At 32.6% G+C, this 115,343-nt stretch carries 104 protein-coding genes, 2 tRNA genes and 1 pseudogene (1 of these 107 running past the window's edge); 68 read left to right on the top strand and 39 right to left on the bottom strand.

The genetic code is table 11. The annotated features are described in order from the left end of the window. From AAC024_RS01445 to AAC024_RS01430, 4 genes are all read right to left on the bottom strand, one after another. On the bottom strand, positions 1–222 hold the 5' end (the start) of the coding sequence (locus AAC024_RS01445) for a heparan-alpha-glucosaminide N-acetyltransferase domain-containing protein (protein ID WP_339893392.1). The gene continues 876 nt to the left of window position 1, outside the view; the window shows 222 of its 1,098 coding nt (coding positions 1–222); it begins with the start codon at positions 220–222; the stop codon falls past the left edge of the window. A 12-nt stretch (positions 223–234) separates the two neighbouring features. Further along, positions 235–1,560: a sugar MFS transporter gene (locus AAC024_RS01440; protein ID WP_339893391.1), complete on the bottom strand. Its 1,326-nt coding sequence runs from the start codon at positions 1,558–1,560 to the stop codon at positions 235–237. Between the two features lie 22 nt (positions 1,561–1,582). Further along, the gene (locus AAC024_RS01435; protein WP_339893390.1) at positions 1,583–2,311 is read right to left on the bottom strand and encodes a LytTR family DNA-binding domain-containing protein; all 729 of its coding nucleotides are present in this window, start codon (positions 2,309–2,311) and stop codon (positions 1,583–1,585) included. An 87-nt stretch (positions 2,312–2,398) separates the two neighbouring features. Further along, positions 2,399–3,292, bottom strand: coding sequence for a histidine kinase (locus AAC024_RS01430; RefSeq protein WP_339893389.1), 894 nt, complete (start codon positions 3,290–3,292; stop codon positions 2,399–2,401). A 383-nt stretch (positions 3,293–3,675) separates the two neighbouring features. Between AAC024_RS01430 and AAC024_RS01425 the strand changes: the two genes are divergently transcribed. From AAC024_RS01425 to AAC024_RS01405, 5 genes are all read left to right on the top strand, one after another. Then, positions 3,676–6,690 carry a TonB-dependent receptor gene (locus tag AAC024_RS01425; protein ID WP_339893388.1) on the top strand — a complete coding sequence of 1,005 codons (3,015 nt, stop codon included), beginning with the start codon at positions 3,676–3,678 and terminating at the stop codon, positions 6,688–6,690. Positions 6,691–6,701: 11 nt separating this feature from the next. Further along, positions 6,702–8,291, top strand: coding sequence for a RagB/SusD family nutrient uptake outer membrane protein (locus AAC024_RS01420; RefSeq protein WP_339893387.1), 1,590 nt, complete (start codon positions 6,702–6,704; stop codon positions 8,289–8,291). Between the two features lie 108 nt (positions 8,292–8,399). Further along, positions 8,400–10,322 (top strand): glucosamine-6-phosphate deaminase, encoded by a 1,923-nt coding sequence (gene nagB / locus AAC024_RS01415; RefSeq protein ID WP_339893386.1) that lies wholly within the window; start codon positions 8,400–8,402, stop codon positions 10,320–10,322. A gap of 9 nt (positions 10,323–10,331) precedes the next feature. Then, entirely contained in the window at positions 10,332–12,383 is a 2,052-nt protein-coding gene (locus AAC024_RS01410; RefSeq protein ID WP_339893385.1) for a family 20 glycosylhydrolase, read from the top strand. 16 nt (positions 12,384–12,399) lie between these two features. After that, a complete protein-coding gene (locus AAC024_RS01405; protein WP_339893384.1) occupies positions 12,400–13,248 on the top strand; it encodes an N-acetylglucosamine kinase in 849 nt (282 codons plus the stop codon). A 360-nt stretch (positions 13,249–13,608) separates the two neighbouring features. On the opposite strand, the gene AAC024_RS01400 is transcribed toward AAC024_RS01405, so the two are convergent. After that, positions 13,609–13,682 (bottom strand) — tRNA-Ala (locus AAC024_RS01400). A gap of 6 nt (positions 13,683–13,688) precedes the next feature. Next, entirely contained in the window at positions 13,689–14,483 is a 795-nt protein-coding gene (locus tag AAC024_RS01395) for a universal stress protein (protein ID WP_339893383.1), read from the bottom strand. 59 nt (positions 14,484–14,542) lie between these two features. Between AAC024_RS01395 and AAC024_RS01390 the strand changes: the two genes are divergently transcribed. The 4 genes from AAC024_RS01390 (at position 14,543) to AAC024_RS01375 (ending at position 17,136) form a co-directional block, all read left to right on the top strand. Further along, the gene (locus AAC024_RS01390) at positions 14,543–15,043 is read left to right on the top strand and encodes a GNAT family N-acetyltransferase (RefSeq protein WP_339893382.1); all 501 of its coding nucleotides are present in this window, start codon (positions 14,543–14,545) and stop codon (positions 15,041–15,043) included. After that, positions 15,040–16,374, top strand: a complete 1,335-nt coding sequence (locus AAC024_RS01385; protein ID WP_339893381.1) for an MATE family efflux transporter — start codon at positions 15,040–15,042, stop codon at positions 16,372–16,374. Before AAC024_RS01390 ends, AAC024_RS01385 begins: the two co-directional genes overlap by 4 nt. A gap of 28 nt (positions 16,375–16,402) precedes the next feature. Then, on the top strand, positions 16,403–16,573 hold the full coding sequence (locus AAC024_RS01380; RefSeq protein WP_339893380.1) for a hypothetical protein: 171 nt from the start codon (positions 16,403–16,405) through the stop codon (positions 16,571–16,573). A gap of 107 nt (positions 16,574–16,680) precedes the next feature. After that, the gene (locus tag AAC024_RS01375; RefSeq protein WP_339893379.1) at positions 16,681–17,136 is read left to right on the top strand and encodes a 6-carboxytetrahydropterin synthase; all 456 of its coding nucleotides are present in this window, start codon (positions 16,681–16,683) and stop codon (positions 17,134–17,136) included. Between the two features lie 347 nt (positions 17,137–17,483). Here AAC024_RS01375 and AAC024_RS01370 read toward each other — a convergent pair whose 3' ends face one another. Beyond that, on the bottom strand, positions 17,484–18,524 hold the full coding sequence (locus AAC024_RS01370; RefSeq protein WP_339893378.1) for an isoaspartyl peptidase/L-asparaginase: 1,041 nt from the start codon (positions 18,522–18,524) through the stop codon (positions 17,484–17,486). Between the two features lie 121 nt (positions 18,525–18,645). On the opposite strand from AAC024_RS01370, the gene AAC024_RS01365 reads away from it, so the two are divergent. The 3 genes from AAC024_RS01365 (at position 18,646) to AAC024_RS01355 (ending at position 22,949) form a co-directional block, all read left to right on the top strand. Beyond that, positions 18,646–20,199, top strand: coding sequence for an aldehyde dehydrogenase family protein (locus tag AAC024_RS01365; RefSeq protein WP_339893377.1), 1,554 nt, complete (start codon positions 18,646–18,648; stop codon positions 20,197–20,199). A 168-nt stretch (positions 20,200–20,367) separates the two neighbouring features. Further along, positions 20,368–21,756, top strand: coding sequence for a DUF1800 domain-containing protein (locus AAC024_RS01360; RefSeq protein WP_339893376.1), 1,389 nt, complete (start codon positions 20,368–20,370; stop codon positions 21,754–21,756). Between the two features lie 2 nt (positions 21,757–21,758). After that, positions 21,759–22,949: a DUF1501 domain-containing protein gene (locus tag AAC024_RS01355; protein ID WP_339893375.1), complete on the top strand. Its 1,191-nt coding sequence runs from the start codon at positions 21,759–21,761 to the stop codon at positions 22,947–22,949. A gap of 433 nt (positions 22,950–23,382) precedes the next feature. On the opposite strand, the pseudogene AAC024_RS01350 reads toward AAC024_RS01355, so the two are convergent. The 7 genes and pseudogenes from AAC024_RS01350 to AAC024_RS01320 all read right to left on the bottom strand — a co-directional run. Further along, positions 23,383–23,559: pseudogene (locus tag AAC024_RS01350) on the bottom strand (DUF5929 domain-containing protein); the annotation flags it as partial. Between the two features lie 132 nt (positions 23,560–23,691). Continuing rightward, positions 23,692–24,861 (bottom strand): hypothetical protein, encoded by a 1,170-nt coding sequence (locus tag AAC024_RS01345; protein WP_339893374.1) that lies wholly within the window; start codon positions 24,859–24,861, stop codon positions 23,692–23,694. Next, positions 24,842–25,360, bottom strand: a complete 519-nt coding sequence (locus AAC024_RS01340) for a hypothetical protein (protein WP_339893373.1) — start codon at positions 25,358–25,360, stop codon at positions 24,842–24,844. The genes AAC024_RS01345 and AAC024_RS01340 overlap by 20 nt, the downstream gene beginning before the upstream one ends. Then, entirely contained in the window at positions 25,344–25,895 is a 552-nt protein-coding gene (locus tag AAC024_RS01335; RefSeq protein WP_339893372.1) for an RNA polymerase sigma factor, read from the bottom strand. Before AAC024_RS01335 ends, AAC024_RS01340 begins: the two co-directional genes overlap by 17 nt. Before the next feature lie 255 nt (positions 25,896–26,150). Next, positions 26,151–27,284, bottom strand: coding sequence for an ATP-binding protein (locus AAC024_RS01330; protein ID WP_339893371.1), 1,134 nt, complete (start codon positions 27,282–27,284; stop codon positions 26,151–26,153). A gap of 184 nt (positions 27,285–27,468) precedes the next feature. Further along, complete coding sequence (locus AAC024_RS01325; RefSeq protein ID WP_339893370.1) at positions 27,469–27,714, bottom strand: four helix bundle protein; 246 nt, start codon at positions 27,712–27,714, stop codon at positions 27,469–27,471. A gap of 52 nt (positions 27,715–27,766) precedes the next feature. Further along, entirely contained in the window at positions 27,767–28,519 is a 753-nt protein-coding gene (locus tag AAC024_RS01320) for an SDR family NAD(P)-dependent oxidoreductase (RefSeq protein ID WP_339893369.1), read from the bottom strand. 250 nt (positions 28,520–28,769) lie between these two features. On the opposite strand from AAC024_RS01320, the gene AAC024_RS01315 reads away from it, so the two are divergent. From AAC024_RS01315 to AAC024_RS01245, 15 genes are all read left to right on the top strand, one after another. Next, positions 28,770–29,771, top strand: coding sequence for a MoxR family ATPase (locus AAC024_RS01315; RefSeq protein ID WP_339893447.1), 1,002 nt, complete (start codon positions 28,770–28,772; stop codon positions 29,769–29,771). A gap of 90 nt (positions 29,772–29,861) precedes the next feature. Continuing rightward, positions 29,862–30,728 carry a DUF58 domain-containing protein gene (locus AAC024_RS01310; RefSeq protein ID WP_339893368.1) on the top strand — a complete coding sequence of 289 codons (867 nt, stop codon included), beginning with the start codon at positions 29,862–29,864 and terminating at the stop codon, positions 30,726–30,728. A 15-nt stretch (positions 30,729–30,743) separates the two neighbouring features. Next, complete coding sequence (locus AAC024_RS01305) at positions 30,744–32,414, top strand: hypothetical protein (RefSeq protein WP_339893367.1); 1,671 nt, start codon at positions 30,744–30,746, stop codon at positions 32,412–32,414. Next, complete coding sequence (locus AAC024_RS01300) at positions 32,414–33,418, top strand: VWA domain-containing protein (protein ID WP_339893366.1); 1,005 nt, start codon at positions 32,414–32,416, stop codon at positions 33,416–33,418. Before AAC024_RS01305 ends, AAC024_RS01300 begins: the two co-directional genes overlap by 1 nt. A 102-nt stretch (positions 33,419–33,520) precedes the next feature. Continuing rightward, on the top strand, positions 33,521–34,558 hold the full coding sequence (locus tag AAC024_RS01295) for a VWA domain-containing protein (RefSeq protein WP_339893365.1): 1,038 nt from the start codon (positions 33,521–33,523) through the stop codon (positions 34,556–34,558). Between the two features lie 96 nt (positions 34,559–34,654). Next, positions 34,655–35,500: a tetratricopeptide repeat protein gene (locus tag AAC024_RS01290; protein ID WP_339893364.1), complete on the top strand. Its 846-nt coding sequence runs from the start codon at positions 34,655–34,657 to the stop codon at positions 35,498–35,500. Between the two features lie 362 nt (positions 35,501–35,862). After that, the gene (locus AAC024_RS01285) at positions 35,863–37,635 is read left to right on the top strand and encodes a BatD family protein (RefSeq protein ID WP_339893363.1); all 1,773 of its coding nucleotides are present in this window, start codon (positions 35,863–35,865) and stop codon (positions 37,633–37,635) included. 51 nt (positions 37,636–37,686) lie between these two features. Beyond that, the gene (locus tag AAC024_RS01280) at positions 37,687–38,445 is read left to right on the top strand and encodes a tetratricopeptide repeat protein (RefSeq protein WP_339893362.1); all 759 of its coding nucleotides are present in this window, start codon (positions 37,687–37,689) and stop codon (positions 38,443–38,445) included. A 46-nt stretch (positions 38,446–38,491) separates the two neighbouring features. After that, on the top strand, positions 38,492–38,794 hold the full coding sequence (locus AAC024_RS01275; protein ID WP_339893361.1) for a hypothetical protein: 303 nt from the start codon (positions 38,492–38,494) through the stop codon (positions 38,792–38,794). A 246-nt stretch (positions 38,795–39,040) separates the two neighbouring features. Then, positions 39,041–40,621: a SulP family inorganic anion transporter gene (locus tag AAC024_RS01270; protein WP_339893360.1), complete on the top strand. Its 1,581-nt coding sequence runs from the start codon at positions 39,041–39,043 to the stop codon at positions 40,619–40,621. Positions 40,622–40,633: 12 nt separating this feature from the next. Further along, the gene (locus tag AAC024_RS01265; protein ID WP_339893359.1) at positions 40,634–41,446 is read left to right on the top strand and encodes a universal stress protein; all 813 of its coding nucleotides are present in this window, start codon (positions 40,634–40,636) and stop codon (positions 41,444–41,446) included. Between the two features lie 30 nt (positions 41,447–41,476). Further along, complete coding sequence (locus tag AAC024_RS01260) at positions 41,477–42,106, top strand: carbonic anhydrase family protein (RefSeq protein WP_339893357.1); 630 nt, start codon at positions 41,477–41,479, stop codon at positions 42,104–42,106. A gap of 25 nt (positions 42,107–42,131) precedes the next feature. Next, positions 42,132–42,800, top strand: coding sequence for a DUF2490 domain-containing protein (locus tag AAC024_RS01255; RefSeq protein ID WP_339893355.1), 669 nt, complete (start codon positions 42,132–42,134; stop codon positions 42,798–42,800). A gap of 103 nt (positions 42,801–42,903) precedes the next feature. Next, positions 42,904–44,766 (top strand): SulP family inorganic anion transporter, encoded by a 1,863-nt coding sequence (locus AAC024_RS01250; RefSeq protein ID WP_339893354.1) that lies wholly within the window; start codon positions 42,904–42,906, stop codon positions 44,764–44,766. 11 nt (positions 44,767–44,777) lie between these two features. Continuing rightward, entirely contained in the window at positions 44,778–45,404 is a 627-nt protein-coding gene (locus AAC024_RS01245) for a carbonic anhydrase (RefSeq protein ID WP_339893352.1), read from the top strand. A gap of 33 nt (positions 45,405–45,437) precedes the next feature. Here the strand turns inward: AAC024_RS01245 and AAC024_RS01240 are convergent, their stop codons facing one another. After that, the gene (locus tag AAC024_RS01240; RefSeq protein ID WP_339893350.1) at positions 45,438–45,950 is read right to left on the bottom strand and encodes a CvpA family protein; all 513 of its coding nucleotides are present in this window, start codon (positions 45,948–45,950) and stop codon (positions 45,438–45,440) included. A 104-nt stretch (positions 45,951–46,054) separates the two neighbouring features. On the opposite strand from AAC024_RS01240, the gene AAC024_RS01235 reads away from it, so the two are divergent. The 3 genes from AAC024_RS01235 to AAC024_RS01225 all read left to right on the top strand — a co-directional run bounded on the left by AAC024_RS01235 (position 46,055) and on the right by AAC024_RS01225 (position 48,161). After that, positions 46,055–46,411 (top strand): hypothetical protein, encoded by a 357-nt coding sequence (locus tag AAC024_RS01235; protein ID WP_339893349.1) that lies wholly within the window; start codon positions 46,055–46,057, stop codon positions 46,409–46,411. 268 nt (positions 46,412–46,679) lie between these two features. Further along, positions 46,680–47,699, top strand: coding sequence for a phenylalanine--tRNA ligase subunit alpha (gene pheS, locus AAC024_RS01230; RefSeq protein WP_339893347.1), 1,020 nt, complete (start codon positions 46,680–46,682; stop codon positions 47,697–47,699). A 66-nt stretch (positions 47,700–47,765) separates the two neighbouring features. After that, on the top strand, positions 47,766–48,161 hold the full coding sequence (locus tag AAC024_RS01225; RefSeq protein ID WP_339893346.1) for a hypothetical protein: 396 nt from the start codon (positions 47,766–47,768) through the stop codon (positions 48,159–48,161). 229 nt (positions 48,162–48,390) lie between these two features. Here the strand turns inward: AAC024_RS01225 and AAC024_RS01220 are convergent, their stop codons facing one another. Continuing rightward, positions 48,391–48,753, bottom strand: coding sequence for a DUF559 domain-containing protein (locus AAC024_RS01220; RefSeq protein WP_339893344.1), 363 nt, complete (start codon positions 48,751–48,753; stop codon positions 48,391–48,393). A 272-nt stretch (positions 48,754–49,025) separates the two neighbouring features. Beyond that, the gene (locus AAC024_RS01215) at positions 49,026–50,027 is read right to left on the bottom strand and encodes an NAD(P)H-dependent glycerol-3-phosphate dehydrogenase (protein ID WP_339893342.1); all 1,002 of its coding nucleotides are present in this window, start codon (positions 50,025–50,027) and stop codon (positions 49,026–49,028) included. A gap of 210 nt (positions 50,028–50,237) precedes the next feature. On the opposite strand from AAC024_RS01215, the gene AAC024_RS01210 reads away from it, so the two are divergent. Together AAC024_RS01210 and lysM are read left to right on the top strand one after the other, a co-directional pair. Then, positions 50,238–51,185: a nicotinic acid mononucleotide adenyltransferase gene (locus AAC024_RS01210; protein ID WP_339893340.1), complete on the top strand. Its 948-nt coding sequence runs from the start codon at positions 50,238–50,240 to the stop codon at positions 51,183–51,185. A gap of 162 nt (positions 51,186–51,347) precedes the next feature. Continuing rightward, entirely contained in the window at positions 51,348–51,845 is a 498-nt protein-coding gene (lysM, locus tag AAC024_RS01205; protein WP_339893338.1) for a peptidoglycan-binding protein LysM, read from the top strand. 105 nt (positions 51,846–51,950) lie between these two features. On the opposite strand, the gene AAC024_RS01200 is transcribed toward lysM, so the two are convergent. The 4 genes from AAC024_RS01200 to AAC024_RS01185 form a co-directional block, all read right to left on the bottom strand. Next, entirely contained in the window at positions 51,951–52,454 is a 504-nt protein-coding gene (locus tag AAC024_RS01200) for a nuclear transport factor 2 family protein (protein WP_339893336.1), read from the bottom strand. A gap of 165 nt (positions 52,455–52,619) precedes the next feature. Further along, the gene (gene nadD / locus AAC024_RS01195) at positions 52,620–53,213 is read right to left on the bottom strand and encodes a nicotinate (nicotinamide) nucleotide adenylyltransferase (protein ID WP_339893335.1); all 594 of its coding nucleotides are present in this window, start codon (positions 53,211–53,213) and stop codon (positions 52,620–52,622) included. Between the two features lie 89 nt (positions 53,214–53,302). Continuing rightward, complete coding sequence (gene gmk / locus AAC024_RS01190) at positions 53,303–53,896, bottom strand: guanylate kinase (RefSeq protein ID WP_339893334.1); 594 nt, start codon at positions 53,894–53,896, stop codon at positions 53,303–53,305. 50 nt (positions 53,897–53,946) lie between these two features. Further along, on the bottom strand, positions 53,947–54,804 hold the full coding sequence (locus tag AAC024_RS01185) for a YicC/YloC family endoribonuclease (protein WP_339893333.1): 858 nt from the start codon (positions 54,802–54,804) through the stop codon (positions 53,947–53,949). A gap of 157 nt (positions 54,805–54,961) precedes the next feature. Here AAC024_RS01185 and AAC024_RS01180 point away from each other — a divergent pair, with 157 nt between their 5' ends. Further along, entirely contained in the window at positions 54,962–56,062 is a 1,101-nt protein-coding gene (locus AAC024_RS01180; RefSeq protein ID WP_339893331.1) for a formylglycine-generating enzyme family protein, read from the top strand. Positions 56,063–56,114: 52 nt separating this feature from the next. Here AAC024_RS01180 and AAC024_RS01175 read toward each other — a convergent pair. Beyond that, positions 56,115–56,196: transfer RNA gene (locus AAC024_RS01175), tRNA-Leu, on the bottom strand. A 205-nt stretch (positions 56,197–56,401) separates the two neighbouring features. Between AAC024_RS01175 and AAC024_RS01170 the strand changes: the two genes are divergently transcribed. The 3 genes from AAC024_RS01170 (at position 56,402) to pth (ending at position 59,223) form a co-directional block, all read left to right on the top strand. Continuing rightward, complete coding sequence (locus AAC024_RS01170; protein ID WP_339893330.1) at positions 56,402–57,343, top strand: ribose-phosphate pyrophosphokinase; 942 nt, start codon at positions 56,402–56,404, stop codon at positions 57,341–57,343. Positions 57,344–57,517: 174 nt separating this feature from the next. Beyond that, entirely contained in the window at positions 57,518–58,171 is a 654-nt protein-coding gene (locus tag AAC024_RS01165; protein WP_339893329.1) for a 50S ribosomal protein L25/general stress protein Ctc, read from the top strand. A 425-nt stretch (positions 58,172–58,596) separates the two neighbouring features. Beyond that, complete coding sequence (gene pth, locus AAC024_RS01160; RefSeq protein WP_339893327.1) at positions 58,597–59,223, top strand: aminoacyl-tRNA hydrolase; 627 nt, start codon at positions 58,597–58,599, stop codon at positions 59,221–59,223. Between the two features lie 289 nt (positions 59,224–59,512). Here pth and AAC024_RS01155 read toward each other — a convergent pair whose 3' ends face one another. After that, entirely contained in the window at positions 59,513–62,560 is a 3,048-nt protein-coding gene (locus AAC024_RS01155; RefSeq protein ID WP_339893325.1) for a reprolysin-like metallopeptidase, read from the bottom strand. Positions 62,561–62,660: 100 nt separating this feature from the next. On the opposite strand from AAC024_RS01155, the gene AAC024_RS01150 reads away from it, so the two are divergent. The 18 genes from AAC024_RS01150 to AAC024_RS01065 all read left to right on the top strand — a co-directional run bounded on the left by AAC024_RS01150 (position 62,661) and on the right by AAC024_RS01065 (position 77,405). After that, entirely contained in the window at positions 62,661–63,176 is a 516-nt protein-coding gene (locus tag AAC024_RS01150) for a hypothetical protein (RefSeq protein ID WP_339893323.1), read from the top strand. A gap of 56 nt (positions 63,177–63,232) precedes the next feature. After that, the gene (locus AAC024_RS01145; RefSeq protein WP_339893322.1) at positions 63,233–64,168 is read left to right on the top strand and encodes a bifunctional riboflavin kinase/FAD synthetase; all 936 of its coding nucleotides are present in this window, start codon (positions 63,233–63,235) and stop codon (positions 64,166–64,168) included. Then, on the top strand, positions 64,158–65,474 hold the full coding sequence (locus AAC024_RS01140) for an HTTM domain-containing protein (protein ID WP_339893446.1): 1,317 nt from the start codon (positions 64,158–64,160) through the stop codon (positions 65,472–65,474). Before AAC024_RS01145 ends, AAC024_RS01140 begins: the two co-directional genes overlap by 11 nt. A 162-nt stretch (positions 65,475–65,636) precedes the next feature. After that, positions 65,637–66,908 carry a serine--tRNA ligase gene (gene serS / locus AAC024_RS01135; RefSeq protein WP_339893320.1) on the top strand — a complete coding sequence of 424 codons (1,272 nt, stop codon included), beginning with the start codon at positions 65,637–65,639 and terminating at the stop codon, positions 66,906–66,908. A 194-nt stretch (positions 66,909–67,102) separates the two neighbouring features. Further along, the gene (locus AAC024_RS01130; protein WP_339893319.1) at positions 67,103–67,225 is read left to right on the top strand and encodes a hypothetical protein; all 123 of its coding nucleotides are present in this window, start codon (positions 67,103–67,105) and stop codon (positions 67,223–67,225) included. Between the two features lie 381 nt (positions 67,226–67,606). Beyond that, a complete protein-coding gene (locus AAC024_RS01125) occupies positions 67,607–69,322 on the top strand; it encodes a tetratricopeptide repeat protein (RefSeq protein ID WP_339893317.1) in 1,716 nt (571 codons plus the stop codon). A 1-nt stretch (position 69,323) separates the two neighbouring features. Next, positions 69,324–69,836 (top strand): GNAT family N-acetyltransferase, encoded by a 513-nt coding sequence (locus AAC024_RS01120; protein WP_339893315.1) that lies wholly within the window; start codon positions 69,324–69,326, stop codon positions 69,834–69,836. 6 nt (positions 69,837–69,842) lie between these two features. Further along, positions 69,843–70,166, top strand: coding sequence for a DUF4286 family protein (locus AAC024_RS01115; protein ID WP_339893313.1), 324 nt, complete (start codon positions 69,843–69,845; stop codon positions 70,164–70,166). 270 nt (positions 70,167–70,436) lie between these two features. Further along, positions 70,437–70,736 carry a hypothetical protein gene (locus tag AAC024_RS01110; protein WP_339893312.1) on the top strand — a complete coding sequence of 100 codons (300 nt, stop codon included), beginning with the start codon at positions 70,437–70,439 and terminating at the stop codon, positions 70,734–70,736. A 49-nt stretch (positions 70,737–70,785) separates the two neighbouring features. Continuing rightward, positions 70,786–71,241, top strand: a complete 456-nt coding sequence (locus AAC024_RS01105; RefSeq protein WP_339893310.1) for a GNAT family N-acetyltransferase — start codon at positions 70,786–70,788, stop codon at positions 71,239–71,241. A 71-nt stretch (positions 71,242–71,312) separates the two neighbouring features. Beyond that, positions 71,313–72,110, top strand: a complete 798-nt coding sequence (rsmA, locus tag AAC024_RS01100) for a 16S rRNA (adenine(1518)-N(6)/adenine(1519)-N(6))-dimethyltransferase RsmA (protein ID WP_339893309.1) — start codon at positions 71,313–71,315, stop codon at positions 72,108–72,110. 57 nt (positions 72,111–72,167) lie between these two features. Further along, positions 72,168–73,538 carry a magnesium transporter gene (gene mgtE, locus AAC024_RS01095; protein WP_339893307.1) on the top strand — a complete coding sequence of 457 codons (1,371 nt, stop codon included), beginning with the start codon at positions 72,168–72,170 and terminating at the stop codon, positions 73,536–73,538. Between the two features lie 118 nt (positions 73,539–73,656). Next, complete coding sequence (locus tag AAC024_RS01090; protein WP_339893306.1) at positions 73,657–74,022, top strand: cupin domain-containing protein; 366 nt, start codon at positions 73,657–73,659, stop codon at positions 74,020–74,022. A 71-nt stretch (positions 74,023–74,093) separates the two neighbouring features. Beyond that, the gene (locus tag AAC024_RS01085; RefSeq protein ID WP_339893304.1) at positions 74,094–75,077 is read left to right on the top strand and encodes a 2-hydroxyacid dehydrogenase; all 984 of its coding nucleotides are present in this window, start codon (positions 74,094–74,096) and stop codon (positions 75,075–75,077) included. A 28-nt stretch (positions 75,078–75,105) separates the two neighbouring features. Continuing rightward, the gene (locus AAC024_RS01080) at positions 75,106–75,561 is read left to right on the top strand and encodes a DUF1801 domain-containing protein (protein WP_339893302.1); all 456 of its coding nucleotides are present in this window, start codon (positions 75,106–75,108) and stop codon (positions 75,559–75,561) included. A gap of 51 nt (positions 75,562–75,612) precedes the next feature. Further along, entirely contained in the window at positions 75,613–75,999 is a 387-nt protein-coding gene (locus AAC024_RS01075; protein ID WP_339893300.1) for a VOC family protein, read from the top strand. Positions 76,000–76,049: 50 nt separating this feature from the next. Then, complete coding sequence (locus AAC024_RS01070) at positions 76,050–76,814, top strand: sulfite exporter TauE/SafE family protein (RefSeq protein WP_339893299.1); 765 nt, start codon at positions 76,050–76,052, stop codon at positions 76,812–76,814. Positions 76,815–76,919: 105 nt separating this feature from the next. Beyond that, on the top strand, positions 76,920–77,405 hold the full coding sequence (locus AAC024_RS01065) for an NINE protein (protein WP_339893297.1): 486 nt from the start codon (positions 76,920–76,922) through the stop codon (positions 77,403–77,405). Between the two features lie 326 nt (positions 77,406–77,731). On the opposite strand, the gene AAC024_RS01060 is transcribed toward AAC024_RS01065, so the two are convergent. The 5 genes from AAC024_RS01060 to AAC024_RS01040 all read right to left on the bottom strand — a co-directional run bounded on the left by AAC024_RS01060 (position 77,732) and on the right by AAC024_RS01040 (position 82,154). Then, entirely contained in the window at positions 77,732–77,947 is a 216-nt protein-coding gene (locus AAC024_RS01060) for a hypothetical protein (protein ID WP_339893295.1), read from the bottom strand. After that, positions 77,932–78,120: a hypothetical protein gene (locus AAC024_RS01055; protein WP_339893294.1), complete on the bottom strand. Its 189-nt coding sequence runs from the start codon at positions 78,118–78,120 to the stop codon at positions 77,932–77,934. The genes AAC024_RS01060 and AAC024_RS01055 overlap by 16 nt, the downstream gene beginning before the upstream one ends. Positions 78,121–78,518: 398 nt before the next feature. Further along, on the bottom strand, positions 78,519–80,348 hold the full coding sequence (locus AAC024_RS01050; protein WP_339893293.1) for a lysophospholipid acyltransferase family protein: 1,830 nt from the start codon (positions 80,346–80,348) through the stop codon (positions 78,519–78,521). 42 nt (positions 80,349–80,390) lie between these two features. Beyond that, on the bottom strand, positions 80,391–81,662 hold the full coding sequence (locus AAC024_RS01045; protein ID WP_339893291.1) for an aspartate kinase: 1,272 nt from the start codon (positions 81,660–81,662) through the stop codon (positions 80,391–80,393). Positions 81,663–81,674: 12 nt separating this feature from the next. Beyond that, positions 81,675–82,154, bottom strand: coding sequence for a GNAT family N-acetyltransferase (locus AAC024_RS01040; protein WP_339893290.1), 480 nt, complete (start codon positions 82,152–82,154; stop codon positions 81,675–81,677). A 121-nt stretch (positions 82,155–82,275) separates the two neighbouring features. Between AAC024_RS01040 and fbp the strand changes: the two genes are divergently transcribed. Further along, positions 82,276–83,283: a class 1 fructose-bisphosphatase gene (gene fbp, locus AAC024_RS01035; protein WP_339893288.1), complete on the top strand. Its 1,008-nt coding sequence runs from the start codon at positions 82,276–82,278 to the stop codon at positions 83,281–83,283. Between the two features lie 67 nt (positions 83,284–83,350). Here fbp and AAC024_RS01030 read toward each other — a convergent pair whose 3' ends face one another. Beyond that, positions 83,351–84,814: a glutamate synthase subunit beta gene (locus AAC024_RS01030; protein WP_339893287.1), complete on the bottom strand. Its 1,464-nt coding sequence runs from the start codon at positions 84,812–84,814 to the stop codon at positions 83,351–83,353. 4 nt (positions 84,815–84,818) lie between these two features. Continuing rightward, on the bottom strand, positions 84,819–89,333 hold the full coding sequence (gene gltB, locus AAC024_RS01025; RefSeq protein WP_339893285.1) for a glutamate synthase large subunit: 4,515 nt from the start codon (positions 89,331–89,333) through the stop codon (positions 84,819–84,821). A gap of 515 nt (positions 89,334–89,848) precedes the next feature. Between gltB and AAC024_RS01020 the strand changes: the two genes are divergently transcribed. The 3 genes from AAC024_RS01020 to amt all read left to right on the top strand — a co-directional run bounded on the left by AAC024_RS01020 (position 89,849) and on the right by amt (position 92,579). Then, the gene (locus AAC024_RS01020; protein WP_339893284.1) at positions 89,849–90,889 is read left to right on the top strand and encodes an outer membrane beta-barrel protein; all 1,041 of its coding nucleotides are present in this window, start codon (positions 89,849–89,851) and stop codon (positions 90,887–90,889) included. Between the two features lie 78 nt (positions 90,890–90,967). Next, positions 90,968–91,318 carry a P-II family nitrogen regulator gene (locus AAC024_RS01015; protein WP_339893283.1) on the top strand — a complete coding sequence of 117 codons (351 nt, stop codon included), beginning with the start codon at positions 90,968–90,970 and terminating at the stop codon, positions 91,316–91,318. A 22-nt stretch (positions 91,319–91,340) separates the two neighbouring features. Beyond that, positions 91,341–92,579 (top strand): ammonium transporter, encoded by a 1,239-nt coding sequence (gene amt, locus AAC024_RS01010; protein WP_339893281.1) that lies wholly within the window; start codon positions 91,341–91,343, stop codon positions 92,577–92,579. 410 nt (positions 92,580–92,989) lie between these two features. On the opposite strand, the gene AAC024_RS01005 is transcribed toward amt, so the two are convergent. The 4 genes from AAC024_RS01005 to AAC024_RS00990 form a co-directional block, all read right to left on the bottom strand. After that, positions 92,990–93,496 (bottom strand): DUF4440 domain-containing protein, encoded by a 507-nt coding sequence (locus AAC024_RS01005; protein ID WP_339893280.1) that lies wholly within the window; start codon positions 93,494–93,496, stop codon positions 92,990–92,992. A 234-nt stretch (positions 93,497–93,730) separates the two neighbouring features. Then, the gene (locus tag AAC024_RS01000) at positions 93,731–95,926 is read right to left on the bottom strand and encodes an ATP-binding protein (RefSeq protein WP_339893279.1); all 2,196 of its coding nucleotides are present in this window, start codon (positions 95,924–95,926) and stop codon (positions 93,731–93,733) included. Between the two features lie 77 nt (positions 95,927–96,003). Next, the gene (locus AAC024_RS00995; protein ID WP_339893278.1) at positions 96,004–96,936 is read right to left on the bottom strand and encodes an ester cyclase; all 933 of its coding nucleotides are present in this window, start codon (positions 96,934–96,936) and stop codon (positions 96,004–96,006) included. A gap of 307 nt (positions 96,937–97,243) precedes the next feature. Next, positions 97,244–99,835, bottom strand: coding sequence for a phosphoenolpyruvate carboxylase (locus AAC024_RS00990; RefSeq protein WP_339893276.1), 2,592 nt, complete (start codon positions 99,833–99,835; stop codon positions 97,244–97,246). 299 nt (positions 99,836–100,134) lie between these two features. Here AAC024_RS00990 and AAC024_RS00985 point away from each other — a divergent pair, with 299 nt between their 5' ends. The 3 genes from AAC024_RS00985 to nadB all read left to right on the top strand — a co-directional run bounded on the left by AAC024_RS00985 (position 100,135) and on the right by nadB (position 104,789). Further along, positions 100,135–101,943, top strand: coding sequence for a hypothetical protein (locus AAC024_RS00985; protein WP_339893275.1), 1,809 nt, complete (start codon positions 100,135–100,137; stop codon positions 101,941–101,943). Between the two features lie 361 nt (positions 101,944–102,304). After that, the gene (gene nadA, locus AAC024_RS00980; RefSeq protein ID WP_339893273.1) at positions 102,305–103,231 is read left to right on the top strand and encodes a quinolinate synthase NadA; all 927 of its coding nucleotides are present in this window, start codon (positions 102,305–102,307) and stop codon (positions 103,229–103,231) included. A 1-nt stretch (position 103,232) separates the two neighbouring features. Beyond that, complete coding sequence (nadB, locus tag AAC024_RS00975) at positions 103,233–104,789, top strand: L-aspartate oxidase (RefSeq protein ID WP_339893272.1); 1,557 nt, start codon at positions 103,233–103,235, stop codon at positions 104,787–104,789. A 53-nt stretch (positions 104,790–104,842) separates the two neighbouring features. Here nadB and ssb read toward each other — a convergent pair whose 3' ends face one another. The 3 genes from ssb to AAC024_RS00960 form a co-directional block, all read right to left on the bottom strand. Continuing rightward, positions 104,843–105,175, bottom strand: a complete 333-nt coding sequence (ssb, locus tag AAC024_RS00970) for a single-stranded DNA-binding protein (RefSeq protein ID WP_339893270.1) — start codon at positions 105,173–105,175, stop codon at positions 104,843–104,845. A 378-nt stretch (positions 105,176–105,553) separates the two neighbouring features. Further along, on the bottom strand, positions 105,554–106,714 hold the full coding sequence (locus AAC024_RS00965) for a virulence RhuM family protein (protein ID WP_339893268.1): 1,161 nt from the start codon (positions 106,712–106,714) through the stop codon (positions 105,554–105,556). Positions 106,715–106,719: 5 nt separating this feature from the next. Beyond that, positions 106,720–107,637 (bottom strand): IS1595 family transposase, encoded by a 918-nt coding sequence (locus AAC024_RS00960; RefSeq protein WP_339893267.1) that lies wholly within the window; start codon positions 107,635–107,637, stop codon positions 106,720–106,722. Between the two features lie 98 nt (positions 107,638–107,735). Here AAC024_RS00960 and AAC024_RS00955 point away from each other — a divergent pair, with 98 nt between their 5' ends. The 5 genes from AAC024_RS00955 (at position 107,736) to AAC024_RS00935 (ending at position 111,637) form a co-directional block, all read left to right on the top strand. Continuing rightward, the gene (locus AAC024_RS00955; protein ID WP_339893266.1) at positions 107,736–108,602 is read left to right on the top strand and encodes a serine protease; all 867 of its coding nucleotides are present in this window, start codon (positions 107,736–107,738) and stop codon (positions 108,600–108,602) included. An 810-nt stretch (positions 108,603–109,412) separates the two neighbouring features. Continuing rightward, positions 109,413–109,979 (top strand): hypothetical protein, encoded by a 567-nt coding sequence (locus AAC024_RS00950; protein WP_339893264.1) that lies wholly within the window; start codon positions 109,413–109,415, stop codon positions 109,977–109,979. 6 nt (positions 109,980–109,985) lie between these two features. Further along, positions 109,986–110,516: a GNAT family N-acetyltransferase gene (locus AAC024_RS00945; protein WP_339893263.1), complete on the top strand. Its 531-nt coding sequence runs from the start codon at positions 109,986–109,988 to the stop codon at positions 110,514–110,516. A 50-nt stretch (positions 110,517–110,566) separates the two neighbouring features. Beyond that, positions 110,567–110,917 carry a hypothetical protein gene (locus AAC024_RS00940; RefSeq protein WP_339893261.1) on the top strand — a complete coding sequence of 117 codons (351 nt, stop codon included), beginning with the start codon at positions 110,567–110,569 and terminating at the stop codon, positions 110,915–110,917. 6 nt (positions 110,918–110,923) lie between these two features. Continuing rightward, complete coding sequence (locus AAC024_RS00935) at positions 110,924–111,637, top strand: hypothetical protein (protein WP_339893260.1); 714 nt, start codon at positions 110,924–110,926, stop codon at positions 111,635–111,637. 203 nt (positions 111,638–111,840) lie between these two features. Here the strand turns inward: AAC024_RS00935 and AAC024_RS00930 are convergent, their stop codons facing one another. Further along, positions 111,841–112,308 (bottom strand): CBS domain-containing protein, encoded by a 468-nt coding sequence (locus tag AAC024_RS00930; protein WP_339893445.1) that lies wholly within the window; start codon positions 112,306–112,308, stop codon positions 111,841–111,843. 217 nt (positions 112,309–112,525) lie between these two features. Between AAC024_RS00930 and AAC024_RS00925 the strand changes: the two genes are divergently transcribed. Beyond that, on the top strand, positions 112,526–113,236 hold the full coding sequence (locus tag AAC024_RS00925) for a hypothetical protein (RefSeq protein ID WP_339893259.1): 711 nt from the start codon (positions 112,526–112,528) through the stop codon (positions 113,234–113,236). Positions 113,237–113,465: 229 nt separating this feature from the next. Here AAC024_RS00925 and AAC024_RS00920 read toward each other — a convergent pair whose 3' ends face one another. Further along, entirely contained in the window at positions 113,466–113,984 is a 519-nt protein-coding gene (locus AAC024_RS00920) for a hypothetical protein (protein ID WP_339893257.1), read from the bottom strand. Positions 113,985–114,301: 317 nt separating this feature from the next. Between AAC024_RS00920 and AAC024_RS00915 the strand changes: the two genes are divergently transcribed. After that, the gene (locus tag AAC024_RS00915) at positions 114,302–115,273 is read left to right on the top strand and encodes an NAD-dependent epimerase/dehydratase family protein (protein ID WP_339893256.1); all 972 of its coding nucleotides are present in this window, start codon (positions 114,302–114,304) and stop codon (positions 115,271–115,273) included. The last annotated feature ends 70 nt before the right edge of the window (positions 115,274–115,343 follow it).

Raw genomic sequence — 115,343 nt, 5'->3', positions numbered from 1 at the left:
ATTGTTATTCGGTTTATTCTTATATGCGAAATAAATTGAAATCCCAACAATGAATAGAAAAAAAGGAAATATTAAATCGGTTGGTGTTAGCCCATGCCATTCGGTATGCAATAAAGGCCCATATACATAACTCCAATCTCCTGGTGTATTTACCAAAATCATAGCCATAATTGTAAACCCCCTTAAAATATCAACAGATTCTATTCTTTTTTTGTAAGACATAAATTTTAAAGTCTATGCTTTTTTAAGCCCTACTTTATGCCCCCAAAAGGCATAGTAAAGAATAATGATATAACATGGCAATAAAACCCAATATCCAAAAGAAGCAGCCTCTGCCATAGCACTCACTTCATCAATGCCACTAGTCAATAAACTTTCTTTTTTATTATCTACTAAAACACCATATAAAGGCGGAAGAATGGCACCTCCAGAAATAGCCATAATCAATAAAGCCGAAGCCGTTTTAGTAAATTTACCTAAGCCTGTTAATGCTAATGGCCAAATAGCTGGCCAAACTAAAGCATTAGCAATACCTAATGCTGCCACAAAAAGTACCGATGTAAAACCGCTAGTAAAAACAATACAGAATGACAGCATAATACCTAAAACAGCACTTACTTTTAAAGCTAAGGCTTGACTTATATATTTAGGGATTAAGAACACACCTAAAGCATAGGTAGCTACCATGGCCATTAATGTAAATAATGTAAAAAACTTAGCTTGTTCGACAGGAATATCAAGTGAAATACCATATGAAATAATAGTATCTCCAGCAATAACCTCAACACCTACATAAACAAACAAGGCTAAAACGCCCAGCCATAAATGTGGAAATTGAAATATACTTGATTTTGATTTTTCTCCTGTTTCAGAGGCCTCTATCGGTTGTGCCTCAACATGTGGCAGAGGTGCTTTTCTGATTAAAATACCTAATAAAAATAACACAATTGCCATAACTATATATGGGGTTACAACACTATCTGCCATGGTATTTAACAAACTGGCTTTTTCAGCAGCATCTACAAGGTTTAGTTTTTCTTTAATCCCGTCTATTCCTGATAATAAAATGGCACCAAATATTACAGAACCCAATCCTCCGGCTACTTTATTAGCAATACCCATAATAGCAATTCGCTTTGCGGCACTTTCAATAGGCCCTAAAATAGTTATGTAAGGGTTTGAAGCAGTTTGTAACAAAGTCATACCAGTACCTTGGATAAAAATAGCAGTTAAAAACATCCAATAGGTTCTAGCTTCGGCAGCTGGGATAAAAACCAATGCTCCTATTGCCATTATTATTAATCCTAACGACATGCCTTTTCTATAACCAATTTTGTTTATAATATAAGAAGCTGGTAAAGCCATAACTACAAACGAAATATAAGAGGCTGATGCTACTAAATAGGATTGTGCATCGGTAAGTTCATTTATAGTTTTCATAAATGGAATTAAGGCGCCGTTTATCCATGTAACAAATCCGAAAACAAAAAATAATCCAGCTATAATAAGAATAGGAATAAATGTTTTGTTTTTTGATGATATTTCTTGAGTATTAGACATGATTATTTATGTGATTTTATGGTTAGTTGTTATTTTCATTATTGTTGTTAATATTAAATATGCGTTCTTTTGTTTGTTTCACATAGTTTCGCCCTATTGGGATTTTTCTATTTGAAATTTCAACAGTATTACCTTCTAAAGCAATGACTTTATTAATTGAAATGGTATAAGACCGATGAATTCGTATAAAATTTGACTGTGGTAATTCTTCGGTTATAGCAGTTAGCGATTTGTGTACCACATAATCTCCTAAAGTAGTAATGACTTTAATATAGTCTTTAAGACTTTCTATATAAAGGATATCATTTAGGTTTATTTTGATTAGCTTTTTATTAACTTTTAGAAAGATATGTGGTTCTTGTTGTAAACTAACATCCGCAGATTTATTGCTAACATAAACTTGTTGATATACCTTATTAATAGTTTTTAAAAACCGATTGAAAGGAATTGGTTTCACCAAATAATCTAAAATATTTAGTTCGAAACTTTTAACCGCATATTCACGATAGGCCGTTGTAATAACAATTAAAGGCTTGTAACTCAGGTTTTCAATAAATGCAAAACCCGTCATTTGGGGCATATTAATATCCAGAAAAATAAGGTCTATTTTTTCTTGCTCTAAAACACGATATGCTTTTAACGGATTATTAAATGTTTCAACAATTTCAACATGATCAAAATTCTTTAAATGATTTTCAATAACAGAAATCGCTAAAGCTTCGTCGTCGATAATAATACACTTAATTTTCATCTGTTTTTATTCATTTATTTTTAATGGTCAGATGTAACATCTATATAACCTTTACTCTACATGATGGTATTCTTAGAAATGAATGTTTCATTGCACAGGAATTTTTAAGAACAGTTTATAATTATCGCCTTCTATTTTAGAGTCTAAAATAAAATTATTCGAGAATAGTAATGTCAATCTTCGCTTTGCATTTTCATTCCCTATCCCCGCACTCTTATCTAAATACGCTTTTGGATTATGATTATTTGTTATTGTAAATTCTAAATACTCAGAATTCAAGACTTCAAAACTCATATTTATTTTCAACTTATCATTTTCCCTCATCCCGTGTTTAAACGCATTTTCAACAAAAGAAAGAAGCAGCAAAGGCGGTACATGAACATCTTCAATATTTCCAGTAATATCCATTTCTACATCTATATTGTCCTCAAATCTAAGTTGTTCAATATCTATAAAGTTATTTATATGATTAATTTCTTTAAGTAAACTTGCTTTAGATCCTTTAACATCATATAAAATGTACTGCATCATTTCAGATAATTTAAGAACCATACGCGGTGCATTATCCGATTTTTTTAATGTTAAAGCATATAGGTTATTTAAGGTATTAAAAAAGAAATGTGGTTGTATTTGAGTTCGTAAATATTTAAGTTCGGAGCTTAATTGCAATTTTTCAAGTTTCTCTACGCGCGTTCGTTCATAAATCCAATCGGCTGTTAGTTTTATTGTTGTTGCTAATCCAACTTCATAAATCCCACTTAAAACCACAACAATAATATGATTAAAAGAGTATGCTTTTTGTGGAGATTCTGATTCTGGCCAAACATTTTCATTTATAAATAAATAAATAAGTTCTGTTCTAATAACATAAAAAAGACCGAGCGATACAATAAAATACAAAGCATATCTTTTAAACTTCTTTTTTAAAATATACTTAGGAATAAGAAAATAAATATTCACATAAACTAAAATAACAGCCATTGTAAATGTGACTAAGTTTGATTTAAAAGAATACCAATAATCTTCATAATAACTTCCCCACCTAACAACATTAAAAACAAAGTAGACTAACCAAAATATCAGATGATATTTGATGGGAATGGTTTCGCCTATTTTCTTATTAAATAATGAAATGATTCCTAAATTTAAATGGTTTTCATTATCAAAACCTTATTAATTTAGAGCAATTTTAGTGATATATTCATTAACTAACAATTAAATTGACAATTGTTTATTTTACTAAAATCGCTTATCGAACATAAAATGTTGTCTGTGTGTAAAACCATGTCGTTTATATAATTTATTTTAAAACTATTTTGATAATGGATAGTTTGGCTCAACTAAAAAAACAAAATAATCAAATTATGAAACAAAATTTACGAATACTATTCTTGTTCTCTTTTTTATTATTCGCAGCTCAAACAACATTTGCGCAAGAAAAAGATATTACAGGAACAGTAACTTCAAAAACCGATGGCATTCCGCTTCCTGGAGTGAATGTTATTGTACAAGGAACCACTAATGGTGCCCAAACAGATTTTGACGGAAATTATTCAATTACAGCTTCCGTTGGAGACGTATTAAATTTTTCTTACGTAGGAATGACAACCATTCAGATTACTGTTGGTGATTCTAGTGTGGTTAATGCACAATTAGAAGAAGACGCTGAGCAACTTAATGAAGTTGTTGTAACGGCTTTAGGTATTAAGAAAACCAGAAAGTCATTAACTTATGCAGCTCAAGACATTAATGCTGATGAGTTAAACAAGGTTAAACAGACTAACCCTATTAACAGTTTATCAGGTAAAGTAGCTGGTGTTGCCATATCTCGTAGTTCATCGGGTGCTGGTGGATCTGTTAAAGTGACATTAAGAGGAAACTCTTCAATAGGAAATAACCAACCTTTATATGTTGTAGATGGAATTCCATTATCCAACCCTTCTTCAAATCAACCGACACTTACTTTTGGTGATATTGACGGTGGTAACAGAGATGGTGGAGACGCTTTGTCTTTAATAAATCCAGATGATATTGAATCATTAACAGTACTTAAGGGAGCATCTGCTTCTGCATTATATGGTAGTGCTGGTTTAAATGGGGTTATTTTAATAACAACCAAAAAAGGCCGTTCCGGAGGTTTTAAGGTTGATTTTTCATCAAATTTAACGGTTGATAGTGCTGCTTATGCCATGGACTTTAATGAGGAAACTCAAAGTAATATTGACGACTTTTTAACATCTGGTATTACAAACATTAACTCATTATCAGTTTCAGGTGGTACAGAAAATGCTCAAACGTATTTTTCTTATAGCAATACATTTGCTGATGGTGTCTTACCAACAAATAATTTAAAACAACACACCTTTAACGTTAGAGAAACAGCGCAACTTTTTGATGGTAAATTAAAAGTAAACGCCAGTGTTATGGCTTCCACTCAAAATATTAAAAACAGACCTATCTCTGGTTTGTATTTTAATCCCTTGGTAGGAACTTATGCATTTGAATCTGCAACTGAAAAATTATCTGATTACTCAGCTTTCGAAGCTTTGGATCCTGCTAGAAACATTATGACTCAACAATGGTATAGAGGAACATCTGATATTGAACAAAACCCGTATTGGGTGGTAAATAGAAATGCTTCAGACGATACTAGCAATAAATTAGTAGCATCTTTAAGTCTGGATTTTAAAATTAACGACTGGTTATCACTTCAAACAAGAGGGACTTATGATAAATCATTATTTGATTTTGAAAGAAAAATACATGCCACTACAGAGGCTACATTAGCTCCGGCTAACGGAAGATACATTGTTTTTGAAAATGATTACACGCAATATTATGGCGATGTAATTGCTAATATTAATACACAAATTAATGAAAGCACTTCAGTAAATGCCATTATAGGCGCCAGCACAACACGCTCTACTACAGAGTCATTTACAGGAGACTCTGGCACAAACGGAGGTTTGCAATTTGCTAATGTATTTGCATTTCAAAACTTTAACGGAAACCCTTCAGTAAACTTTACTCAAAACTCATTTGAAACTAGAGTAAATTCTGTTTTTGCAAGTGCAACAATAGGGTTTAATGACAAGATATTTGTGGATTTAACCGCTAGAAACGATTGGTCGTCTACTTTACCAACAGAAAATAATTCGTTCTTTTATCCATCAATCGGTGTAACAGGGGTTTTAAGTGATCTCTTAGATTTACCGGAAAATGTATCATTTGCTAAATTAAGAGCATCTTATGCTGAAGTTGGTAACGGTTTTGCTGCAGATCAAATTTCTCCAAACAATTCAATCATCTTTGGAGGTGGCGGCGTAAGTTCAACAGATCCTATAAAACCATTCCCAGGGTCAACGCCTAAACCAGAAAGACAAAAGTCTTTTGAGATAGGAACAGAGTGGAAATTTAACAACAATAGGTTTGGCATAGATTTAGGCTATTATAACACAAAAACATCAGATCAATATTATGCTTTCTCTACATCATCTACAATTATTGGTGCTCCGCAAGCTTACTTAAACTCTGGTGAAATTTCCAATAAAGGTGTTGAGGCATCTATTTTTGCCATTCCGGTTCAAAAAGACAATTTTAAATGGACAACAACTGTAAATTTTGCGTCTAACAAAAATAAAATAGAGAAAATTTACAACGGGCAAGTATTAGAAGGGTTAATAGAGCCTGAGTTTTTTACATTATCTGCAAAAGGGGTTAATACTTTTGGGTCATATTTAGTTGAAGGTGGTTCGTTCGGAGATATATACGCTCAAGTTGTTAGAAGAAATGCTGATGGCCTTCCTATTATTGAAAGCGATGCTGTTGTGGCAAATGACGATAATACAGTTGATGGTTTAACCAAAGTAGGTAATGCAAACCCTGATTTTACATTAGGATGGAATAACTCTTTTGAATATAAGAATTTTACAATTGACTTTTTAATTGACGGTAAATTTGGAGGCGAAACCATGAGTATGACTGAAGCTATTGTTGAAGGGTTTAGTAACAACTCAGCAAGAGAAACGGCAAACGGAAATGTAAATGTTCAAATTGATGGATCTGCCTCTACCTTATCAGCACAAGATTACTACGGGAAAGTAGGTGGTAGAAATGGTTTTACAGGAGAGTATATTTATAGTGCTACAAATGTAAGATTAGCTGAATTTGCACTAGGTTATAATTTCAACCTTGCTGAGAACTCGTTCTTTAAAAGAGTAAAAGCATCATTGGTAGGGAATAATTTGTTTTTCTTTTACAAAGATGCACCACACGACCCTAATGTATCACTAAGTACCGGGAATGCATTGCAAGGTGTAGATGTTTTAGGGCTTCCTTCTACAAGAAGCATCGGTCTAAATCTTAATTTAACATTCTAAAAAAAATTAAAATGATGAAAAATATAAGTAACATATTAGCATGTTTAGCTGTATTGGGTCTAGTTAGTACATCTTGTAGTGATTTGGAACAATTCAACGTAAACGATAGAAATATTACTCAAGAACAGTTGGAGGTAGATTTTCAACATGTGGGATCTAAATACAAACCTATTTTTGAAAGTATCTATCAATATAGCCCTGCTTGGTCATACCAATTACAGCAAAATTTAAACGCAGATGTGTTTTCTGGCTATTTAACTAACCCAAGACCATTTGGTGCTGGAGCAAACAATTTAACTTACGCCTTAAATAGTGGATGGAATGGTTTTATTTGGGACGTTCCTTATAGCAATGTGATGAATAATGTTGATGCCATAAGCAACTTAACCGCAGATGAATTTCCAACATTACATGCTGTAGCTTTAATTTTGAAAGTTGAAGCCATGCATCGTGTGTCTGATGTTTTCGGGCCTATTGTATATACAAATTTTGGAGATTTAGCAAATGCAGGTATTTATGATTCTCAACAAGAAGCTTACAATGCTTTCTTTACAGATTTAGATACGGCCGTTGCTAACCTTATGGCAGATATAGATAGTCAAAGGTTTTCTGCTTTCGACTTATCATACGGAGGCGATTACACTCAATGGGTAAAATTAGCAAACTCATTAAGATTACGTTTGGCAATTAGAATCTCGAAAGTTGATGCTACCAAAGCAAAAACTGAAGGCGAAAAAGCGTTATCCCAATCTTTAGGGTTGATGGCTACTAACGATGACAGCTTTAATGTTAATAGTTCTTTAGATCATCCGCTTGCTATTATTGATAATTCATGGGGAGATATTAGAATGAATGCTTCAATGGAATCTATTTTAACGGGGTATGATGATAGTCGCGCTTCAAGTTATTTTGATGCTCCAACAAGTGTTCCTGGAACAGTAAAAGGTATTCGTGGAGGATTGCCTTTATTAGCTGGCTATGCAGATGAGCTAGAGCAAAAAGCAGATTATATTGGTTTTTCAGCTATAAATGACGCTATTCACACATCTACAGTACAATTAATGACTGCGGCTGAGGTCTATTTCTTAAAAGCTGAAGCAGCATTAAGAGGATGGACTGGTGCTGGAGATGCGCAAGCTAACTATGAAACAGGAATTTCTACATCTTTTGAACAACATGGCAGTAGTGGAGTGTCAGACTATATAGCTGATAATGCGTCTACACCTGCAGATTATATTGACCCTGTAAATGCTTCAAATAATGCAACAGCTTTAAGCACCATTACAATTGCTTGGGATGTAGGAGGAACTAATGAAGAAAAACTAGAACGTATTATCACACAAAAATGGATAGCTATGTTCCCAGAAGGGCAAGAAGCTTGGAGTGAATTTAGACGTACTGGATACCCTAAAATTTTCCCGACAGTAAGCAACCAAAGTGGAGGAACCATTGATACTAATATACAAATTAGAAGAATTCCGTTCGTAGATAGTGAACTATCTACAAACCCTGAAGGTGTTGCTGGTGCTGTGTCGGCTTTAAGCGGTCCAGACAATGGCGGAACTCGCCTTTGGTGGGATACTGGAGGACCAAATTTTTAATATTAAAGTTAGTTGAGTTAGTTTAAGTTTAGTTTGATGTTATGCAAACGGAAGATTTAGGTTTTCCGTTTGTTTTAACAAAATTATTAACCACAAAATAGTATTACTGTGGAAATTGCAAAGCATAAAAATATAGAGTACACACAAGCAGGAAAGTTTGAAGACACCCGTTTTGAAAAAATACACAATATTATTTTCAAAGATTCCAATGAAGCTTCCATTCTTGTTGCGCAAGAAATTGCCGATTTGGTTAGGGAAAAAGAAAGTCAAAATAACCCTTGTGTTTTAGGTTTAGCAACGGGCTCATCTCCTATAAAAGTTTATGAAGAACTTATCAGAATACACAAAGAAGAAGGCTTAAGTTTTGCAAATGTCATCACGTTTAACCTAGATGAGTACTACCCTATGGATAAGAATAACCTTCAAAGTTATTTTTATTTCATGCACGAGCACCTTTTTAATCATATTGATATATTACCAGAAAACATCAACATACCAAACGGAAAAGTTGATAGCGAAGATTTATACCAATCCTGTATCGATTACGAAATGAAAATTAAGGCTGTAGGTGGTCTCGATTTTCAATTATTAGGTATTGGTAGAACAGGTCATATTGGTTTTAATGAACCAGGATCCCATCTTAATTCGGGCACAAGAAACATCACCTTAGACCATATTACACGTGTAGATGCTGCACCTGCTTTTTTAGGTATTGATAACGTGCCAAGAAAAGCTATTACCATGGGAATAGGCACCGTGCTAAGCGCAAAACGCATTGTCCTTTTAGGTTGGGGAGCTAATAAAGCAGAAATTCTTAAAGAAACTATAGAAGGTGAAATAACTTCTGAAGTTCCAGCAACTTATTTACAACATCATAATAACACCACGTTTATTATAGATGAAGGTGCGTCTTCTGAATTAACCCGAGTAAAAACACCTTGGTTAGTGACCTCTTGTGTTTGGGATGAAACATTAAAATTGAAGGCTGTTGTTTGGCTTTCTGAACTTTTAAACACGTCTATTTTAAAATTAACGGACAAAGATTATAACAATAATGGTATGTCTGGCCTTCTTACTGAAGAGGGTACTGCTTACGATTTGAATATAAAAATGTTTAACAAGTTACAGCATACTATTACGGGATGGCCAGGTGGAAAACCAAATGCAGACGATTCTAACAGACCAGAGCGAGCCAATATCCCTAAAAAGCGTGTAATTATATTTAGTCCTCATCCAGATGACGACGTTATTTCTATGGGAGGTACTTTTGATAGGTTAGTGGAACAAGGGCACGATGTACATATTGCCTATCAAACGTCTGGAAATATTGCTGTTTCAGATGAAGAAGCATTGAAATTTGCTGAAATCACTCAAACTTTATGTCCTAATTGTGAGGAAACTCAAAGCATTATCAATTTTCTAAAACTGAAAACGGATAATGATATTGATTCTAATGAAGTACGACAATTAAAAGGATTAATAAGACGAAGTGAGTCACTAGCAGCCACTAGATATTTAGGTCTTAACGATGAAAATGTTCATTTTCTTGATCTGCCATTCTATGAAACAGGCACCATTAAAAAGAATAATATTTCAGATGCTGATGTTAAAATCATGTGCAGTCTAATTGAAAATATAAAACCACATCAAATTTATGCCGCAGGAGATTTAGCAGATCCACACGGAACACATAAAGTGTGTTTAGATGCCTTATTTATAGCATTAGAGCAATTAAAACACAACAAATATATGGATGATTGTTGGGTTTGGTTATACCGTGGTGCATGGCACGAATGGGAATCCTACCAAATTGAGATGGCGGTTCCGATGAGTCCAGATCAGGTACTTAAAAAACGACATGCCATTTTTTATCACCAATCTCAAAAAGATGGAGTGATGTTTCAAGGTGGAGATTCTCGTGAATTTTGGGTACGTGTTGAAGATAGAAATAGATTAACAGCTAAAAAATATAATGATTTAGGATTGGCCGATTATGCTGCTATAGAAGCGTTTAAACGCTACCACTTTTAAAAAAAAGAAATGAAAAAACTTGTATTGGTTTTAATACTATGTAGTGTCTATAGTGGACATTTGGTTTCTCAAAACATTTTGGCTGAAACATATAATTTAATGCCTTGGCCTAAGGACATAAAAGTAAACCCTGCTAAGTTTATTATTACTAGCGATGTTACAATCTCAATAAGTCCTGACAACAATGGACGAGTTCGTAATGCCGCTATTAATTTTTTAAGGCGTTTAAGCAATAGAACAGGTGTGTTTTTAGATAAAGGTTTTCCTCTAACAAATAAAGTAGGCAGCATTCATATAGCGTTTGACACTGTTTCTAAACTAAGTATTGAAAATGACGAATCTTATTCGCTTATTGTACATGATACTTCTATAAGTATAAAGGCCAAAACGGATGTTGGGGCCATTAGAGGCTTGGAAACACTATTGCAGCTAACTAAAAACAATGAAACCAATTATTTTTTCCCAGGTGTTAGTATTAACGATGCCCCAAGATTTGTTTGGCGTGGGTTAATGATTGATGTTGCCAGACATTTTCAGCCAATTGACGTTTTAAAACGCAATCTTGATGCTATGGCTTCGGTTAAAATGAATGTTTTTCATTGGCATTTAACCGATGATCAAGGATTTAGATTTGAATCAAAAGTATATCCCAAACTTCATGAATTAGCTTCAGATGGTTTATACTACACACAAGAACAAATAAAAGATTTAGTGGCGTATGCCGATAATTTAGGAATCCGTGTTATTCCAGAGTTTGATGTTCCCGGTCATGCTTCAGCAATTCTAACGGCTTATCCGGAATTAGGAAGTAAAGATGGTTATGATTATACTATTGAGCGAAATTCAGGTGTATTCGATCCTACTTTAGACGTGACAAAAGATATCACTTATGAATTTCTAGAAAATTTATTTTCTGAAATAGCACCTTTATTTCCAGACGACTATTTTCATATTGGTGGTGATGAAAATGAAGGCAAACATTGGGATGAAAATAAAAAAATAAAAAAATTTAAACGCAAGAATAAACTAAAAACAAATCACGATTTACAAACCTATTTCAATATTAAACTAGAAAAAATTCTAAGTAAATTAGGTAAAAAACTAATGGGTTGGGATGAAATTATGACTCCAAATATGCCAACAACTGCCGTAATACATTCATGGCGTGGAGAAAATGAAGGGCTTGAAAAAGGTGGCTCATTAATTAGTGCAGCTAAAAAAGGCTACCAAACCGTACTGTCCAACGGCTATTATATAGATAGAATGTTACCTGTAGAACACCATTATACTGTAGACCCTATAGGAGATGCGCAACTAACTAAAGCCGAGCAATCTCGTATTTTAGGTGGAGAAGCCACCATGTGGAGCGAACTAGTTACGCCGTTAACCATAGATTCTAGAATATGGCCCAGAACGGCAGCCATTGCAGAACGCTTTTGGTCACCGAAAAATATCAATAATGTTGATGACATGAAAAAACGCCTTAAAAATGTGTCTTTTCAACTAGAAGAATTAGGGATCACACATATAAAAAACAGAGACGTTATTTTAAGAGGTATGACTAACAATCAAGATATAACTTCGCTTATAACGTTATCAAAAATTTGCGAACCTCTAAAAGTGTATAAACGTAATAAAGACGGTACTGAATATAAAACATTCTCACCATTTAATTTGTTTGCTGATGCCTGTGTTGTTGATGCCGAAGATGCTTCAGATTTTAATCATATTGTAAATAATTTTATTAAAGATTCAAATGAAACAAATGCCATTCAAGTTTTATCTTATTTAAAAATTTGGGCTAAGAACCATGATGATTTTTTAAAGCTGACAAAAAATCCTAAAATAAAACCATTACAAAATTTATCTAAAACACTTTCAGAAGTATCCTTAATACTTTCCGAAACGATTCAGAATAAAAATATTTCAACTGAAAACCTCAGCGAAATAAAAAATCACATTGAAATTTTAAACAATCCTTTTGTTGATGTTGAAGTTGTTATTGTAGATGCTTTAAAGGAATTGACAGGCTATTGCGAAGCGACTTATTTATCAAACTAATACTATTTTATAAAACATGATTTTAATAGCAGATAGCGGCTCTACCAAATGCGATTGGATTCTTTGTGAAAACTCAGGAAAAGCCCCTATTAGAATAAAAACTAAAGGGCTTAACCCTGCTATTTTGTCTAAAAAAGAATTTTCTGAGGTTTTAAATAAAAGTGATGCCCTAAATAAATATAAAGATTTAGTAACAAACATTAACTTTTTCGGAGCAGGTTGCGGTACAAAAAAGATCCAAAATAAGGTCAATAAAATATTAGAGGCCTATTTTCAAAACGCTAAATCCGAAACAAGCGAAGATACTATGGCCGCTGTTATGGCTACTACAAAGGATCCTGCGGTAGTTTGTATTTTAGGTACAGGTTCTAATTGTTGTTATTATGATGGGGAAACAACGCATTTAAAATCGCCAGCTTTAGGTTATATTCTTATGGATGAAGGTAGCGGAAACTACTTTGGGAAAGAACTTTTAAAAGCCTACTATTACAAGCAAATGCCTAAAGGATTGAGACTTTTATTTGAGAAAGACTATAATTTAAAAGAAAAGGAAGTAGTTAAAAAATTATACAAATCTCCTACTCCAAATAAATATTTAGCAGAATTTGCCCGTTTCTTATTTAAAAATGAAAACCATCCTTTTATAAAACAGTTAATTATGAAAGGAATGAACACTTTTGTTAAAAATCACTTAACGCTGTATAGTCAAGAATTGAAAACGGTTCCGCTACACTTTGTAGGTTCTATAGCTTATTACGCACAAGATTATATAGCATTAGCCCTAAGTAAAAATGGGCTAAAAGCCTCAAGTTTTATTAAAAGCCCAATTGAGAATATAATTAAGCAACAAAGTGAATTTCGCTAGATTATAAAGGTTACTTGTAATACAAACCCAAAAAATGAATAAAGAAAGTGCTTTGATTGAAACAAAACCTTATTATGAATTGACACATACAGAATCCATTCCAAGCAAGGCATTGTATGAAAAATTTCTAAACTGGGTAAGTGCTGAATTTGAGCTTTATTTACAAGACAAACCACATGGTTTAAAAATATTTTATCCTGGAGGTTACTTTTATATCACTGAAACTGAGAGGACTAATAATGTTGTTAATTTCAATATAATAGTGAGAAATAAGTATAAACAAAAAGGTGTTCAAATTAATAACCAGATATACGCCATATTAGGTCATGTTTTAAAACTGAAAAGACTTTCTATCACTAGTGGAGAAGATCGGATTCGAACCGACGACCTTCCCGATGCCATCGGGACGCTCTAGCCAACTGAGCTACATCCCCTTTAAATTATTTTAATCCGCTTAAAACCAAAACAGGTACAGAACTTGAAAAATCTTTTTTCAAAATTTCGTTCTTTTCCCATTTTTTTATAAAAAAACCTCTTTTACGCCTTACGACACATAACATATCTGGACTATTCACTTGGAAATGCTCTAAAACACCTTGAAATGTAGTGGCATTTTCTGTTTTCGTCGTATTAGTAACTAATGCAGATAAATCATCAATAACGTCAAAATCACCTTTGTTATAAAACGGTGTTTTTACCAAGAGTAAGTTCACAACAGATTTAAAATTCTTTTGAATCTCCTTTAGTGGGTTTAAAGCATCTTTCTTTTTTATAATGGCCGATTTTACCGCCATTAAAATAGTTTTAGCAGGCACAAATGCATAGCCTTCAGGAACAATAAGTGCAGGAACATCCATTTGTTTAATAATTTTACCTGAAGTTTTACCTAAATACACTTCCTCTTTAATAGAATTTGTTCTAGGCTCTATTAAAACTAAGTCTACGTCTGCAGCTTTACAGGCTAATTCTAAAGTGTCAATGAGTTTACCTTTTAGGGTTTTTATAATAACCTCAACACCTTTAGTGTCTATTTGCGAAATCAAATCTTTTAAAAAAGCTTTGCTTTCTCTTTCAATAATCTGATCTACTTTAATCATAGTACCAGCCTTCGTATAAACGTTATATACTTGCACTACAAAAAGTTTGGCGTTAAATGCTTCTGCAAAATCTACAGCATACTGTAAATGGCTTAATGCATTTTTTGACGATCCTACTGGAACTAAAATATTCTTCATGTCTGTAAAGTTTTAAAGCTAAATTTACAATAAATTTGACGTAAAAGTAAAACATTTAAATGATTAGAAAAGGAACAGTAGAAGATATTGACAATATTATAGAAATTACAAAGGCTTGTGCTGCTAATATGATAGAAAAAAATATTCTTCAATGGAATGAATTCTATCCTAACAAAATAGCTTTTATGAATGATGTAAACCGAGAAGAATTCTATGTTTTAGAAATTAATAACACCATTTTTGGATGCATTACAATTTCCACGTTTATGGATGAAGAGTATATCCCTATTTCTTGGTTAACACAAAATAAAAATAACATCTACATTCATCGATTAGCAGTTCATCCAAATCTTCAAGGAAAAGGTTATGCGCAACAATTAATGGGGTTTGCGGAACATTATGCTAGAAAAAACAAGTTTTTATCTATAAGATTAGATACCTTTTCACAAAACACCAGAAATCAAAAGTTTTATGAGCTACGCGGCTATAAAAAACTTGGAGATATTTATTTCCCCAAACAAAGTAAATATCCTTTTCATTGCTATGAATTAGTACTGTGAGTATAAATATAAGTTTAAAACATATAAACAAACTTGCTATTCCAGCATTAATTTCTGGAGTGTCTGAGCCTATTTTATCATTAACTGATGCAGCCATCGTTGGGAATATCCAAATTAACGCTACCGAATCTTTAGCTGCTGTTGGTATCGTCACCACTTTTATCTCTATGCTTATTTGGGTATTAGGGCAAACCAGAAGTGCTATTTCATCCATTGTATCGCAATACGTTGGAGCGAATAAGTTAGATCGTATTAAAAACCTTCCGGCTCAAGCTATCTTTATCATAACCTCACTAAGTTTTATAATAATATTTAGTACATATCCTTTTGCAAAACAAATTTTTAAGCTTTATAATGCTTCCAATTTAATACTAGATTATAGCGTCGAGTATTATAAAATTCGTGTTTTAGGGTTTCCATTCACACTATTTACCATCGCTGTTTTTGGCGCATTTCGTGGTTTACAAAACACCTATCACCCCATGATAATTGCTATCATAGGCGCAACATCAAATATCATTTTAGATATTATTTTAGTTTACGGAATAGATGGTTTTATAGACCCGATGAATATTGAAGGCGCTGCTTATGCTAGTGTTATTGCTCAAATTTTAATGGCGTGTTTCGCTGCATTTTATCTGCTTAAAAAAACAACTATTCCATTAAAACCAAGTTTACCTTTTAATCCTGAAATCAAACGGTTTGTTTTAATGATTTTAAATTTGTTTGTTAGAACCATTGCCTTGAATGTTACATTATACTTCGCAAGTGCTTATGCCACAAGTTACGGAGCCGAATACATTGCAGCTTACACCATTGCTATAAATTTATGGTTCTTAGGTGCTTTTATTGTTGATGGTTACGCTAGTGCTGGTAACATTTTATCCGGTAAATTGTACGGTGCAAAAGCGTATGCATCACTCATAACACTTAGTCACAAACTCATAAAATACGGCGTTATTATTGGCATTATTTTAGGTTTATTAGGCGCATTATTCTATTATCCTATTGGGAGAGTATTTACAAAAGATCCTGAAGTTTTAAAAGCATTTTATAACGTATTCTGGGTGGTTTTGGTTATGCAACCTTTCTGTACATTAGCTTTTATTTTTGATGGTATTTTTAAAGGCCTCGGTAAAATGAAATACTTAAGAAATGTGCTTTTGTTTTCAACATTTCTCGTATTTATACCTATTCTTTTTTGGTTAGATAATTTGGATTATAAACTTCACGCCATATTCATTGCCATTACATTTTGGATTATAGCTAGAGGTATTCCTTTAATTATAAAATTCAGACAACTATTTTTGCCACTTGCACAAAAGAATTAACTTTGGGGCATAATGTACATTAACTAGTATGAATCTGTTCATTGCTTTATTTCAGCAAGTAGATATTGAAGAAAAAATTAATAATGCACCCGATAATGGTTACGAAATTGGTGTTTTCATTGGCTCCATGCTGCCTTTTGTTATCCTTGTAGCGCTAGCCTATTTAATGTACAGATATAACAAAAAAAGAAACCAATAAACAAGTACTATGGACATCATGTCATTCCTCAGCGGAAACGGATTATTTCTAACCCTCGGTTTAGTTTTAATCATCGTTTACTTTATAAATAAAAGAAAAAGAAGATAATGGGAAACAACATTCGTATCACAAAACAATTCTCTTTTGAAACCGGACACGCCCTTTACGGCTACGACGGAAAATGTAAAAATGTACACGGGCACAGTTACAAACTTTCTGTAACCGTTATTGGAAAGCCTATTGCAGACAACACCAACGTGAAGTTCGGTATGGTTATAGATTTTAGCGACCTCAAAAAAATTGTGAAAGAAGAAATTGTAAACGTGTTCGATCACGCCACCGTATTTAACAAAAACACCCCTCATGTAGAGTTAGCAAAAGAACTTCAAGACCGTGGGCATAATGTTTTGCTTGTTGATTATCAACCAACTAGCGAAATGATGGTGATAGACTTCTCCAAAAAAATAAGTAAAAGGTTACCAAAACATATTAAATTACACTCCTTAAAACTTCAAGAAACAGACAGTTCGTTTGCTGAATGGTTTCAGCATGATAATATTTAGGCGCCTACCTACCGGCAGGTTACCACAAGGATTGGGCTTTGCGCTATACCTGGCCGGCAGGCAGGTTTTTTTAATAATGGCATAGCGAGGAGTGAGCAACGTGGTTATCTGTTTATTATTTACTTGAAAGCTAATTTATTGATAGCCATTTTTAAAAAGGATGCCACTGCAATCCTTAACGCAATCTATCCGCTAAAGCAAGAATCAATACCAAATCGAGAAGCTTTTTTAATGAGGAATATTGATGGATTTAACTAAAAATGAACTAATTAAAAGAAAGTATAGTTAATTTTTGTTAATAAAAAAAAAGTCCAATCTTTATATTTAGGTTTTTTGATTCTGTTAATTTAATCCTTAAACATGCCAATATACAATTCGCCTTTATCATTCATAGTGGCTCTAAACATACCTTGGGTATTAAATTCCATAACCATATTCCCATTTTTATCAATGGCTATAATACCACCGTCGCCACCAAGTTCTGATAGTTTTTTTTGAATAACTAAATTAGCAGCCTCCTTTAATGTCAAACCTTTATATTCCATAAGCGCAGAAATATCGTGTGCTACCATGCCGCGAATAAAGAACTCGCCCCAACCTGTACTTGAAACTGCGCAAGTGTTATTATTGGCATAAGTACCTGCCCCAATTATTGGAGAGTCGCCTATGCGTCCCCAGCGTTTGTTAGTCATGCCACCGGTAGATGTTCCAGCTGCTAAATTGCCATGTTTATCTAAAGCAGCGCAACCAACCGTACCGAATTTTGAATCTTGCAGATCAGCATCATAAAATGAAGCCACTTTATTTTTTTCTGAAGCTTTAATACGCTCTAAAGATTTTAATTTTTTTTCTGTAGAAAAATAACTAGGGTCTACAATCTCTAAACCTTGTTCTTCGGCAAAGGTCTCTGCGCCTTCTCTAGAAAGCATCACATGAGGCGAATCATCCATAACTGCTCGTGCCAAATTAATTGGATTTTTCACTGTTTTTGTACCTGCTGAGGCTCCAGCATTTAATGTTTTTCCATCCATGATGGAGGCATCATGTTCGTTAAGGCCTTCATAAGTAAAAACAGCACCTTTACCTGCGTTAAAAAGTGGAGAGTCTTCCAAAATATTTATTGTGTTTTGAACAGCGTCAAGGCTCGTCCCTCCGTTTTTTAAAATCTCATAACCAACTCGAATAGCTTCTTCTAGCTTTTGACTATACGCTGCTTCTTTTTCTTCAGATAAATAATCCCTTTTTATATTTCCAGCACCGCCATGAATTATTATTGAAAATTCAGCTTTTTCAGATTCATTTTGAATGTTTTCTGGTACTTCTTTTGATTCATTTTTGCAAGCATAAACGACTAAAAATGCGAAGATTAAATAGATAAACTTTTTCATGAAAATTTAGATTGATTTGCAGACTAAGTTACTAATTTTAGTGTTAGTAAATTGTAACAAAAACAACTTTTAATTAGTATATTCGCAAATAATTTCAACATAATTAATAAATCAATAATTAATGAACACAATAGCGACTCATTTTGGTATAGATAAAGCACTTGAAGCTTTAGGTGTAAAAGCTATAAACGAAGGCACTTCAACAGGGTCAAATAATTTTTCAAGCGGCCATATTATTGAAAGTTATTCACCTGTAGATGGGCAATTAATAGGCAAAGTAAAAACGACTACTAAGGCTGATTATGAAAAAGTAATGGAAGCCGCAACAAAAGCATTTTTATCTTTTAGAGATATGCCTGCGCCACAAAGAGGTGAAATTGTTCGTCAATTTGGAAACAAATTAAGAGATTTAAAAGAACCTTTAGGGAAATTGGTTTCTTATGAAATGGGGAAATCGTTACAAGAAGGTTACGGAGAGGTTCAAGAAATGATTGATATCTGTGATTTTGCAGTTGGATTGTCTAGACAATTAAATGGTCAAACCATTCCATCTGAACGTCCAGGACACGTTATGCGAGAACAATGGCACCCAATTGGTGTTGTTGGTATTATCTCAGCATTTAACTTTCCTGTAGCTGTTTGGGCTTGGAATACTGCTCTAGCATGGATTTGTGGTGATGTATGTGTTTGGAAAGGATCTGAAAAAGCACCTTTATGTTCTATTGCTTGTCAAAATATTATTGCAGCAGTTTTAAAAGATAACAACTTGCCAGAAGGTATTTCTTGTATCATAAATGGTGATTATAAAGTAGGTGAAATGATGACTACAGATTCTAGAATTCCTTTAGTTTCTGCTACAGGTTCTACAAGAATGGGAAGAATCGTTGGTGCAACAGTGGCTGAGCGTTTTGGAAAATCTTTATTAGAATTAGGAGGAAACAATGCCATTATTATTACACCTACAGCAGATTTAAAAGTGGTGGTTCCTGGTGCCGTATTTGGTGCTGTTGGAACCGCAGGACAACGTTGTACATCAACACGTCGATTAATTATTCACGAATCTGTTTACGATAAAGTTAGAGATGCTATTGTTGGTGCTTATGGTCAGTTAACTATTGGGAATCCATTAGATGAAAAGAATCATATTGGCCCTTTAATTGATAAAGATGCCGTTAACACCTATTTAGCTGCTATTGAAAAAGCAAAAGCGGAAGGCGGAAAAGTTTTGGTTGCAGGCGGCGTTTTGGAAGGTGAAGGTTACGAAAGCGGATGTTACGTTAAGCCAGCTATTATTGAAGCAGAAAACCATTTTGAAATTGTACAACACGAAACATTTGCGCCCGTTTTATATGTAATGAAATATTTTGGAGCCGTTGAAAATGCTATTGAAAAACAAAATGGTGTTGCTCAAGGTTTATCTTCTGCTATTATGACAAATGAAATGAAAGAAGCTGAAAAATTCTTGTCTTATGCAGGTTCTGACTGTGGTATTGCAAACGTAAATATCGGAACCTCTGGGGCTGAAATTGGAGGTGCTTTTGGAGGTGAAAAAGAAACAGGTGGTGGACGTGAGTCAGGATCGGATGCTTGGAAAGTGTATATGAGAAGACAAACAAATACCGTCAATTACTCAGACGAATTACCTTTGGCACAGGGAATTAAGTTTGATTTATAGTCGAAACTTAATTTAAAATGTTTAAGAACCGTTTCTCCCGATGACTATCGGGATTGAAACGGTTTTTTTGTATCTTCAATACTCATATTAAACCATATTAATAAATTGAAGTCTAAGAATTTACTACTTCATTATTTAATTTGGTTTATTTCTTAAAATCATCGCGCTATGAAAACTAAGTACATACAACATTTATACAGGCGTATTGGTTTTGGAATTTTGCCCTCAACTTTAGGGAAGTTGTCTAAAAAGAGCAAGAAGGAAGTCATCAAGAATCTTTTTACATCGTCTAAAAATGTTACGCCTCTAGAAGTTGATACTTCAGAAATAAAGGACATTTTTAGTAACATGATGAGAGGCTCTAAACTCGATCCAGAAACCCGAAGAAAAATTCAAAAAATAAGCCGTAAAAAGCAAATAGAACTTAATGTTGCTTGGATAGAAAGACTTACTAATTCATCGGAAATATTAAGAGAAAAAATGACGCTCTTTTGGGCAAATCATTTTGTATGTGAAGATAATAGTATCACGTATATACAACAGTTCAACAATACACTTAGAAAACATGCTTTAGGCGATTTTAGAGATTTTGTAAATGCAGTTTCTAAAGAAGCGGCAATGACAAAGTATTTAAACACAAAACAAAACAAGAAGCAAAAACCTAACGAGAATTTTGCTCGAGAATTGATGGAACTATTCACTTTAGGTGTTGGCCATTATACTGAAGAAGATATAAAAGAAAGTGCAAGAGCGTTTACTGGATATAGCCATAATTTACGAGGAGAATTTGTTTTTAAAAAACGTCAACATGATGAAAGTGACAAGACCTTTTTCGGAAAAACAGGAAATTTCTCTGGTAAAGAAATCATTGATATTATTTTAGAGGAAAAACAGTGTGCCAAGTATATTTGCGAAAAAATATATCGCTATTTTGTCAATGATACTGCAGATGACAATCTTGTTAGCGCCATGACTGATGTATTCTACAAAGACTACAACATTGAAAACCTAATGCGCTTTATGCTCATGTCTGATTGGTTTTATGATGACAAGAATATCGGTTCAAAAATAAAATCCCCAATTGAGTTTTTAGTGGGTCTTAAAACTTTGGTGCCTACTGAGTTTAAGAACCCTAAACAACTATTATATATTCAAAAACTATTAGGTCAAACCCTATTAAACCCACCAAATGTCGCTGGATGGAAAGGTGGCAAAAATTGGATAGACAGCAACACCATTGTATTGCGCTTAAAATTACCGTCTTTATTACTTAATGGCGCCTATATTTCGAAAGTAAAAGACGGACAAGACGATGTACAGATGGAAGCAAAAAAAGAGCTATTTAAGAGAAAGTATGGTAAGCGTTTTAAAACAAAAGTTAATTGGAAGTATTTCAATACTCAATTTAAAAATGTTAAAATAAACGAGTTTCAAAACCATGTATTAGCTTGTGAAGTTAATGAGGCAGCACAACAGTATTTAAAGGCTTTAGATAAAGTGTCAAAACAAGAATATTGCATACAGCTTATGTCGTTACCTGAATATCAAATGTGTTAATTATGGAAAGAAGAAAATTTTTAAAACAATCATCATTAGCTAGTAGCTTGTTTTTTGTTCCTAGTTTTGTACGAGCATTCCAAGAAGTAGCAAGTAGCAAATTAGGTTATAAGCGTTTGGTAATTATACAACTTTCCGGAGGCAATGATGGTTTAAACACCGTGATTCCTTATAGAAACGATTTGTATTACAAGGAGCGCCCTACGTTAGGAATTGCAAAAAAAGACATCATCAAATTGAACGACGAGGTTGGTTTGCATGCAAGTCTTGAACCTTTGAAAAAGCTTTATGATAAAGGCTATTTATCAATTATAAATAATGTAGGCTATCCAAATCCAGTGAGATCCCACTTCAGATCCATGGATATCTGGCAAACCGCTACAGATTCAAATGAATACTCGCAAAGCGGATGGGTAGGCCGTTATTTAGATAATTACGGAAAGCAACCACACAGCGCCATAGAGGTAGATGAAAGTTTATCATTGGCCATGAAAGGCGAAAACTTTAATGCCATTGCAACTCAAGATGCTAAAGCTTTATACAATTTATCAAAAGACCCTTATTTTAAAAACATACATAATAACCAAAACAACGCGCATTTAAGTGAGCATAATTTAGGGTATTTGTATAAATCAATGATTGCTGCTGAATCTTCCGCAAAATATATCTTTGAAACCAGTAAAACGGTTACAAGCTTTCAAGAATATCCAAATAATAAATTTGGGAAACACCTAAATACCACAGCACAATTTATTAATTCAGGATTACAAACTAAAGTGTTTTATACATCCTTAGGTGGTTTTGATACGCACGTAAATCAGTTAAACACTCAAAAACGATTATTAGGGCAATACGCTAATGGCGTTGAAGCATTTATAAAAGATTTAAAAGATAATGATACGTTTAAAGACACGTTAATTTTAACATTTTCTGAATTTGGTCGCCGTGTAAAACAAAATGCCAGCGTAGGTACAGACCACGGTACAGCCAATAACATATTCGTAATAGGCGAAAACTTAAAGAAGCAAGGTTTTTATAATGATATGGCTAGTTTAAGTGATTTAGATGATAATGGCGATTTAAAATTCGAAATAGATTTCCGTACCATTTACGCCACCGTACTAGATAAATGGCTAGAGGTAGATGATAAAAAAGTACTTAATAAGTCCTTTAAGCAATTAGACTTTATTTAGAATTCATTCAAGCCTTTTCTATTTGCTAAAAAATTGTTCTTTTAAAGTTAAATCTCTAGTTTTCGCTTAAAAACAAAAGGCTTAAATGAGTTCTTAGAATAATTTGGGCGTTACCCAAGGGTCGGGCTTTCCGCTATATCTTTTTAAAGTCGTCATTGCGAGGAGTGAGCGACGTGGCAATCTGTTAAATTATAGTTTATCTCAAACTTTATTCTTCTAAGCTTTAAAAAGGATGCCGCTGCAATCCCTAACGCAAATAAACATCAACTTTTTAAGATAAAAATAGGGCAATGGCAAAAAAAAAACCTTGGGCCAATCTTTACGATTTGGGGCACAAGGTTAATTCAAATGATTAATAGCATTGCAAAGGTAGTATTTTTTCTATAATTTCAAAATTTTAATGTTAACTTAATGTCAAATTTATTAACAATTGTTAACTGTACTTCACTTTTCTTAATATTCTTAACGACTCTTTATACAAATCGTAAACTTCTTTATTATGTACTTTTAAATAAGGCTTGGCTTCGTTAAGTTTATCTATAGCCTGATGGAACAAATTTAAATAACAAATTAAATAAGTTGCTGGCAAATTTTTAAGGTCTGTTTCTTCTCGTGGCGTTTTTACTTATAATATTAATGAATATTTCTTAGTACATGACAAAAATTGATAATATATCGGATGTCAATCTGAGCGCAGTCGAAGACATTGGAAATATCGTATTCAAAAGCATTTCGACTGCGCTCAATGTGACACTTTTATATTTTTGTCATGTACTAAATGAATATTTATAAAACCATGAGTCATATCAAAATTCATTATTCCTGAAAATAAACCTTCACTACTACGCTCTTTAACAAAAAACGTTTCTTTTTTATCACTTTTAGAAGATGCTGCTTTCTCAACAGTATTGCCAATATTAACTAGGGTATTGTATCCAATTGCTTTTAATTCATAATCATTTATTAATTTAAAAAAATGAATTTTCGAATACTCTAAAAACAAATCAAACTGTTTAAAATCAGCAGAAAAATTATGAATTAGAATGTCATTACTAAAACCTTTAAAGGTATTGTTCTTTTGAATTTCACCTATCTCTAAATTTGAAAACTCTGCTAATAAGTTAGCTTCATTTATACTCCCAATTAAGCCTTTTTTGATATTATTAAGAGCCAACTCACCTCCATTAATATTTTCAGCTAAAAACAATGCGTTTTTAACTTTTATAACATTACTTTGATTACTAAGTGATTTTGCAATAAATTTCCCTCCACTTAGTCTAACAGAAAGTTTGTTTACTAAATTATTGTTTAATCTAATTACTGTGTTTTTTGCATCAATTGTAAGTTCTATATTTCTTGGAACTTTAATTATAAAGATTCTATTGTAACCCTTTTTCTTTCGGCTTTTATATTTTTTAATTAACTCTTCTTTCTCTTTTGTGCTATGTCTATTAGAATTTTTAATCATCTCTTCGTAAAAAGAAATAGGAGCACTACTTTCTTTTATTTGTTCTATTAAATCCTGTTTAGACTTCTTATTATAGTTTTTTACTTTTGTGGTATCTTTTTTATACAAAGTTCCCAGTAGAGTGTATATTCTAGAATTAAAATAAAATTTAGATTTATCAATTAATGTAATATGGTTGTCACTCATTTGAGTTTCAATTTTAACTTTTTCAATCACTTCTTTCTTTTTCCTTTTCGGATAATTATCAAACTCTACACTATATTCTACATGAAAATTTTCGTCAGGCGATGATTCAATTTCGACAGTACCTCCTGTTAATTTTAACAATGCCGTAGTGTTTTTGTCTGTTTTAAAACTTTTGGTATATATGTTTTCTTTTTGTGCTAATAGAGTAGCTGATGAAAGAAACATTAATAGCCATAGTTTAAATTGTAGTGTTTTCATGCTCTTTATTTAATAAATTAATGTGTTGTTGAATATCTTGTAATAGTTGCAATCGGGTCTTTAAATTTTCGATTAAAGCTTCAATTACAATCATATTATTTTTGTCTATTTTATATTGACTCGAAATTTCTTGATAGCCTTCATTTAATTCACCTAACTTATCCTCATAGCGTTTTATAAGTTTTTCGTCTTTTGTTAATACAATAAAACTTTGCCATTCTTTATCGATATTTTCTAAATAGGTTTTTTCAATTTCTCTTAATTGTATTTCTAAAGCCGTATCGGTTGCATTATTTTCTTTTGAAAACAGATTAGTAACCACAAATCCAATCGAAAAAAGAATGCTAAAAATAGCAGCATATTTATATAACATAGTTATACGCTTTCTTTTCTTTTTGGAAGCAGAAAGCTTTTCTAAAAAGCCCTCTCTATGTGAATCTGGTAACTTCTTTTTTTGAAGCACTTCTTGTTTAAATAGATTTCTAATATTTTGCTTCATAATTTTGTTCTTTTAAAAGTTCTCTAAGTAACATCTTACCTCGTCTTAAATGCGTTCTGGATGTTTTAATGGGCAGTTTTGTAATCTCAGAAATTTCAGAATGATTGTACCCTTCAATTAAATAGAGTTTTAGTACTAGTTTGTACTTTTCTGGAAGTTTGTTTATGGTGTTTACAATATTTTCTTTTGATATTTCATAATTAAATTCCCAAGAAGTATCTTCATCAACAATTTCTAAAAATTGGTTTTCAATAGAAACAGTTTCTAATTTCTTTTTCTTTAAAACATCTATGCATTGGTTTATAATTATTTTTTTTAACCATGCCCCAAAGCTTACTTTATCTTTATAAATGTTAAGCTTTAAAAAGGCTTTTAAAAACCCTTCTTGCATAGCGTCTTTGGCTTCCTCTTCATCAATCAAATATCTACAAGCTACATAATACATGGCTTCACAGTACAAATCGTACAAATCCATTTGCGCTTTTTGTTCGCCTTTTATGCATTTTTTAATTAATACATTTATTTTTTCAGACATCTATCTTTGATGGTTACACTATTAAAAACGAATAAAAAATGAAAGGGTTTCATTTTATATAAAAAAAACGCGCCTCAATGCCAGATTTTTTAGGATAACAAAGACCTGACAGGTTTTGAAAACCTGTCAGGTCTACGTAACGAAAAAGCCGTAATATGCTATATGTGTGCAGTTTATAGTTCTATTCTAAATTTTTGTCATGCACTAAATAAAAATGCTTATAATTAATGTGTTATACCATAGATGAAGGTTAAATTAACTGTACTTCACTTTTCTTAATATTCTTAACGACTCTTTATACAAATCGTAAACTTCTTTATTATGTACTTTTAAATAAGGCTTGGCTTCGTTAAGTTTATCTATAGCCTGATGGAACAAATTTAAATAACAAATTAAATAAGTTGCTGGCAAATTTTTAAGGTCTGTTTCTTCTCGTGGCGTTAATATTAGCCCTTTTTTTAGCTTTTCTAAAATAGCATTATTAGTATTGTAAATATGGTGAAGGTCTTTTTTATTAAACTGAGGCGGTTCAAATAATAAACGCGTTTCAATGTTATAATTTACGTTATCTTCAAACTTAATAATGGTTTCTTCTAATTGGTAATATTTGTTTGAATCTTGAAACCCAAGATTTACATATTCAATAATTTTAAAACTATCGTCATCAATTGCAATAGAAACGTCATCTAAAGCTGAAAAAAACAAACGTACTTGTTCGTTTATAAGTTCAATATCAACTCGAGAGTAGAAGACTTCTTTTTTTATTATTTTTTTCTGTCCCGCCCAACATACTACAAAATATTCCTTAAATACTTTGTATTGAGCATTAAAGTCTTTACGGTGATTCATAAAGTCGAAAACCCCATTTAAGGTATGCTCCATATTGTTTTGAGCATGTTTTTCAATAGCCTCAACAATTTTAGAATTGGCATCCTTTATCTCGATGTCAAAAACTTTAGGCATACTCATACTTCCGTCTCTAAAAAACACAGAACCGCCATAATATTTCCAGATATTCTTTTTAAGTGATGTTATTTTTCCGGTAGGTCTAATAGTAACCAAACCAACCACTTTATCGTCTGGTAAATGCGGAAACGGAATGTTTTCATACTGTACAATTGGCGGATGGCTCAAATAAGCATTAATCAAATTTTGTATTTTGCTATCATCAAAAAAATCGACGCCGATAATTTTGTTGTCCTCATCTTCAACACCAATAACTATAAAGGAATTATTTTTTGGATTGCTATTAGAAAGCGCACAAATATGTTTTAAAAATTTTGCTTTGCCTTCCTTGTGGCTGATATCAATTTTTCGCTTTTTATCATAAAAACTGTTCTCATCGTTATGAGCTAAAAGGTGTTTTATAAGTAAGCGTTTGTTAATCATTTAGACAAGTCTATTTTTTATTATTATTTTTTATTCAAGTCTAATCAAATTTTGGTCCCTTACGATCAGAGTGTTTCAAAAAATTCATAAATTTTAAAAGTTGATTAATAAGTTCTACAGCTTTGGTGTTTAGTTTTTGATAAGTCATTTCATCAATGTGCTTTCTTCTAAAACATCTTAGTAATTAAGACTTAGTTTCACTACAAGTTCCTCGGGAATACCCCAAGAACATAATAAATACTTTGTTGCCTTCTCTACCAAATCCTTCAGCAATGTTATCCATTATTGAGCCTGATGAGCCGTTTATTTGCTCTCTTAATTTATAGTCTTTACTAAGGGATGTGTTTGTTATTATGTTCCAAATAGCATCACAAAAAACGATAGCTTCTTTATAAACTTCTAAATTTTCAAACGAACTATAATGTGCCATATAACTTGAATAAACAATAAAAATAAATAATGTTCAACTTTAGTTAAGAAATTTATATTGATTTCTTAACTAAAGTTGAACTAGCTTGCGCCGTTGGAAACACCAACAAATCAGCAATATTTACATGAGGTGGTCTAGAAACAGCAAAATAGATAATTTCAGCAATATCATTAGCTTGTAATGCTTTAAAGCCTTTATAAACGTTATCTGCAATAGCATCACCTTTAAAGCGTACTTGAGAAAATTCGGTTTCTACTAAACCAGGATTTATTGAGCCTACTTTAATTCCAAAAGGATTTAAATCTAATCGCATGCCCTCTGTAAGAGCTAAAACAGCATGTTTGCTAGCACAATATACATTTCCTTTTGGGTAAACTTCTTTACCAGCAGATGACCCAATATTTATAATATGTCCAGATTGACGTTCAGTCATTTGTGGTATAACGGCTTTACTTACGTACAATAAGCCTTTTACATTAATATCCATCATAGCATCCCAATCATCCAGATTTCCACTTTGTATAGGGTCAAGACCATGCGCATTCCCTGCGTTATTTATAAGAATATCTATAGTTTTAAATGCTTTGGGAAGTGAAGCGATGGCTTTAAAGGTTTCGTCTTTATCTCGAACATCAAAGTTTAAAATATGCACATCAGTGAAGCGCTCTAAAGCTTTTTGAATCGTGTTTAAACGTTCTAAACGTCTTCCGCAGAGTACTAAATTGATGCCTTGTTTTGCAAATTCGTAGGCTGTAGCTTCACCAATTCCGCTTGTTGCTCCAGTAATTAGGGCTGTTTTTTTCATGTATTGTATTATTATAGCGTCTATAAAAATACTTAAAAGTATGTATATAATCAGGCGCTTTTTAAAATATAAATGGAAGGATTTATTCGCATTTAAGATAAACTTATAATAATAAATTGTTAAATACCATAAACATTGATATTCCTTGATATTTTTAACCATTTTTTAACACGTTTACAATAATTTTTTTAACATTTTGCAATGCTCAAATAAGGACAACATATTTGGGCTATTAATAAAATAAAAAATGATGGAAGAAACAGGGACAATTGATATTAAATCGATTAACGAGAAAATTGAAAAAGAGAGTGCTTTTGTTGATTTACTGATGTTCGAAATGAATAAAGTCATCGTGGGTCAAAAGCACATGGTGGAACGTTTGCTGATTGGTTTATTAGGACAAGGACACATTTTATTAGAAGGTGTTCCAGGATTAGCAAAAACATTAGCCATTAATACACTGGCACAAGCAGTTGATGGGAGTTTTAGCAGAATTCAATTCACGCCAGATTTGTTACCGGCAGATGTTACTGGTACGCTAATCTACAACATGAAGCTTAACGATTTTTCAATTAAAAAAGGACCGATTTTTGCGAATTTTGTTCTAGCTGATGAGATAAACAGGGCACCTGCAAAAGTGCAATCGGCGTTATTAGAGGCGATGCAAGAAAAGCAAGTAACTATTGGTGACGAAACGTTTATACTTGACAAACCATTTTTAGTAATGGCTACGCAAAACCCTGTTGAACAAGAAGGGACTTATCCTTTACCTGAAGCACAGGTTGACCGTTTTATGCTGAAAACAGTTATTGACTATCCAAAAATTGACGAAGAGCAAATGATTATGAGAGCTAATTTGAAGGGCGCTTGGGATAAAGTAAATCCTGTGGTTTCTGTAGCACAAATATTAAAAGCTCAAGAAGCAGTTCGTGAAGTTTACATGGATGAAAAAATCGAGAAATATATTTTGGATATTATTTTCGCAACGCGTTATCCAGATAAATACAGACTTCCAGCTTTAAAGCCATTAATATCATTTGGAGCGTCACCTCGTGGAAGTATCAATCTAGCCACTGCAGCAAAATGTTACGCATTTATTAAGCGCCGTGGTTATGTAATTCCAGAGGATGTGCGAGCTATAGTTTATGATGTGCTAAGACACAGAATAGGTATTACTTATGAAGCCGAGGCAGAAAATGTAACTTCAGAAGACATTATAAGTAAAATAGTAAACGAAATAGAAGTACCATAGAATTTCAGATTTTAGAAAGACGAATTACGATTTGTGATTTCTCCGACTAGAGAAATCGTAAATCAAAAATCTACAATCGTAAATCAAAAAATGGATACTAAAGAATTACTAAAAAAAGTACGTAAAATTGAGATTAAGACACGACGGTTGTCTGATCATATTTTTGGAGGTGAATACCATTCTACTTTCAAAGGACGTGGTATGACATTTAGTGAAGTTCGCCAGTATCAATTTGGTGATGATGTTAGAAATATAGATTGGAATGTTACCGCACGATATAGTGAACCTTTTGTAAAAGTTTTTGAAGAAGAACGAGAACTTACCATGATGCTTATGGTTGATGTTTCAGGTTCTGAGTTATTTGGTACAGAACAGCAATTTAAAAACGAAGTGGTTACTGAAATTGCAGCAACTTTGGCATTTTCAGCAACACAGAATAACGATAAAATTGGGCTCATTTTATTTTCAGATAAAGTGGAATTGTATATTCCCCCAAAAAAAGGGCGTTCGCATGTGCTTCGAATTATTCGTGAATTGATTGAATTTAAACCAGAAAGTAAGCAAACCAATTTAGTTGAAGCTTTAAAATTCATGCAAAATGTGATGAAGAAAAAAGCTATTGTATTTGTATTGTCTGATTTTATTGTAGATGACTATCATCATACCATGAAAATTGTTTCTAGAAAACATGATGTTACTGGAATTAGAGTATATGATAAACGAGAGGAAAATATCCCAAATTTAGGGATGGTGCAAATGCAAGATGGAGAAACTGGCGAATTGATGCTGGTCAATACATCTTCAAAAAAAGTGCGCCTCAATTATCGGAAATTCTATTATCAAAAAGTTGACTATTATAAAGAAAGCTTTACTAAATCTGGAGCTGGTGCTATTGATTGTCGAGTAGACGAAAGCTATGTGAAGAAGCTTTTAGGGTATTTTAAAAGAAGAGGATAAAAAGATTAACGATTTATGATTAACGATTTACGATATATAAATAGAAAACATTCCGTCTTCGGTCTCCCGATAGCTATCGGGACGTCTTCGGTCTTTTTTTCTATACTCTTTATTCTGTTTTCTTTTTTCACATTCGCCCAAGTTTCATCAACTATCGATTCAACATCTATAAAAATTGGCGAACAAATTACGTATCACATTCAGGTTGAAGCAGACACTACAGATTTAGTCGTATTTCCTGAAGGACAAACATTTTCGCCCTTAGAAATGATTGGTTCTTATGATATAGATACGCTCAAGAAAAAGAATAAATATAATCTGATTAAAAAGTATGGATTAACGCAATTTGATTCGGGATCTTATACCATTCCGAGGCAAAAAATCATTATTGGCGATAAAACCTTTTTCACCGATTCGTTAAAAGTAGAAGTTAATAATGTAGTGGTAGATACCACGCAAGCCCTTTATGACATAAAACCCATTATAGCTGTTGAAAAAAGGGGAAGTAATTGGTGGAAATATGTATTGATTACCTTGTTAGTTATTGGTGTTGTTGCATTCTTACTATTCTGGTTTATTTGGCGAAAAAAGCCATTAACAGAAGAAGAAGAAATAGCTTTACTACCACCTTATGATAGAGCGAAGTTGGCGTTAAGAAAGTTAGATGAAAGTCATTATTTAGAACATGAAAATTTAAAAGATTATTATTCGGACCTTACGTTTATCATCAGAAAATATCTTGATGAAAAAGTATATGACCATGCTTTAGAAAGTACAACAGACGAGTTAATAACAAGATTGAATTTGCTTAAAGAAGGCAATCGAGTTGACTTAAGTATCGAAGATATTAAGAATTTAGAAAGTATTTTAAAACGAGCCGATTTGGTGAAATTTGCTAAATCTGCTCCAGATATTGAGTTAGCTAAAATTGATAGAGAAACTATCGATGTTGAAATAGATCATGTAAAAGAGGCATTACCAGAACCAACAGAAGAAGAAAAGCTTTTAAACGAAAAATACAGAGAAGAACAAGAAAGAAAAAAGAAACGAAAAAAGATATGGTTAACTGTTGGGATAAGCATCTTTTTACTAATAGCTACTTTAACAGGGCTTTCTATAAAATATGGTTTTAATATGGTGAAGGACACTATTATTGGACATGATAGTAAAACCCTTTTGGAAGGCGATTGGATACGAAGTGAATACGGATTTCCACCTGTAACTATAACGACTCCTAAAGTTTTAAAAAGAGCTGAAGTGCCCTTACCTGAAGAATTAAAAGGTAAAATGAAGCTTTCAACTTTTAGTTTTGAACAGAAGGAACAACTTACAATAGCCGTTTCAACTACTGTTCTAATTCAAAAACTAGATAGTTTAGATATCAATAAAGCTATTGAAGGAAATTTGAAAGTTCTCGAAAATAAAGGTGCCAGAAATATAATCACAAAAAACGAAAAATTTGAAACGCCTAATGGTGCAGAGGGTATTAAAACGTTTGGTTCTTTAGAATATCCTGTTGGGAAAACAGAGAATTTTATCAATGGGAAGTATGCATCGTTGAGTTTTACTGCAGAAAATAAAGTGATGCAGCAAATAATTATTACTTGGAGACAAGATGATGTTTATGCAGATCAAATAGTAGAACGTATATTAAATTCAGTTGAACTTAAACCGGCAGAAGAATAATGTTTGAAGGCATCGAATTTGTAAATAAAGAATTTTTCTGGTTGCTATTAACGCTTCCATTAGTAGTGCTTTGGTATATTTTTAAACACAAAAAGCAAACCGCAGAACTTAAAATATCAAGCCTAAAAGGGTTTAAAATAACCAATTCGTGGCTGCCTAAACTAAGGCACATTTTATTTGTATTAAGATTATTAGCGCTTGCATTATTAATTACAGCTTTAGCAAGACCCCAATCTGTGGATGTATCTACAAAAACAAAAACGACACGAGGTATAGACATTGTTATGGCCATTGATGTTTCTGCAAGTATGCTGGCTAAAGATTTATCGCCAAACAGATTAGAAGCCTTAAAAAAAGTAGCCGCAGAATTTATAAAAGGGAGACCTAACGACAGAATTGGGCTAGTGGAATACGCAGGTGAAAGCTACACTAAAACACCTATTACTAGTGATAAAGCTATTGTGCTCCGATCTCTAAGAACTATTAAATATAACACTATTATTGAAGGAGGAACCGCGATAGGTATGGGTTTAGCAACATCGGTAAATAGATTAAAAGATAGCAAAGCAACGAGTAAAGTTATTATTTTGTTGACAGACGGTGTTAATAATTCAGGATTCATAGACCCAAAAATAGCAAGTGAATTAGCCGTTGAATATGGTATAAAAACCTATACAATCGGTTTAGGAACAAACGGAATGGCTTTATCACCAGTTGCTATTTTGCCAAATGGTAATTTCCAATATGGGCGTATTCAGGTGGAGATAGATGAGGATTTACTTAAAGAAATTGCTGAGGTTACAGGGGGTAAATATTTTAGAGCAACAAATAACAAAAAGCTTGAAGAGATTTATGAGGAAATAAATAAACTAGAGAAAACTGAAATAGAAGAGTTTAAATATTACAATTACGAAGAAAAATATCGACCGTTAGTTATTTTAGCGGGGTTATTATTGCTTATAGAATTGCTATTACGTTTTACTGTTTTTAGAAGTTTTGTATAAGTATTGTTTTTTCATTTCTGCGGAAGCGGAAATCTTAAATTAAAGATATACAGGAAATCTTGGCAAACTGCCAACTGAATACTGTTTACTGAAGACTAAAGAATGTATCAATTAGAAGAAAAAATATGGTTTTGGGCATTAGTAATTATTCCAGTAATAGTTCTACTCTTTTTGGTGCTTCAATTTTGGAGATATAGAGCGCAAAAAAAGTTTGCAGATGCATCAATGCTTAAAAGATTAAGTCCTAATAGATCTATTTTCAAATCTGTATTAAAAGTCATTGTTTTATGTTTAGCCTTCTTTTTTTTAACTATTGCATTAGTAAACCCAAAGATTGGAACCAAGTTAGAAACCGTAAAACGAGAAGGGGTTGATATTGTTTTTGCTGTAGATGTTTCTAAAAGCATGTTGGCAGAGGATATTGCTCCAAATCGATTAGAAAAATCAAAACAATTAGTGACTCAAATCATTAATAATTTAGCTAGTGATAGAGTTGGAATTATAGCTTATGCAGGAAAAGCATTTCCGCAATTACCAATAACCACAGATTATGCTTCGGCTAAAATGTTTTTACAAAGTATGAATACCGATATGCTATCTTCACAAGGAACGGCAATAGACGAAGCTATTAAATTGGCTAAGACTTATTTTGATGACGAAGAGCAAACCAACCGCGTGCTAATTATAATATCTGATGGTGAGGATCATAGTGAACAAGCAGCAATTGTTGCAGAAGAAGCTAGTAAAGAAGGGATTAGAATTTTTACCATTGGAGTTGGCGATGTAAAAGGAGGACCAATTCCAGAAAAGCGAAATGGAGTTGTTTTAAACTATAAAAAAGACAATCAAGGCGAAACGGTTATTACAAAATTAAATGAAGAAACACTTCAGAATATAGCATCTGAAGCTAATGGCGCTTATATTAATGGGGGAAACACAAAAGATGTTGTTGAGAACATTCGAGAGATATTAAATGCCATGGATAAAACGGAGTTTGAAGCAAAAGAGTTTGTTGATTTTAAAGATCAGTTTCAATGGTTTTTAGGGTTTGCTATTTTCTTTTTACTCATAGATATATCATTGTTAGAACGAAAAACAGCCTGGTTAAAAAAGTTGAATTTATTTAATGAGAACCTTTAAAAGAACTGTATTTTCACCCAGAGCACAGTTAAAAATATTTTTTATAAAATTTTTAACGAACAAAATAGATAAGGTTTTATAATTTAGAAATAAAAAATGAAGCACATAGTTATAATATTATTAATAATCACTTCCGTTTTTTCTTTTGCTCAAGAAGAAAACAAGGAACAGTTATTAGCTGTAAAAAAAGCTAATAACTTTGTGTATGAAGGGAATGAATTAATTGCCGATGAAGATTTTATTTCAGCTGAAATGGAATACAGAAAGGCTATTTCTGAGCGACCTACAACAGTTGCAGGAGCTTATAATTTAGGCACTTCTTATTTTAAGAGTGGTAATTTAGAAGAATCCTTATACAGACTTCAACAAGCAACAGAAACAGCAACCTCAAAATCTGAAAAGCATAAAGCATTTCATAATATTGGAAACATTTTAATGCAAAACAAAAAATGTAAAGCAGCTGTTGAAGCTTATAAAAATGCATTGAGAAATGATCCTTCAGATGATGAAACACGATATAATTTAGGTGTTGCCAAAATTTGTGCTGAAGAAGAACAAAAACAGGAAGACCAAAACAAAGACGACAAGAAAGATCAGGATAAAAAAGACGAGAATAAAGAAGATCAAGACAAAAAAGAAAATAAAGATAAAGAGGGCGATAATAAAGAAGATAAAAAGGACGAAGGCGACCAAGAAAAGAAAGAAGGCGAGGATGAAAAAGATGAAGAAGGAAAACCTAAAGACGAAAAAAAGGATAAAGGAAAGGGTGATGAAGACAAGAAAAAAGAACAACAAAAACCACAACCACAACCAGGACAATTGTCCCATCAGCAAATAAAAAATTTGTTAGAAGCTATGAATAATCAAGAACAGAAAGTTCAAGAAAAAATGAATGCTGAAAAACAAAAAGGAGTAAAAATAAAAACCGAAAAAGACTGGTAAAAAAAGTTTTCAGTTAACAGTATTCAGTTGGCAGTTTCCTGCAAGGTTTTTAAAACATAAGTGTTGGGAAGACAAGAAATATTAATAAAAAATCACATTAGCTGTAAATTAATGAGAAATGAAATCAAAAAAAATTGTAAAAAGACACCCCTAAAGTCCCCTCAAGGGGACAATCCTAAAATTAAACTGAGTAAATTGTCCCCTTGAGGGGACTTTAGGGGTGTAAAAATATAATGAAATCAACATTTAAAACTCTTCCGAACACTTATGTTTTAAAAACCTTGTAGGTATAATAAAAAGAATAAACAAAAAATCATTTTGTCATGCAGAAGGCATAGCCGAAGCATCTCAATCTAACAATAATGAAAATTAAAAAGCACTTATACATATTACTAATTCTAGTTTCAACACTTGCTTCTTCACAAATAAAGTTTGAAGCTAAGGTAAGTAAGACTAAGCTAGGTATTAATGAGCGCTTGCGTATCGATTTTGAAATGAATCAAGATGGCGATAATTTTAATCCACCAGATTTTACGGGGTTCACTGTTGTTGGTGGCCCAAATCAATCGGTAAGCAATTCTTGGATTAATGGTAAACGATCTTTTAAAAAAACCTACACTTATTTTTTAGCACCTAAAAAACGTGGTAGTTTCACTATTTCTCAAGCTGCTATTAGCATTAATAATGAAACTTATAAAACCACGCCCATAAAAATTCAAGTAACTGCTGCTGTAGATATTCCAAAAGATCCTAACGACCCCAGTTATTTGGCTTCACAAAATATTCACCTTGTAGCCGAAATCTCTAAATCAAACCCTTATTTAAACGAAGCGATAACCGTTGTTTATAAACTTTATGTTTCACCTAGAATACAGGTTGATAATTGGAACGAAATTGACACACCAAGATTTAATGATTTTTGGAGCCAGAATATAAATACCCAAGGCCAAAAAGTTCAAAACGGTAAATATAATGGTGAAGATTATCGTTTTTTAGTATTGAGAAAAACCGTATTATATCCTCAAAAAATTGGAAAATTAAATATTGAGCCATTAACTTTAGATATCTCGATGCGTGTGCCAACAAAAAGGCGAGATATTTTTGGGAGTCTTTTAATGACCCGAGTTAATAAAACGGTTTCAGCAGGGAATAAAACTATTAACGTAAAACCACTTCCTGGAGTTGGAAAGCCAGTTGATTTTACAGGTGCCGTTGGAGATTTTTCATTACATGTTTTATCATCAAAAACCGAATTAGATGCTTCAGAATCACTTCAAATAAAAGTGAATGTTAAAGGCAGCGGAAATTTAAAGCTCTTTAAACTTCCAAAAATTTCTTTGCCTAGTTCTTTAGAAGTTTATGAACCTGAACATAATGAAGATGTGAAAACAAACTTGTCTGGTATGCAAGGAAGTATGTCAGATAGTTATACCGTTGTGCCTCAGTTTAAAGGCAAATACCCTATACCAAGTATTTCGTTTTCATATTTTGATTTAGAAACAGAAACCTATAAAAGGTTGTCATCAGATGAAATTATAATTAATGTTTTAAATGGACCTTCTAATAGTTCGTCTTCAACCGAAAACAATGCGGTTAGCAGTCGCAATAAACAAGTCGTTGTTTTAAATAGTGATCAGTTCGCATTTATTAAAACGAAAACTAATTTTTTGGATATAAAACCAAAATATTTTTTCAAAACCAATATGTTTTGGGGTTTACTATTGTTACCATTTCTAGCAATTCCATTGGCCATTTTTGTTCGTAAAAAGAAAGCCAATAGAGCTGCTGATGTTTATGGTAATCGTATTAGAAAAGCTGATAAACTAGCACGGAGATATTTAAGTAGTGCAAAAAAATCTTTAGGTAAAAAAGAAGCATTTTACATTGCTTTAGAAAAAGCACTACATAATTATTTAAAAGCCAAATTACATATTGAGACTAGTGATTTAAGTAAGGATAAAATCAATAATTTATTAAATAAAAAAGGCGTTGAAGACCATGTTATTAATGAATTTGGAAGTATTTTAGAAAGCTGTGAACTGGCGCGATATACACCTATTGATATTGTAACCATGCAAGAAGATTATGACAAGGCTGCAAAAACAATTTCATTAATTGATAAACAAGCGCGTTAAAATTTGTCATTCCTGCGAAGGCAGGAATCCACTTTTATAATAAGATTATAAATGAAACAATTAACATATATATTAATTTCTTTATTAACTACTTTTTGTGTTGCACAAAACGAAGCTTTGTTTGAAAAAGCTAATACTTTATACAACGAAGGTAAATACGCAGAGGCTATTGATAATTATAGGGCGATTTTAGAAACTGAAAAGCATTCTGCTGATTTATATTATAATTTGGCGAATGCTCATTATAAACTCAATAATATCGCACCAAGTATTTACTATTACGAAAAGGCGTTGTTATTAAACCCAAATGATACTGAAATAAAAAACAACATGGCTTTTGCTAAAAACATGACCATTGATGCTATTGAGGTTGTTCCTGATGCTGGGTTTTCAAAACTTTTAAATACAGCTACAAATAAAATGTCTTTTGATGCTTGGGCAAAAACAGCTGTTGGTTTAGTTTTCTGTTTTGTTGTACTATTCTTGGTGTATTATTTTGCTTATTCAACCTTAAATAAGCGGTTAGCATTTATAGGTAGCATTACTGCTTTCATATTAGTTTTTGTAACCCTTGCCTTTGCTTTTCATAAATATAACCTAGATAAAAATGATAACCCTGCTATTGTTTTTTCACATGAAAGTAAAGTAAAAAGCAATCCTAATTCTAGAAGCGAGGAATCTTTTAGATTGCATGAAGGCACGAAAGTTCAGGTTATTGAAACCTATAACGATTGGAAAAAAATAAAACTATCCGATGATAAAACGGGTTGGGTAGTTTCAGATGATATCAAGTTGTTGAAGGATTTTTGATTATTCTTTTAACAAAGCACTATATTTGTTTTTTAATATTAAATACATGTCAAGGAGAATTGTTTCTATATTATTATCGTCTTTGTTTCTGTTGCTTTTAGCGGCACCGACTATTATTTTGATGATTGATGATTCTGCTGATATTTCCTTTTTTTACGCGTCTTCCGAAGAAGAAGAAAAAGGTAGTGAGAAAAACAAAGAAATGGAATTATTGTTTTTTGAATTAAATAATACAGATTTAGATTTTACTTCTTGCGAAGTTGAAAATAATTTAGAATATTATTTTAAAAATTATCCAAAGCCTCACTTAAATTTAATCTTCCCACCACCCGAGTTTCGCATATTATAATTTCAGATTTATAGACTTTTAGAGTCTAATTCATTTTGAACTCATTTAAACTTTTTGGATTAAAGCGAAAATTAGTCATTTTGTGACTATTTGAAGGTTTTTTTAAGTTGCAGAGCATCGCTACAGAACGAAAAAAAGACAAAAAAGAGGTGCAAAAGGGCAATTTTTTAGCTAATTGAAAAAGTTTAAATGTGTTCTTTAACAGCTTTTGGTATTTATATACCAAGAGCATAAAATTATTATAATATGTTTAAAACTATTAAGAATGACTTGCCAGCGAGTATAGTCGTATTTTTTGTTGCATTACCATTATGTTTGGGTATTGCTTTAGCTAGTGGTGCACCACTTTTTTCAGGATTAATCGCAGGTATTATTGGAGGAATTGTGGTTGGCGGCTTAAGTGGCTCTAAAATTGGAGTTAGCGGACCAGCAGCTGGTTTAGCTGCAATTGTATTAACAGCTATTGGCACCTTAGGCGGCTATGAGAATTTCTTAGTTGCCGTTGTTTTAGGGGGAATCATTCAATTAATATTTGGTTTGCTTAAAGCAGGAATTATAGGTTACTATTTCCCATCATCAGTAATTAAAGGGATGCTAACCGGTATCGGAATTATTATCATCTTAAAGCAAATACCTCACTTTTTTGGTTATGATCCTAATCCAGAACGTGATTTTGCGTTCTTTCAAGTTGATGGAGAGAATACTTTTTCAGAAATTATAAATGCCTTAAATCATATTGCTCCAGGTTCAGCTTTAATTGGTGTTATCGGATTGGGGATTTTATTGCTTTGGGATAAAGTACTATCAAAAAAAGGAAAAGTATTTCAACTTGTTCAAGGGCCTTTAGTGGCTGTTATTGTTGGAATTATTTTTTTCGTAGCCACGAAATCACATGAGACTTTAGGTATTGACCAATCTCACTTAGTAAGTGTTCCAATCCCAGATGATGCTGCGTCTTTCTTCGGTCAATTTAGTTTGCCAAATTTCTCTGCGATTACAAATCCGGAAATATGGATTGTAGCATTTACGATTGCTCTTGTAGCGAGTTTAGAAACCTTACTATGTGTTGAAGCAACGGATAAACTGGATCCTCATAAAAATGTAACACCAACCAACAGAGAATTGTTAGCTCAGGGAACTGGAAACATCATTTCGGGTATGATAGGCGGCTTACCAATTACTCAGGTTATTGTTCGCAGTTCAGCCAATATCCAATCTGGAGGACGCAGTAAAATGTCGGCAATCATTCATGGGTTTTTCTTGTTAATCTCAGTGATTTTAATCCCGAGATTATTAAATATGATTCCGTTATCTGTATTAGCAGCTATCTTATTTATTGTTGGATTTAAATTAGCAAAGCCTTCGTTATTTAAGAAAATGTACGATTTAGGATGGAAACAATCCATACCATTTTATGTGACGGTTTTAGGAATTGTATTTATCGATTTACTCTACGGAATAGGTCTGGGATTAACGGTTGGTATTGTTGTGATATTAATCAAGAGTTTCCAGAATTCTCATTTCTTACACATAGAAGATAAAAGTAACGGAAAACATAAAATTAAAATGACACTTGCTGAAGAGGTTACGTTTTTCAATAAAGGAGCAATTCTGAAAGAATTAGATAGCTTACCGAGAGATACGTATTTAGAATTGGATGTTAGAAAGACAAGATATTTGGACAATGATATTATTGAAATTTTAGATGATTTTGCTTTTAAAGCAAAGGAACGACATATTGATATTCAGTTAATTTCTGAACGTGGGATTGTTGAGAATCCAGATAGTTTTATTGAATTCTTTAAACTAAGGCCAAAAACGGCTTAAAAACAAAACATTATGAAAAAAAATAAATATAAAATATTAGTATTATCAGATTTAAATAAAGCTACGAGTACCTTGCTAAAAAGCACCATAAGTCTGGCAAAAATAGTTGATGGAAGTATTGATTTTTTGTGTGTGAAAAAACCTAGTGAAATTGTTGAAAAAGAAAATCAATTATCAGCAATTCGTAATATCAACCAAGAACATTTTGCAATGAAAAAGGAGATTATGAATTTGATAACTCCAATTTCCAATGAATATAATATTAACATAAATCATACATTATCCTATGGTAATGTAAAAAGCGAAATAGGTAATTATATTAAAGAACACAAGCCAGATATAATTGTAATTGGTAAAAGAAAATCTAAAATGCTTAATTTAATAGGCGATAACATAACAAACTTTGTGTTTAAAAAACACAGTGGCGTTATTATGATATCTGCTAATGAAAACGCTCTTGAACCAAATAAGGAGCTTGCATTGGGTTTGTTAAATGATATGGAAGACTCTTTTGAATTTGCAAAATATTTGATAGAGCACACCCAAAAACCCATAAAATCATTTAAGGTTATTAAACAGTCAAACACATTAAAAGAAACAACCAATGTTAACAACAAAGAAAACGTGGAATATGTTTTTGAAGATAATGACAATACCATTGAAAACCTTACAAATTATTTATCAAAAAACAATATTAACCTATTATGTGTAAATAGAGAAAAGAGAACGAATGATAAGTATTCAATGAAGTCCGACATTAATAACGTTATTAATAAACTTAACGTGTCAATGTTATTAACTACAAATCAAAAAATAAAATTTTAGTAATCTATTATTAAAAACAAATAAAGTATTATGAAAGCACATACAAGAGAAACACAATCAACAATGACACCAGAAAAGGCGTTACAATTTTTAAAAGAAGGAAACCAAAGATTTCAACAAAACTTAAAGGCTAACCGAAATTTATTAGAGCAAGTTAACGATACCAGCGATGGGCAATTTCCGTTTGCTACCATTTTAAGTTGTATAGATTCTAGAGTATCGGCAGAATTGGTTTTCGATCAAGGTTTAGGCGATGTTTTTAGCGTTAGAATTGCAGGAAACTTTGTAAACGAAGACATTTTAGGTAGCATGGAATTTGCCTCTAAGCTTGCAGGAACAAAACTAATAGTTGTTTTAGGACACACAAGTTGTGGTGCTATAAAAGGCGCATGTGATGATGCCAAAATGGGCAATTTAACCAAGCTTATTGAAAAAATTACACCAGCCGTAAATGCCGTTTCAGAGCCTAAAGATAAAAGTTTAAGAAACTCTAAAAACTTAGATTTTGTTGATACAGTATCAAAAAAGAATGTAGAGCTAACCATTGGAAGAATACATAAAGAAAGCCCAATTCTTTCAGAAATGGAAGAACATGGTGAGATAAAAATTATTGGAGCTATGTATGATATTAACACAGGCACTGTTGATTTTTATGAATAGCCAAAAGGGAATGTGCAAAAAAGGCATGAAAAAGAAAATGAATGTGGTAGCATTAATCTTAGTATTAATGTTGCCATTATTTTCCCAATCTCAAAACAGTGATTTTGGTAATTGGTTAATTTATATTGGTAATAAAAAATTAAACCAAAAATGGAATATCCATAACGAAGTGCAATACCGAAATTACAACGCTATTGGTGATTTAGAACAATTACTATTAAGAACAGGTTTAGGGTACACATTTAACGAAAACAAGAATAACGTTTTATTAGGCTACGGTTATATTTTATCTGAAAACTATATTGGTGGTACAGATGAAAAGGTTTCGGTAAACGAACATAGAATTTTTCAGCAATTCACTTCTAAACAAAATATAGGAAAAGTAAAATTAAACCATCGTTACAGGTTCGAGCAGCGTTTTGTAGAGTCGGATTTTAAGATGAGGTTTCGATACTTTTTAGCATTAAATATGCCTTTAAGTACTAAAGAAAACGGCCTTAGTAAATATTATTTATCCGCATATAATGAAATATTCTTAAACACAAAATCATCTATTTTTGATAGAAACAGGGTTTACGGAGGTATTGGTTATACTGTAAACAAAAATGTTAGAGTTGAGGCTGGCTATATGAATCAGTTTTTTGAAACCACAAGTAGAGATCAATTCAACATTATAACATTTGTAAACTTCTAAAGCTAAAGATTAAACTAAAGTTAAAAAGCTAATACTTTTCGGTATTGGTTTTTTTTTTGGACAAAGATGAATTATATTGGTATTTATTAATTTAATTTCAAATATGAAAAACATTTTTTCAAATATAAAAGGAGATGCCTTTGGAGGTATTACCGCAGGAATTGTTGCATTACCGCTAGCTTTGGCATTTGGTGTGTCTTCTGGATTAGGACCTACTGCAGGACTTTATGGCGCTATTTTTATAAGCTTTTTTGCAGCGCTTTTTGGAGGCACTAGCACACAAATTTCTGGGCCAACAGCACCAATGACTGCTGTAAGTATGATTGTTATTGCTGGTATTATTGCAACTAATGACGGGGATGTTTCTAAGGCATTACCCGTAATTCTTACGGTATTTTTATTAGCCGGTTTAATGCAAGTTGGCCTCGGTGTTTTAGGCTTAGGGAAATATATTAGATATATTCCATATCCTGTAGTTTCTGGTTTCATGACGGCAATTGGGGTAATTATTTTACTCACTCAAATTTTACCATCCTTAGGGTATTATCCAAAAGAAGATGGCGAATTTGTAAACACTTTTAAACCACAAGCAGAAGAAGTTATTTTAGAAAATATTTTAAAGGAAGAAGCTGGGGAAGGTATTTTAGTTCTGGAAAATTTTAAAGAAACTATATATAGGGCGGATGAAATTTCACAAGCTGATATTTTAAAAGAATCTCAAACTCTTGCAGCTAAAGAAGCTTCTGGCGCTCTAGGTGCTATAAAGGCAATTCCAAAAGCGCTACAAAATATTAACTGGCTTGAGTTAATTTTAGCCTTGGGAACTATCTTTATTATTTATGGGTTTAAAAGGATTACTAAAGCAGTACCTAGTACTTTGGTTGCATTAATTGTAATGTCTGGCATTGCAATTGGCTTCGGATTAAACTACAGACCTATTGAAGAAATCCCTAGTGGATTACCAATCCCAAATTTAGAAATTTTCACGAGCTTTAAACTAGGCAGTATAACACCATATATTTTTACAGCACTAACCTTAGCACTTTTGGGAGCCATAGATTCTTTACTTACAAGTGTGGTTGCAGATAACATGACAAAAACCAAGCATAAACCTAATAAAGAGTTGGTGGGACAAGGGATAGGTAACAGTATAGCGGCTGTTTTTGGCGGAATTCCGGGAGCTGGAGCTACTATTAGAACCGTGGTAAATATCACATCTGGTGGAAAAACTAAGTTATCAGGAATGATTGCGGGTATCATGTTACTTATAATCCTTTTAGGGTTAGGGCCATTAGCCTCTAAAATTCCTGCAGCTGTTTTAGCAGGGATTTTAATAACTGTAGGTATTGGAGTTATGGATTATAAGGGGTTAAAAGCCATACCAAGTTTACCAAAAGATATTAAAGTTGGACCATTTAAAATGAGTTCGGAAGTATTAATAATGATTGTTGTATTACTGCTTTCTACATTTTGGAACTTGGTTTATGCGGTTGGAGTAGGACTAGTGATAGCCTCTTTAATGTTTATGAAAAAAATTGGAGATTTAACTGCAGAACGTTCAGATGTTAAACCGCTTAAAGAAGAAGTTTGGGCCGATGAATCAAATTTCCCAATAAGTTTAAAAGAAGAAGTATTTATAAAACATCTTAAAGGCCCTTTGTTTTTTGGGTCAACCAGCGATTTTCAACAATTAACTGCTCAAATACCAGATACTGCTAAAACGGTTATTCTCAGATTAGGGCGAATGCAATATATGGATCAATCTGGACTTTACGCCATGGAAGACATGCTTCAAGAGTTAAACAAAAAAGAGGTTGAAGTCCTTTTTGTTGGATTATTAAGACAACCAAAATATATGATGGAACGTATTGATATAATCCCTGATTTAATCCCTAATGAACATATATTTAAGGATTTTAAAGCGTGTTTAATCTGGATAAGGCAAAATGTAAAAGACCAACACTAAAAATTAATGATATGAATTTAGATAAAGTTTTTCAAAATAATAAACAATGGATTAAAGACAAACTAGCTGTTGATAACGATTATTTTGAAGAATTAGGTAAAGGGCAGAACCCGGAGTTGTTATATATTGGTTGTAGTGATAGTCGTGTAACGGCCGAGGAACTAATGGGAGCAAAACCAGGTGAAGTTTTTGTACATAGAAATATAGCCAATATGGTTATTAGTATAGATTTAAATGTTATGTCTGTTGTAAATTATGCTGTAGACCATTTAAAAGTTAAACATATTATAGTTTGCGGACACTATGCTTGTGGAGGGGTAAAAGCGGCAATGCAATCTGCGGATTTAGGAATTCTAAATCCTTGGTTGCGTAATATCCGAGATGTATATCGAATTCATAAAAATGAGCTAAACGCTTTTGAAGATGAAGAAAAAAAATATGACAGATTAGTTGAGCTTAATGTAAAAGAACAGTGTGTTAACCTAATTAAAACAGCTGCAGTGCAAAAAGGCTATAGAGACAGAGGTTTGCAAGTTCACGGTTGGGTATTTGATGTGCACACAGGAAAATTAATTGATTTAAAAATCAATTTTGAAAAATATTTAAAAGATATTATGGAAATCTATCATTTAGATTAAATTCAAAAAGCTACTTATTTAAAGTGGCTTTTTTTATGCTTCATTCTCAGGGATATTATCTTTTTGAGGTGCTAAAATATTCGGAAAAATCATTGGCACTAACGATTTTACCGGTTTATAAAGTGCAGATTCTTGTTTAGTATCGTCATCTAAAAGCGTTATGGTGTTATTCAGTTTGTCAAAAACGTTTAAAACTACACTAAAAATCAAGGCAATTTTCAATGCGCCAAAAACGCCTCCGGCTAATTTATTTATAATCCCCAAAGCTGCAAAATCAGCTAATTTAGTCAGTGCTTTTCCTGCTAGCCCAATCGCTAAAACGATAATGACGAAGGTTATAGCAAAAGCCGTAATGTTAATAGTTTGTTCACTCCATTCGGTTTTGGTTTGCAAAAACTCAGCTGCAAAATTGCTAAAATGTATAGCACCATAAACACCAGCAACCAAAGCAATTAAAGAAGCCACTTCAACAAAAAGCCCTTTCATAAAACCACGAACCAAACCAAATAAAATTAAAGCCCCTAAAACAATATCGATAATACCCATAACAAAATAAATTTCCGTAAATATATAATAAATTCTCTCCTTTTTAAGGAGAGATGTCACGAAGTGACAGAGAGGTTCATTAACTTTGCAACTTTAAAAATATTATGTCTAGAGACGAACAATTAAAGGAACGATGGGAGTTTGTTGTTGAAAAACTATCCAGTCAATTTGCAGATGGTGACAAATTGGATCTTGATGCCATTATTTATTTAATAGGTGTTCAAGAATTAGGGCAGCTAGAAAGAGCCTTTAAAAAAGACCAAAAGTTAGATCTTATGCATATTGCTATTTGCAAATTGCTAACACCTTATGGCTATTACGAGCTCGATTTTGTTGATGATGATGGGTGGCCACATTACAAAACGCTAGAAGCCTTACCTCATTTAAAAGCAGGCGAGCAAAGTGTTTTAATGAAAGAAGCTATTGTAAACTACTTTGTAGAAACCGAGTATATCAATTAAAATATATGTCACTTCGAGTGTCCCGAATTTGCTTCGGGATGTATCGAGAAGTTGGGCGTTTCACTCCCGATAGCTATCGGGAGGTCGGGCTTTTCGTTACAATCTTTTTTAAGAACGTCATTGTGAGGACGAAGGACGTGACAATCTGTGAACTCTTATCTTAAAACACAATTAATAGTTCTTCAGTTTTTAAAAAAGGATTTCCTCTGCAATCCCTAACGCAATTCACGTAAAAAATAGTAAATTTGCCATCATTTTGTAATAGGTCATGATAGATAAGATAAACCAACTCATAGCTGAAGCCGAAGCCTTTAAAGCCCAATCAAAAGAAGAGGTAGAAGCATTCCGTATAAAATATTTAGGTAAAAAAGGATTACTAAACGACTTTTTTGCTGAGTTTAAAAATGTAGCAAACGACCAGAAAAAGGAATTTGGTCAAACCATAAATAAGCTTAAAAATACTGCAGAGGCAAAAGTAAATGCTTTAAAAGAAGAGTTAGAAAGCAAAGAAGAAGTAAAAGGCATTTATGGTGATTTATCTCGCCCAGGCGAGATTGTTCAAATTGGGGCGCGTCATCCTATTTCTATAGTGAAAAATCAGATTATAGATATTTTTTCGCGTGTAGGTTTTAATGTTAGTGAAGGTCCAGAAATTGAAGATGATTGGCACAACTTTACTGCACTAAACTTACCAGAATATCATCCAGCACGAGATATGCAGGATACGTTTTTTATTCAAACCAATCCAGATATATTGTTACGAACGCACACCAGTTCTGTGCAAGTGCGTTATATGGAAAATAATAAACCACCTATTAGAACTATTTCTCCAGGAAGAGTTTACAGAAACGAAGCTATTTCGGCACGTTCACACTGTTTTTTCCACCAAGTAGAAGGCTTGTATATTGATAAAGATGTGAGTTTTGCAGATTTAAAACAAACACTTCAACATTTCACAACCGAAATGTTCGGGAAAAGTAAAATCCGTTTACGTCCATCTTACTTTCCGTTTACAGAACCTAGCGCAGAGGTTGATGTGTATTGGGGTTTAGAAACCGAAACTGATTACCGTATTACTAAAGGTACTGGTTGGTTAGAAATTATGGGTTGTGGTATGGTGGATCCAAACGTGCTAGAAAACTGTGGGATAGACTCTAAAGAGTATTCTGGTTTTGCATTTGGTATGGGAATAGACCGTATTGCTATGTTATTGCATCAAATTGGCGATATTCGTTTATTAAGTGAAAATGATGTGCGTTTCTTGGAGCAGTTTAAAAGTGCTTTGTAAATCCCTTTTATTCACCAAAAGTAAAAACTAAATTAATTCTCCTCCTTTGGAGGAGTTAGAGGAGGAATGAAAAAAGATATCCAAATTCCAGAGGTTGAAGACGTTTACATTGCTGTAGTAAACGAATATAACGACATCTATAAAACACAAGATTGGAACGCTTACATTATCAATGATAAGGATGTCGATTTAGAAATGATTCTTATTGTAACAAGTGGCTATTCTGAAAACAAAACCACCTCTGTTTTTAGAAAAAAGTTAGATAAACTTCCTAAAAAAAGCTATGCTAAAATTGAACTGATGCAAGAGGAACTGTTTGCATTAAACAACACCTTTAAAGTGTCTTTTTTTGAAGGGAATACCATGTTTGATAAAACTTATTTATTCAGAAAAAACACGATTAATTTAAAGGCTTTACAAGCTATTCCATTGATGGAAGCTAGAGGCGTTTTGGTGAAGTAAAACCCTTCCGTCTTTGACCCCGATACTTCGGGATCAAATCCATACCGAAGTAAATTCGGTACAAGCTCTTCCCTTTAAAAAAGGGAAGGATTTGTGTTCACGTTTTGTTTTATAGTTTTAGTTAAAATACAGTATAATAAACTATGTATATTAATCGAAAGTAATTCTCCTCCTTTAAAAGGAGGAGTGGATTTAATTTCGACACCTCGAAATTAAAGACGAGGTGGTTTTACGAACTTTTAAAGTGAGAACTTATTTCTTCTAATACAAATTCAATATCTTCAAAAACTAATTTGTTTTCAAATCTTAAAACTTTGAAACCTAAGATTTCTAATCTATTTGTTCTTTCTAAATCATAGTTTTGTTGAGCAAAATCTAAATGATATGCACCATCTAGTTCAATAATAAGTTTTTCTTTAGGACAATAAAAATCTACAATAAAGTTTTCTATGCTGTGCTGTCTTCTAAATTTACGACCACCTAATTGTTTTCTTTGAAGATGTTTCCATAATGTGGCTTCAGCTGAAGTTAAATTTTTTCGAAGCTTTTTTCTACGTTCTTCTAAATATTTGTAATTATGGATATTATTCATTTTGTATTTAACCCTTCCGTTTTTGATTTTTTGTTAAAATCAAATCCACCTTCCCTTAAAAAGGGAAGGACTCATGTTCACGTTTCGTTTTATAATTTTAGTTAAAATACAATATAATAAACTAAATATATTAATTGAAAAATTCCCATCCTTAAAAGGAGGAGTGGATTCTATTTTGAGGTATCAAATACAAACTAAAGGTTAGGGATTGCAGTGGAGAGCGCACAGCGAGTCCCGATAGCTATCGGGAGTGTAACGTCCAAATATTTTTTTTAATCCAACTTATCAGTCAACTTCTTAAACACCCTTTTAGGATCTTTATTTTCGTATAAAATCTCGTAAACTGCGTTTATAATAGGAATTTCTGCCTTTTTTGCATTTTTTTCATGAAGTAAATGAGCGCTTTTTGTGGCATAATACCCTTCAGCAATCATACTCATTTCCATTTGAGCCGATTTTACGGTGTAGCCTTTACCAATCATGTTACCAAACATACGGTTTCGCGAAAATACCGAGTAACCTGTTACTAACAAATCGCCTAAATAAGCCGAATTATTAATGTTGCGTTTCATTTTGTGGCGCTTTTTTATAAAGCGTTTCATTTCGCGTATCGCATTACTCATTAGCACACTTTGAAAGTTGTCACCATAACCCAAACCATGTGCTATTCCAGCAGCTATAGCGTAAATGTTTTTAAGCATTACGGCATATTCAATACCAATAATATCATCGCTGGTTTTGGTTTTTATATAATCGCTAGATAAAGTATTTGCAATAGTTTCTGCTTTTTCAGTATCCGAACACGAAATGGTTAAGTACGATAAGCGCTCTAAAGCCACTTCTTCTGCATGGCAAGGGCCAGCAATAACCGCAATATTATCAAAAGGAATTTTGTAAGTTTCATGAAAATGCTCGCCTACTAAAAGCCCCGTTTCTGGCATAATCCCTTTAACTGCAGATACAATTATTTTGTTCGAAATATCAAGGTTTAGTTTTTCCAATTCGCTATGAATAAAGGCAGAAGGAATAACAAAAATTAAAACATCGGCATATTCAGCAATTTCATTTATATCATTACTAAGCTTTAATTGCTCTAAATTAAACTCAACTGAACTTAAATAATTGGGGTTATGTTGCTCTCTCAATAAATGTTCTTTGGTGTAAACACTGCGCATGTACCAACCAATTTCATCTAAATTCTCACTAAGCATTTTTACAATAGCTGTTGCCCAACTTCCTGCACCAAAAACCGCATATTTTAAAGGCTTATCCATAGATTTAAATCTTTTTCTATTTCAAAAATACACAAATATTTTTCGATTTCAGAACTGTGTTGTAAAAGAATATAGAAAAGAGAATTAAGAACAAAGACTGATGTATTTTGATAGAATACTAATGACTGATGACTGCAACTGAAAACTGCAACTGAAAATTTTGGCACGCGTTTTGAAACTCTATAAACAAGAACCCTAAAATGTTATATTATGAAGACGATAAAAATACTTTTAAGTTTTGCTTTAACAGCAACGCTTTTTACATCATGTTATACAGAAGTGGTAGTTGATGATTTTATTGATGAACCTTCTATTTCTCTAAATCAATTATTGCGCTCTTACGAGCTTTGGTATGTAGATATTAATAGTACCGTTGGCTATGGCGAAACTCCATTTTTACAAAAGGCATTTACGGTTTCTTTTATGAACAATGTCGTGTATGCTAATAATAACATCGCAGGATTAGGCGCTAATGGTGATGGCTTTGGAATTGATGTTGGTAGCTATGACGCTTATGATATGATTTTAGATGTGCAACATGATATTGATGGTTTTTCAACGTTTGATGTTTATGAAGTAGATTATAATACGATTGAGTTGTATAACCCAAACAACGACACCTCATACTTTTTAGATGGTTACCAACGTAGTAATTTTGACTATGACTTTGTATTCTATGATAATATTCATTATTTCTTACAAGAATATGAAGCTTGGGAAAAAACTTATACTAGTGAGTTTGGAGCCTTAAATGAATTTGATAACGAAAACTATTTACAGTTTTTAGCGGGAGGAAATGACTCAACATTTAGAAGTTCTCAAGACGATTACGGCCTTAACGCAAACAGTCTTATTTGGGATTATGCAGGAATTTACGGTGTAGGTGACGTTATTGGGGATGAGTTTTTAAAAACTTTAACATTAGATTATGACTTCTTAGACAATGAATATTTTGAATTGAGCGTTATAAATGACAGCAAGATAGAATTATTTCATCCTGCTTCTGAAACCGTTTATGAATTTGAAGGCAGAGGCTATATTCAGTACTTGAAATCTGATGGAACAACAAAGAAGACAAAAGTTCAATCTGATAAAATGCGTAAGCATAGAAAAGATAAAGTAGCAAACCCAAGAGAAAACACTCGAAAGGTTTTATAATATAAAGTGAAATTTCACTAATAATTTTGGTTGGTTATTTAGTTTAGAAACCGTTTAAAACATCTTGTTTTAGGCGGTTTCTTTTTTAGGTTATATTTTTAATGTGACTTATTTATTTTTTAGGTGTCTAATAAAGTATTAACCCTTAAAATAAATTACACAATGGGATTATTTTCATTTATTAAAAATGCAGGAGCCAAAGTATTTGGTATTGGAAAAACCGATGCTGAAGAGGCTAAAGAAGCCGCTGCCGAAGCTGCAGCAAGAAAATTAAAACAACAAGAAGCAGCTGCTAGAAAACTAGAAGAAACAATTACCGATTTACAACTACAAGTTGAAGGCCTAAACGTTTTTATTGATGACGATGCTGCTACAATTTCTGGTTTAGCACTTAATCAAGCTACAAGAGAAAAAGTAGTTTTAGTTGTTGGAAACTCAAAAGGCATTGCAACTGTTGATGACCAAATGACTGTTGAAATTGAAGAACCAGTAGCACAGTTTCATACTGTTAAAAGTGGTGATACTTTAGGAAAAATTGCAAAAACATATTATGGAAACGCTATGAAATACCCTGTTATTTTTGAGGCGAATAAACCCATGCTTACTCACCCTGATAAAATATATCCTGGTCAAGTATTAAGAATCCCAACTTTAGATTAGAACATAAGAGTCTAATTAATAGCTAATTATGTTATGTTCGAAGCCAGCTTGAAAAAGTTGGCTTTTTTTTACCATTTAAATGATAAACATTATTGCGGTGCGTTTTTAACTATCTTCTTCTGCCAAAGGGGAATGATGTTCGTGAACCATTTTCCACCCACTGTCCGTCTTTACAAATAATAGTGTTATTTGGTCATTAACGACAACCAGGTCTTCTCCAAATTTTAAATGAAAATCAGAATGAAAGGTCAAATTAGCCACATCACCGTAAATAGCAATTTGTAAATCTTTCGCATCAAACTTTAGGACTTCAGTTACAGAACCAAAAACATTTCGTTCGTGAGCTTCGTTCGCTTCACTACCATTTCTTGGTTCTCCATTTTTAAATTCAGTAAACTTTGGACCATAGGCGTGAAAGGATATTAGTTTATCTATATCACCGTCTTTAATACTTTGTGCAATTGCACCAAAGGTTTCCATCACTTCTTGTTTCGCTTCTGGAAATTCATCATTTACTAAATCAATTTTAACTACTTCTACTTTTTGTTTACACCCTGTTATTAAAACTCCACAAAGTATAATTATTGCAAATGTCAGCTTTGTTTTCATAATTCCATATTTGATTGGTTAATAGCTGTTTACAAGTTACAATATTTTTAGAGAAGTATAGTTTCAAGGATGTGCTACAACGTATAACGAATATGATTCCTTTTTAACGAATGGTATTCGCAGCTAAACGACTAAGCTGAACATTCTTATAAAGTCAAGTTGCGATTACTTATAAAAATTCATCTCATCCACATACTCCCAAACGTGTTGCGGGAGCATAGGTTGTACATTTTTACCAGCTTTTATTGATTTCCTAATAAACGTTGAAGAGAGTTCCATGATGGGCGCATCAATAACATGAATTTTTTTGTGCTCATCAAATTGTGTTTCTTCCCGATAGCTATCGGGATTGCTTTTTGAATTTCGGGGATAAACGTATATATGATGGTTTTCTAGAATGAGTTCATAATTTTTCCATTTATGAAAACTTTTTAAATTGTCTTCACCCATAATTAAAGAAAATTCATAATCAGGATGTTTTTCTTGTAAATGGACAAGTGTATTTATGGTGTAATTAGGTTGAGGTAAGTTAAATTCTATATCGCTTGGTTTTAGTTTGGTATAATCTTTTGTAGCGCGATAAACCATTTCCAAACGCTGGAAATTATCCAATAAACTACTTTTCTTTTTAAATGGATTATGTGGTGTTACTACAAACCAAATTTGATCTAAATCGCTGTATTCTGCTAAATGATTAGCAATAACTAAATGCCCAATGTGTATGGGATTGAAAGAACCAAAATATAACCCGATTTTCATGTGTTCAAATTTATTGTTTTTCAAAGGTCACATGCGACATTTATGAAATGAGTTTAAAACAAAGTGGTTTAGTACTGAATGTTTCATGTTTAAGAATTTATGAAATCATCAACTTTTATGTAAGCTTCTTTAAGTGCTTTTTCTAAATCATCATTAACAATTATAATATCGAATAAAGGCGCTGTTGCTAATTCAGCCGAGGCTTTGGCAACACGCATGTTTATTTTGTCTTCACTTTCTGTTTTACGCTTTTTTAGCCGGATTTTCAATTCGTCAATACTTGGTGGTTTTACAAAAACCGCGAGAGTTTCCTCCGGGAATTTTCGTTTTATTCGCAACCCTCCAGAAACATCAATATCAAAAATCACGTTTTTACCTAAAGCCCAAATACGTTCCACTTCGGTTTTTAATGTGCCGTAAAAGTTATCCCGATATACTTCTTCCCACTCTAAAAATTCATCACTCTTAATTTTGTTTTTGAATTCTTTTGCAGAAAGAAAATAATAGTCTTTTCCTTGTTCTTCTTCTCCACGTTTCTCTCTTGAAGTTGCAGATATAGAAAATTCTAAGTTTAAATTATCAACTCCTAATAAATGTCTTACTATAGTTGTTTTTCCTGAACCTGACGGTGCTGAGAATACGATGAGTTTACCTTGTTTATTTTTGCTTTTTTCTTCTAACACAAATACTAACTTTTTTTGACTGAATACTGCCACTGCGACTGTAAACTTAACTACAGTACATTCAATAATTGTTCCTTAATTTTTTCCAGTTCATCTTTCATTTGAACAACCAATTGTTGCATGGGTGCGTAATTACTTTTTGAACCTATAGTGTTTATTTCTCTGCCCATTTCCTGACTAATAAACCCTAATTTTTTCCCGTTAGAATCTTTTGAATTTATAGATTCAGTAAAATAATTAAGATGGTTTTTTAAGCGTACTTTTTCCTCAGTAATATCAAACTTTTCAATATAATACACCAGTTCTTGCTCAAACCTATTTTCGTCGTATTTCTCTCTTAACTCCTCAACACCTTTTAATAAACGTTCTCTCACGCCTTCAACACGTTTAGGATCTATGGCTATAACTTTTTCAAGTAATTCATCAATGGAAACAATGCGGTTATTAAAGTCAATTTCAAGAACTTTCCCTTCGTTTAATCTGTAGTTATTCAAGTCCTCAATAGCATGGTTTATTTCAGCTTCAATAGTTTTCCATTCATTTTCATCAATTTCTTCTCTAACTGTATTTAGTGCATCTGGAAAACGAACTGCCATTTTTAGCAAATCCATGTTGTCACCATCTACCACATTTTTTAATTGCTGTATATATTGCTTAACAACAGGTGTGTTTATCTGCGTAGAGGTATCTTCAGCAGTAGCTTCCACATAAATTGAAAAATCTACTTTTCCACGAACCAATTTATCAGCTAAAATTTTTCTTATGGCCAATTCTTTTTCTCTATAAATAGAAGGCATTCTAGCATTTAAATCTAAATTTTTACTATTTAAAGATTTAAGTTCTATGGTAATTTTTTTTGTTGGTAATTGCAAAACAGATTTCCCATAACCTGTCATAGAATATATCATAAACGCGAGTATTAATGTTATGCAAAGGTAATTAAAACCGATAGAAAGTAAAGGAATTAACTTATGTTAAAAAAACACTTTAAATACGAGAAGTGGGTTTTAAAGTAATTAATAAATACATTTACAGAAATAATTTCCCAATATTAAAATGAATAAAATGAAGCACTTAATTATTACAACGGCATGCTGCTTAGTGATAGTTGCCTGTAAAGAAAAGAAAGCCGAAATTATAATTGAAGATGAAAAAGCCATTGAAAACATTAGTGAAAAAAGAATGGATAGTCTTACGGCAAAGCCACCAGTAGGGATGCTTTGGATTGCTGGAGGTTCGTATTTGCAAGGCGCAGTTCCGCAAGATAAAACGGCTATGAGTCATGAAAAACCACAACATCCTGTAGCAGTTGATGGATTTTTTATGGATATCACTGAGGTAACCAATGCAGCGTTTAAAAGGTTTGTTAAAGAAACAGGTTATGTAACTGTTGCAGAACGTGAAATTGATTGGGAAGCCATGAAAAATCAATTACCAGAAGGAACACCTAAACCACATGATAGTATTTTACAACCAGGATCTTTGATGTTTAAGAAAACAAAATCTTCGGTTCTTAATTTATATGATTTTTCACAGTGGTGGCGTTGGGTTATTGGAGTTAACTGGAGGCATCCTAGTGGACCAGATAGTAATATTGAAGGTAAAAACAATCATCCTGTTGTACACATAAGTTATGAAGATGCCCAAGCGTATTGTAAATGGGCAGGAAGACGTTTGCCAACTGAGGCTGAATGGGAATATGCTGCTAGAGGGAAGAAAACAAGTACTATTTATTTTTGGGGTGATGATAGATCAAAGCTTTCCAAAATGGTAAATAGTTGGGAAGGTGAGTTTCCTGTAAATAATACTTTAGAAGATGGTTTTGAGAGAACGGCTCCAGTAAAATCGTATCCTCCAAATGATTTTGGGCTCTATGATATGGCAGGTAATGTTTGGGAATTTGTTTCTGATTGGTATAATATTAAGTATTATGAGGAGTTAGCAGCAAACCAAGCCGAGGTTAGTAACCCTCAAGGACCTGATAAAGCATACAATCCTAATCAACCTTATATTCAAGAAAAAGTAATCAAGGGCGGGTCTTTTTTATGCAGCGATTCGTATTGTGCTAGTTACAGATTATCTTCTAGAATGGGCACAAGCACAGATTCTTCATCTGAACATGTTGGCTTTAGAACTGTTGCTACGCCAGATATGTTAGTAAAATAGTTGAATTAATTTTTTAAAAAAAAGACCAGAACATTGCTGTTAAAGCCTTTAGTACTCAAGGCGGGAATCGAACCCGCACGTCTTGCGACATTGGATTTTGAATCCAACGTGTCTACCAATTCCACCACTTGAGCTTATTGTAGACAGCAAAAATATAGTTTTTTTCGATACTATACCAAAGGAAATAGAAACTAATTTATAATCAATCATTTTGAAGTTTATTTGGCGTTCTGCATAAAAATACTAGCCAATATACTTTTTAGGTTAAAATAAATGTATAAATTTGCACCTCGTTAAAAATCACGTGGTGTTTTCACACTCAACAACAACAAGTTAACTATGCCAACTGTTATAACAGAAGCCAAAATTTTTGCATGTACACAAAGTAAAGTTCTAGGTGAAAAAATAGCCAAAGCTTTTGGTACAGATTTAGGTAATGTTATTACTTCAACTTATAGCGATGGTGAGTTTCAACCTTCTTATGAAGAATCTATAAGAGGGACACGAATTTTCATTATTGGTTCTACAAATCCAGGACCAGAAAACTTAATGGAAATGCTGTTAATGATTGATGCTGCAAAACGTGCTTCGGCAAGACATATTACAGCTGTATTACCTTATTTTGGTTGGGCAAGACAAGATAGAAAAGACAAACCTCGTGTGCCAATTGCAGCAAAATTAGTAGCAAAAATGCTAGAAGCTGCTGGAGCTACTCGTATAATTACAATGGATTTACACGCAGATCAAATTCAAGGTTTTTTTGAAAAACCTGTAGATCACTTATTTGCATCAACAATTTTCTTGCCATATTTAAGAAGCTTAAACTTAGATAATTTAACCATTGCTTCTCCAGATATGGGAGGTTCAAAAAGGGCTTATGCATACTCTAAAGCTCTAAAAAGCGATGTTGTAATTTGTTATAAGCAACGTGCTAAAGCCAATGTGATTACTCACATGGAACTTATTGGTAATGTAGAAGGGAAAAATGTAGTATTAGTTGATGATATGGTTGATACCGCTGGAACATTAACAAAAGCAGCCGATTTAATGATGAAGCGAGGAGCACTTAGTGTAAGAGCTATTTGTACGCATCCTATTTTATCTGGGAAGGCTTATGAAAACATAAACAATTCAAAATTGGAAGAACTAATAGTCACTGACACTATATCAGTTAAGCCTTTAAGCGACAAAATTAAAGTTTTAAGTTGTGCTGATTTATTTGCAGAGGTTATGGATAAAGTTCATAACAATAAATCTATTAGCTCAAAATTTGTGATGTAGTCCCCTCCCAAAGGAGAGGAGTTGGAAACATTAAAAAAGAATTTTAATTAAATTATTTATATAACAATTAACAGAAATTATGAAAACGAAGAAAACTATGGATTTTTACAAATAACAAAAAAATTTATATTTAATGAGTTTACATAATACAATTAAAAACAATTAACAGAAATTATGAAATCAATTACAATCAACGGATCTCAAAGAGAAAGCGTGGGCAAAAAAGCAACAAAAGCCTTACGTAATGCTGGTCAGGTTCCTTGCGTATTATACGGAGGAAACAAGCCATTTCATTTCTCAGCACCTGAATTAGCTTTCTCTAAACTTGTATACACGCCTAATGCGCATACAGTTGTGATTAATATAGAAAGCGGAGAAACTTTAAACGCAGTACTTCAAGACATTCAATTTCACCCAGTAACAGACAGAATTTTACACGTAGATTTCTATCAATTATTTGAAGATAAAGAAATTGCTTTAAATATTCCTGTACACCTTGTTGGTAATTCTAAAGGTGTTAAAAACGGTGGTGTGTTAAGAAGAAATAACAGAAAACTTCGTATTAAAGCACTTCCAGCTAACTTACCAGATTTTATAGAGATAGATATTACACCTCTAAAAATTGGCGATAAAGTAGCAGTAGGCGATTTACCTGGTGGAGATTATACGTTTTTACAGACAGATACTACTGTAGTTTGTAGAGTGAGCACATCTAGAGTAGCAATTGAAGATGAAGAAGATGAAGAAGAAGGAGTAGAAGGAGAAGAAGGCGCTGAAGGAGCTGAAGGAGCAGCAGAAGGAGCAGAAACATCTGCAACTCAAGAATAGATATTATTCTCAATTAAATAATAAAGAGCATCCTGATTTTTTAGGATGCTTTTTTTATAATAAAAATTTGGGCGTTACCCCAAAAGGGGTCGGGCTATCCGTTGCAAGTCCTCGCACCTCCTACGTCGGGCTGTGGGCTTTCCACTACTATCCCTAACGCGGAAAAAATAGCCAGATATAAAGTAAACACTAATTTTTTGGCATGTTTAATGTATTTTAGCTTCAGAACTCATCTTGACTTTTAATTTTTAACCGAAAATGAGCTGAAATTTGCTCAAATGAGACTATTTTTGAAAGGCATAGCATCGCTACGCATAAGAAAATAGACAAAATATGGACGAATTTTAGGCATTCCTGCCTGCCGGCAGGCAGGTTTTAGGAAATAGAAAAAGTCAAGATGAGTTCTATAAATAAAAAATAATATCATGTGGCAGTTTTTGTCAAACTTATTTAAAAAGAAAAACCATATAGAAGCACAAGATTCCATGAAGAAATTTTTAATAGTTGGTTTAGGAAATATGGGCGAGAAATATGCAAGCACACGTCATAATATTGGTTTTAAAGTTTTAGATTATTTTGCTAAACAAGAAGATTTAAGCTTTAAAACTGAAAAGTTGGGAGATGTATCTACTTATAAATTAAAAGGGAGAACATTTATCTTACTAAAACCAAATACCTATATGAATTTAAGCGGAAAAGCTGTTCTATATTGGTTGACTAAAGAAAAAATTCCTTTAGAAAATCTATTGGTTATTGCTGACGATTTAAATTTACCCTTTGGTAGTATCCGTGTAAAAACGAAAGGAAGTGATGGTGGGCACAACGGTTTAAAGGATATTCAAGACAAGTTAAATACCACAAAATACAATCGATATAGATTTGGTATAAGTGATGCTTTTGGTAAAGGGAGGCAAGTAGATTATGTTTTAGGAGAATGGACAACTGAGGAATTAGATCAACTCAAAGAACGTTTAGATAAATCAATAGCCCTTATTAAATCTTTTGGATTAGCAGGCATAAACAATACTATGAATACGTTTAATGCTAAATAAAAAAGGTATTAACCTGAGTTTGATGTAAGAACAATTTAATTTAAGGTGTAAAGCCAAAGGAGATTGGCCTAGCTTTTTTTGAAAACAATAATTGGGGTTTGAATAAATTAACTTTACACCTCCCTTAATCCCTCCTTATTAGGAGGGAAACCGTAGCGTATGAGTTTCCCCTCCTTGGCGGGGATTAAGGGGTGGGTTGTGAAAAAGTTCTTTAATATCTGTTTTACTAAGCAGAAAATCAATTATTTGTTTAGCTGATTATACTTATTATTATATCGAACTTAAGTTATTATTCTATTATAATTTTTTTAGTCGATCGTCGCAAACCATCACTAGTATTTAAAATGTACATACCAGATTGCACATTTTTTAAACTTACCGTTTCCTCAAAGTCACCACCATCATTATAAATATTACTATAAATAACTCGACCTCTTAAATCAATTAGGTCAACTTTAACTCTACTTGATAAAGCAGCATTTAATTTAATAGTAAATTCACCTTTATTTGGATTAGGATAAACTACAAAGTTTTCAAAACCAAATGCTTCAACTGAAAGTGTTGGCATAATATTAAGTGAATAATCTTCAACTTCACCATCAAAACCATTTTCACAAGAAGCAGGAAGCTCACCTCCAAAATCACCCTCATATTTAGTCGTGATGCGCATTGTTGTGCTTCCTAAAACAGCATCATTAGGAATAGTTATTGAAATTGGAGTACCTACTATAGGTTCATTGTCTAAATTAAAAGCATCTCCTATTACATATTCTTCACCTATATCAAATTCGCAGTTTTGATTCCAATCTATCCATGCAGTTGTGTTAGTGGTAAAACCTCCATCAGTATTCACGTTTACAATTAAATCGTATGCGCTATTTCTATTAACATCTGTTGGAGAAGGACTATAATCTGTATACCCTGAAGGTTTTGCTGAAGATTGATTTATAGTATTAAATTGAACTAAAGTTGTGCTTGTCTCAAATTCTATATTAGCTACAGAAGTACATAAGCCATTAAAGAAAGGAAAATCAATAGTTTTACTTTTAGTTTTAGCAGGGAATGTTACTGTTCCGGTTACGGTAATATTATAATTGTTTTGAGCGACCCCATCTAAATCACTAATAGTCATGGTAACAGGACCAGAGGTGCTTCGGCTTGTTGGAGAAAATGCTACAGTGCCACTACCTGGAATTCCTGAAGCACTAAATGTTGTATTATCAGAAAAACCATTAACTACAACATAATCAAAATTATATACAACGGTAGTTTCTCCGCAGTTAATTGGGGTTAAAGTTTCATTCGCTATAAAGAAATCTGGCTCAGCCGAAATATTGAAATTAAAATCTGAAACATCATAAAAAATATTATCTACGGCTTCAATTAATATTCTGGCATTTGAAGTGTCTGCTATTGTTGTAGGAACGGTATAAGAAAAAGAACCATCGTTAGACGTATTAGAAGCAATCGTAGTAAAATTTAATCCACCATCAGTTGATAATTTAATATCAACAAATTGACAATTAATAGTGCCTACATCTGCCGATTGGCCAACCACCCATTCAATATTTTGAGTAGAACCTTGAGCCCATGAAAAGGGGTTTACAACTGCAAATGGATCGGTGCTATTTACAAATACCTTCATTTCATCAACAGCGGTTTGTCCACCTCCGTTTGGTCCTATAACATCATTGTCTCTTACAGTCAATCTAAAAGTCATGGTTCTATTAACAGATGGAATTTTTTCCCAAGTCGTTGAGCCACCACCTGCAGCAACATAACTCGCAAATTCTGGAATATTTCTAATTGGGTTTGTTGTGCCTTCAAATGAACGCACCAAAGGCCCTGTAGTGTTAGTCTCTACAGGAAGACCAGCAGGCCCCAAATCATATTGTTCCCACGTATAGGTATGTCCAAAAGTGCTACCGTCAGGATCCGTCGAACTTCCTATAAGCTTGTATGCCGTAGAAATTGGAATGGTGTAATCAGGACCAGCATTTGCAGTTGGAGCACCATTTGCTAATGCTGTTTCTGTGGCACATGTACTTAAACCTGTAGTGATATTATCCCAAATCATTTGTATGCTCTTTTGATGAAAATAAGCATCACTTTGAAATTGAACGTTTTGTGGCGCACAAATGCCTGCATAAGCCATTATTGTGCTTCCACTACCAGGTTCATAAGCATTGCTTGCAGTTCTGTTGCCTCCAGCACAATTACCTGCATCTCCGTTAAAGGTATGAGGCGCACCAAATTGATGCCCTATTTCATGGGCTACAAAATCAATATCATAAGCGTCACCTACAGGTGATGATAATCCAGTAATACCTTTGGCTTTTAAACCATCAACACAAGGTGAATTTAAAGATGCCAACCCACCACCGCCTGTACTAAATGTATGACCTATATCATAGCTAAAAGGTGTTGCAGTAGCTGCAGCATCAATTTCAGTTTGACTTTCATCAATTAATAAGTCTGCATCATTATTAGTAAAGTTATCAGTTGTAATAAAAATGATATCAGTATTATCAACTAAAATCATTTTAAGGGCTAAATCTCTTTGATAAATGGTATTAACACGATTCATGGTAACTACCATAGCAGCAAGTACTGCTACTTTGCGGTCAGCTTCAGTATCTGCTGCCGTTAAACCAGCAGCCATCCAATGAAATTCAGAATACTCAATGGTAGAAGCTAATGCTAACCTAAAGGTTCTTAATGCACTATCGTTAGCATTTCTTTGAGATTTTAAACTTTTACTTGTTTCTCTAGCAAGAGTCATATCATCTGGTACAAAACATTGAAACTCTTTTTTTAAAGCTGGAAGATTTCCTTTATCATAAACGATGTAAGTATCGTTTTGGGTATATGGATCAATAAACTGGGTGCCTGTTTTTGAAGACAGTGTCATGGCATGCAACCCTTGTGGTGTAATGCTAAAACTAATTATAGATGAAGGGGTTTTAGTGTTTTGACCAATATAAGTCCGTAATTCAGGATGTTTTTCTTGATAAGTGGGCTCTAATATTGAAGACTCTTGTATTTTAAAGTCATCAAAACCGCCTTGACTATTGGGGAATTGGATAATCTCGTTAGATGTTTTCTCATTTGCAGCGTTCTTTGAAACGCGACTTAAAGTGTTTTTTAATTTGTTTATATCTAATTGATAGTAAACAGATTTTAAAGGTTCGGTTTTCCTCAACATTTTTTTCCCAATTGAGGCATCTTTTTTAGAAACCTTAGACCAAATGTCTTGATTGTTTTGGGCAGAAAGTGTTGTTAAAAAGAATGAAAACAGCAGTAGGCATAAATTGTTTTTCATGGTAAAAAGTCTCATAACAATTAGGTTAGATTTTTATTAGGCTTGCTAAAAATAGGCTGTTAAAGTATGAATTGCAAAAAATAAGCTGTCATTTTAAAATAACATATATTTGTTTATGAGGTATTTGTATGTATTTTATTTGATAATTTGTTTAGTTTCATGTAAAGCTAAAAGCGAATTAACAGCAACAACAGCAACGAAAGTTTCTAAAAAGACATGTCCAGAAGATGGCACTTGTTCTTTTGAAATTTTTAAAAACAAAACCCTTCAAATTAAAACTGACAATTTAGGGCGTATGTATCCCGAAATGATGGATGGGATTCATTCTGTATTAAAGTTTGAATACAAGAAACAGGGAAATGCTAATTATGCAGATAGTGGTTATAGAGAAGAAATTTTTATTGAATTAACAAACAATCTTGAAGTTGAAACTGAAGATTTAAAAGATAGAAAACTCTTTTTTGCAAGGTGGTGTTATTGCAAAGGGAAAACAGGATATTATAAAATCAATCAGGGTAAGTTATTGGTAACTAAGATAGATAACATAAATTTTCAATTACACCTAAGTTTTAAAATAGAAGAAGTTCCACAAATTATAAATGAAATAAATTATACGTTCAGCTTACAATAAACGTTTAAAGTTTGTTTTAAGTGACTTTATACCTAGTTTTGTATAAAATAAAAAGCTTGAAAACAAGGCGTAATTTAAATACCTTACCAGATAAACAAACCGTTGTTACCATTGGTACTTTTGATGGTGTTCATATTGGTCATCAAAAAATAATCAAACGCTTAATTAACACAGGAAAAGAGGAAGGTTTACAATCTGTAATACTCGCTTTTTTTCCGCATCCGCGAATGGTGTTACAAAAAGATTCTAACATAAAACTTATCAATACCATTAACGAACGCCATAATATTTTATATAATCTAGGATTAGATTACTTAGTTATAAAAAAGTTTACGCAGGAGTTTTCAAGACTTTCAGCTGAAGATTTCGTTAAAGAGATTTTAGTTGATAAACTAAACGCAAAAAAGGTTATTATTGGTTACGACCATAGATTTGGTAGAAATAGGAATGCAGATATTAATGATTTAAAAACCTTTGGAGAAACTTATGGCTTTGAAGTAGAAGAAATTTCTGCTCAAGATATTAATGATGTTGCAGTAAGCTCAACAAAAATTAGAACCGCTTTAATTGCGGGAGAAATACATAAGGCTAATGCGTATTTAGGGTATAATTTTATGTTAACTGGAAAAGTTAAAAAAGGTAAAGGTTTAGGAAAAGAATTAGGGTTTCCAACGGCTAATATTGAAATTGAAGAAGATTATAAAATTATTCCTAAACAAGGGTCATACATTGTGAGTTCTATGATTAAGGATAAACTTGTTTATGGGATGATGAATATAGGAATGAATCCTACAGTTAACGGAAGTAGGCAAACTATTGAGGTACATTTTTTTGATTTTGATGAAGATATTTATGAAGACACTATAAAGATAGATTTACTGCACCGTATTCGCGATGAAGAAAAATTTGAATCGGTTGAAGCTTTAAAAGGTCAACTTGCAAAAGATAAAGACACCGCATTGGAGTATATTTCAAACCAAAATGCTGAATAATTGGCTGTTTAAACATATTGACAATTCAGCATTAATCATTTTTAGAATTATTTTCGGAGGCCTTTGTTTTTTAGAATCTGTAGGCGCCATTTTCACGGGTTGGGTAAAACGGACCTTAGTTGAGCCAGATTTCACTTTTAATTTTATAGGTTTTGAATTTTTACAGCCAATACCAGGAAATGGGATGTATTATTACTATGCTATAATGGGTGTTTTTGGTTTACTCGTTATGGTAGGTTATAAATACCGATTTAGCATATTTGCATTTGCAATTATGTGGTCCGCAACCTATTTAATGCAAAAATCCTCATATAACAATCATTATTATTTATTGATGCTATTAAGTGGAATTATGGTGTTTCTTCCAGCGTATAAATATGCATCAGTTGATGCTAAATTAAAACCCGAAATTAAGAGTTATTCCATGCCACAATGGTGTCGTTGGGTTATTATTCTTCAGTTGTTTATTGTTTACACTTATGCTTCTGTAGCCAAATTTTATCCTGATTGGTTAGATACATCAGTTATTGAATTGATGATGAAAGGGAAAGAGGATTATATTCTTGTTGGTGATTTTCTTCAGCAAAAATGGCTACATTACATGTTAGCTTATGGTGGTATTTTGTTTGACGGTTTAATTATACCCTTATTACTATTTAAACCCACAAGAAAATATGCCTTTATAGGCTCTATTTTCTTTCATTTGTTTAATTCATTTATATTTCAAATTGGCATATTTCCATATTTAGCTTTAGCATTTTCTTTATTCTTTTTTCCTGCCGAAAAAATTCAAAAGCTATTTTTAAAAAAGAAGCCCTTTTATTCGTTAAATGAGATTACTATTCCGAATTTAAAAACACCTCTAATTATAGTTTTTTCAATCTATTTTATAATTCAAATAGGCTTACCTTTAAGACACCATTTTATTGAAGATGATGTGCTTTGGACTGAGGAAGGACACAGATTGTCATGGCGAATGATGCTTCGCTTAAAAAGTGGGCAAACCTCATATTGGGTTGAAAATAAAGAATCAGGAAAACGCACTTATATTGACCTAAATAACTATTTAAGTACAAAACAAAAAAGATCTGCAAGTACAAAACCAGATGTTATTTGGCAATTTGCACAACGTTTAAAACAAGATTTTAAAAATCAAGGACAAGATGTTGCGGTGTATATAAATTCTAAAGTTAGCGTTAACGGAAAGCCTTATAAAACCTTAATTAACCCGGACATTGATATTGCTAATGTAGAGTGGGATGCTTTAAAGCATAGCCATTGGATTTTACCTTCAAAAGAAAACTAAAGTTTAAAAATCTAAAAGGTTTTTTATTTGTGCAATAACAATCATAATTAAGTAGAGGATTAAAATTCGTGAATTTGTGGCTAAAAAGAGTAATATAAAAGCATCTGTTTACCATTAGAATTCTATTCAATTCATTAAATTTGTCGCTTAAATTTTCATGTCATGTTACAAGTTCCTTTTATTAGAGAAAACAAAGCATTAGTTATTACCCGATTAGCAAAACGAAATATTGATGCGACGCAAATGATTAATGATGTGATTACTTTTGATGAAGATAGAAGACGTCTTCAAACAGAGTTAGATAATACTTTGGCTGAATCTAACACTTTATCAAAAGAAATAGGAAACTTGTATAAATCTGGTGAAGTTCAAAAAGCTAATCTTTTAAAAGAAAAAACAAGCCAATTAAAAGACACTTCAAAGGAACTTTCTGATGCGTTAAATAATAAAGCAGAAGCTTTAAATGAATTACTTTATAAAATTCCAAATGTACCTCATGATGTTGTACCAAAAGGTAATTCAGAATTAGATAATGAAGAAGTTTTTAAAGAAGGAGATATTCCAAAACTACACGATGGTGCCTTACCACATTGGGAATTAGCAAAAAAGTATGACATTATAGATTTTGAGTTAGGAAACAAAATTACGGGCGCTGGATTTCCAGTTTATAAAGGAAAAGGAGCTAGATTACAACGTGCATTAATTGCTTACTTTTTAGACAAAAATACAGCTGCTGGTTATACAGAATATCAATTACCACTTATGGTTAATGAAGCTTCTGCTTTTGGGACAGGGCAATTGCCGGATAAAGAAGGGCAAATGTATCATGTTACAGAAGATAATTTATACTTAATACCAACTGCTGAAGTACCTGGAACCAATATTTTTAGAGATGTGGTTTTAAATGAAAATGAACTTCCTGTGAGTATTACAGGATATACACCATGTTTTCGTCGTGAGGCAGGAAGTTACGGCGCGCATGTTCGAGGATTAAATAGGCTACATCAATTCGATAAAGTTGAAATTATTCGTGTTGAGCATCCTAGCAAATCTTATGAAGCTTTAGATGGCATGATTGACCATGTAAAAGATATTTTAAAAGAGTTAAAATTACCATATAGAATTTTACGCTTATGCGGAGGCGATACATCTTTTGCGGCATCTTTAACCTATGATTTTGAGGTGTTTTCTACGGCTCAAGATAGATGGTTAGAAATTTCTTCTGTTTCAAATTTTGAAACGTTTCAAGCGAATCGTTTAAAACTTCGATTTAAAAATAGTGATGGTAAAAACGAATTAGCGCATACGCTTAATGGAAGCTCTTTGGCACTGCCTAGAGTCTTAGCTGGAATTCTAGAAAATTACCAAACGGAAGACGGAATTCTTATTCCTGAAGCACTTCAACCTTATACTGGTTTTAAAATTATAAATTGAATATTGTCCCCTCGAGGGGACTTTAGGGGTGTTTTTAATTTAAGTTAAAATCTTACAATATTATAATTTTTAAATCGTTTTTATCGTTGAAATACAAATTACACATGCCGATTAACGAATTTTCTTTTATTTATTTGATTTTTTAATATTTATTATTCAATTTCGTTTAACCAAATCTATTTAACCTACAAATTATGAAGAATGTTAAGCGCATTGTCCTTTTAATTGCTTTGATTTTTTTCGCAACTAAAGTTTTATCATCAGATTTCGAATGGTCTAAATCTGATGATAAAACAACAACCATTGCGAGTAAATAGGGATTTTTTCAAATAAAACTCTTGATGCAATTCAATAATATTTATTGAAAATAGTCGTTCTTATAAATATAAGAAATAAAGACTGTCCCCAATCGAGTATTTAATTAACAAGTAGTTAATAGAAAATTAGTATTGGTTGGTAAGTGCCCGATTTTAAATCGGGCACTTTTTAGTAAAACTCGTTTTTGAAAAATTTGCAAAACGCATTCAAAAATTTTAGTTGAACTAATCCCGATGACTATTGGGATCTCAAAATTAAATGCCATTAATTTTATAAAAACTTTTACAATATCAACACCTTACATTTGCTATATTTACGGTATGCGACATATTTTATCTTTTTGCTTATTAATATCCAGTGTTTTGTATTCACAAAATGCTATGCTGGCTAAAGACTATTTCCAAAAAGGCGAATATGAAAAGGCATTGATTGAGTATGAAAACTTGTATGCAAAATCGTCTTCAAATATTAATTACATCAATCAAATTATAAGTACACATCAGCAATTAGAGCAATATGATGAGGCTGAAAAATTTATATTAAAATTGCTAGAACGCATTAAATATCCAGCTTTTATTGTGGAGTTAGGATATAATTTTCAGCTTAAAAATGATTTATTAAAGGCCAATGAAAACTATCAGAAAGCCATAGCCACAATTGATGAAAAAGCAAGTCATGTATTTGCTGTAGCTAGAAGTTTTCAAAAACATTCACTTTTGGATGAGGCAATAGTTTCTTATGAAAAAGCTGCGGTGTTAAACCCAGAATTTAATTTCAATGTACAACTTGCACAAATTTATGGAGAACAAGGCAACATTGAAAAAATGCTTAATAGTTATATCAATTTTGCAGAATCAAACCCTGTAGTTATTAGAGATGTTAAACGTGCTATTAATGATTTTATAACTGAGGACAGCACTAATGAAAACAATATTTTATTTCGCAAACTTCTTCTAAAAAAAATACAACAAGAACCCAATATCCTTTGGAATGAATTATTAAGTTGGCTGTTTATTCAACAAAAAGATTTTAAAAAGGCATTTACTCAAGAAAAAGCGATTTATAAAAGACAACCGGAAAGTTTAAGCCGAATTGAAGAGATCGCATTAATGGCTTCAAATGAAAATGAAAATGAAATTGCTCGAGATGTTTTCAATTACATGATAGAAACAGCTCAAGATGCTGAAACAAAACTTGATGCACATCAAAATTTACTTCAAATTGATATTAAAGAAAGTTCAAAATCTAATTATGGTGTTATTAAAAGTAAATATTTAGAGTTATTAAAAACATTTGGAGATCAATCTGAAACTTTAGAATTGCAAATTTCTTATGGGCACTTTTTAGCCTTTTATTTAAACGAAACACAAGAAGCTACAAGATTCCTAGAAAACAGTTTAAGGCTCCCTTTAGCAGCCATAGAAAAAGCGCAAGTTAAATTAGAGTTGGGTGATATTTTAGTCTTACAAGAACAATTTAATAAAGCCTTAATATATTACACACAAATTCAGCGAAACCTTAAAAATAGTACCATTTCGCAAGTGGCGCGTTTTAAAGTTGCTAAAGCCAGTTATTATAAAGGTGATTTCAAATGGGCAGAATCTCAACTTAAAATTTTAAAATCCTCAACATCTCAACTTATAGCCAATGATGCACTTGATTTAAAACTCCTGATTTCTGATAATAAGTATGAAGATTCACTTCAAACCGCATTAAAGCGTTATGCAAAAGCAGACTTATTAGCTTTTCAAAACAGGAATGAAGAAGCCATTAATTTATTAGACAAAATTCTAGAAGAACATAAAACAGAACCTATAATTGCTCAAGCTTTATACAAACAGGCTCAATTATTCGAATTAAAATTTCAATTTGAAAAGGCTAAGACAAATTACCAAGCTATTATTGATAATTATAGAGATGGTATTTTAATTGATGATGCCTATTTTCATTTAGCAGAAATTTATCAGAATCAGTTAAATCTCCCTGAAAAGGCAAAGACCTTGTATGAACAAATTATTTTTAATCATGCCGATAGTATTTATTTTGTCGATGCAAGAAAGCGCTATAGATTATTAAGAGGAGATGCTATAAATTAATATGATAGTCGCCGAAACTAATAGATTGCTTATTTCTAAATTCACATTAAAAGACGCTCCTTTCTTTTTAGAACTGGTTAACTCACCCATTTGGATAAAATATATTGGAGATAGAAAGACTAAAACTATTAAAGAAGCCGAAGAACGAATAGAAACAGGTCATTTAAAAAGCTATAAAACTCATGGTTTTGGGTTCTATAAACTATTACTTAAAGCAGAAAACAATAAACCTATTGGTACTTGTGGACTCATAAAACGAGATACTTTAGAATATGTAGATGTTGGTTTTGCAATGCTTCCAAACTATGAAAGTTTAGGACTTGCTCACGAAGCATCCATTGAAATTATTAAACTTGCAAAAAATGTATTTAAATTAGTTAAAATAATAGCCATAACAACTCCAGATAATGATAGTTCTATTAAGTTATTAAAAAAACTAGGATTAATATATAAAAAAAAAGTAACGCCCTTTGAAGACGAAGAAGAACTCATGTTATTTACAAAAACCTTATAAATAAAAATGATAATATACAATGTAACAGTAAACATAGAGGAATCCATTCACGACGAATGGCTTACTTGGATAAAAGAACATATTCCACAAGTTTTAGGCACAGGAAAATTTGAAAAGGCAACTTTATCTAGAGTTTTAGTAGAAGAAGATATGGGAGGTGTCACCTATTCCGTTCAATACCGTTCATATTCACGCGAAGCGTTGGATGCTTATTATAAAGAAGACGCTGATAAATTGAGACAAGAAGGATTAAAAAAATTTGCAGATAAAATGCTGGCTTTTAGGACCGAACTTGAAATTGTAGATGAATATACGGTTAATTTTAAATAGCTAACAATTATTATTCAAACTTTTCTATCAGTCGTTAAAAGAGAATGGAGTTCGTTCCTGCCAAATTTAAAAAAAGAAGCAGTAAAGAGTCTAGAGAATAATATTTGTGAAAATGATTTTAAAGATAAATACATCAAAAATTTACCTAGTAATCTAAATTTTGGAATTTACTTATTTATCATCAAACCAAATATAGGTTTTAATGTAAGTGATTTTCAGAAGAATTGGAAATCAAATAGTACTCCTAAAAAAACTCCTAAAATTTCATTGATGCGATTCAATATAAGAGATGATTCAAAAACAAGTTTCGATTTTTATATTGGTAAATCTGAAAACCTTTCCAAAAGAATAAAAGAACATTGTTTTCAGAAAGTGAATAGTTCTACTTATGGTTTGAAACTTTGTCATAGAGAACAGCTAATTCAAAACGCAACGTTTACTGTGAGTTACTTTGAAATTGCTAAATCCGATTATGGAGATGAAAAAACAAAAGACATTATGCAGTTTATAATGACTAACTTAGAAAAAGAGCTAAGAAACGAATTTAACCCGTGGGTAGGTAAGCAATAAAACATTTGTGTATTCGTGGCTAATCCCAATAAATATTAACCAACTAAATATGATTTTCAGAAAAGCAACAGAAAACGATGTCTCACATATTGTTGAAATGATTGCCGATGATGAACTCGGTAAAACAAGAGAGAATTTTCAAGTACCACTACCAAACGAATACATTGATGCTTTTAATAAAATTAATTCAGACGATAATCAAGAACTCATAGTGGTTGAAAATGAAAAGTCCGAAATAGTTGGTACTTTACAGCTTACTTTCATTCAATATTTAACCTATCGTGGTGGTATTAGAGCTCAAATTGAAGCTGTAAGAATTAGAAAGGATCAAAGAGGTTTTGGGCTTGGAAAGAAAATGCTTGAGTGGGTTATAAACAGAGCAAAAGAAAAGAAAGCTCATGTATTACAATTAACCACTGATAAAATGAGGCCAAAAGCCATTAAATTTTATGAAGATTTAGGATTCAAGGCATCACACGAAGGCATGAAAATGCATTTCAATTAAACTTTGCGTCTTAGCGTCTTTGCGAGCAAAACTTACTATCTTCGTATTTCTCATAAAACACCCTATAATTAGTGGTATATAAACCCAAGCAGCATCTGGTAAAAGCAAAAAAATATTTAGGTCAGCACTTTTTAAATGACGAGACTGTAGCAGAAAAAATAGCAGACACACTCATTTTAAAAGACTACAAAAATGTTTTAGAAATTGGTCCAGGGATGGGTGTGCTTACCAAATATTTGCTAAAAAAAGAGAAAACAACTTATGTTATTGAAATTGATCCCGAGTCGGTGGAATATCTCCAATCCAATTATCTTAATCTCGCACCAAGAATTATAGAAAAAGACTTTCTAAAATACGATTTAAATGAAGTGTTTAAAGGAGAACCATTTGCTATCATTGGTAACTTTCCTTATAATATTTCAACACAAATCGTTTTTAAAACTTTAGAAATGCGGGATCAAATCCCTGAATTCTCTGGGATGTTTCAAAAAGAAGTTGCGCTACGTATTTGCTCAAAAGAAGGGAGTAAAGTGTATGGGATTCTATCCGTATTAACACAAGCGTTTTATGATGCCGAATATTTATTTACGGTTCCACCAAACGTTTTTAACCCACCACCAAAAGTAGATTCAGGTGTTTTAAGACTCACAAGAAAAGCTGACTATTCTTTACCTTGTGATGACAAATTCTTTTTTAAAGTCGTTAAAGCCGCTTTTCAACATCGCAGAAAAACACTTCGTAACAGTTTAAAAACATTCAATTTATCTGATAATTTAAAAGCAAATAGTATATTTGAAAAACGTCCAGAACAATTGAGTGTTCAAGCTTTTATGGAGCTTACACAATTATTAGAAAACGATACAGAATAATAAACCTAATGTCACACTGAGCGCTCCCGAAAGCTTTCGGGACGAAATACATATTTTTTGGAAGATAACGAAAACATACAATTTCAATTAACTGATGAACTCATTAAGCAAGTTGAGCTATTTATCGAGGAACAGAACGATAAAGAACTTCACAAACTATTAGATGAGTACCACTACGCTGATATTGCCGAAATTTTAGATGAATTAATGCTAGAAGAGGCAGTGTATGTCATTAAACTTCTAGATTCCGATACCACTTCTGACATTTTAATGGAGATGGATGAAGACAATCGGGAAAAAGTCTTAAAAAATCTTTCTGCCAAAGAAATTGCCGAAGAAGTTGAAGAATTAGATACCGATGATGCGGCAGATATTATTTCAGAATTATCGGAAGAGCGTCAACTAGCTGTAATAGCTCAAATTGAAGATGAAGAACACAAGGCAGAAATTACCGAACTTTTAGCTTACGATGAAGATACAGCAGGTGGACTCATGGCAAAAGAGTTAGTTAAAGTTTATGAAACATGGACGGTTGCTGGTTGCATGCGCAGAATTCGTGGTCAAGCCGAAGAAGTAACACGTGTGCATTCTATTTACGTAGTAAATAAGGAAGAAAGGCTTATAGGTCGCCTCTCTTTAAAAGATTTAATTGTTGCTAAAAGCGAGCAAAAAATAGCAGACTTAGTAAAGGTTAATGTGGACTATGTTAATGTTCATGATGATGTTGAAGAAGTAGCCAGAGTTATGGCAAAATATGACTTAGAAGCAATACCAGTTGTAGACGAAAATAAAATGCTCTTAGGCAGAATTACCATTGATGATATTGTTGACGTCTTAAAAGAAGAAGCCGATAAAGATTACCAAATGGCAGCAGGTATTACTGGTGATGTAGAGGCAGATGATAGTATTCTTGAGCTTACCAGAGCTCGTTTACCCTGGCTATTTTTAGGTTTAATTGGTGGTATTGGTGCTTTCTTAATCATGGAAGGTTTCGAAGGACTTTTTACAGGTAAAGCCGTAATATTATTCTTTTTTACGCCGCTAATTGCTGCCATGGCTGGAAACGTAGGCGTACAATCTAGCGCCATTATCGTGCAAGGTTTGGCTAATGATGATGTTCGTGGAAGTGTTAATAGCCGATTAATAAAAGAAATGTTACTCGCGGCTCTCAACGGCGTTATTCTAGCCATATTTTTATTCTTATTCGTGTGGGCTTTCAAAGGCGAATTATACACCGCTTTGGCTATATCAGTATCTCTTGTGGCCGTTATTATTGTGGCAGGACTCATCGGTACGTTTGTGCCATTGTTTCTAAACAAACGCGGCATCGATCCAGCAATTGCCACTGGTCCTTTTATCACTACTAGCAACGATATTTTAGGTATTCTACTCTATTTTTGGATAGCAAAAATGATTCTCGGTATTTAATACTTGGGCGTTACCACTCCCGATAGCTATCGGGAGGTCGGGCTCACTACTCTCCCGATTATCATCGGGATCAAACAAGCCGTTCAATCCCTAACGCAAAACTTCGTAATTTTACATCATGAAAAGTATAAACATAAAGGACAAGCTTTCAAAATTTAATAAAAATTGGCATCCACATCAAATTGCAGTGGTAGATAATATGCAGGTTATATTGGCGAAACTTAAAGGCGAATTTGTTTGGCACAGTCATGATGATGAAGACGAATTATTTCAAGTCATCAAGGGCACCTTATATATGCAATTCAGAGACCGAACAGAAGTTGTAAACGAAGGCGAAATTATTGTGGTACCAAAAGGGGTAGAGCATAATCCATTCACAAAAAACGATGAAGAAGTTCATGTACTGCTATTCGAAAAATTAAGCACTGCGCATACTGGAAAAATAGACCATGAAAAGACACAAACCCATTACCCAAAAATATAATAAAATGTCTGGTCGAGCCTTTCGTCTGTTGCTCAAGACAGGCTAAAGTCGAGACCTCAATCATTGTACTTATGAAAATACTTCACCTAGATACTAACCACGAATTATTAATAAATCAACTTAACGATTTAGGTTTTACTAATCATGAAGACTATGCATCTTCAAAAGAAACGATTCAAGCTAAAATTAAAGATTATGATGGCATTATTTTAAGAAGTCGTTTCACTATTGATAAACAATTTCTTGATGCTGCAAAAAACCTCAAATTTATTGGGCGTGTAGGTGCAGGGTTGGAAAATATAGATTGTAATTACGCTGAACAAAAAGGGATTTATTTAATTTCAGCTCCTGAGGGAAACCGAAATGCAGTTGGTGAACATGCCTTAGGCATGCTTTTATCACTTTTTAATAAACTAAACAAAGCTGATGCGGAAGTCCGAAAAGGTAACTGGTTGCGTGAAGATAACAGAGGCATTGAACTAGACGGAAAAACAATAGGCTTAATTGGCTACGGTAACATGGGGAAAGCCTTCGCGAAAAAGCTACGAGGGTTTGATGTTGCCGTGCTTTGTTATGATATAAAAGATAATGTTGAGGACGAAAATGCAAAACAAGTATCACTTAAAACCTTTCAAGAAAAAGTTGATGTGGTGAGTTTGCATACGCCGCAAACACCTTTAACTTTAAATATGATTAATACAGCGTTTATTAATCAAGTTAAAAAACCGTTTTGGCTTATTAATACCGCAAGAGGCAAAAGTGTAGTAACTGCAGATTTGGTGTCCGCCTTAAAATCAGGTAAAATTTTAGGAGCAGGATTAGATGTTTTAGAATACGAAAAGGCATCTTTTGAAAATTTATTCAAACCTTCTATAGTTAATGAATGTCACACTGAGCGCAGTCGAAGTGCTATTGAAAATCTGCCAGAAGCATTTCAATATTTAATCAAAGCCGAAAACGTTTTGCTTTCACCTCATGTTGCCGGCTGGACCATAGAAAGTAAAAAAAAATTGGCTCAAACGATAGTGGATAAAATTAAAGCGAAATTTTGTTAACTTTATATGATTTCAAAAAATTACAGAAATGCAATCAAAAGCAACATCACCAAAACAATACCTAGATGAATTACCAGAAGATAGAAAACAACCAGTTTCTAAATTAAGACAACAAATTTTAAGCAACCTTCCAAAAGGTATTGAAGAAGCAATGATATATGGCATGTTAGGTTATGTTGTGCCTCATACAGTTTATCCGGATGGTTACCATTGCGACCCAAAATCACCATTACCATTTATGAATTTGGCATCTCAAAAAAACTTTGTAGCTGTTTATAGTATGGTACTATATTCAAAAAAAGATTTAATGGATTGGTTTATTTCAGAATACGCTAAACGTTGCAAGTATAAATTAGATATGGGTAAAAGTTGTATCAGGTTTAAACGAATGGATGATATTCCTTTTGATTTAATAGGCGAATTAACCGCAAAAGTAAGCACCGAAGAATGGATAGGTATTTATGAATTTGCATTTAAAAAATAATTAAGTTTAACTAAAAAATTCCCTCTCCTTTTGAGAGGGTTATGAAGAGGAATGAAAAATCGAGTAACGGGAATAGGTGGGTTGTTTTTTAAAACGAAAGACCCAAAAGCATCAAAAAATTGGTATAAAAAGCATTTAGGTTTTAATACTGATGATTACGGTTGTACCTTTTGGTGGAAAGATAAAGATGGGAAAGATTGCTCAACCCAATGGAGTCCTTTTCCTGAAGACACAAAATATTATGAGCCTTCAAAAAAGGATTTCATGTTTAATTATCGTGTTGAAAATCTAAAAGAATTACTTAAAGCTTTAAAAGAAGAAGGGGTTACTATTGTTGGTGAGGTTCAAGAATACGAGTATGGAAAATTTGGTTGGATTTTAGACAATGATGGCAATAAGATTGAACTTTGGGAACCAATAGATAAGGCATTTGAATAAGTAATATTTACCTTTTTCCAACAACCAACAACCAACAACCAACAACCAAATTGACTTATTTAGAAATTCTTCAATCATACAATTTAACTGCATTACAATGGACAGCTATTGGTTTTGCAGTTTTTTTATTGGGTTTAGCCAAATCAGGAATTAAAGGAATCGGTATTATTATTGTGGTGATACTTGCTTTTGTTTTTGGTGAAAAAGCATCAACAGGTATTTTACTGCCCATGTTAATTTGTGCTGATATTTTTGCGGTTATTTATTATAATAGACATGCGCAATGGCATATTATCAAAAAGTTAATCCCCTGGATGATTGTTGGAGTTTTAGTAGGTGTTTGGGTTGGTAATGATATTTCTGAAACGGTTTTTAAAAGGTTAATGGCAATAATAATTATTGTTTCAGTTCTTATTATGTTTTATACCGAAAGCAGAAAATCTAATAAAGTTCCAACAAATAAATTATTCGCAATAATTACAGGGTTTTTAGCTGGTTTCACCACAATGATTGGAAATCTCGCCGGACCCATTTCTAATGTTTATTTTTTGGCTATGCGTTTTCCTAAGAATGAATTTATAGGTACAGCAGCTTGGTTGTTTTTCATCATTAATGTGTTTAAGTTACCATTTCATATTTTTATTTGGAAAACGGTTACTACCGAAACATTGGTTTTAAACTTGGTGTTAATACCTGCTGTAATTATTGGGTTTTTATTAGGGGCGTATATTGTTAAGTTAATTTCTAATGTAAACTACAGGCGTTTCATTTTAATTGTTACAGCAATTGGTGGTGTTATTATGTTGTTCAAATAATTTGATTGAAGTAGTTTGTAACATATTGTTAAGATAAAAGACAAATAGTTATAAGAGTTTATTTTTTATTAACTTTATAGTCTAACCAGAAAATAGAATATTAAAATGTCTGATGAAAAAAATTTAAGTGATGATCTAAACGATATGTTAGGTGATGCTAAAGATGGTGCTAAAAAAGCTGCCGATAAAGTAAGTGATAAAGCAAGCGAGTTAGCAGATGATGCAAAAGAATTAGCAGGTGATGCTAAAGAAAAAGCTAAAGAATTTGCTAGTGAAGCTAAAGAGACAGCTTCAGAATTTGCTGAAAGTGCAAAAGAAACATTTGAACAAGCAACTGGCGAAAACAAGAAAATTTTAGCTGGAGTTTTAGCTATAATATTAGGACCTTTAGGTGTGCATAAATTCATTTTAGGGTACAATAAAGAAGGGATTATTTTATTAGTAATTACATTTGTTCTCGGTTTTATAACTTGTGGATTAGGAGCTGGATTAACAGGTATAATTGGTTTAATAGAAGGCATTATCTATTTAACAAAATCTGATGAGGAATTTTATAACACCTATCAAGCAGGAAAAAAACCTTGGTTTTAATAATTTAATAAAAATTTAACTATGAAATGTCGCATTCAAACTTGTTCATTTTCCGTTCTATTTTCTTGTTTACAATTTCTGTAACTAAGCCTATGTAAATTGATCACAGCGCCATAGAACAAAAAAGTAACTTCGTTTTCTATAAGACATTTCATAGTTCAATTGGTATAATTTAAAAAGGTTAAAATACTATTTTAAATTTTTATTTTAGCGGCAGAACTATCTGCGTTTTCTGCTACTATTACTGCATTATCTTGATAGCAAGAGAATAGTAGTATAATTACTACTATGCTTAATATTTTTTTAATCATAATTTTATTAAGTTGTTAGAATATTATTCCAAAACCTAATATTACTCCTGTTACTTGAACCCAACTCTCGGATTTTCTTATAGACAAACCGTCATTACTAATAGACTTATAGCTATATCCTAAATCAGTTACAATCATTAATCTGCCTTTTATAGGAAACTTATAACCTAGTCCTATATTAAAAATTGATCCGTTATTTTTTTCCTCCGTCAATTTTAGCCATAGTTCCATAATCCACATATAAATACACTTGTGGCTTTATCACTGAAATATGTTCTAAAATCTAAAAATTTAGGTAATGTATTAAAATTAGGATTAGTGTAACCATCTAATCCAACTCCAATACCAGCAGAAAAATACGGACTAAAAAAAATAACCATTAATAGTTTGTATATTGTAAGCATTAGCTTTATCAACATTTAAACTAGTAGCTACTACTCCATCAATAGGCGAATAAGTTTCTAACGTAACTGAGTTTATATTAATATAACTATGCTTGGTTCTGTTGAAGAAACCCTTGTTTCTTTATTCATCGTGATTTGGTTTGTCCTGAGAATAAGAGTTTATAAAAAACAATAATAAGATTGGGACAATAGAATATTTTTTCATTGAAAATAACATTAAAAAGTTTAAAAATTTGCAATGATTTATTTAGCCCAACAAGTATCCCCGTTTTTCTTATTAGGTTTAATTAATTGTACTATAGACAAAAAACCTAAATGTTTTTTTGTCTATGCAGTCTATTGGTCTAAGGCGTGGGTAGTCTAAAAAATTTCTATATCGTGAATTTATTACAATGGGATTAACCCCCATTATTCTCAACAAACTTACGCTCCAACTCCGCTTGGAACTCTTCCATTACTGGTTTTACGGTACTTTCGGGTAGATCTGCAATTCTAATATACATTAAACCATCAACCGAATTGTTAAATAAAGGATCCACGTTAAAAGCGACTAAACGCGCATTTTGTTTGATGTATTTTTTAAGTAGGACAGGTAAGCGTAAGGCTCCTGGTTCTATTTCATCAATAAATTTATCGAATTTATTTAAATCGGCTTCAGTTTCATCAAAAACAAAATCTTTATCAGCATCTTTAAGTTTTACTTTAAACTCTTTTTTAGGATGCACATATTGCGCAATATAAGGGTCGTAATAATGCGATTTCATAAACTCAATCATTAACGATTTTGAGAAATTTGAAAATTGATTACTAATACTAACGCCGCCAATTAAGAATTTATGCTCAGGAAAACGCAAGGTTGTATGCACAATACCTTTCCAAAGTAAAAATAAAGGCATAGGTTTTTGTTGGTATTCTTTTATAATGAAAGCGCGCCCCATTTCAATAGACTGACTCATCATTTTATACAATTCGGGTTCAAACCTGAATAAATCTTGAAGATAAAATCCATCAATACCATAACGTTCAAAAATCTTTGACCCCAATCCCATTCTATAAGCGCCGGCAAGTACTTTCTTTTCGTTATCCCACAAAAACATGTGATGGTAATAATTATCAAAAGTATCTAAATCAATAGCTTCATTAGTGCCTTCGCCAACTTCTCTGAACGTAATTTCTCTTAAACGACCAATTTCACGAAGCATGTTAGGCATATTTTCTGCTGGAGCCAAAAACACTTCATAATTTTTACTTTGTAAAAGTCTAGAATCATTTTTTCTAAGCGCATCAACTTCTTGAATCATTAAGTCATTGTCAACAGGTGTTACAATGTTTTTTGGTGCTTTGGGTGTTTTTAAGGTAGATGAAATGTTGTCTAAAATCTTAGATTTATTCTCAAAAGCATTAGAAAGCATATAGGTTTTCCGTCTCAAAAACTCTGAAAAATCCTCAAGAGAGGTGTGTTCTTTTTGATCATTTACAGAAATGGGTTTACCTATTCTAACTTTAATAATTCTACGTTTTTGTGTAAGAACTTCCGAAGGTAATTTAGCGGTTCTAAAGATGTCGCTTATTTTTGAAAGTTTATAAAACAGTTTACTATTTTTAGCATGAAAATAAATGGGTACAACAGGAACTTCAGCTTTCTTAACCAGTTTCATGGCCGCTTCTTCCCAAGGTTTATCAACTACTAACTTGCCATCTCTGTAAGTTGAAACCTCTCCAGCTGGGAATAAACCTAACGGATGTCCACTTCTTAAATGTAATATCGAATTTTTAAAACCAGCAATACTAGACTTTGCATCCTTTCTGTCTTCAAAAGGATTTACAGGCATTATATAGGGTTTTAAAGGGACTATTCGATGTAATAAAAAGTTGGCTATTATTTTAAAATCATCGCGTTGCTCTAGCATTAATTTCAATAATAAAATACCATCAATTCCACCCAAAGGATGGTTAGAAACGGTTATATAGGCACCTTCTTTTGGAAGCCTTTTTAGATCCTCTTCTGGAATTTCAAACTTAATTTGAAATTCATCTAAAATACTATCTAAAAAATCAATGTCTTTTAGATGTTTATGTTTTTTGTAAAATTTATTTATAGTAGATATCTTAAGAACTTTCATTAAAAGCCAACCAATAAATGTCCCTATAAAACCATATTTATCTAGTTGGATAGCTTTAGCAACTTCTTTTGCATTTACCAGTCCTATATCTTTCGGTTTACTCATGAGTGTAAATGTACTAAATAAACTATTTGTACCATTTTATAATTACAGTGGTTTTACTACTATTTGAACGGTTCCTTGAGTTAATTGTTTTAACAATACCGTTTTATCAATTTCAATTTGATTTATAGCCGACTGATTGTAATGCCGAATCGTGTAAAGTGACACGTTTTCATCACTAGTTACCTTGAATTTTGCTTTTAAATGATGCAATAGTTTATCAAGGTTATTATAAAGATCATCAACGCAAACAGAAAAACTAATAGCAGAGTTTTGAATAACATCTACTTTCATTTTATACCTATGTAAAAGCGTGAAAATTTCGCTTATATTTTCTTCAACGATATATGAAAAATCTAGAGACGATAAAGAAATTAATATTTGTTTTTTTTTTACGATGAAGCACGGTATCATAGGATCTAAAGTTACATTTTTTCCTATTTGAGTTCCCGGTGCTTCGGGGTTTAAAAATGATTTTACAAACAGAGGAATTTCTTTGCCTTGTAAAGGTTGTAATGTTTTTGGATGAATAACGGATGCGCCATAAAATGCTAGTTCTATAGCTTCTCGATATGATATTTTATTTAATAATTGTGAGTTTTCAAAATAACGCGGATCAGCATTTAAAACACCAGGGACATCTTTCCAAATAGTGACGCTTTCAGCATTTAAGCAATAGGCATATATAGCAGCGGTATAGTCACTACCTTCTCTACCTAGGGTTGTTGTGAAATTATTTTCATCACTACCTAAAAACCCTTGAGTTATATTTAAAACAGAGGGGTCAAATTTTGATGAAATAAGACGTTGCGTGTCGCTCCAATTTACATTGGCACGTCTATAATAATTGTCAGTTTTAATTTGATTTCTAACGTCAATCCAGTTGTTTTTTATGCCAATAGTGTTTAAATATTCGCTAATTATTGTGGTTGATAGAAGCTCTCCATAACCTATAACTTGGTCATAAACAAAATTGTAATCAGGGGACTTGTTGGTTTTTAAAAAACTATTTAACTCATCAAATAACGTGTTGATTTTTTTAAAAGCTTGATGATTTACATCCCGATAGCTATCGGGATCAAATAAATCGAGTAAAATTTCATTGTGATATTTTTTCACCTCCTGAAGTGAACTTTGTAATTCTGTTTTGTTTTCAAAATAGTTCTTTATTACAAGTTCAATGGCATTCGTGGTTTTTCCCATTGCGGATACAACAACCAATGTTTTTTTATAACCAACTTTTTGTAATACTGAAGCTATATTTTTTACACCATTGGCATCTTTTACAGAGGCTCCACCAAACTTAAATACTTGCATATTATATCGGTATTATAATTTTGCTAAATAATTTTTAATACCAGTCTCACTTAACTGAACAACATCCCAATCGCGCATTACATTAGCGCCTTTTTTTTCGTAAAAGGCAATAGCAGGTTCATTCCAATCCAATACTTCCCAATTGATGCGTTTTGCCCCTAAGGCGTGGCCGTATTTAATCACTTCGTCTAAAAGTGCCGTTCCCATGCCTGAACCTCGCATCGATTCGCTAACAATTAAATCTTCTAAATGCAAAATTTTACCTTTCCAAGTAGAGTAACGATTGTAGATTAAAGCTATGCCTTCAATTTTTGAATTTAGTTCTGCAACAAAACAATGAAATGCAGGAGGAGTACCAAAACCGTCATTTTCTAGGTCTTCAACTGTAATTTCAACGGTATCAGGTTCCTTTTCAAAGGCTGCTAATTCCTTAATTAAATGAAGTACCTGAGGCATGTCATTTTTTTTGGCATTTCTAATAGTAAAGTTCATAATAAAAATAATTCAACCAAATATAGTTTAAAGTTGATTAATTGTTACATTTTATATTGAACGAAAACGATGTAGTTTATTAAATTTTATTGATATTTGTACAAATTAAATTATAGTATTTATGTCTCACAAAAAGCAAACCTTAGGAGAATTTATAATTGAAAATCAATCTTCATTTCAATATTCTTCGGGGGAATTATCAAGTCTTATAAATTCTATTCGATTGGCTGCAAAAGTGGTAAATCATGAGGTGAATAAAGCTGGTTTGGTCGATATTATTGGTGCAGCAGGCGATACAAATATTCAAGGAGAAGATCAGCAAAAACTTGATGTTTATGCTAATGAAAAGTTTATTCAAACACTAACTAATAGAAATATTGTTTGTGGAATTGCTAGTGAAGAAGAAGATTATTTTATAGCTATTAATAGTCAAGATGAAAACCATCAAAATAAATATATTGTATTGATTGATCCATTAGACGGTTCTTCTAATATAGATGTAAATGTTTCTGTAGGTACTATTTTTTCGATTTACAGGCGGGTAACTCCTGTTGGTACACCGGTAACTATAGAGGATTTTTTACAAAAAGGAAGTGAGCAAGTAGCGGCGGGTTATGTGGTTTATGGAACCTCAACGATGCTAGTTTATACAACAGGAGATGGCGTTAACGGGTTTACTTTAAATCCTGCTATAGGGTCTTTCTATCTGTCTCATCCAGACATGGAGTTTCCTGAAGATGGAACTATTTATTCTGTAAATGAAGGGAACTATATTCACTTTCCACAAGGGATAAAAAATTATATTAAATATTGCCAAGAAGAGGAAGAGGACAGACCTTATACATCAAGATATATTGGATCATTAGTATCAGATTTTCACAGAAACATGATTAAGGGCGGAGTTTATTTATATCCACAAAGCTCAAAAAATCCTAATGGGAAATTACGTTTGTTATATGAATGTAATCCTATGGCGTATTTAGCGGAACAGGCTAATGGAAAAGCTAGTGATGGGTTTATCAGGATTATGGATGTTGAACCTACTGAATTACACCAGCGTGTGCCATTTATTTGCGGAAGTAAAAATATGGTTGAAAAAGCTGAGGAATTTATGCGAAATGTATATTAAGAACAGGATATAAATAAATAAATGCGTACTGAAAAGTTCGCATTTTTTATTAAAATATTTTGATAAGTTACATAGCAACCAAATCGCCAGCAATATCTTTTGAGGGTAAATCAGATTTACCCATTAAGTAAATGTCTACTTGTCTAGCAGCTTCTCTACCTTCAGAAATAGCCCAAACAATTAATGATTGTCCACGACGCATATCACCAGCAGTAAATATGTTTGGAACATTTGTTTGGTATTTACCATATTCCGCTTTGTAGTTAGAACGACCATCTCTATCTAATCCTAATTGATCTGCAAGTGTGCTTTCAGGACCTGTAAAACCAAGTGCCAATAATGCTAAATCGCACGGCCAAGTTTTTTCTGTACCTTCAATTTCTATTAATTTTGGACGCTCACCAGGAATCATTTCCCACTCCACATTCACTGTTTTTAAAGCAGTAAGTTTTCCGTTTTCGTCCGTTACAAATTCTTTAGTATTTATTAACCAGTTGCGTTCAACACCTTCTTTATGAGACGATGATGTTTTTAACTGTAACGGCCAAAAAGGCCATGGTGTAGTTGGTGAACGATGCCCTGGAGGTTTTGGCATAATTTCAAAATTAACTACTGATTTGGCACCATGACGGTTAGATGTTCCAATACAATCTGAACCTGTATCACCACCACCAATTACGATAACGTCTTTGTCTGTTGCTTTTATTTGGTCTTTTATCTCTTGCCCAAAAACAACTTTAGTTTGCTGTGTTAAGAAATCCATTGCTTGTACCACACCATCGGCATCAATACCTGGTGTTGGTAAACTTCTTCTTTCAGTAGCACCTCCACAAAGAACAACAGCATCAAATGCTTTTAATTCATCTACAGATACGTTAACACCAACGTTAGCATTTACTTTAAAGATAATGCCTTCAGCTTCTAAAATAGCTACACGACGGTCTATAATCCCTTTTTCCATTTTGAAATTAGGAATTCCGTAGCGTAATAATCCTCCAATAGCATCATCTCTTTCAAAAACAGTAACAGTATGCCCGACTCTATTAAGTTGTTGCGCTGTAGCTAAACCTGCAGGACCAGAACCTATAACTGCTATAGTTTTACCTGTTCTAGTTTTTGGTGGTTGCGGTTTAATCCAACCTTCTTTAAAAGCACGCTCTACAATGTTCTTTTCAATATTTTCTATAGAAACTGGGTCTTCAATAAGACCTAAAACACAGGCTTGCTCGCAAGGCGCAGGACATAAGCGACCAGTAAACTCAGGAAAATTGTTTGTAGAATGTAAAATCCAAGAGGCTTTTTGCCATTCACCTTGGTGTACCATGTGATTGAAATCTGGAATTAAATTACCAAGTGGGCAACCACTGTGGCAAAATGGAATGCCGCAATCCATGCAACGAGACCCTTGTTCTGTGATGTCTTTATCACTTAATGAGACCGTAAATTCATTATAATGCTCTACACGCTCTTCTACGGGCTTGTATGCTTCATCTTTTCTTTGGAATTCTTTAAAACCTGTTACTTTCCCCATTGTACTATGCTGTTTCTAATTCTTCAACCATTATTTCTCCTTTTGCTAAACGCTCTAATGCTTTCTTGTATTCAGTCGGCATTACTCGAACAAAGTGCTGCAAGCTGTTATCCCAATCGGCTAATAACCGCTCACCAAGTTTACTATCTGTATATAAAACGTGTTTTTCAATCCATCTTTTTAAATCGGAAGCATCTTCAGCTAAAATAGCTTCAAAATCGATTGTTTCTGTATTACATAAACCGTTTACAAATTTGTTTTCAGGATCGTACACGTAAGCAATACCTCCACTCATGCCTGCTGCAAAATTTCTACCAGTACTTCCAAGGACAATTACTTTTCCTCCCGTCATATATTCGCAACAATGATCTCCAACACCTTCAACAACTGTGGTTGCTCCAGAGTTACGAACAGCAAAACGTTCGCCTGCAATACCATTGATATAAGCTTCTCCTTCAACCGCCCCAAATAAGCATACATTACCAACAATGATGTTGTTTTCTGCTATGAAATCTGCTTTGGTTGGTTTCTTAATAATCAGTTTTGCACCAGATAGACCTTTACCTAAATAATCATTGGTATTTCCTTCAAGGCTGAACGTTAATCCATGAGCACCAAATGCTCCAAAGCTTTGTCCTGCAGAACCTGTGAAGTTAATGTTCAATGTGTTTTCCGGTAAACCTAAGTGGCCGTGTGCTTTAGAAATTTCGTTACTAATAATAGCTCCAACCGAACGGTTCATATTATTAATAGGGAATTCTAAAGTTGTTGGTACTTTATTTGTTATTGCTGTTTTAGAATGTTTTAAGATTGTAAAGTCTAAAACATTTTCTAAATTATGGTCTTGTTTACCTGTATTCTTAACAGTCATCTCATTATAAGCTGCAGGTCTATGTAAGATTGAAGATAAATCTAACCCTTTTGCTTTATAATGTGTAATGGCTTTATTGGCATTTATCTTATGAGTTTGACCAATCATTTCATCCATGGTTCTAAACCCTAATTGTGCCATAATAGCTCTTAATTCTTCAGCAATATAGAAGAAGAAATTAATAACGTGTTCTGGTGTGCCTTTAAAGTTTTTACGTAATTCTTTATCTTGAGTCGCAATACCTACTGGGCAGGTGTTTAAATGACACTTACGCATCATAATACATCCTGAAGCTACTAATGGTGCTGTGGCAAATCCGAATTCTTCGGCTCCTAATAAACAAGCAATGGCCACATCACGACCCGTTTTTAATTGGCCATCACATTCTACAACAATACGAGAACGTAAATCGTTTAATACTAATGTTTGTTGTGCTTCTGCTAAACCAAGTTCCCAAGGAAGACCTGCATGTTTTAAAGATGTTAGAGGAGAAGCTCCCGTTCCACCATCATAACCTGCAATAAGTACAACATCAGCTTTTGCTTTTGATACACCAGCAGCAATAGTCCCTACGCCAACTTCTGAAACTAGTTTTACATTAATTCTAGCTTCACGATTTGCATTTTTTAAATCGTAGATTAATTGTGCTAAATCTTCAATAGAATAAATATCGTGGTGTGGTGGTGGTGAAATTAACCCTACAAATGGTGTTGAGTTACGAACTGCTGCAATCCAAGGATATACTTTCTCTCCTGGTAATTGACCACCTTCTCCAGGTTTTGCACCCTGTGCCATTTTTATTTGAATCTCTCTAGCATTAGTTAAATAATGCGATGTGACTCCAAAACGTCCAGAAGCCACTTGTTTAATTGCAGAGTTACGGCTATCGCCATTCGCATCCGGTATAAAACGTTTTCTGTCTTCTCCACCTTCACCAGAATTGGATTTTCCTCCAATTCGGTTCATAGCAATGGCTAAGTTTTCGTGTGCTTCTCTTGAAATAGATCCATAAGACATCGCTCCCGTTTTAAAGCGTTTAACAATATCTGTCCAAGGTTCTACTTCATCTAAAGGTATCGGGTCTAAATTATCAAACTCAAATAAACCACGAATGGTCATTAAGTTTTCAGCTTGATCATTAACCGCTTTTGCATAAACATTATAACTGTCTTGATCGCTCAACCTAACGGCTTGCTGTAATTTAGAAACGGTAGTAGGGTTGAATAGGTGGCGTTCACCATTACGTCTCCATCTGTAATCTCCACCAATATTTAAACCTAAACGTTTATCGATGTATGTGTCTGGATATGCGTATTTATAACGTTCTGTTATTTCTTTTTCAATTTCATATAAACCAATACCTTCAATTCTAGAAGCTGTATATGGAAAATATTTTTCTACAAATTGCGAGTTGAAACCAACAATTTCGAATATTTGAGAACCTCTGTACGAGTGTAACGTCGAGATTCCTATTTTGTTCATGACTTTTAAAATACCTTTCCCAATAGCTTTGTTGAAGTTATCAACCGCTTTTTGTTCGTCCATACCAGTTATGAAGCCATCTTTAACTTGCATTCTAATAATTTCATTTACCATATAAGGGTTAACAGCACTTGCGCCGTAACCAAATAAAGTAGCGAAATGATGAGGCTCACGAGGTTCAGCAGATTCGATAATAATATCGAAATAAGAACGCTTACGTAAACGGTTCATTTGATGGTTTACATAAGAACAAGCCAATAAAGACGGTATAGGAGCAAACTCTTTATTTACACCTCTATCTGATAAGATAATGATGTTTGTCCCTCTTAATAATGCTTTTTCTATTTGTACAATAATATTCTCCAAAGCATCTTCAAGTCCGTTGAGACCTTTCACTTTTGGATATAACATCTCGATAGTTTCAGCTTTAAAACTTTCTACTGAGATATTTCTAATTTTTTCTAAATCGGCATTAGAAATAACAGGATTTTGAATTTTTAATTTTCTACACTGTCTTTCTGTAATACTAAATATATTTCTGTCTTTTCCTAAAGACAAACTAATATCGGTTACAATTTCTTCACGAATTCCATCTAAAGGCGGATTAGTTACCTGTGCGAATAATTGTTTGAAGTAATTTGAAATTAATTGTGGTCTATCTGATAAAACAGCCAAAGGTGTATCAATACCCATAGAACCTAAAGCTTCTTTACCAACAATTGCCATTGGTGTGATAACTTCTTGAATATCCTCAAATGTATAATTAAATAAACGTTGTCTTGTTTTTATATCGATGGTCTCGATTGGACAAGTTTCATTATTATAAGGAATGTCTTTTAAATGTAATCTTGTTTTATCTAACCATTCTTGATATGGCCTTTCTGAAACAATTTTACTTTTAATTTCTTCGTCATTAATAATACGACCTTTGTTCATGTCTACCAAGAACATTTTTCCTGGCTCTAAACGGCCATGACTTTCAACATCTTCTGGAGCAACTTCAACGACACCAATTTCTGAAGACATGATTAATTTTCCGCTTTTTGTAACAGTATATCTTGAAGGTCTTAGGCCATTACGATCTAATAATGCTCCTACATAATCGCCATCTGTAAACGGTACAGAAGCAGGGCCATCCCATGGTTCCATAAGGCAAGCATTATATTCGTAGAAAGCTTTACGCTCCTTAGACATGGTTTTGTGTTTCTCCCATGCTTCAGGAATCATCATCATCATAACTTCTGGTAATGAACGTCCTGTATGCGTTAATAATTCCACAACCATATCCATAGAGGCAGAATCTGATTTTCCTGGTAATATAATTGGGAATAATTTATCTATTTGAGGTCCGAAGACATCACTTTTCATTATTTCTTCACGCACACGCATTCTACTTACGTTACCACGTAATGTGTTAATCTCACCATTCTGACACATAAATCGGAAAGGCTGTGCTAACTCCCATGCAGGCATAGTGTTGGTAGAGAAACGTTGGTGTACTAAAGCTAAACGTGTTACTAAATCTTCTTGCTGTAAATCTGTAAAATAGGGCCCAATATCTTCAGGCATTATAATACCTTTGTATATTAAGGTTGTATTTGATAAGCTTGGCAAGTAGAAATAATCACTTTGAGACATTTTTGATTTTCTAATGGCATGCTCTGTAATTTTTCGAGCGGCATACAATTTAGCTTTAAAAATAGCTTCGGTAATTTCTTCAGTTTTACCAATGAAAATTTGCTCAATACTTGGTTCGGACGCTAAAGCTATTTCCCCTAATTGCGAAGAATCTACAGGAACTTCTCTCCATCCTAAAATAGAAAGGCCTTGTGCTTTTATTTCTTTTTCAAAAATATTTTTACAGAACTGATATTGGTTTTCAACTTTAGGTAAAAACACCATACCTACAGCATATTCTCTTTGCGCAGGAATGTTAAAGTCACAAACACGTTTAAAGTAATCGTGAGGAATATCAATTAATAATCCAGCGCCATCACCAGTTTTTCCATCAGCACTAACGCCACCACGGTGTTCTAATTTTACTAGAATTTCTAGAGCATCATGGATGATTTGATTTGTCTTCTCTCCTTTAAGATTACAAATAAAACCTGCACCACAGTTTTCATGTTCGAATTCTGGTAAATAAAGTCCTTGTTTCTTCAGCATAATCAACAATTAATGAGTTTAAAAACTTGAGTTGAAAAGCTAAGATACATTCTAGGTTTTGAAATTCAATAGGGTGTATTTCATTATTTCGATTTTAGAAGTCATCGGGTTATAAAAATAATTATATGTCAATATTAAACCAGTTTTCTAATAAATAATCAAACTATAAAATTTGCCAATATATATAGATCTGTGAATTTATGTTGAAAAATCATCTCATGCATAAAAATTATAACATTAAAATATGAAAAACATTGACAATAATTCGAATAAGAATGTTGTTAAAATATCAAAAAACTTAATATTAAGTTAAATACCCTTAAAAAAATAGGGTAAAAAATGAATTATTTACAAAAATAAACCAAATACCCCTATTTTTTATGGGGTTAAAAGTTTTTAATATAGTTTTGGCTCGTTATTAAGAAGAATTAGGTCTAATTAATATTTAATAATCAAAAATAAAAACTAATCAATTTTAGACCTATAAAACTAATTAACTTAAAAATAGAACAATGATGAAAAAAATTATCACACTTTCAATGCTTTTTGTAGCAACAGCGTTATTTGCTCAAGAAGAAGTTACAGAAAAAAAATTATCTATAAGTGGATCTGTTGATGCTTATTACAAAACCAATTTGAGTTCTACAGATGTTGATTCTCAATCCGCAGGTTCTTCATTTGCAGGCGAAACTGGATTTGCTTTAGGAATGGCTAATGTTATAGCTAGCTATGAAGGCGAAAAAACAGGTGCAGTAGCAGATTTAGCATTTGGACCAAGAGGGTTAGAAGCTGTTGGAGGGGATGCAGCAGTATTTGTAAACCAATTGTATGCTTACTGGAATGTTTCTGAGAGTACAACATTAACATTAGGACGTTTTAATACATATTTAGGATACGAGGTAATTTCTCCTACTGGAAACTTTAACTATAGTACATCTTACTTATTTTCTTATGGGCCTTTTTCTCATGTTGGTTTAAAGGCTGATTTTGCATTATCTGATGATTTTAGTTTAATGTTAGCTTTTATGAATGTAACAGATGAGAACTTTAATGGTACAAGTTTTGGTTCAGTACCTGGAGCATACTCTTTAGGAGCTCAATTAGGTTATAAAGGTCAATTCTTAAACTTCTATTATGATAATGATGCCAAGTTAGGTTTCGAGATAGATTATACAGGAGGATTTGATGTTTCTGATGAATTTTATTTAGGAATCAATGCTGCTTACCAAAAGAATGATGATTTAGATACTGGATTTTATGGTGCGGCTCTATATCCACAATACTCGTTATCTGATGCTTTTACTTTAGGTTTAAGAGGTGAGTATTTTGCTGAAAATGGTGACTACGGAGCAATAGGTTCTGGTATTACTGATGCTGATGGAGATGCTAGCGTATTTACTGCTACTTTAACAGGAAGTTATACCATCGAGAACTTAACTATCAAGCCAGAATTACGTTTAAATAGTGCCTCAGAAGACGGTGCGTTTTTTGATAATGACTTAGAGGCTAGTAAAAGTTTGTCTTCTTTCTTAGTCGCTGCAATCTACTCATTCTAAAAAAAGAAAAACCATTCCTAAATTAAAAACTTGGGAATGGTTTTTATCAAATTAACTAATCAATAAAAACATATAAATATGAAAAAAATTGAAGCAATTATAAGAAAATCTAAATTTAGTGCCGTAAAAGAAGCGTTGCATCAAGTAGATGTAAATTTCTTCTCTTATTGGGATGTAACAGGTTTAGGTAACGAAAAAGAAGGTCACGTTTACAGAGGTGTAAGTTATAGCACTAGCGATATTCAAAGAAGATATTTATCTATAGTAGTAAATGATGATTTTGAACAAATAACTTTAGATGCCTTGCTAAAATCTGCTGCTACAGGAGAAGTTGGAGATGGTAAAATTTTCGTTTCAGACGTTACAGAGGCTTACAGAATAAGAACTGGAGAAAAAGGAGGAGATACTTTAAAGAAAGCATCAAAATAAACATTTAAAATAATTTAAAATTATGGAAGGATTATTTACAGCTAATAACGTATGGATGATGGTCTGTACGGCACTCGTTTTCTTCATGCACACAGGTTTTGCATTTTTAGAAATTGGGTTAACAAGACAAAAAAATACAATTAATATTCTGTTTAAGAATATCTTTATAATAACAGCTGGTCTATTATTATATTACCTAATAGGTTTTAACTTAATGTACCCAGGATTTGCGGAAGGATCTTCAGGATTTTTTGATTTCGCAGGATTTGGTATTGCTCCACCTGAAAACGGAATGACACCAGAATATGCAGATGGTGGTTATACATGGTGGACAGATTTCTTGTTCCAAGGTATGTTTGCTGCAACAGCTGCAACAATTGTTTCTGGAGCCGTTGCTGAACGTATTAAAATTGGACCATTTATGATATTTGTTGTATTATATGTTGGTATTATTTATCCATTGGCCGGATCATGGAAATGGGGTGGTGGATTCTTAGATATGAGAGAAACTCCTTTTTACGATTTCGCAGGTTCTACATTAGTACACTCTGTTGGTGGATGGGCTGCTTTAGTTGCAGTTTGGTTATTAGGGTCTCGTATTGGTAAGTTTAAAAACGGAAAACCACAAGCTATACCTGGACATAACATTCCATTAGCAACTGCTGGGGTGCTAATATTGTGGTTAGGATGGTTTGGATTTAATGGAGGTTCAGTACTTTCTGCAGATCCAGAATTAACATCAATAACTTTAGTTACTACATGTTTAGCTGCGGCCACAGGTGGTTTAGTTGCTTCTTTAGTATCATTCTTGAGATATAAAAATTTAGACTTAACCATGTTCTTAAATGGTATTTTAGGTGGTTTAGTTGGTATTACTGCCGGTGCAGATCAAATGAGTCCAGAGGATGCTATTTTAATTGGAGCTATTGCCGGTGCGATAATAGTTTTTGCTGTTAGCCTTATTGATAGATTAAGATTAGATGATCCTGTTGGTGCCATTGCCGTACACTTAGTTTGTGGTATTTGGGGAACATTAGCAGTTGGTATCTTTGGAAATTTAGCTGGAATGGATCAATTTATTAGCCAGTTGGTTGGTATTGGGTCTTATGCTGTTATATGTATTGTTTCATCGTTCATAATTCTATTCACACTAAAGAAAACAGTAGGAATTAGAGTTTCTGAAAAAGAAGAATTAGAAGGTTTAGATGCTCATGAGCATGGAATGGATGCTTATCCAGATTTTAGAATGAACGAGCATTAATAATTTTATTAGTTAGTTTGAGTAAAATGCCTCGCAATTTTCGTGAGGCATTTTTTTATTTGGGCGTTACCACTCCCGATAGCTATCGGGACGGGAGGTCGGGCTTTCCGTTACAATCTTTTTAAATGTCAATGCGAGGCGTAAGCGAGGTTGCTATCTGTTTATTAATTACTCTAAAACCTAATATAGTTCTAGTTAATTTTAAAAAGGATTTCCTCTACAATCCCTACGCAGGTGTTTGCTAGCTTCTATTTTTAATTTAAAGATGTTTTGTTTTTGGAGGTTCGCTTATGATTAGTTGCGTAAAAGTACGCGATTCCTTTTCTGCAATACAATATAGTGAATTGTAGGAAAAGACACCTCGCTTAGCCAGCAGTAGCAATTAATTATACTGTTGGGCGTTCGTACTTTTATTCGGTTGGCATTGGTTCGTTACTACTCCACATACCATAAATACTCATCCATTTGCCTTCTTCATTACGTTTTAAGAGCTCAATAAACTTAATGGTTTCTTCAATTATTGTGCCATCAGGACCTTTCATTTTTATTAAAAACGTTCCAGTTTCATAACCTAAATTACCATCACTTGATGCATCAGTAGTTGTTGAAGAACCCTCAACATAACCAGCATCTAGAAAGCCTTGCATATAGGCTTCGATATTTGCCCGTCCTGTAACCATAGGTTCATTGGGTGGTAAAATAGATGCATTCTCATCATATAAACTTGCTGCTGTATGAGCATCGCGTGCATTCATAGCTTTTGCAAAATCTCGGTTCATTTGTCCGAGTTCTTCAAAAGTGGCAGATTTGTGTATGTCTTCTTTTTCAGGATTTTTATTCTCTTGTTTACAACTCAATGTGGTTGATAAAACAGCAGTAATAAATAGAAGTGTAAAAAAATTAGTTGTAGTTTTCATTTTTATCAGATTATTATTAGTGCCTACTCTAGTTGGTTTTCGGCTTTCCCCATTTTAACATTACAAAGATTGTAGAAATACCTGATCTAAAAATCTCGTTTATACAACTCATTTGTATTTTGTGCACCTCATTAGTATCATAATACACCTTAATGGTCTCATTGTTAAAATTGTATAAACTTTAGCTCGATATAATGATGGCTATTTTATGATAAAGATGGACGAATGGGAAGATTATTTTAAATATTCAGAAGGAGATTTTCCGAAGCGCTTTTTATATTTTTCTGAAAAATATTGTACTTTTTTTATTCCAATGGCATGAGAAGTAGCTTTAACACTACTCACATTTTTAGTCTCAAGCAAATTTCTTGCAAAATTGTATCTAATTTCCTTTATATATTGCAAAGGGGTCATACCCGTTAGCGCTTGTACACGACGAAAAAATTGAGCACGGCTTATAAACAATTCATCTGCTAGTGCATCGACAGACAAATTGAAATTACTAATATTTGATTTTACTTTTTCTTCTAATTTGGCAAGCCATTCCTGATCGGGAATACAGAGCGTTGATTTATCGGATGGATGTGTTTCACTTGATATGCTATTAATAGCCTCCTGCTTTTTAGGGGTTGTATTTTTACGCTTTTTAACATTATTCAATAAGTTTTTAATGCGCGCAAACAATTCCGCTTCTTCAAAGGGTTTTGTTAAATAATCATCAACGCCAATACGCAATGCAGTTAGTCGATCTTCAATTTCTACTCTTGCGGTAAGCATTACGACAGGTATCATCCATAAGTTTTCATTCGCTTTAAGGGTTTCTAATAATTTGAAGCCATCCATTACAGGCATCATTACATCAGAAATAATTAAATTTGGCATATCCTTTTTTTCTTCCGAGATTTGATCTAAAATTATAAGTGCTTCCTGCCCGTTTTCGGCAGTTAGTACATGAAAATCTTCTGATAAAATAAATTGTAAATAAGAACGCAAACTATAATTATCTTCAACCACTAAAATAGTGGGCTTATTCATAATCACATCATGCTGTAGTTGTGGGTGAATGTTGAGTTTGTCAACTGATATTTTGTTTGTGACAATAGGGGCATTATCCATACTATCATCTGTATAGCCTATAACTTCTTTTTTAGGTAAAGTCAAGGTAAAAGTGGCGCCCTTACCTAATGTACTATTTACAGATAATGCTCCGTGCAATACCACTGCCAATTCTTTTGCCAAAGACAAACCAATACCTGTACCGCCTTCCATTGGTGATTCCAGTTGGTTAGTTTGGTAAAACCTGTCAAAAAGATGGGGTAAATCATCTGGATGGATGCCTTTTCCAGTGTCTGTTACTTCTATTAGCCAGTCGTAAATTTTGTCTTTTATTGTTACGGTGATAGTTCCGTCAATGGGAGTGAATTTTAAGGCGTTGGATATTAAATTATTGAATATTCGTTCGACTTTCAATTTGTCCAACATTAAGCCATGCGGCATATTTTTGGCAAACTCAAATATTAAATTGATATTTTTTTGTTTGGCATAAGATTCAAAAGTTGAAATGAGCCGTCGCATTAGTTGGTAGACGTTGGTTGGTTCTTCCTTGACCTTCATTTTACCAGATTCTAATTTTGTTAAGTCGAGTATTTCACTAACGAGTCCTAATAATTGATTGGCTTGTTCTTTAGCAAGTGAAATCAAGGCTTTATTTTTATCATCAAGTATTTGACTGTTCAATGCCGTGCTTAGAGGAGAAAGAATCAACGTAAGTGGTGTTCGTAATTCGTGTGAAACATTAGCAAAAAACCGTGTTTTAGCAGCATCTAATTGAAGCAAAGCCCTTGTTTGCTCTTCGATAATCAGGTTTTTTGATTGCAACTCTTTTAAGGAATTCTTCAAAGCAACATTAGCCTGTTCCAAAATTGTTGCCTGTTGCTCCAATTCATTGGTTCGTTGTTTTACCGCATTTTGAAGTTGCTGGTTTTCAGCGGCAATTTTTTCAATGGATACATTTTGACCTTCAGATGTTCCACTATCTGAAAATGAGCTGTGTTGATGAATAAATTTCCACCCAAGCTTCTTTTTTTGGAGGAGCGTAGTGGCTCTGAATTTATTATAAAACAGCCATTTTTCATCTACAAGTGCATACGCATCGCATAATTCATAAACTATAAAAGTATCATTTAGTAACTCAATAGAAGTATTCCTGTTTCGCATTTCAAACTTGCCAGCTACCTGGTGAATCGTTTCATAAAGAAATTGAAGGGCTTCATTTTTATTAAAAAAAACCTCACGCTCTGCACTTCCTATTTGTGTGTACTCTTCAGACAGCAAATCAGCCATTACTGAAATATCTCCTTTTAAATAGCTGAACCAATATAGATCGTGTAGTTTTAGTATTTCTAATTTCAATGCCTCCGCTTGATTCATTTTAGAAGTTTTATTTCTTTCTCCAGCTAGCACTCTGTCAGTTTCTGTCAGAGCCATCTACTCGATTAGCGGCTGCGTTAATCTTCAATTCCAAGTTGTCGGTTGTACTCCTCAGTTGGGAAATGTCCTTGAGAATTTAAAATTCGACCATTTTCGCCCAATTGCCAAAGCTCAAACCCACTTACTTTGACTTTTTTACCCGTTCCTCCAGGGCCAGAATTTGTGGCAGTTAGTGTCCAATGAAATTCAGTTCCATTGGTCTTGTTTACAAGGCTATCAAAACTGACAACCATATCTGGAAGGTCGAGCATGAAGCCTTTAGCAATTTTAGCAATCTGCTCTCTTCCTAATGCAGGCTTGTTTTCGTTTACCTGTAGTGCCCCGTTTTCTTCAAAGAACAAAGCGACAAACTCGGGTCGCACACCGCTCCAGACCTGCGCATAACTTCTGGCGAACGATTCTAGATTGAATATTTTTTCGTCTTCGGGTAATGAGGTTGAGGTAAACGAGAGATTAAGAAACCTCCATGAATCCTTCTCCTTAATCAGGGTGAAATAGTCTACGTTATTCCTTCGTGGAATCCCGAAACTGTGCAAAATGGCATCGGCTTTTGCAAATGCAAGTTGTCCTTTATTGATTTTAATATCCCATGCTCTTACAGGTTCGTAATAGGGTTTTAGTGTGTTCTGTTTGGCTTTTTCAAAATATTCTGCAATGGTTTTTGTAGAATTTTGCCACTCTCCTTCATCGAGTCTGCTTATTCCAATGTTCGCTTTATCTAATATCATTTCATCCATGGCATCGAGATCATAATTTCCTCCTACCACCAGAAAATGCTCAACAGTGGCTTTGACATCCTCCTGATCTTGAGTCCATTGAGGTTCTTTTGCGATTGTTTCAGTTTTCTCTTCTAGTTCCACTTGTTTCTTTGAATTTCCGTCACAAGCAATTGCGAGGATAATCAAGCTGGATGCGATGACTGATGTTCTTATACCGATTGCTCTTTTCATCTTGAGGGTGTTGGATTTTACAATTGATTACCACTAATGTTCTTTACGGATATGAAATCGTTTTAATACTGAAACAAGTTCAGCACATGTGTTTTATATCCGACGTTACCTGCCTGCCGGCAGGCAAGAACGAAGGTAGCAGAATTTTTTTAGAAAGTCAAGTGCTATATTAAATCGATATTAAAATTTGTAGCAGAGTAATACCAATTAGTTTAAGTGATAATTGTTATAGAACAATAGATGTATAAAAAACCTCAATTTACAAATTGCAAACTGAGGTTTTTAAATAATTAAATATATAATCTACTTATGCAGAGTTTCTACTCGCATTAATATTACCAAATAAAGAACGCGTTACAATTTTTTCGAAAATCTTTTTTTCTTCATCATCAACAGCAACGCCTGCTTTTTCTAATTCTTGAATCTTTTTAAGCGCATATTGTTGTATGGTTAGTAATGGTAAAACTATAGATTCTCTAACTTCAATTGATGCTTTTCCAGAAGGTTCATTCTCCATTAATTCTTTATAGCCTGTTAGTTTAAGCAGTAATCTTTTAGTAGTAAGATATTCGGTATAAATTATATTCCAAAATTCACCAAACTCCTCATCCTCAGACATGTACTTTGTTAAATCAAAAAAGGATTTGGTTAAAGACATCATACTATTCTCTAACAGGGTTTTAAAGAATTTAGAATTATTGTAAAGTTGTTCTACTTTATCAAATTCATCTTTGTCTTCATATTCCTTTAAAGCAGTACCTACACCGTAAAATCCGGGAACATTTTGTTTTAATTGACTCCAAGACCCAACAAAAGGAATGGCTCTTAGATCTGAAAACACTAAGCCTTCAGAATTACCTCGCTTTGAAGGTCTGCTGCCTATATTGGTTTTAGCATAGTATTTTAAAGTACTTATACGCTCTAAATACGGAATGAACATAGGGTGGCTTTTAAAGTCCTTGTATGTTTGGTAGCTTGTTTCAGCTAAATCATTCATTACAGCTCTGTCGTCATCAGCCAATTTATTGCGCGCTCCAGAAATTCTATTATCAATACCAGAGCTTATTAATTGTTCTAAGTTATATTGAGAGGAATCTAAAGTTCCAAAATTAGAACTAATAGTTTGCCCTTGTATAGTCAACTGTACTTCTTTGTCTTCAATAGTTGGGCCTAATGAAGAATAAAATTGATGTGTTTTTCCACCACCACGAGCTGGAGGTCCACCACGGCCATCAAAAAATATGGCGGTAATACCGTATTTTCTAGACATTTCAGTAAGCAATTCTTTGGCTTTATAAATACCCCAGTTTGCCATTAAATACCCACCATCTTTAGTGCCGTCAGAAAAACCAAGCATAATAGTTTGTTTGCTTCCTCTAGCTCTTAAATGCGCTATATATACTGGGTTAGTATATAGCTGTTCCATAACGCCTGGAGCATTTTCTAAATCAGGAATAGTTTCAAATAGAGGCGCTACATCAACCGTAAGTTCATCTTTAAAAGTAACTATTTTAAGCATTGCAAAAAGCTGCATAACATTTAAAGCGGTTTGGTTGTTGCTTATAATGTATCTGTTTGCGCCTCGTTCACCATTACTTTTTTGGATATCTTTAATAACAGAAATAGTTTTTAAAGTGTTATAAACCATTTCATCTTCAAATACATCTAAATCTGGAATATCGTCATTTGCTTTCGATAAAATTTCAATTTGTTCGCTTTCGGATAAATCATTATAATTATCTGGGAATGAAGAATTACCCTTTGCAATTAAATAATCTATTACGGTTGAAAAAACAGAATGATGAATTCTACTATCTTGTCTAATATCTAGGGTTGCAAAATTATAACCAAAGAGGTGTACTCTATTAATTAGGTTGTTTATTTCGTTCTCGTAAAGCGACTGGTGTTGTTCAACAACAAGGTTTCTTATGCTTAATAATTCTAAAATAAGTTCTTTAGCAGTAATTGCCTTTTTAGTATTTAAATTGATACTGTAATTATATAGTATCGTTTCTAGTTTTATAATGCGTTTTTCAACACCTCTAAAAGTAAGCTTTCTTCTTAAGTTTTTGAGATCTGCATAATATTTTTTGAGTATAGCTTTCTTAAGTTTCTTAGCAACTTTTAAAGTTGTGTCTGGCTTTACAAAAGGGTTTCCATCTCTATCGCCACCTGGCCAAAATCCAATATTTATAATTTCATTATGTTTCCGTCCATCAGAATAGATGTTTGTTTGTATGTAGTTGTATATTTCTCCGAACGACTGGTAAAACACATTTTCTAAGTACCAAATTAAGCTTTTTGCTTCATCATAAGGTGTTGGTTTTTTGTGTTTAAAGAAAGGCGTTTTTCCTAACTGCCCAAATAAATTATGAATTTCAGATAAGTTGTTTTCTTTAATGGCTGCAGTTAAATCTGTAATAATCGCCAAAACAGAACCTGGATAAAATTGTGTTGGATGCGCTGTTAAAACAATACGAACTTTAAATTCTTCTAGATAATTTTGTAATTCATCTAAAGTATTATTAGCAATTGCAGCACCTTTAAGATTTCTTAAAGTACCAATGCCGTCCATATTATTTACCACAGGGAATGCCGCATCTTCAATAGCATCAAACAACACCACTTGTCTTTCAATATATTGGATAAATCTGAAAAGCAGGTTTATTTGACTTTGTTTATCTCTTCGTGCTTGATATTTTTTAAAAAATGCCTCAACAATGGTAGAAGGGTCGTCACCTTTTTCAAATCCTTTTTTACAAGTTTCATGAAATAAAGGGAGTAAAACCCCGGTTTTATTTACAGAATCAAATGGTAAAGTCATGAATATACTGTTGTATATTTGATATTTTGACAAAACATTTTGATTAAATCGAGTTATTTTTGGCTCTACAGACATCGTATCGTACTATTGAAAATTAACCATAAAAATAGTGAAGCTTATATTAAGGAACGTTGTCATTTTCAAGTTTTATCAATATTAACTGTTTGATGAATTCTAATTAAGAATAATTAAAAAAATTAGCATTTATCCCTGTATCTTCCTAATTAATTCATTGCTAAAAAAAAATATTTTTATTTTTCATTATCGGGATTCATTAATTTAGAGTATGATATTTATCATATTCTATACTTGTTGGTCTTGGTATCTTTGCAAGTTAATACCATTCACAAATTAAATGGTGTAAAATAATAAGTATGAAAAAAGCACATTCGTTTCACATTCCAGTAATGGGTATTGGTTTTACAATTGATACACCTTTGAAAGTGGCACAGTACGGTATGGATTCTGTGATTTCTTTAGTTGATGATATTCTCCTAGAGAAATTAAGAAAAATGTATAGTGAAAAATTTGAAGTTCCTTACAATGAAATCACAGATAAGATAGATGATTTTAGAGCAAAAAGAATTACATCTTATTTAAATTTAATAAGTGATTTGGCTGATAAAAAATTTGAATCTTTAAAGCATATGACTTCCGAAAAAAGCGATGAGCTTTTCGCTTACATTAATATGCTTCCTAGTAATTCTAAAATAAAGGCTGAATTTAAAAAATTAACATCAACAGATTTTAATTTTTCTGATGTTAAAAAATGGGCCGTCAATAATTTAACTATGGGTAATATTGATGTCAATATTATGACCAAAGTTGATAAAGATAATTATAAGAAGGATGAAAAACTACCTGTAGAATATAATGATGCGCACGCTGCTTTAAGAGGTTTTGCTAATAGTAAATTAAATTCTTCAGTCGTGCTCTCCGCAGGAATGAATCCAAGGTTGTACGCTTATATGTCTCAATTTGATGATTTTTTTCCAGATGAAAACGGCACTTTTAAAAAACGTATTATTTTAAAGGTAAGTGATTATAGATCGGCATTAATTCAAGGTAAATTTTTAGCTAAAAAAGGCTTGTGGGTTTCAGAATATAGAATTGAGTCTGGACTTAATTGTGGCGGACATGCATTTGCTACAGATGGATATCTTTTAGGACCTGTTTTAGCAGAATTTAAAGAAAAACGTATCGAATTAAAAGATACTATTCAAGATGTATTAAACCAAGAGCTTTTAAACCAAAACCGTACTATTCCAACTGATGGATTGTCCATTGAAATTACGGCTCAAGGAGGTGTAGGTACGGAAGAAGAACATACTTTTTTATTAGATCATTACAATTTAGATTCTGTAGGTTGGGGGAGCCCTTTTTTGTTAGTTCCAGAAGCTACAACAGTTGATGAAAACACCTTAAAAAAATTGGCAGCGGCAAAAGAAGATGATTTATATTTAAGTGATATCTCCCCTTTAGGCGTGCCATTTAATAATCTTAGAGATAATACAAAAGATGCTGAAAAGAAGACTTTAATTGATAAAGGCAGACCAGGAAGTTCTTGCCCAAAAAAGTTTGTAGCATTAAATAAGGAGTTTAAAGAAACAGGTATTTGCACAGCTTCTAGAGAATATCAATTTTTGAAAATCAAGCAATTAGAAAGTCAAGAGCTTTCGCCTGAGGTTTACAAAAAGGAATACAATAATATTATTGTAAAATCTTGTACCTGTGTAGGTCTTGGCACTTCTGCTTTGTTAGCTTATGGCTTAGATACTAAAGTTGAAGGTAAAGGTGTTTCCATTTGCCCAGGACCAAATATGGCTTATTATTCTAAAGTTATGAGTCTTGCAAATATTACAGATCATATTTACGGAAGAGCAAATATGGTGTCAAGGACAGACCGCCCAAATCTGTTTGTTAAAGAATTGCATATTTATATTGACTTCTTAAAAAATAAATTGGAAGATGCTAAAATTTCTATGAACAAGAAAGAAGAGAAGTATTTACAAACGTTCACTAATAATATGAAAGCAGGTGTTTCTTATTACCAAAGTCTATTTAATGGCGTTAAGGATACCTTTGAAGATATTCAAATAGCTGTTTTAAATGAATTGGAACGAAGTGAAGGGGTCTTGAGTCAAATTCATATGGACATACAGAAATTAACTATCAAAGCCTAAATACTGATTTTGAGTAATGGTTTTTTTATTACATTAAAAAAATAAATTAACTTTCATAAATAGTGAAAATATTGCTGAAACTCAGACCTGTCTGGTTTTCTTGATATTATTAAACTGTTGATAATTAAGAGGAGAATATTTATGTTTCAATTTTTGTCATGTACTTTAGAACGATTTTAGTAATTGTCGAAGCATTTTTTTGACAATAGTTTAATAATTTTACAAAAAGAATAATAGGTCTTTAATTTATGGATTTTTTTAGATGATTCTCATTTTATTAAAAATTTTAATCAAGATATTTGCATAATAATTGGTTAAATTGTACCAAGTATGTTTTTGTAATTATTCTGAAGATTTTAAAATGGATTTAGTAAAAGAGATACAACGTCTTAAAAAAGAAAAGAATGCGGTTATTTTGGCGCATTATTATCAAGTGCCAGAAATACAAGATATTGCTGATTATGTTGGTGATAGTTTAGGCTTATCGCAAAAAGCAGCTGAAACCGATGCTGATATGATTGTATTTGCTGGAGTGCATTTTATGGCAGAAACTGCAAAAATTTTAAGTCCTAATAAAACGGTAGTGTTACCAGATTTAAAAGCAGGATGTTCATTGGCAGATTCTTGTCCGCCAGATGCTTTTGAGAAATTCACAAAAGCACATCCAAACCATGTGGTGATTACTTATGTAAACTGTTCGGCAGAAATTAAAGCCTTAAGCGACATTGTTTGTACATCATCAAATGCATTAAAAATCGTAAATTCTATTCCAAAAGAAACCCCAATTATTTTTGCTCCAGATAAAAATCTTGGAAGGTATATAATAAATGAAACAGGCAGAGATATGTTACTTTGGGATGGTAGTTGTATTGTACATGAAGCTTTTTCTATGGATAAACTTATAGAACTTCATAAAAAATATCCAGATTATAAAATTATAGCGCACCCAGAATCAGAAACCCATATTTTAGATACAGCAACTTATATTGGGTCTACTTCAGGCATGATAAATTATGTAAAAGAACATCAAGACCAAAAATTTATTGTAGCAACTGAAGCGGGTATTTTGCACAAAATGCAGCAAGAAATACCTACCACAGAATTGATTCCTGCACCCGCAAAAGAGGATAACACTTGTGCGTGCAGTGAGTGTCATTTTATGAAAATGAATACGCTTCAAAAACTATACGATTGTATGCTTAATGAGTCTCCTCAAATAGAAGTGGATTCAGATATAATTGAAAAGGCTTTATTGCCCATAGAACGCATGTTAGAGTTATCTAAATAAAATGAATACTGATTATTTAGTAATAGGTTCAGGTATTGCAGGCTTAACTTTTTCAGTTAAAATTGCTGAAAAATTTCCCAATAAAAATATTGTTATTGTCACTAAAGCAAGTGAAGACGAGTCTAATACCAAATATGCCCAAGGTGGAGTTGCCATTGTTTCAAACAAAGAAGAAGACTCCTTTAAAAAACATATAAAAGATACTTTAATAGCTGGAGACGGGCTTTGTAAAGAAGATGTTGTTGAAATGGTTGTTAAAGAAGGTCCTGAACGCTTAGAAGAATTACTGCTTTGGGGAGCTAATTTTGATATTAATGACACTGGTAAATTTGACTTAGGAAAAGAAGGCGGGCACTCAGAATATCGTATTGTTCATCATAAAGATATAACGGGTCACGAAATTGAAAGGGCATTATTAACTAAAGCCCATCAATTGCCAAATATTTCAATTTTACCACATCATTTTGCAATTGATTTAGTAACAAATCATCATATAAAAGATTATGATTCTAAAAAGCTAACATGTTTTGGAGCTTATGTTTTAGATCAAAAATCAGGTAATATTTTCACTATTAAGGCTAATAGTACGTTATTGGCTTCAGGAGGTATTGGTTGTGTTTATGGGCACACAACAAACCCTGTAATTGCGACAGGTGATGGAATAGCTATGGCTTATAGAGCGAAAGCACGGATTAAGGATATGGAATTTGTGCAATTTCACCCAACAGCTTTATATGAAGCTAAAGGCGAATCTTCTTTTTTAATTTCTGAAGCAGTTAGAGGTTTTGGCGCTTATCTTAGAAATAAGAAAGGGTACCGATTCATGCCTGATTATGATGAACGTGCTGAACTTGCATCAAGAGATATTGTATCGCAAAGTATTGATAGCGAATTAAAAAAATCAGGTGAACCTCATGTGTATTTAGATTGCACGCATTTAGATATGGATGCTTTTATCAATCATTTTCCAAACATTTATAAGGAATGTTTGGAGCACCACATTGATATTAAAACAGATTGGATTCCTGTGGTTCCAGCATCACATTATTTATGTGGTGGTATAGAAGTGGATAAAAAAGGAAAGACCACTATTAATAATTTATTTGCATGCGGAGAATGTTCTAGAACTGGGTTGCATGGTGCAAATAGGTTGGCTTCAAATTCTTTATTGGAAGCTTTAGTGTACGCACATAATATTTATAAATATTATTCTGAAAAACAGCTCGAATTTGAACATGTTGATATTCCAGATTGGAATGATGAAGGAACTACCATCACAAAAGAACATATTCTAATACAACATAATTTAAAACAATTACAAGCTTTAATGCGAGATTATGTTGGTATTGTAAGAAGCAATAAGCGTTTAAAACGAGCTATTAAACATTTAGATTTAATATATGAGGAAGTTGAAGATTTGTACCGAGAATATAAAATAACCACGTCGCTTTGTGAATTACGTAATATGATTAATGTGGCTCACTTAATAATTAGACAATCATTAGATAGGTCTGAAAACAAAGGCGGTTACTATAATATTGATAATGTAAAACATTAAACGAGACCCTTAAAAAGAATCTCGTTTAAAAATGTTTTGGGCAAAAAAAGGTTCTATTTGCCAAGCATCAATAATTCGCCACATACAACTTCTGTAATATAGCGCTTGTTGCCATCTTTATCATCATAGCTTCTTGAAGTTAACTTGCCCTCAATAGCAACCTCTTTGCCTTTAGTAACATATTTTTCGATAATTTGAGCTGTTTTCCCCCATGCTATTACATTATGCCATTGCGTGTCTGTGATTTTTTCACCTTTATTATTGGTGTAGCTTTCATTGGTTGCAATGTTAAATTTAGCAAGTGTTTTCCCTGATTCTAGATTGATGATTTCTGGATCGTTTCCTAAGTTACCAATCAACTGTACTTTGTTTCTAAGTGTGTTCATAATTTTAAATTTAATGTTTAACAGTTAATACTATCGAGTTCTTATGTTTCGACATTGCAAAGATGTGACTGCCTCCAAATTTTATTCGGTTATTACTTGTTTAAATTCGTTTGTAAATGTTTGTAGTCGTTTGTAAACGAATATTATTCATGTATAAAGGGGACTTATATACAAGTTTACACTAGAAAGTAAAGTTTAGTTTCGCACCTAGAAATTGTGCTGTTTTTGAAGTATGTAAGTTATCCAATCCATCTATCGACCACCGCTAATTCAGTAGCATCCAAGATTAAGCTTCTTGCTGACAATTAAGTCAAATTAGGTTCTTACTTTTCAATGAGCGTGACAAAGTTGACTATTAATTCTAACTAACATTAATAGTTACTTTTTGTTTTTATGATCTTTACGTTTTTTAATACTACTTAAACTTAAACCAGAAGAACGTTCTTCTTTAGGGTCATAGTTCAGTCCTTGTTTTAGTTTTTGGTTGAAGTCTGATAAAGGTTCTTGAATTTCAATTTTTTTTTCTTTTGGTAGTTCCCCTTTTTTTACTCCTTCTATCATTTTATCAAAATCAGATTTGAACTCTTTATCTTGAATAGGTCTAAACTTCTCATATTCTTTTTCGGCAAATTTCTTTGCTACATTTGCTCTAATCTTACCCGCGTCTTTTAAAATATCATATTCATTAAATATAAGAAAAGCATCTAGTCTATCAATCCAATCTTTCATTTCCATTAACCTGCCTTTACCTGCTTGGTTTTCAGCATAATCAAGATACATAGTAACAATTCTATTCAATTCAGATATTTCTTCTTGCGATAAATAATTTTTTGCAACTCCAACATCTGACTTTTGTATTTTACCTCCTTTTTTTTCGTTTTTCCAACTCGTTAAACCCATGTGAGGTTTTTTAGAACTTGCTCTTAATTTTATAATTTCGGATGCGGTGTGTTTAGTGATTGCGAACTCTAGCTTATTTTGCACCGTTGCGAAAAAAGTTTGAGTTATCGGGGCTTTAGAGTTATAATCAATAGCAGTTGCATATATATCTGTTATTTTTTGATAAAAACGTCTTTCAGAAGCCCGTATTTCTCTTATACGTTCAATTAATTCATCAAAGTAATCTTTGTCAAATAAATTTTTTCCTTGTTTTAATCTGTCGTCATCTAAAGCGAATCCTTTAACTAAATATTCTTTTAAAATATTTGTTGCCCAGATTCTAAATTGTGTAGCTTCAAACGAATTAACTCTATAACCAATAGATATAATAGCGTCTAAATTAAAGTAAGTTGTACTTTGCTGAATTGTATTGTTGCCTAGTTTTCTCGTGTGCAAGATTTCTTTGCACACGGAACTTTTAGCAAGTTCACCATCTAGAAAAATATTGTTAATATGATAATTGATATTCTGCCTTGAAGTGTTAAAAACCTCTGCAATACCTTTTTCATTCATCCAAACTGTTTCTTCATCTAGGATTACTTGAACATTTACATTTCCGCTTTCCGAAGCGTAAAATAAAAAGTTCGATACGTTTTCCATTTCACTCATTTAATCAATTCTTTATAAGTTATTCTATTCTCTATATTATTCAAAAGTAAATTAAATCTATCATTTTCACTAGATTTTCTAGTATTGTATCTAAACACAAATTCATCAACATAAAACTGTAAATGTTTTTTAGATGTGAAATGATAAATTCCATAAATGCCACGTTTTAACAACGCCCAAAAACTCTCTATTGAGTTCGTAGAAACTCTACCCCTTACGTATTCACCTCTGCTATGCGCTACTGCTTTATGGTCGTAAACTCTATCTAAAATGTTATAGGCTTTTAATTCATCTGAATATATTGTTGAACCAAAGCTAATATTATTCATTATTGGAGGTATTAAACTCTTTTGAGTAGTGTCTTTTACGTGTTTCGCTCTTACATCTCCATTGCGTTCTACCATTCCTAAAACGGCAGATTTCTTGTAATGCTCTTTTACTTCTTCGGTTTGGTCTTTTCTAATTCTCGCAGGTCTGTTAGCCCTTTTTCCACCTACATAGGTTTCGTCAATTTCAACTTCACCGCTTAATTGGTCGTCATTATCTAAGCCGAAACAGTTTCTAATACGTTGTAACATGAACCAAGCAGATTTTTGAGTTATTCCCAAATCACGACCTAATTGTAAAGATGAAATTCCTTTTTTATGTGAAGTAACTAACCAAATAGCCATAAACCACTTTTGTAATTCCATTTTAGTATTATCAAAAATAGTATTGGTTTTAACATTGAAGTATTTTCCTGTGTTTTTACATTTATATTTATTTCCTTTACAGTTATAAACTTTAGAAGTAGTATCAAAAGGACTTACAACGTTACCATTCCAACGCAATAACTCTAAATGGTCTATGCAAGACTGTTCTGTTGGGAACGCGTTAATTAAGTCTATTATTGATTTTACTTCTTTGTTAAACATCGTATTGGTGTTTTGTTATAACAAATATAGTAGTTATTTACACAATAAACAAGTATTTGGTGTAATAAAGTTCTAATTATTAATTTATTAAATCCCTTATGAAAAAAGCATTACTTCTTTTACTCTTTATTATTCCTTCTTTAGCCGTTTCACAATCTTTAGGCAAAGAAAGGATTAATAAATTAAATAATACGGTTGTTAAAATTACAATTGATTCACTCCCAAACAGCGGAACTGGTTTTGTGGTTTCTAAAAGTGGAATTATAGTGACCTGTGAACATTTAATAAGGCGCGGATACTATTACAATAAAGAAACAAATTTGGTTGATTCAACAAGAAGTATTAAAGCTCATTTCAGTAACGGCAAAGTGATTGATATGCTTATAGTTGATGCTTTTATGAAAAACGAAATAGAAAGAATAACAGGTATAGTATATGATTACATTCTTTTAAAGCCAAAAGAAAACACCAATAAAGACTACGACTATTTGAAAATTGGAAAATGGAAAGAAATAAATGTAGGGGATGAGGTTTATACTGCTGGTTTTCCTCTTATAGAAAAGGCAATAGTAGTATCTAAAGGGATATTATCTTCTAAATTAGATGACATTAATAAATTAAGAAAAACCGATGGTAAATATTATAATATTAGATATAATACATCATGGGCTGATATTTCGTCAGGTAAAGGAAACTCGGGCGCACCTTTAATTAGATTAGGCGATAACTATGATGATGATATTGTTGTAGGTATAGTATTTAGAAATATGAACCCTTTTGTTGATAATTTACAAAAACATATTGATGTAAATAAAGATTTAAACAAAAAAGATACAACAATTGACCCTACTACAAATAAGACTATTTCATTCATTTTAGAAACACTTGCTTATAACTACTATGGTTTTGCAGGGGCTAATCCTGCTGAAAATATTTTAACAGCTTTACAATTGTTGAATCAATAACTACTTCATCAGAAGGCAACCATATTTTTATAGCATCCTCTATATTATATATAGGGTATCCGTTTTTGTCTTTTTCTTGAATTACTTTTTTATGTTGAATTTCGTTTTGTGTGTTCCTATAAGAAGAACACCCTATTAATAAACTCCATATTGCTAATCCTAACAAAAAAATAGACTTAATTTTATTCAAAATATCAGTGTAAAGTGATATATAGTTCCCGTATAAAGAGGCCGTAAATTACTTTATAAAGTATCATGAAATAAACACCTCTATTGATAGAAAATGTGCTACTTTTGCCGGCTCTTAAAATTTAGATAAAAAATTAGGATAATGAAAAACAATAGAATAGTAATAGAAAGTAAAGTTGGAATTAAAACAAAAGCATTTAGCAATTCAAGTGCAATCACTTGGAATTTAAAAAGACGATTTAAATAATTTTTAGTTTCATATTTAGAATTTTAAGCGGGCTAGTCCCGCTTTTTTTTTGCTTTTTTGCTTCACAAAACTGAGTCATATTCTATATTCATGTTTAATATGTCGTACACTTTATATAAAAAATGTTATACCGTGTTTAAAAGCACGACTTCTTTAATTATGAACTCGTTTAAACTTTTTGGATTTAAGCGAAAATTAAACATTTTAGCAATCATTTGAAGGCTTTTTAGAGTTGCATAGCATCGTTACGGAACGAGAAAAAGACAAAAATGAGTGCAAAAGGACAATTTTTTAGCAAATTGAAAAAGTTTAAACGAGTTCTATAACTGAATTAGTTTTTTTCTTAAATTTATAAATATTAATTAGGCTCTATTATGCAAATGCAGCAATTAAAAGAAAAGCTAAAAAGTATAACGAAGACTATTGTTGTACCAATTAATGAATTACGAAAAAGGTTGATGACTTTAGAAATTCTATTATCAATTTTAATAGGTTTTACTCCTGCAATTTTAATTTGGCTAGATGGCTCAATTCGGATTAGTATTAGTAATTATGCATACTCCAGTAAAAGTGAGTGGTTTGTGTTTTTAATGACACTTGCAGCGTCTATGTTTATTTACAATGGTACCGCTTGGAAAACAAAATGGTACAATATTATTTTAGGTATTACTTTAGCGGGTATTGTGCTAACCCCTCATTTACAATTTGAAACCATACATTTAATTTTTGCTATAATCTTTTTTGCAGGTAGTGTGTTTGTAATGATATATTTTAGTTCAAAAAAACAACGTTTATTTAAAATAATTGCAGGCGTATTTTTGTTGGTTGGAATAGCAGGCTATTATGTTTTTAATTGGTATTCTTTATTTTGGGCAGAATGGATAGGTATGCTACCTATTTGTGTGCATTTTATAGGTGAATCAATAGGTAAAATTGATTGATTTAATATGACATTCAACATAGAAACAGAACGATTAATTTTAAGAGAATTTAGAGAATCAGATTTAGATGGTATGTTTGAGTTAGACTCCGACCCTGAAGTTCACAGATATTTAGGAAACAAACCTGTTAAAACAAAAGAAGAATCTCAAAGAATAATTGCTAGTGCTTTAAAACAATATAAAGAAAGAGGAATTGGACGTTGGGCGGTAATTGAAAAATCTTCAGGTGAATTTGTCGGCTGGTCAGGGTTAAAATTAAACACAGAGTATAACATGAATGGTTTTACCAGATATTATGATGTTGGTTACCGACTAATAAAACGGTATTGGGGCAAAGGTTTTGCTACTGAATCTGGAAAAGCAGCAGTAAATTATGCATTTAATGTTTTAAAATTACCAGAGCTTTATGCAACTACTGAAATTGGAAATCAAGCGTCCCACAATGCGCTTTTAAAAATTGGATTACACTATGTTGAAGATTTTTATTTTGAAGAAGAAAAACTAAAACTACGTTGGTATAAAATTGAAAGCCCATAATGGGCATTTATAAATTAAATAGAAATACCAAATATTTAAATACTAAATAAATGCAAAAAGAATGTTTAGAATGTGGCGACAAAATTGTTGGTAGAATCGATAAAAAATTCTGTAGTGATGGTTGCAGAAATGCCTACAACAATAAAGTGAACAAGGATAGTAAAAACTTAATCCGAAACACCAACAATAGACTTCGTAAAAACTATAGAATTTTAGAAAGATTAAATCCGGATAAAAAAACAAGAACTTCAAGAGCAAAACTTATTGAGGCTGGTTTCGATTTTAATTATTTTACAAGTATTTACACAACCAAAGTAGGAACCATTTATTATTTTGTTTACGATCAAGGGTATTTACCTTTAGAGGGCGATTATTATGCACTTGTAAAACGTGAAAGCTAAAGTTTTATGGAAGACATTCTATTATTTTTTAAAGAAAACTCAAATTTTGCTATTCCAATTTTAATGTTTTCAGCAGTAGCCATAATTGGTGGTATAGCTTACTACTATAGCAATAAAAAAATCATGCTCCGCGAGTTTAAAAAAAGCAGAAAAAAACCAATTAATAGAATTCAAGAAAATGAGTATGCCAAAATTATTGGAAAAGCAAAACATGTAAACGAACCTTTGGAGGCGCCGCTTAGTGGTCGAAAATGCGTGTATTATCATGTCATTGTTGAGGTAAAAGGCGATAAAAGCTGGAGACGAATTATTAATGATGAAAAGCATCAGGACTTTTTTATTGAAAGTAATTCTGAAATGGCTATTATAAAAATGTCGTCGCTTCAAAAATCAATGAAACGTTTTTACTTGGTGAAAGATTATAAAGAAAAATCAGGATTTAGAAATGACGCTCCAGAAAAATTAGAAGGGTATTTAAAATACCACAACAAAAAGAGCACGGGATTATTAGGAATAAATAAAACTATAAGATATACCGAAGGCATTATTGAATTAAACGAAGCTATTGCTGTTAAAGGAATAGCACAATGGAAAATATTGAAAGAACCCATTGAGGGTTATTCCTATTCAAAAATACTAACCGTAATAGGTACAAAAAAAGAAAAGCTTCTGGTTACAGATGAACCGAAAGCTATGTTACGAGTGGAGGAAAAACTTTAACCTAAAAACGCTCCAATCCTTGGGTGGGGATTCCTGTTCACCTCTCCCTTGGAGAGGTCAGAATTATATTTTTTTTGGCAGTCCTAGGTGAGGTAAAATACAATCCCGAAAGCTTTCGGGACGGTTTTTGTCTTTAAGCCCAGAATGAAACTGGAAAAAGATACTTGTATATACCCCGGGAATAGTCAGTTTCAAGAGTTTTTTTATTTCCAATTTTGTCCTTTTAACTGCATAGCGGCTTTAAGCACATCTTTTTGGCTTATTTGCCCTACCAATTTGCCATTTTCAACAATAGGAAATCTTCGGCGTTTAGCCTCTAGAAACTTTGTAGCGGCATCAAAAATATTCATATTACCATCAATGGTTTCAACATTACTCACCATGTGCTTTTCAATAGTTTGATCTTGCATTGGCATGTTGTAGTATCTACTTTCACTTATTTGTTTTATACAATCACCTTCAGAAATAATTCCGATAAGCTCATTTTTCTCATTAACAACTGGTCCACCAGAAATTCTGTTTTTAATCAAAGATTGCATCACAACTTCAATGGATTGGTCACGTGTAAATGTTATCAAATCAGTGGTCATGTAATCACTCACCGTTAGCGACGTTGTATCAGCAGTTCCCGACTGCTGCCTTCTTGCTCCTTGAAAACTCTTTATTCCCATAATAATATTTAGTTTTTTAGTAATCTTAAATATACTCATTTTTTTTCAGAATTCCTAAAAAAGCATAGTATAAAACTGCAAAAAGGGAAGGGTTTTATTTTTACAAAACCAGATAAAAGCTAATTTGCTAAACAATTATTATAAATAATTAGCATTCTTTAAGAGTTTAAATGTTTATTTTTTTTAGTTTTAGCCACTGAAATTAAATTAGATTAAAATGAAAAAATTATTTGGAGTGGTTTTATTGACAATTAGTTTTATGGCGAGTGCACAAACTAACTCAGAATTATTAAAACATTACGAGGCTTATTACATGCAAATGAAAACTCAAGGTGATACACACGGTATTATTAATGCCATGACACATTTAAATGTATTGTCGCCATCGCAAGCAAGAAAAGATACCTTAGCTTATATATATATGAGCGAAAATCAATATATGCAAGCGCTTAATACCATTGGTATAAAACAGAATGCTTCAGATTCTGATATTGCAGTAGAGATTAAAGCGGTGTCTTTAAAAGCCGTTAAACAAGGAGAATTAGCTATCGGGCATTTTGAAGAACTATTTAAAAGAGAGCAAAACCCATTAGTGGCTTATGAGTTGGCAGAACTTTATATACAAACTAAAAAACTTGCTGAAGCAGATAAACATATTGCTTTTGGTTTAGCAAATTCTAAACCAGATATGAAAAAGGCATACTATGAAACACAAACACCTTATGAAGTGCCTCTAAATGCAGCGTTTATGTATTTAAATGCGATATCTACTTATAGTAAAGACAAAAAAGTGAATATTGATGCTGCTGTTGATATTTTAGATGCAGCTTTAAAAGAAGCGCCTAATTTTAATTTAATTAATATTTCTAAAAACGAATTATTAAGACAGAAGCAAGCGTTACAACAAGCAACTCAACCGAAAAATTAATTGGGTAAATAGTTTTAAACAAAAAAGAGGCTGTCTGAAAAGTCAATTTTGGAGTAAATTGTCACATTGAGCGCAGTCGAAATGCATTGAAAATCAAGATTAGAATGTTTTCGACTTACTTCGTAAGCTACCTTCGTTCAAAATATATTTTGACCTCGTTAATGCTCAAGCTGACAACTGGAAAAACTTTTCAGACAGCTACTTTTTTATTTTGCTGTTATTTTACGGATTATGGTTTTTCAATAGACCGATTGTCAAACTCTATTTTTTTGTTCATTTGAAAACTTAGGGTGTAGAAGGATACAAAAAACTCTTTTATAGTCTCCAGTAGTTCCTCTTTAGTGGTTGTAGATAAGTTTGCTAAACTTTCGAGTTTTAAAATCTTAGTTTCTAAAACTAAGATTCTGGCATTTATTGAAGATGAATTAAGAGATTCAGGAACATTTTGCTTAAGTTCTTTTAATACTAACTTAATGGCCTTTTCGTTATCATTAAAAAAAGTTAAATCACCCTTTTTAATATTGGCAACTACATCTTCAATTTGCGTATATTCGGCCCAGTCTTGAATTACAGCTTCAGTTGTTGTGTCCAAGGCGTATTCAATATATTTAAGTTTAGCAATATCTTGTTCCGATATTTCTTGACTTTTATTTTGTTCAATTTGGTCTTCTGTTGAATGGTCTTGACTTTTTTTACAAGCTGAAAATAAAACTAGAAAACTTAAAATCACTAGGGTTTTAATACGCATTGTGCTTCATTTAAAATGATACGTTACAAATATATGGTGTAATACCAAATGAACGTCAAAAGAACTGATTAAATTCGTTTCTATTTCCCTTATATTTCAATATAAAATAGAACCTTAACGAGGGCTATGCTTATATTTTCTATTTTATTTAAAGAAAATATAATTCAAATTTATTATCAATCATTTTGAATTTCATTTGGTATAGTATTTTTTAATCGACTAAATAAAAATCAAAATGAGAATATTTCATTTTAAAAATACATTATTATCAATAAAATCTTATTATTTTTGAATTATCTTTATAATAAAGCAATTTAATGAGCTCAAAAATATTAATCATTGGCGCTTGCGGGCAAATTGGTTCAGAATTAACATATAAGCTTCGAAGCCTATATGGTAATGAGAATGTAGTTGCAAGCGATATTAGTTATAACAATTTAGATATTGTTAATACAGGCATTTTTGAGATTGTAGATGCTCAAGACTATGTTAGTGTGAAAACTTGCGTTGAAAAGCACCAAATAGATACTGTTTATTTAATGGCGGCCATGTTAAGTGCAACCGGCGAAAAGTTCCCAATGAAAGCTTGGGATTTAAACATGACATCTTTATTTAATGTATTGAATTTAGCACGAGATAAATTTATAAAAAAAGTATTTTGGCCATCAAGTATTGCAGTTTACGGGTCTACAACACCAACAGAATATACGCCACAATATACGATCATGGAACCTTCAACCGTTTATGGTATTACTAAACAAGTGGGCGAGCGATGGTGCGAGTATTATCATAATAAATACAATGTAGATGTTCGAAGTATTCGTTACCCAGGTATTATAAGTTGGAAAACACCACCAGGTGGTGGTACCACTGATTATGCAGTTGAAATATATCACGAAGCTGTTAAGACAAAATCTTATGAGTGCTTTTTAATAGAAAATACCGAACTCCCAATGATGTTTATGGACGATGCCATAAAAGCCACCGTAGATATTATGACAGCTAAGGCTAAAAACGTAAAAATCAGGTCGTCTTATAATTTAGCGGCTATAAGTTTCACACCTCAAGAAGTGGCGGCATCTATAAAAAAGCATATCCCAGAGTTTAAGATCACTTACAAACCAGATTTCAGACAAGATATTGCCAATACTTGGCCAAAAAGTATTAACGATTCTTATGCGAGAGCAGACTGGAAATGGAAGCATACGTTTTCATTAGAAGATATTACTGAAGAAATGCTTTTTCAGCTAGGTAAAAAATATAATACTATTTCAAAAGCGTCTCAATAATTGTATATTTGGACTCCCTAAATCTTAATTATTATGCTTGAAAATTTTTGGTTTAATGTAGAGTATGGTA

The sequence above is a fragment of the uncultured Algibacter sp. genome, from assembly GCF_963976535.1.
Classification (GTDB): domain Bacteria; phylum Bacteroidota; class Bacteroidia; order Flavobacteriales; family Flavobacteriaceae; genus Algibacter_B.
This window is presented reverse-complemented; position numbering and strand designations above follow the sequence as displayed.

Excerpts from the sequence above, each read along its gene's own strand:
- AAC024_RS01140 (WP_339893446.1), top strand. The coding sequence starts at position 64,158 with ATGCTGAATAATTGGCTGTTTAAACATATTGACAATTCAGCATTAATC.
- AAC024_RS01360 (WP_339893376.1), top strand. The coding sequence starts at position 20,368 with ATGAAAACTAAGTACATACAACATTTATACAGGCGTATTGGTTTTGGA.
- lysM (WP_339893338.1), top strand. The coding sequence starts at position 51,348 with ATGGGATTATTTTCATTTATTAAAAATGCAGGAGCCAAAGTATTTGGT.
- AAC024_RS01365 (WP_339893377.1), top strand. The coding sequence starts at position 18,646 with ATGAACACAATAGCGACTCATTTTGGTATAGATAAAGCACTTGAAGCT.
- AAC024_RS01320 (WP_339893369.1), bottom strand. The coding sequence starts at position 28,519 with ATGAAAAAAACAGCCCTAATTACTGGAGCAACAAGCGGAATTGGTGAA.
- AAC024_RS01170 (WP_339893330.1), top strand. The coding sequence starts at position 56,402 with ATGCCAACTGTTATAACAGAAGCCAAAATTTTTGCATGTACACAAAGT.
- AAC024_RS01250 (WP_339893354.1), top strand. The coding sequence starts at position 42,904 with ATGAAAAACATTTTTTCAAATATAAAAGGAGATGCCTTTGGAGGTATT.
- AAC024_RS01270 (WP_339893360.1), top strand. The coding sequence starts at position 39,041 with ATGTTTAAAACTATTAAGAATGACTTGCCAGCGAGTATAGTCGTATTT.
- AAC024_RS01165 (WP_339893329.1), top strand. The coding sequence starts at position 57,518 with ATGAAATCAATTACAATCAACGGATCTCAAAGAGAAAGCGTGGGCAAA.
- AAC024_RS01255 (WP_339893355.1), top strand. The coding sequence starts at position 42,132 with ATGAAAAAGAAAATGAATGTGGTAGCATTAATCTTAGTATTAATGTTG.
- AAC024_RS01420 (WP_339893387.1), top strand. The coding sequence starts at position 6,702 with ATGATGAAAAATATAAGTAACATATTAGCATGTTTAGCTGTATTGGGT.
- AAC024_RS01275 (WP_339893361.1), top strand. The coding sequence starts at position 38,492 with ATGTCAAGGAGAATTGTTTCTATATTATTATCGTCTTTGTTTCTGTTG.
- pth (WP_339893327.1), top strand. The coding sequence starts at position 58,597 with ATGTGGCAGTTTTTGTCAAACTTATTTAAAAAGAAAAACCATATAGAA.
- fbp (WP_339893288.1), top strand. The coding sequence starts at position 82,276 with ATGTCTCACAAAAAGCAAACCTTAGGAGAATTTATAATTGAAAATCAA.
- AAC024_RS01265 (WP_339893359.1), top strand. The coding sequence starts at position 40,634 with ATGAAAAAAAATAAATATAAAATATTAGTATTATCAGATTTAAATAAA.
- AAC024_RS01240 (WP_339893350.1), bottom strand. The coding sequence starts at position 45,950 with ATGGGTATTATCGATATTGTTTTAGGGGCTTTAATTTTATTTGGTTTG.
- AAC024_RS01030 (WP_339893287.1), bottom strand. The coding sequence starts at position 84,814 with ATGGGGAAAGTAACAGGTTTTAAAGAATTCCAAAGAAAAGATGAAGCA.
- AAC024_RS01225 (WP_339893346.1), top strand. The coding sequence starts at position 47,766 with ATGAAAAAAGATATCCAAATTCCAGAGGTTGAAGACGTTTACATTGCT.
- AAC024_RS01340 (WP_339893373.1), bottom strand. The coding sequence starts at position 25,360 with ATGAAGCAAAATATTAGAAATCTATTTAAACAAGAAGTGCTTCAAAAA.
- AAC024_RS00990 (WP_339893276.1), bottom strand. The coding sequence starts at position 99,835 with ATGTCTGTAGAGCCAAAAATAACTCGATTTAATCAAAATGTTTTGTCA.
- AAC024_RS00940 (WP_339893261.1), top strand. The coding sequence starts at position 110,567 with ATGCAAAAAGAATGTTTAGAATGTGGCGACAAAATTGTTGGTAGAATC.
- AAC024_RS01305 (WP_339893367.1), top strand. The coding sequence starts at position 30,744 with ATGATTAACGATTTACGATATATAAATAGAAAACATTCCGTCTTCGGT.
- AAC024_RS01405 (WP_339893384.1), top strand. The coding sequence starts at position 12,400 with ATGATTTTAATAGCAGATAGCGGCTCTACCAAATGCGATTGGATTCTT.
- AAC024_RS01155 (WP_339893325.1), bottom strand. The coding sequence starts at position 62,560 with ATGAGACTTTTTACCATGAAAAACAATTTATGCCTACTGCTGTTTTCA.
- AAC024_RS00935 (WP_339893260.1), top strand. The coding sequence starts at position 110,924 with ATGGAAGACATTCTATTATTTTTTAAAGAAAACTCAAATTTTGCTATT.
- AAC024_RS01425 (WP_339893388.1), top strand. The coding sequence starts at position 3,676 with ATGAAACAAAATTTACGAATACTATTCTTGTTCTCTTTTTTATTATTC.
- AAC024_RS01040 (WP_339893290.1), bottom strand. The coding sequence starts at position 82,154 with ATGAACTTTACTATTAGAAATGCCAAAAAAAATGACATGCCTCAGGTA.
- AAC024_RS01285 (WP_339893363.1), top strand. The coding sequence starts at position 35,863 with ATGAAAATTAAAAAGCACTTATACATATTACTAATTCTAGTTTCAACA.
- AAC024_RS01085 (WP_339893304.1), top strand. The coding sequence starts at position 74,094 with ATGAAAATACTTCACCTAGATACTAACCACGAATTATTAATAAATCAA.
- AAC024_RS01355 (WP_339893375.1), top strand. The coding sequence starts at position 21,759 with ATGGAAAGAAGAAAATTTTTAAAACAATCATCATTAGCTAGTAGCTTG.
- nadA (WP_339893273.1), top strand. The coding sequence starts at position 102,305 with ATGGATTTAGTAAAAGAGATACAACGTCTTAAAAAAGAAAAGAATGCG.
- AAC024_RS01410 (WP_339893385.1), top strand. The coding sequence starts at position 10,332 with ATGAAAAAACTTGTATTGGTTTTAATACTATGTAGTGTCTATAGTGGA.
- AAC024_RS01015 (WP_339893283.1), top strand. The coding sequence starts at position 90,968 with ATGAAAAAAATTGAAGCAATTATAAGAAAATCTAAATTTAGTGCCGTA.
- AAC024_RS01280 (WP_339893362.1), top strand. The coding sequence starts at position 37,687 with ATGAAACAATTAACATATATATTAATTTCTTTATTAACTACTTTTTGT.
- AAC024_RS01065 (WP_339893297.1), top strand. The coding sequence starts at position 76,920 with ATGTCTGATGAAAAAAATTTAAGTGATGATCTAAACGATATGTTAGGT.
- AAC024_RS01105 (WP_339893310.1), top strand. The coding sequence starts at position 70,786 with ATGATTTTCAGAAAAGCAACAGAAAACGATGTCTCACATATTGTTGAA.
- AAC024_RS01005 (WP_339893280.1), bottom strand. The coding sequence starts at position 93,496 with ATGAAAACTACAACTAATTTTTTTACACTTCTATTTATTACTGCTGTT.
- AAC024_RS01215 (WP_339893342.1), bottom strand. The coding sequence starts at position 50,027 with ATGGATAAGCCTTTAAAATATGCGGTTTTTGGTGCAGGAAGTTGGGCA.
- AAC024_RS01260 (WP_339893357.1), top strand. The coding sequence starts at position 41,477 with ATGAAAGCACATACAAGAGAAACACAATCAACAATGACACCAGAAAAG.
- AAC024_RS01300 (WP_339893366.1), top strand. The coding sequence starts at position 32,414 with ATGTTTGAAGGCATCGAATTTGTAAATAAAGAATTTTTCTGGTTGCTA.
- AAC024_RS01210 (WP_339893340.1), top strand. The coding sequence starts at position 50,238 with ATGAAGACGATAAAAATACTTTTAAGTTTTGCTTTAACAGCAACGCTT.
- AAC024_RS00965 (WP_339893268.1), bottom strand. The coding sequence starts at position 106,714 with ATGGAAAACGTATCGAACTTTTTATTTTACGCTTCGGAAAGCGGAAAT.
- ssb (WP_339893270.1), bottom strand. The coding sequence starts at position 105,175 with ATGAACACACTTAGAAACAAAGTACAGTTGATTGGTAACTTAGGAAAC.
- AAC024_RS01440 (WP_339893391.1), bottom strand. The coding sequence starts at position 1,560 with ATGTCTAATACTCAAGAAATATCATCAAAAAACAAAACATTTATTCCT.
- AAC024_RS01290 (WP_339893364.1), top strand. The coding sequence starts at position 34,655 with ATGAAGCACATAGTTATAATATTATTAATAATCACTTCCGTTTTTTCT.
- AAC024_RS01310 (WP_339893368.1), top strand. The coding sequence starts at position 29,862 with ATGGATACTAAAGAATTACTAAAAAAAGTACGTAAAATTGAGATTAAG.
- AAC024_RS01235 (WP_339893349.1), top strand. The coding sequence starts at position 46,055 with ATGTCTAGAGACGAACAATTAAAGGAACGATGGGAGTTTGTTGTTGAA.
- AAC024_RS01115 (WP_339893313.1), top strand. The coding sequence starts at position 69,843 with ATGATAATATACAATGTAACAGTAAACATAGAGGAATCCATTCACGAC.
- AAC024_RS01060 (WP_339893295.1), bottom strand. The coding sequence starts at position 77,947 with ATGGAACTATGGCTAAAATTGACGGAGGAAAAAAATAACGGATCAATT.
- AAC024_RS01000 (WP_339893279.1), bottom strand. The coding sequence starts at position 95,926 with ATGAATCAAGCGGAGGCATTGAAATTAGAAATACTAAAACTACACGAT.
- AAC024_RS01180 (WP_339893331.1), top strand. The coding sequence starts at position 54,962 with ATGAAGCACTTAATTATTACAACGGCATGCTGCTTAGTGATAGTTGCC.
- AAC024_RS01110 (WP_339893312.1), top strand. The coding sequence starts at position 70,437 with ATGCGATTCAATATAAGAGATGATTCAAAAACAAGTTTCGATTTTTAT.
- AAC024_RS01370 (WP_339893378.1), bottom strand. The coding sequence starts at position 18,524 with ATGAAAAAGTTTATCTATTTAATCTTCGCATTTTTAGTCGTTTATGCT.
- AAC024_RS00925 (WP_339893259.1), top strand. The coding sequence starts at position 112,526 with ATGAAAAAATTATTTGGAGTGGTTTTATTGACAATTAGTTTTATGGCG.
- AAC024_RS01345 (WP_339893374.1), bottom strand. The coding sequence starts at position 24,861 with ATGAAAACACTACAATTTAAACTATGGCTATTAATGTTTCTTTCATCA.
- AAC024_RS01150 (WP_339893323.1), top strand. The coding sequence starts at position 62,661 with ATGAGGTATTTGTATGTATTTTATTTGATAATTTGTTTAGTTTCATGT.
- amt (WP_339893281.1), top strand. The coding sequence starts at position 91,341 with ATGGAAGGATTATTTACAGCTAATAACGTATGGATGATGGTCTGTACG.
- AAC024_RS01185 (WP_339893333.1), bottom strand. The coding sequence starts at position 54,804 with ATGATATATTCTATGACAGGTTATGGGAAATCTGTTTTGCAATTACCA.
- AAC024_RS00985 (WP_339893275.1), top strand. The coding sequence starts at position 100,135 with ATGAAAAAAGCACATTCGTTTCACATTCCAGTAATGGGTATTGGTTTT.
- AAC024_RS01055 (WP_339893294.1), bottom strand. The coding sequence starts at position 78,120 with ATGCTTACAATATACAAACTATTAATGGTTATTTTTTTTAGTCCGTAT.
- AAC024_RS01380 (WP_339893380.1), top strand. The coding sequence starts at position 16,403 with ATGAATCTGTTCATTGCTTTATTTCAGCAAGTAGATATTGAAGAAAAA.
- AAC024_RS01395 (WP_339893383.1), bottom strand. The coding sequence starts at position 14,483 with ATGAAGAATATTTTAGTTCCAGTAGGATCGTCAAAAAATGCATTAAGC.
- AAC024_RS01125 (WP_339893317.1), top strand. The coding sequence starts at position 67,607 with ATGCTGGCTAAAGACTATTTCCAAAAAGGCGAATATGAAAAGGCATTG.
- AAC024_RS00945 (WP_339893263.1), top strand. The coding sequence starts at position 109,986 with ATGACATTCAACATAGAAACAGAACGATTAATTTTAAGAGAATTTAGA.
- AAC024_RS01435 (WP_339893390.1), bottom strand. The coding sequence starts at position 2,311 with ATGAAAATTAAGTGTATTATTATCGACGACGAAGCTTTAGCGATTTCT.
- serS (WP_339893320.1), top strand. The coding sequence starts at position 65,637 with ATGTTACAAGTTCCTTTTATTAGAGAAAACAAAGCATTAGTTATTACC.
- pheS (WP_339893347.1), top strand. The coding sequence starts at position 46,680 with ATGATAGATAAGATAAACCAACTCATAGCTGAAGCCGAAGCCTTTAAA.
- gltB (WP_339893285.1), bottom strand. The coding sequence starts at position 89,333 with ATGCTGAAGAAACAAGGACTTTATTTACCAGAATTCGAACATGAAAAC.
- AAC024_RS01295 (WP_339893365.1), top strand. The coding sequence starts at position 33,521 with ATGTATCAATTAGAAGAAAAAATATGGTTTTGGGCATTAGTAATTATT.
- AAC024_RS01390 (WP_339893382.1), top strand. The coding sequence starts at position 14,543 with ATGATTAGAAAAGGAACAGTAGAAGATATTGACAATATTATAGAAATT.
- AAC024_RS01020 (WP_339893284.1), top strand. The coding sequence starts at position 89,849 with ATGAAAAAAATTATCACACTTTCAATGCTTTTTGTAGCAACAGCGTTA.
- AAC024_RS00950 (WP_339893264.1), top strand. The coding sequence starts at position 109,413 with ATGCAAATGCAGCAATTAAAAGAAAAGCTAAAAAGTATAACGAAGACT.
- AAC024_RS01130 (WP_339893319.1), top strand. The coding sequence starts at position 67,103 with ATGAAGAATGTTAAGCGCATTGTCCTTTTAATTGCTTTGATTTTTTTC.
- AAC024_RS00955 (WP_339893266.1), top strand. The coding sequence starts at position 107,736 with ATGAAAAAAGCATTACTTCTTTTACTCTTTATTATTCCTTCTTTAGCC.
- AAC024_RS00995 (WP_339893278.1), bottom strand. The coding sequence starts at position 96,936 with ATGAAAAGAGCAATCGGTATAAGAACATCAGTCATCGCATCCAGCTTG.
- AAC024_RS00960 (WP_339893267.1), bottom strand. The coding sequence starts at position 107,637 with ATGTTTAACAAAGAAGTAAAATCAATAATAGACTTAATTAACGCGTTC.
- AAC024_RS01325 (WP_339893370.1), bottom strand. The coding sequence starts at position 27,714 with ATGGCACATTATAGTTCGTTTGAAAATTTAGAAGTTTATAAAGAAGCT.
- AAC024_RS00920 (WP_339893257.1), bottom strand. The coding sequence starts at position 113,984 with ATGCGTATTAAAACCCTAGTGATTTTAAGTTTTCTAGTTTTATTTTCA.
- AAC024_RS00915 (WP_339893256.1), top strand. The coding sequence starts at position 114,302 with ATGAGCTCAAAAATATTAATCATTGGCGCTTGCGGGCAAATTGGTTCA.
- AAC024_RS01200 (WP_339893336.1), bottom strand. The coding sequence starts at position 52,454 with ATGAAAACAAAGCTGACATTTGCAATAATTATACTTTGTGGAGTTTTA.
- AAC024_RS01220 (WP_339893344.1), bottom strand. The coding sequence starts at position 48,753 with ATGAATAATATCCATAATTACAAATATTTAGAAGAACGTAGAAAAAAG.
- AAC024_RS01245 (WP_339893352.1), top strand. The coding sequence starts at position 44,778 with ATGAATTTAGATAAAGTTTTTCAAAATAATAAACAATGGATTAAAGAC.
- AAC024_RS01050 (WP_339893293.1), bottom strand. The coding sequence starts at position 80,348 with ATGAGTAAACCGAAAGATATAGGACTGGTAAATGCAAAAGAAGTTGCT.
- AAC024_RS01430 (WP_339893389.1), bottom strand. The coding sequence starts at position 3,292 with ATGGCTGTTATTTTAGTTTATGTGAATATTTATTTTCTTATTCCTAAG.
- AAC024_RS01330 (WP_339893371.1), bottom strand. The coding sequence starts at position 27,284 with ATGATTAACAAACGCTTACTTATAAAACACCTTTTAGCTCATAACGAT.
- AAC024_RS01335 (WP_339893372.1), bottom strand. The coding sequence starts at position 25,895 with ATGTCTGAAAAAATAAATGTATTAATTAAAAAATGCATAAAAGGCGAA.
- AAC024_RS00930 (WP_339893445.1), bottom strand. The coding sequence starts at position 112,308 with ATGGGAATAAAGAGTTTTCAAGGAGCAAGAAGGCAGCAGTCGGGAACT.
- AAC024_RS01315 (WP_339893447.1), top strand. The coding sequence starts at position 28,770 with ATGGAAGAAACAGGGACAATTGATATTAAATCGATTAACGAGAAAATT.
- AAC024_RS01375 (WP_339893379.1), top strand. The coding sequence starts at position 16,681 with ATGGGAAACAACATTCGTATCACAAAACAATTCTCTTTTGAAACCGGA.
- AAC024_RS01075 (WP_339893300.1), top strand. The coding sequence starts at position 75,613 with ATGAAAAATCGAGTAACGGGAATAGGTGGGTTGTTTTTTAAAACGAAA.
- AAC024_RS01045 (WP_339893291.1), bottom strand. The coding sequence starts at position 81,662 with ATGCAAGTATTTAAGTTTGGTGGAGCCTCTGTAAAAGATGCCAATGGT.
- AAC024_RS01120 (WP_339893315.1), top strand. The coding sequence starts at position 69,324 with ATGATAGTCGCCGAAACTAATAGATTGCTTATTTCTAAATTCACATTA.
- AAC024_RS01080 (WP_339893302.1), top strand. The coding sequence starts at position 75,106 with ATGCAATCAAAAGCAACATCACCAAAACAATACCTAGATGAATTACCA.
- nadB (WP_339893272.1), top strand. The coding sequence starts at position 103,233 with ATGAATACTGATTATTTAGTAATAGGTTCAGGTATTGCAGGCTTAACT.
- nadD (WP_339893335.1), bottom strand. The coding sequence starts at position 53,213 with ATGAAAATCGGGTTATATTTTGGTTCTTTCAATCCCATACACATTGGG.
- AAC024_RS01090 (WP_339893306.1), top strand. The coding sequence starts at position 73,657 with ATGAAAAGTATAAACATAAAGGACAAGCTTTCAAAATTTAATAAAAAT.